108 protein-coding genes, 2 pseudogenes and 1 riboswitch are annotated in these 101199 nt (G+C 63.7%); of the genes and pseudogenes, 54 read left to right on the top strand and 56 right to left on the bottom strand.

Going from position 1 to position 101199, the window contains the following annotated elements:
- Positions 1-141, top strand: a pseudogene (locus AB4Y81_RS16220) (IS30 family transposase); the annotation flags it as partial.
- A 47-nt stretch (positions 142-188) separates the two neighbouring features.
- On the opposite strand, the gene AB4Y81_RS16215 reads toward AB4Y81_RS16220, so the two are convergent.
- The 3 genes from AB4Y81_RS16215 to AB4Y81_RS16205 form a co-directional block, all read right to left on the bottom strand.
- The gene (locus AB4Y81_RS16215; protein WP_018780169.1) at positions 189-692 is read right to left on the bottom strand and encodes a DUF456 domain-containing protein; all 504 of its coding nucleotides are present in this window, start codon (positions 690-692) and stop codon (positions 189-191) included.
- 100 nt (positions 693-792) lie between these two features.
- Positions 793-1983, bottom strand: a complete 1191-nt coding sequence (locus AB4Y81_RS16210; protein ID WP_039243276.1) for an NAD(P)-dependent malic enzyme — start codon at positions 1981-1983, stop codon at positions 793-795.
- Positions 1984-2303: 320 nt separating this feature from the next.
- Complete coding sequence (locus AB4Y81_RS16205; RefSeq protein WP_018780171.1) at positions 2304-2912, bottom strand: TetR/AcrR family transcriptional regulator; 609 nt, start codon at positions 2910-2912, stop codon at positions 2304-2306.
- Positions 2913-3112: 200 nt separating this feature from the next.
- Here AB4Y81_RS16205 and AB4Y81_RS16200 point away from each other — a divergent pair, with 200 nt between their 5' ends.
- From AB4Y81_RS16200 to AB4Y81_RS16190, 3 genes are all read left to right on the top strand, one after another.
- Positions 3113-4240 (top strand): FG-GAP repeat domain-containing protein, encoded by a 1128-nt coding sequence (locus AB4Y81_RS16200; protein ID WP_441996260.1) that lies wholly within the window; start codon positions 3113-3115, stop codon positions 4238-4240.
- 48 nt (positions 4241-4288) lie between these two features.
- Positions 4289-5434 (top strand): FG-GAP-like repeat-containing protein, encoded by a 1146-nt coding sequence (locus tag AB4Y81_RS16195; RefSeq protein ID WP_064723650.1) that lies wholly within the window; start codon positions 4289-4291, stop codon positions 5432-5434.
- A 153-nt stretch (positions 5435-5587) separates the two neighbouring features.
- Positions 5588-6589, top strand: coding sequence for an FG-GAP repeat domain-containing protein (locus AB4Y81_RS16190; RefSeq protein ID WP_431229810.1), 1002 nt, complete (start codon positions 5588-5590; stop codon positions 6587-6589).
- Between the two features lie 2 nt (positions 6590-6591).
- On the opposite strand, the gene AB4Y81_RS16185 is transcribed toward AB4Y81_RS16190, so the two are convergent.
- Positions 6592-7896, bottom strand: a complete 1305-nt coding sequence (locus tag AB4Y81_RS16185; protein ID WP_413306386.1) for an MFS transporter — start codon at positions 7894-7896, stop codon at positions 6592-6594.
- A gap of 156 nt (positions 7897-8052) precedes the next feature.
- On the opposite strand from AB4Y81_RS16185, the gene rraA reads away from it, so the two are divergent.
- The 3 genes from rraA (at position 8053) to AB4Y81_RS16170 (ending at position 12117) form a co-directional block, all read left to right on the top strand.
- Positions 8053-8526 carry a ribonuclease E activity regulator RraA gene (gene rraA, locus AB4Y81_RS16180; protein ID WP_018780176.1) on the top strand — a complete coding sequence of 158 codons (474 nt, stop codon included), beginning with the start codon at positions 8053-8055 and terminating at the stop codon, positions 8524-8526.
- Between the two features lie 131 nt (positions 8527-8657).
- Positions 8658-10310: an MDR family MFS transporter gene (locus AB4Y81_RS16175; protein WP_018780177.1), complete on the top strand. Its 1653-nt coding sequence runs from the start codon at positions 8658-8660 to the stop codon at positions 10308-10310.
- Between the two features lie 334 nt (positions 10311-10644).
- On the top strand, positions 10645-12117 hold the full coding sequence (locus AB4Y81_RS16170; RefSeq protein ID WP_441996259.1) for a sugar porter family MFS transporter: 1473 nt from the start codon (positions 10645-10647) through the stop codon (positions 12115-12117).
- A 56-nt stretch (positions 12118-12173) separates the two neighbouring features.
- Here AB4Y81_RS16170 and AB4Y81_RS16165 read toward each other — a convergent pair whose 3' ends face one another.
- From AB4Y81_RS16165 to AB4Y81_RS16155, 3 genes are all read right to left on the bottom strand, one after another.
- Complete coding sequence (locus AB4Y81_RS16165) at positions 12174-13412, bottom strand: MFS transporter (protein ID WP_018780179.1); 1239 nt, start codon at positions 13410-13412, stop codon at positions 12174-12176.
- A 32-nt stretch (positions 13413-13444) separates the two neighbouring features.
- Positions 13445-13888 (bottom strand): MarR family winged helix-turn-helix transcriptional regulator, encoded by a 444-nt coding sequence (locus tag AB4Y81_RS16160; RefSeq protein WP_441996258.1) that lies wholly within the window; start codon positions 13886-13888, stop codon positions 13445-13447.
- A gap of 72 nt (positions 13889-13960) precedes the next feature.
- Positions 13961-14431, bottom strand: a complete 471-nt coding sequence (locus AB4Y81_RS16155) for a GNAT family N-acetyltransferase (protein WP_431230637.1) — start codon at positions 14429-14431, stop codon at positions 13961-13963.
- Between the two features lie 138 nt (positions 14432-14569).
- On the opposite strand from AB4Y81_RS16155, the gene AB4Y81_RS16150 reads away from it, so the two are divergent.
- The 5 genes from AB4Y81_RS16150 (at position 14570) to cycA (ending at position 18438) form a co-directional block, all read left to right on the top strand.
- Positions 14570-14899: a PadR family transcriptional regulator gene (locus AB4Y81_RS16150; RefSeq protein WP_039243288.1), complete on the top strand. Its 330-nt coding sequence runs from the start codon at positions 14570-14572 to the stop codon at positions 14897-14899.
- A gap of 1 nt (position 14900) precedes the next feature.
- Positions 14901-15266: a DUF1048 domain-containing protein gene (locus tag AB4Y81_RS16145; RefSeq protein ID WP_064723657.1), complete on the top strand. Its 366-nt coding sequence runs from the start codon at positions 14901-14903 to the stop codon at positions 15264-15266.
- Positions 15263-16045: an ABC transporter ATP-binding protein gene (locus AB4Y81_RS16140; protein WP_441996257.1), complete on the top strand. Its 783-nt coding sequence runs from the start codon at positions 15263-15265 to the stop codon at positions 16043-16045. The genes AB4Y81_RS16145 and AB4Y81_RS16140 overlap by 4 nt, the downstream gene beginning before the upstream one ends.
- Positions 16042-16803 carry an ABC transporter permease gene (locus AB4Y81_RS16135; RefSeq protein WP_441996256.1) on the top strand — a complete coding sequence of 254 codons (762 nt, stop codon included), beginning with the start codon at positions 16042-16044 and terminating at the stop codon, positions 16801-16803. Before AB4Y81_RS16140 ends, AB4Y81_RS16135 begins: the two co-directional genes overlap by 4 nt.
- Before the next feature lie 174 nt (positions 16804-16977).
- A complete protein-coding gene (gene cycA / locus AB4Y81_RS16130; protein WP_018780186.1) occupies positions 16978-18438 on the top strand; it encodes a D-serine/D-alanine/glycine transporter in 1461 nt (486 codons plus the stop codon).
- An 82-nt stretch (positions 18439-18520) separates the two neighbouring features.
- Here the strand turns inward: cycA and AB4Y81_RS16125 are convergent, their stop codons facing one another.
- The 3 genes from AB4Y81_RS16125 to AB4Y81_RS16115 all read right to left on the bottom strand — a co-directional run bounded on the left by AB4Y81_RS16125 (position 18521) and on the right by AB4Y81_RS16115 (position 22476).
- Entirely contained in the window at positions 18521-19669 is a 1149-nt protein-coding gene (locus AB4Y81_RS16125) for a mannitol-1-phosphate 5-dehydrogenase (protein ID WP_018780187.1), read from the bottom strand.
- Positions 19669-21687 (bottom strand): PTS mannitol transporter subunit IICBA, encoded by a 2019-nt coding sequence (locus tag AB4Y81_RS16120; RefSeq protein ID WP_039243294.1) that lies wholly within the window; start codon positions 21685-21687, stop codon positions 19669-19671. The genes AB4Y81_RS16125 and AB4Y81_RS16120 overlap by 1 nt, the downstream gene beginning before the upstream one ends.
- Before the next feature lie 66 nt (positions 21688-21753).
- Positions 21754-22476, bottom strand: a complete 723-nt coding sequence (locus tag AB4Y81_RS16115; RefSeq protein WP_018780189.1) for a TetR/AcrR family transcriptional regulator — start codon at positions 22474-22476, stop codon at positions 21754-21756.
- Positions 22477-22605: 129 nt separating this feature from the next.
- Here AB4Y81_RS16115 and ptsP point away from each other — a divergent pair, with 129 nt between their 5' ends.
- The 6 genes from ptsP to AB4Y81_RS16085 all read left to right on the top strand — a co-directional run bounded on the left by ptsP (position 22606) and on the right by AB4Y81_RS16085 (position 26641).
- Complete coding sequence (gene ptsP / locus AB4Y81_RS16110; RefSeq protein ID WP_441996255.1) at positions 22606-24291, top strand: phosphoenolpyruvate--protein phosphotransferase; 1686 nt, start codon at positions 22606-22608, stop codon at positions 24289-24291.
- A 29-nt stretch (positions 24292-24320) separates the two neighbouring features.
- Positions 24321-24599, top strand: a complete 279-nt coding sequence (locus AB4Y81_RS16105; protein WP_018780191.1) for an HPr family phosphocarrier protein — start codon at positions 24321-24323, stop codon at positions 24597-24599.
- A gap of 34 nt (positions 24600-24633) precedes the next feature.
- Positions 24634-25041 (top strand): helix-turn-helix domain-containing protein, encoded by a 408-nt coding sequence (locus tag AB4Y81_RS16100; RefSeq protein WP_018780192.1) that lies wholly within the window; start codon positions 24634-24636, stop codon positions 25039-25041.
- A gap of 80 nt (positions 25042-25121) precedes the next feature.
- On the top strand, positions 25122-25367 hold the full coding sequence (locus AB4Y81_RS16095) for a hypothetical protein (RefSeq protein WP_413306413.1): 246 nt from the start codon (positions 25122-25124) through the stop codon (positions 25365-25367).
- A gap of 85 nt (positions 25368-25452) precedes the next feature.
- Positions 25453-26244, top strand: a complete 792-nt coding sequence (locus AB4Y81_RS16090; protein WP_441996254.1) for an alpha/beta fold hydrolase — start codon at positions 25453-25455, stop codon at positions 26242-26244.
- Positions 26245-26377: 133 nt separating this feature from the next.
- The gene (locus tag AB4Y81_RS16085; protein WP_018780195.1) at positions 26378-26641 is read left to right on the top strand and encodes a DUF6480 family protein; all 264 of its coding nucleotides are present in this window, start codon (positions 26378-26380) and stop codon (positions 26639-26641) included.
- A gap of 15 nt (positions 26642-26656) precedes the next feature.
- Here AB4Y81_RS16085 and AB4Y81_RS16080 read toward each other — a convergent pair whose 3' ends face one another.
- Positions 26657-27721, bottom strand: coding sequence for an ATP-dependent DNA ligase (locus AB4Y81_RS16080; protein WP_441996253.1), 1065 nt, complete (start codon positions 27719-27721; stop codon positions 26657-26659).
- A gap of 46 nt (positions 27722-27767) precedes the next feature.
- Between AB4Y81_RS16080 and AB4Y81_RS16075 the strand changes: the two genes are divergently transcribed.
- Both AB4Y81_RS16075 and AB4Y81_RS16070 read left to right on the top strand, forming a co-directional pair.
- Positions 27768-27998: a hypothetical protein gene (locus tag AB4Y81_RS16075; RefSeq protein WP_064723666.1), complete on the top strand. Its 231-nt coding sequence runs from the start codon at positions 27768-27770 to the stop codon at positions 27996-27998.
- A gap of 128 nt (positions 27999-28126) precedes the next feature.
- Positions 28127-28277, top strand: a riboswitch (cyclic di-AMP (ydaO/yuaA leader).
- 15 nt (positions 28278-28292) lie between these two features.
- Positions 28293-29507: a hypothetical protein gene (locus AB4Y81_RS16070; RefSeq protein WP_441996252.1), complete on the top strand. Its 1215-nt coding sequence runs from the start codon at positions 28293-28295 to the stop codon at positions 29505-29507.
- A gap of 248 nt (positions 29508-29755) precedes the next feature.
- Here the strand turns inward: AB4Y81_RS16070 and AB4Y81_RS16065 are convergent, their stop codons facing one another.
- Complete coding sequence (locus tag AB4Y81_RS16065; RefSeq protein WP_441996251.1) at positions 29756-30970, bottom strand: PucR family transcriptional regulator; 1215 nt, start codon at positions 30968-30970, stop codon at positions 29756-29758.
- A gap of 208 nt (positions 30971-31178) precedes the next feature.
- Between AB4Y81_RS16065 and ald the strand changes: the two genes are divergently transcribed.
- Complete coding sequence (gene ald, locus AB4Y81_RS16060; RefSeq protein ID WP_018780201.1) at positions 31179-32297, top strand: alanine dehydrogenase; 1119 nt, start codon at positions 31179-31181, stop codon at positions 32295-32297.
- Between the two features lie 120 nt (positions 32298-32417).
- Here ald and AB4Y81_RS16055 read toward each other — a convergent pair whose 3' ends face one another.
- The 9 genes from AB4Y81_RS16055 to AB4Y81_RS16015 all read right to left on the bottom strand — a co-directional run bounded on the left by AB4Y81_RS16055 (position 32418) and on the right by AB4Y81_RS16015 (position 42802).
- A complete protein-coding gene (locus AB4Y81_RS16055) occupies positions 32418-33215 on the bottom strand; it encodes a hypothetical protein (protein ID WP_441996250.1) in 798 nt (265 codons plus the stop codon).
- The gene (locus tag AB4Y81_RS16050) at positions 33212-33763 is read right to left on the bottom strand and encodes an RNA polymerase sigma factor (protein ID WP_018779854.1); all 552 of its coding nucleotides are present in this window, start codon (positions 33761-33763) and stop codon (positions 33212-33214) included. The genes AB4Y81_RS16055 and AB4Y81_RS16050 overlap by 4 nt, the downstream gene beginning before the upstream one ends.
- A gap of 89 nt (positions 33764-33852) precedes the next feature.
- Positions 33853-34581, bottom strand: coding sequence for a hypothetical protein (locus AB4Y81_RS16045; RefSeq protein WP_416430206.1), 729 nt, complete (start codon positions 34579-34581; stop codon positions 33853-33855).
- Positions 34582-34714: 133 nt separating this feature from the next.
- Positions 34715-35770, bottom strand: a complete 1056-nt coding sequence (locus AB4Y81_RS16040; protein WP_441996249.1) for a Gfo/Idh/MocA family protein — start codon at positions 35768-35770, stop codon at positions 34715-34717.
- Between the two features lie 192 nt (positions 35771-35962).
- Positions 35963-37690: an ABC transporter family substrate-binding protein gene (locus AB4Y81_RS16035; protein WP_055973534.1), complete on the bottom strand. Its 1728-nt coding sequence runs from the start codon at positions 37688-37690 to the stop codon at positions 35963-35965.
- A gap of 76 nt (positions 37691-37766) precedes the next feature.
- Positions 37767-39926: a dipeptide ABC transporter ATP-binding protein gene (locus tag AB4Y81_RS16030; RefSeq protein ID WP_018779850.1), complete on the bottom strand. Its 2160-nt coding sequence runs from the start codon at positions 39924-39926 to the stop codon at positions 37767-37769.
- A complete protein-coding gene (locus AB4Y81_RS16025; RefSeq protein WP_441996248.1) occupies positions 39926-40894 on the bottom strand; it encodes an ABC transporter permease in 969 nt (322 codons plus the stop codon). The genes AB4Y81_RS16030 and AB4Y81_RS16025 overlap by 1 nt, the downstream gene beginning before the upstream one ends.
- Positions 40894-41877: an ABC transporter permease gene (locus tag AB4Y81_RS16020; protein ID WP_018779848.1), complete on the bottom strand. Its 984-nt coding sequence runs from the start codon at positions 41875-41877 to the stop codon at positions 40894-40896. The genes AB4Y81_RS16025 and AB4Y81_RS16020 overlap by 1 nt, the downstream gene beginning before the upstream one ends.
- A 310-nt stretch (positions 41878-42187) precedes the next feature.
- A complete protein-coding gene (locus AB4Y81_RS16015; RefSeq protein ID WP_055973619.1) occupies positions 42188-42802 on the bottom strand; it encodes a TetR/AcrR family transcriptional regulator in 615 nt (204 codons plus the stop codon).
- Positions 42803-42926: 124 nt separating this feature from the next.
- On the opposite strand from AB4Y81_RS16015, the gene AB4Y81_RS16010 reads away from it, so the two are divergent.
- Both AB4Y81_RS16010 and AB4Y81_RS16005 read left to right on the top strand, forming a co-directional pair.
- Positions 42927-43496 (top strand): NAD(P)H-dependent oxidoreductase, encoded by a 570-nt coding sequence (locus AB4Y81_RS16010; protein WP_018779846.1) that lies wholly within the window; start codon positions 42927-42929, stop codon positions 43494-43496.
- 168 nt (positions 43497-43664) lie between these two features.
- Entirely contained in the window at positions 43665-44525 is an 861-nt protein-coding gene (locus tag AB4Y81_RS16005; RefSeq protein ID WP_227453596.1) for a GerMN domain-containing protein, read from the top strand.
- A 37-nt stretch (positions 44526-44562) separates the two neighbouring features.
- Here the strand turns inward: AB4Y81_RS16005 and AB4Y81_RS16000 are convergent, their stop codons facing one another.
- From AB4Y81_RS16000 to AB4Y81_RS15990, 3 genes are all read right to left on the bottom strand, one after another.
- A complete protein-coding gene (locus tag AB4Y81_RS16000; RefSeq protein ID WP_110506035.1) occupies positions 44563-45102 on the bottom strand; it encodes a hypothetical protein in 540 nt (179 codons plus the stop codon).
- Complete coding sequence (locus AB4Y81_RS15995; RefSeq protein ID WP_441996247.1) at positions 45083-46123, bottom strand: hypothetical protein; 1041 nt, start codon at positions 46121-46123, stop codon at positions 45083-45085. The genes AB4Y81_RS16000 and AB4Y81_RS15995 overlap by 20 nt, the downstream gene beginning before the upstream one ends.
- A gap of 99 nt (positions 46124-46222) precedes the next feature.
- Positions 46223-47071 carry an isocitrate lyase/PEP mutase family protein gene (locus AB4Y81_RS15990; RefSeq protein WP_055973546.1) on the bottom strand — a complete coding sequence of 283 codons (849 nt, stop codon included), beginning with the start codon at positions 47069-47071 and terminating at the stop codon, positions 46223-46225.
- 111 nt (positions 47072-47182) lie between these two features.
- Between AB4Y81_RS15990 and AB4Y81_RS15985 the strand changes: the two genes are divergently transcribed.
- The 3 genes from AB4Y81_RS15985 to AB4Y81_RS15975 all read left to right on the top strand — a co-directional run bounded on the left by AB4Y81_RS15985 (position 47183) and on the right by AB4Y81_RS15975 (position 49399).
- Positions 47183-48490 carry an aminotransferase-like domain-containing protein gene (locus tag AB4Y81_RS15985; RefSeq protein WP_441996246.1) on the top strand — a complete coding sequence of 436 codons (1308 nt, stop codon included), beginning with the start codon at positions 47183-47185 and terminating at the stop codon, positions 48488-48490.
- Positions 48487-48915: a universal stress protein gene (locus AB4Y81_RS15980; protein WP_441996245.1), complete on the top strand. Its 429-nt coding sequence runs from the start codon at positions 48487-48489 to the stop codon at positions 48913-48915. Before AB4Y81_RS15985 ends, AB4Y81_RS15980 begins: the two co-directional genes overlap by 4 nt.
- 172 nt (positions 48916-49087) lie before the next feature.
- Positions 49088-49399 carry a hypothetical protein gene (locus AB4Y81_RS15975; protein ID WP_018779837.1) on the top strand — a complete coding sequence of 104 codons (312 nt, stop codon included), beginning with the start codon at positions 49088-49090 and terminating at the stop codon, positions 49397-49399.
- 177 nt (positions 49400-49576) lie between these two features.
- Here the strand turns inward: AB4Y81_RS15975 and AB4Y81_RS15970 are convergent, their stop codons facing one another.
- From AB4Y81_RS15970 to AB4Y81_RS15950, 5 genes are all read right to left on the bottom strand, one after another.
- Positions 49577-50173, bottom strand: a complete 597-nt coding sequence (locus AB4Y81_RS15970; RefSeq protein WP_039243369.1) for a phosphatase PAP2 family protein — start codon at positions 50171-50173, stop codon at positions 49577-49579.
- A 37-nt stretch (positions 50174-50210) separates the two neighbouring features.
- Positions 50211-51770: a dihydrolipoamide acetyltransferase family protein gene (locus AB4Y81_RS15965; protein WP_441996244.1), complete on the bottom strand. Its 1560-nt coding sequence runs from the start codon at positions 51768-51770 to the stop codon at positions 50211-50213.
- Between the two features lie 55 nt (positions 51771-51825).
- Complete coding sequence (locus tag AB4Y81_RS15960) at positions 51826-52806, bottom strand: alpha-ketoacid dehydrogenase subunit beta (RefSeq protein WP_018779834.1); 981 nt, start codon at positions 52804-52806, stop codon at positions 51826-51828.
- Positions 52806-53999 (bottom strand): pyruvate dehydrogenase (acetyl-transferring) E1 component subunit alpha, encoded by a 1194-nt coding sequence (gene pdhA, locus AB4Y81_RS15955; protein WP_026267455.1) that lies wholly within the window; start codon positions 53997-53999, stop codon positions 52806-52808. Before pdhA ends, AB4Y81_RS15960 begins: the two co-directional genes overlap by 1 nt.
- Positions 54000-54149: 150 nt before the next feature.
- Entirely contained in the window at positions 54150-55268 is a 1119-nt protein-coding gene (locus AB4Y81_RS15950; protein WP_026267454.1) for a histidinol-phosphate transaminase, read from the bottom strand.
- Positions 55269-55357: 89 nt separating this feature from the next.
- Here AB4Y81_RS15950 and AB4Y81_RS15945 point away from each other — a divergent pair, with 89 nt between their 5' ends.
- A complete protein-coding gene (locus AB4Y81_RS15945) occupies positions 55358-55786 on the top strand; it encodes a phage holin family protein (RefSeq protein WP_018779831.1) in 429 nt (142 codons plus the stop codon).
- A 3-nt stretch (positions 55787-55789) separates the two neighbouring features.
- On the opposite strand, the gene AB4Y81_RS15940 is transcribed toward AB4Y81_RS15945, so the two are convergent.
- Positions 55790-57136, bottom strand: a complete 1347-nt coding sequence (locus AB4Y81_RS15940; RefSeq protein ID WP_018779830.1) for a hypothetical protein — start codon at positions 57134-57136, stop codon at positions 55790-55792.
- Complete coding sequence (locus tag AB4Y81_RS15935) at positions 57136-57351, bottom strand: hypothetical protein (protein ID WP_231375288.1); 216 nt, start codon at positions 57349-57351, stop codon at positions 57136-57138. The genes AB4Y81_RS15940 and AB4Y81_RS15935 overlap by 1 nt, the downstream gene beginning before the upstream one ends.
- A gap of 263 nt (positions 57352-57614) precedes the next feature.
- Between AB4Y81_RS15935 and purB the strand changes: the two genes are divergently transcribed.
- From purB to AB4Y81_RS15915, 4 genes are all read left to right on the top strand, one after another.
- Complete coding sequence (gene purB / locus AB4Y81_RS15930) at positions 57615-59021, top strand: adenylosuccinate lyase (protein WP_413306463.1); 1407 nt, start codon at positions 57615-57617, stop codon at positions 59019-59021.
- Positions 59022-59245: 224 nt separating this feature from the next.
- Positions 59246-59902, top strand: a complete 657-nt coding sequence (locus AB4Y81_RS15925) for a histidine phosphatase family protein (protein WP_064723444.1) — start codon at positions 59246-59248, stop codon at positions 59900-59902.
- A gap of 119 nt (positions 59903-60021) precedes the next feature.
- On the top strand, positions 60022-60525 hold the full coding sequence (locus AB4Y81_RS15920; RefSeq protein WP_018779826.1) for a GNAT family N-acetyltransferase: 504 nt from the start codon (positions 60022-60024) through the stop codon (positions 60523-60525).
- 61 nt (positions 60526-60586) lie between these two features.
- A complete protein-coding gene (locus AB4Y81_RS15915) occupies positions 60587-61021 on the top strand; it encodes an acyl-CoA thioesterase (protein WP_018779825.1) in 435 nt (144 codons plus the stop codon).
- Between the two features lie 122 nt (positions 61022-61143).
- Here AB4Y81_RS15915 and AB4Y81_RS15910 read toward each other — a convergent pair whose 3' ends face one another.
- From AB4Y81_RS15910 to AB4Y81_RS15890, 5 genes are all read right to left on the bottom strand, one after another.
- The gene (locus AB4Y81_RS15910) at positions 61144-61893 is read right to left on the bottom strand and encodes an SDR family oxidoreductase (protein WP_039243328.1); all 750 of its coding nucleotides are present in this window, start codon (positions 61891-61893) and stop codon (positions 61144-61146) included.
- 81 nt (positions 61894-61974) lie between these two features.
- Entirely contained in the window at positions 61975-63315 is a 1341-nt protein-coding gene (locus AB4Y81_RS15905) for an MFS transporter (RefSeq protein WP_018779823.1), read from the bottom strand.
- 54 nt (positions 63316-63369) lie between these two features.
- Positions 63370-64383, bottom strand: a complete 1014-nt coding sequence (locus AB4Y81_RS15900) for a biotin-dependent carboxyltransferase family protein (protein WP_441996243.1) — start codon at positions 64381-64383, stop codon at positions 63370-63372.
- The gene (locus tag AB4Y81_RS15895; protein ID WP_422757654.1) at positions 64380-65117 is read right to left on the bottom strand and encodes a 5-oxoprolinase subunit B family protein; all 738 of its coding nucleotides are present in this window, start codon (positions 65115-65117) and stop codon (positions 64380-64382) included. Before AB4Y81_RS15895 ends, AB4Y81_RS15900 begins: the two co-directional genes overlap by 4 nt.
- 1 nt (position 65118) lies before the next feature.
- Positions 65119-65907, bottom strand: a complete 789-nt coding sequence (locus tag AB4Y81_RS15890; protein WP_441996242.1) for a LamB/YcsF family protein — start codon at positions 65905-65907, stop codon at positions 65119-65121.
- Between the two features lie 264 nt (positions 65908-66171).
- Here AB4Y81_RS15890 and AB4Y81_RS15885 point away from each other — a divergent pair, with 264 nt between their 5' ends.
- Both AB4Y81_RS15885 and AB4Y81_RS15880 read left to right on the top strand, forming a co-directional pair.
- Complete coding sequence (locus tag AB4Y81_RS15885; protein WP_210078178.1) at positions 66172-67116, top strand: LysR substrate-binding domain-containing protein; 945 nt, start codon at positions 66172-66174, stop codon at positions 67114-67116.
- A gap of 124 nt (positions 67117-67240) precedes the next feature.
- Positions 67241-67462, top strand: a complete 222-nt coding sequence (locus tag AB4Y81_RS15880) for a hypothetical protein (protein ID WP_018779818.1) — start codon at positions 67241-67243, stop codon at positions 67460-67462.
- 240 nt (positions 67463-67702) lie between these two features.
- Here the strand turns inward: AB4Y81_RS15880 and AB4Y81_RS15875 are convergent, their stop codons facing one another.
- Together AB4Y81_RS15875 and AB4Y81_RS15870 are read right to left on the bottom strand one after the other, a co-directional pair.
- On the bottom strand, positions 67703-68377 hold the full coding sequence (locus tag AB4Y81_RS15875; RefSeq protein WP_018779817.1) for a 4-carboxy-4-hydroxy-2-oxoadipate aldolase/oxaloacetate decarboxylase: 675 nt from the start codon (positions 68375-68377) through the stop codon (positions 67703-67705).
- 13 nt (positions 68378-68390) lie between these two features.
- Positions 68391-69599, bottom strand: a complete 1209-nt coding sequence (locus AB4Y81_RS15870; protein WP_441996241.1) for an aspartate transaminase — start codon at positions 69597-69599, stop codon at positions 68391-68393.
- A 261-nt stretch (positions 69600-69860) separates the two neighbouring features.
- Here AB4Y81_RS15870 and AB4Y81_RS15865 point away from each other — a divergent pair, with 261 nt between their 5' ends.
- Together AB4Y81_RS15865 and AB4Y81_RS15860 are read left to right on the top strand one after the other, a co-directional pair.
- Complete coding sequence (locus AB4Y81_RS15865; protein WP_394524763.1) at positions 69861-70373, top strand: hypothetical protein; 513 nt, start codon at positions 69861-69863, stop codon at positions 70371-70373.
- A gap of 135 nt (positions 70374-70508) precedes the next feature.
- Positions 70509-70865 (top strand): nuclear transport factor 2 family protein, encoded by a 357-nt coding sequence (locus tag AB4Y81_RS15860; RefSeq protein WP_441996240.1) that lies wholly within the window; start codon positions 70509-70511, stop codon positions 70863-70865.
- Between the two features lies 1 nt (position 70866).
- On the opposite strand, the gene AB4Y81_RS15855 is transcribed toward AB4Y81_RS15860, so the two are convergent.
- From AB4Y81_RS15855 to AB4Y81_RS15825, 7 genes are all read right to left on the bottom strand, one after another.
- Positions 70867-71313, bottom strand: a complete 447-nt coding sequence (locus tag AB4Y81_RS15855) for a hypothetical protein (RefSeq protein ID WP_079582400.1) — start codon at positions 71311-71313, stop codon at positions 70867-70869.
- Between the two features lie 63 nt (positions 71314-71376).
- The gene (locus tag AB4Y81_RS15850) at positions 71377-72180 is read right to left on the bottom strand and encodes an HpcH/HpaI aldolase family protein (RefSeq protein ID WP_275776830.1); all 804 of its coding nucleotides are present in this window, start codon (positions 72178-72180) and stop codon (positions 71377-71379) included.
- A complete protein-coding gene (gene hpaH / locus AB4Y81_RS15845) occupies positions 72165-72950 on the bottom strand; it encodes a 2-oxo-hept-4-ene-1,7-dioate hydratase (protein ID WP_018779811.1) in 786 nt (261 codons plus the stop codon). The genes AB4Y81_RS15850 and hpaH overlap by 16 nt, the downstream gene beginning before the upstream one ends.
- A gap of 3 nt (positions 72951-72953) precedes the next feature.
- A complete protein-coding gene (gene hpaD, locus AB4Y81_RS15840) occupies positions 72954-74048 on the bottom strand; it encodes a 3,4-dihydroxyphenylacetate 2,3-dioxygenase (protein WP_018779810.1) in 1095 nt (364 codons plus the stop codon).
- A 103-nt stretch (positions 74049-74151) separates the two neighbouring features.
- Entirely contained in the window at positions 74152-75663 is a 1512-nt protein-coding gene (hpaE, locus tag AB4Y81_RS15835; protein ID WP_422757662.1) for a 5-carboxymethyl-2-hydroxymuconate semialdehyde dehydrogenase, read from the bottom strand.
- Positions 75664-75748: 85 nt separating this feature from the next.
- On the bottom strand, positions 75749-76414 hold the full coding sequence (locus AB4Y81_RS15830) for a GntR family transcriptional regulator (protein ID WP_018779808.1): 666 nt from the start codon (positions 76412-76414) through the stop codon (positions 75749-75751).
- Positions 76407-77930, bottom strand: a complete 1524-nt coding sequence (locus tag AB4Y81_RS15825; RefSeq protein WP_441996239.1) for a fumarylacetoacetate hydrolase family protein — start codon at positions 77928-77930, stop codon at positions 76407-76409. The genes AB4Y81_RS15830 and AB4Y81_RS15825 overlap by 8 nt, the downstream gene beginning before the upstream one ends.
- Before the next feature lie 215 nt (positions 77931-78145).
- On the opposite strand from AB4Y81_RS15825, the gene AB4Y81_RS15820 reads away from it, so the two are divergent.
- Positions 78146-78850, top strand: a complete 705-nt coding sequence (locus AB4Y81_RS15820; protein WP_189076783.1) for an alpha/beta fold hydrolase — start codon at positions 78146-78148, stop codon at positions 78848-78850.
- 13 nt (positions 78851-78863) lie between these two features.
- Here AB4Y81_RS15820 and AB4Y81_RS15815 read toward each other — a convergent pair whose 3' ends face one another.
- Complete coding sequence (locus AB4Y81_RS15815; protein ID WP_018779805.1) at positions 78864-79316, bottom strand: hypothetical protein; 453 nt, start codon at positions 79314-79316, stop codon at positions 78864-78866.
- A gap of 651 nt (positions 79317-79967) precedes the next feature.
- Between AB4Y81_RS15815 and AB4Y81_RS15810 the strand changes: the two genes are divergently transcribed.
- The 3 genes from AB4Y81_RS15810 to AB4Y81_RS15800 all read left to right on the top strand — a co-directional run bounded on the left by AB4Y81_RS15810 (position 79968) and on the right by AB4Y81_RS15800 (position 81529).
- Positions 79968-80237, top strand: a complete 270-nt coding sequence (locus AB4Y81_RS15810; RefSeq protein ID WP_018779804.1) for a GlsB/YeaQ/YmgE family stress response membrane protein — start codon at positions 79968-79970, stop codon at positions 80235-80237.
- Complete coding sequence (locus AB4Y81_RS15805) at positions 80230-80487, top strand: hypothetical protein (protein ID WP_064723438.1); 258 nt, start codon at positions 80230-80232, stop codon at positions 80485-80487. Before AB4Y81_RS15810 ends, AB4Y81_RS15805 begins: the two co-directional genes overlap by 8 nt.
- 166 nt (positions 80488-80653) lie before the next feature.
- Complete coding sequence (locus AB4Y81_RS15800) at positions 80654-81529, top strand: AraC family transcriptional regulator (protein WP_189076782.1); 876 nt, start codon at positions 80654-80656, stop codon at positions 81527-81529.
- Here AB4Y81_RS15800 and AB4Y81_RS15795 read toward each other — a convergent pair.
- The 4 genes from AB4Y81_RS15795 to AB4Y81_RS15780 form a co-directional block, all read right to left on the bottom strand.
- Complete coding sequence (locus tag AB4Y81_RS15795) at positions 81526-82461, bottom strand: SDR family oxidoreductase (protein ID WP_039243347.1); 936 nt, start codon at positions 82459-82461, stop codon at positions 81526-81528. The two genes, AB4Y81_RS15800 and AB4Y81_RS15795, sit on opposite strands and share 4 nt — an antisense overlap.
- Before the next feature lie 153 nt (positions 82462-82614).
- Positions 82615-83415: a DUF1206 domain-containing protein gene (locus tag AB4Y81_RS15790; protein ID WP_018779800.1), complete on the bottom strand. Its 801-nt coding sequence runs from the start codon at positions 83413-83415 to the stop codon at positions 82615-82617.
- A 131-nt stretch (positions 83416-83546) separates the two neighbouring features.
- Positions 83547-83750 (bottom strand): hypothetical protein, encoded by a 204-nt coding sequence (locus AB4Y81_RS15785; protein ID WP_441996238.1) that lies wholly within the window; start codon positions 83748-83750, stop codon positions 83547-83549.
- Between the two features lie 100 nt (positions 83751-83850).
- On the bottom strand, positions 83851-84147 hold the full coding sequence (locus tag AB4Y81_RS15780) for a hypothetical protein (protein ID WP_110506052.1): 297 nt from the start codon (positions 84145-84147) through the stop codon (positions 83851-83853).
- A 188-nt stretch (positions 84148-84335) separates the two neighbouring features.
- Between AB4Y81_RS15780 and AB4Y81_RS15775 the strand changes: the two genes are divergently transcribed.
- The 9 genes from AB4Y81_RS15775 to AB4Y81_RS15735 all read left to right on the top strand — a co-directional run bounded on the left by AB4Y81_RS15775 (position 84336) and on the right by AB4Y81_RS15735 (position 88501).
- Entirely contained in the window at positions 84336-84824 is a 489-nt protein-coding gene (locus AB4Y81_RS15775) for an Asp23/Gls24 family envelope stress response protein (RefSeq protein ID WP_039243350.1), read from the top strand.
- Positions 84821-85012 (top strand): DUF2273 domain-containing protein, encoded by a 192-nt coding sequence (locus AB4Y81_RS15770; RefSeq protein WP_441996237.1) that lies wholly within the window; start codon positions 84821-84823, stop codon positions 85010-85012. The genes AB4Y81_RS15775 and AB4Y81_RS15770 overlap by 4 nt, the downstream gene beginning before the upstream one ends.
- Positions 85009-85386, top strand: coding sequence for a hypothetical protein (locus AB4Y81_RS15765; RefSeq protein WP_416430187.1), 378 nt, complete (start codon positions 85009-85011; stop codon positions 85384-85386). The genes AB4Y81_RS15770 and AB4Y81_RS15765 overlap by 4 nt, the downstream gene beginning before the upstream one ends.
- The gene (locus tag AB4Y81_RS15760) at positions 85383-85976 is read left to right on the top strand and encodes a DUF6286 domain-containing protein (RefSeq protein ID WP_018779794.1); all 594 of its coding nucleotides are present in this window, start codon (positions 85383-85385) and stop codon (positions 85974-85976) included. The genes AB4Y81_RS15765 and AB4Y81_RS15760 overlap by 4 nt, the downstream gene beginning before the upstream one ends.
- Positions 85973-86578 carry a hypothetical protein gene (locus AB4Y81_RS15755; protein ID WP_354628411.1) on the top strand — a complete coding sequence of 202 codons (606 nt, stop codon included), beginning with the start codon at positions 85973-85975 and terminating at the stop codon, positions 86576-86578. The genes AB4Y81_RS15760 and AB4Y81_RS15755 overlap by 4 nt, the downstream gene beginning before the upstream one ends.
- Positions 86579-86655: 77 nt before the next feature.
- Positions 86656-86886 carry a CsbD family protein gene (locus AB4Y81_RS15750; protein WP_018779792.1) on the top strand — a complete coding sequence of 77 codons (231 nt, stop codon included), beginning with the start codon at positions 86656-86658 and terminating at the stop codon, positions 86884-86886.
- 90 nt (positions 86887-86976) lie between these two features.
- Complete coding sequence (locus AB4Y81_RS15745; RefSeq protein ID WP_018779791.1) at positions 86977-87573, top strand: RNA polymerase sigma factor; 597 nt, start codon at positions 86977-86979, stop codon at positions 87571-87573.
- On the top strand, positions 87570-88175 hold the full coding sequence (locus AB4Y81_RS15740; RefSeq protein ID WP_441996236.1) for an Asp23/Gls24 family envelope stress response protein: 606 nt from the start codon (positions 87570-87572) through the stop codon (positions 88173-88175). Before AB4Y81_RS15745 ends, AB4Y81_RS15740 begins: the two co-directional genes overlap by 4 nt.
- Positions 88172-88501, top strand: coding sequence for a hypothetical protein (locus AB4Y81_RS15735; RefSeq protein ID WP_018779789.1), 330 nt, complete (start codon positions 88172-88174; stop codon positions 88499-88501). The genes AB4Y81_RS15740 and AB4Y81_RS15735 overlap by 4 nt, the downstream gene beginning before the upstream one ends.
- Positions 88502-88508: 7 nt before the next feature.
- Here the strand turns inward: AB4Y81_RS15735 and AB4Y81_RS15730 are convergent, their stop codons facing one another.
- Positions 88509-89921 carry an MFS transporter gene (locus AB4Y81_RS15730; protein WP_441996235.1) on the bottom strand — a complete coding sequence of 471 codons (1413 nt, stop codon included), beginning with the start codon at positions 89919-89921 and terminating at the stop codon, positions 88509-88511.
- Between the two features lie 77 nt (positions 89922-89998).
- On the opposite strand from AB4Y81_RS15730, the gene AB4Y81_RS15725 reads away from it, so the two are divergent.
- On the top strand, positions 89999-91228 hold the full coding sequence (locus AB4Y81_RS15725) for a GAF domain-containing sensor histidine kinase (protein ID WP_039243357.1): 1230 nt from the start codon (positions 89999-90001) through the stop codon (positions 91226-91228).
- 8 nt (positions 91229-91236) lie between these two features.
- Here the strand turns inward: AB4Y81_RS15725 and AB4Y81_RS15720 are convergent, their stop codons facing one another.
- On the bottom strand, positions 91237-92682 hold the full coding sequence (locus tag AB4Y81_RS15720; protein ID WP_441996234.1) for a protein kinase domain-containing protein: 1446 nt from the start codon (positions 92680-92682) through the stop codon (positions 91237-91239).
- A 308-nt stretch (positions 92683-92990) separates the two neighbouring features.
- Between AB4Y81_RS15720 and AB4Y81_RS15715 the strand changes: the two genes are divergently transcribed.
- Positions 92991-93584 carry a histidine phosphatase family protein gene (locus AB4Y81_RS15715; protein WP_441996233.1) on the top strand — a complete coding sequence of 198 codons (594 nt, stop codon included), beginning with the start codon at positions 92991-92993 and terminating at the stop codon, positions 93582-93584.
- Positions 93585-93924: 340 nt separating this feature from the next.
- Here the strand turns inward: AB4Y81_RS15715 and AB4Y81_RS15710 are convergent, their stop codons facing one another.
- The 3 genes from AB4Y81_RS15710 to AB4Y81_RS15700 all read right to left on the bottom strand — a co-directional run bounded on the left by AB4Y81_RS15710 (position 93925) and on the right by AB4Y81_RS15700 (position 95555).
- Positions 93925-94209, bottom strand: coding sequence for a hypothetical protein (locus tag AB4Y81_RS15710; protein WP_441996232.1), 285 nt, complete (start codon positions 94207-94209; stop codon positions 93925-93927).
- A gap of 111 nt (positions 94210-94320) precedes the next feature.
- Complete coding sequence (locus AB4Y81_RS15705; RefSeq protein ID WP_018779783.1) at positions 94321-94551, bottom strand: DUF6458 family protein; 231 nt, start codon at positions 94549-94551, stop codon at positions 94321-94323.
- A 107-nt stretch (positions 94552-94658) separates the two neighbouring features.
- Positions 94659-95555: an SDR family oxidoreductase gene (locus AB4Y81_RS15700; RefSeq protein WP_275776861.1), complete on the bottom strand. Its 897-nt coding sequence runs from the start codon at positions 95553-95555 to the stop codon at positions 94659-94661.
- Positions 95556-95690: 135 nt separating this feature from the next.
- On the opposite strand from AB4Y81_RS15700, the gene AB4Y81_RS15695 reads away from it, so the two are divergent.
- Positions 95691-97538, top strand: coding sequence for a glycoside hydrolase family 15 protein (locus tag AB4Y81_RS15695; RefSeq protein ID WP_441996231.1), 1848 nt, complete (start codon positions 95691-95693; stop codon positions 97536-97538).
- On the opposite strand, the gene AB4Y81_RS15690 is transcribed toward AB4Y81_RS15695, so the two are convergent.
- Positions 97507-97701, bottom strand: a complete 195-nt coding sequence (locus AB4Y81_RS15690; RefSeq protein WP_026267446.1) for a hypothetical protein — start codon at positions 97699-97701, stop codon at positions 97507-97509. The two genes, AB4Y81_RS15695 and AB4Y81_RS15690, sit on opposite strands and share 32 nt — an antisense overlap.
- A 187-nt stretch (positions 97702-97888) precedes the next feature.
- On the opposite strand from AB4Y81_RS15690, the gene AB4Y81_RS15685 reads away from it, so the two are divergent.
- The 3 genes and pseudogenes from AB4Y81_RS15685 to AB4Y81_RS15675 all read left to right on the top strand — a co-directional run.
- Positions 97889-99289: a glutamate decarboxylase gene (locus AB4Y81_RS15685; protein WP_441996230.1), complete on the top strand. Its 1401-nt coding sequence runs from the start codon at positions 97889-97891 to the stop codon at positions 99287-99289.
- Positions 99290-99311: 22 nt separating this feature from the next.
- Positions 99312-100172, top strand: coding sequence for a class II glutamine amidotransferase (locus AB4Y81_RS15680; RefSeq protein WP_441996229.1), 861 nt, complete (start codon positions 99312-99314; stop codon positions 100170-100172).
- A 365-nt stretch (positions 100173-100537) separates the two neighbouring features.
- Positions 100538-101199: pseudogene (locus tag AB4Y81_RS15675) on the top strand (HNH endonuclease signature motif containing protein); the annotation flags it as partial.

Raw genomic sequence — 101199 nt, 5'->3', positions numbered from 1 at the left:
ACGAACTTCAACCAGGTCAGCGACGAAGAACTCGCCCACACCCAGCACCTGCTCAACATCCGACCGCGTCAAACACTCCAATGGGACACCCCAACTGAAAGACTGACCAAACTAATCGATGGTGTTGCACTAGCAAGCTGAAACCGCCAGCTTGGAACTGTCACCTAATGCCAACTCGGCGGGGGCTTTTAACCGTTGACGGCGTTGATCCACACTCCGATGATCCACGTGCTCGCGGCTGCGCACGCGAGACCGAACTCCACCAGGATGCCGATCCCCGTTGCTTTGAGCGCCGCCCCGCTGGAGCGAACAGCGGCCTGGAAGTTGCGGGTCCTCTGGACCTCGCTGAGGAGAAGGCCTACGGCGAAGCCCACAAAGAGCCCCACCACGGGAATGACGAACATGCCCACGACACCCAGGACAACCCCGATCAGTACCGACCTGCTCGGAATGCCGTGTTGTTTCAGTTTGCGCCCCGTGAGCACGGCACTGGCTGCCATCCCGGCAACCACAAAGACCATCCCGACGGCGAAAATCACCCAGCCAACCGGACCCGCACCACCCCAGATGGCCCACGCCAGCAGGCTCGCGCCGATAAGGATGCTGCCGGGCAGAACAGGGATGATGGTGCCGGCCACGCCGACTGCAATGGCCAGGCCGCACAGGATGGTCACGATGAGTTCGGCGTTCATGGCCCAAGTCTATGGGCCGCTGATCCATGCGCCTTTAACGACAACGACGGCGACGCTCCCTGGCGCGGGAGGCGTCGCCGTCGGTCTTGCGCAGTAGCCGCTATTCGGTGACGGCTGCGGCAACTGCCGCGGTGACCGCGGGTGCCACGCGTGCGTCCAGCGGGCTCGGCACGATGTAATCCGCGGAGAGGTCTTCGGCTGCCAGCTCAGCGATGGCGTTCGCAGCGGCGATCTTCATGGCGGGGGTGATCCGGCGGGCCTTGGCATCAAGTGCGCCGCGGAAGATGCCGGGGAATGCCAGGACGTTGTTGATCTGGTTCGGGAAGTCGCTGCGGCCCGTGGCAACAACGGCCGCGTACTTCCGGGCAACCTCGGGCAGGACTTCCGGATCCGGGTTGGACAGTGCGAAGACGATCGACTGGTCGTTCATCAGCTTCAGGTGCTCTTCGTCCAGCTTGGAGGAGGAAACGCCCACGAACACATCGGCGCCCGTCAGTCCCTCGCCGGGACCGCCGCTGATACCGCGGGGGTTGGTGCGCTGGGCCATGCGGGCCTTGACGCTGCCGGGATCGGCCACGAGGTCGGCACGGTCGGCGTTGACTACACCCTTGGAGTCGAGCAGGATCACGTCCTCGATGCCGACAGCAAGGAGGATCTCGGCGATGGCGATGCCTGCGGCACCTGCACCGGAGACAACAACCTTCAGGCCCTTGAGTTCGCGCTGGGTCACCTTGGCTGCGTTGGTCAGGGCTGCGAGGACCACGACGGCGGTGCCGTGCTGGTCATCGTGCATGACGGGGCAGTCGAGGGCTTCGATGAGTCGCTCTTCGAGTTCGAAGCAGCGCGGAGCGGAAATGTCCTCGAGGTTCACGGCGCCGAAGCTGGGGCGGAGACGGACCAAGGTCTCAATGATTTCGTCCACATTGGTGGTGTTGAGTACCAAAGGGATGGAGTCGAGGTCGCCGAAGGACTTGAAGAGGGCGGACTTGCCCTCCATCACCGGCAGGGAGGCGCTGGGGCCGATGTTGCCAAGGCCCAGCACTGCGGTGCCGTCGCTGACCACGACAACCAGGCGCTCGGCCCAGGTGTGGGTGCGGGCAAGCTTGGGGTCCTCGTGGATTGCGCGGCTCACCTGGGCCACGCCGGGGGTGTAAGCGATGGAGAGGTCACGCTTGTTGTTCAGCGGAACGGTGCTGGAAATCGTCAGCTTGCCGCCTTCGTGGGCTGCGAAGATCTCTTCTTCGGTCAGTACCAGGGCGTCGTTGTCAGTTGCAATTGTCTCGATGGACACGTCTTTGTCTCCTCAGGCTAGCCGTGGACCCACGGCATGATTCGGGCAGGAACAGAACTGCTATGGCGGACCAAGGGTGGCTGGTCCGGCGTTGCTTCTGCAGATAGGGGGCTGCTAGCCGCTTCGGTAGTTCCAGCCTAGGTAAGCGTTGAGGGTACAAGATTCAATACCAAGAGAGACGATTCGAGAGTAAAACGTTCAACCTAGCCAAAATGTGACCCACTACATACAAAAAAGCGCATTCTGGCCGCCACCCGGTCTAGACCACCGGAGGCTGTTGTCATTCGACCGCCGACTTTGCTTGACCTCTTCGGCCGTGGCTATTCGCCGGTCATGAGTGAGCAGGCGCGCTTCAGGTCCTTCTCCGCCTCAAACAGGGACAACCTCCGGCAACGTACGGCCTGGACCAGGCCGCTGACCAGGTGCAGGAGAATCCTGGCCTTCACAGTGTCCTTGCCCGCATCCTTGCTGAGCGAACCCACCACCTCTTCCGAGAGGGCATCGATCTCCCGCAGCAACTGGGCGGTGTCGTCATCCTTGCCCGCCGGGCGGATCAGGCAGTGCTCCACACCGGGTTGCATCACCCGGAGATGGAAGATTTCCATCATCAAACCCGCGAGTGCGTGACCCTTGGCGCCGCGCTGGTGGACGCCCTCCATTAGCTCCCTGAGCTGCTGCCTGTAGACGGCGAGCATGAGGTGGGAGGTGGAGGGGAAGTAGCGGTAAAGGGTTCCCAGCGGGACATCGGCGCGGGCAGCAACGTCGGAGAGGCTCAAGGTATCGAACTGACGCTGGGCGAACCCTGCGGCCGTTTTCAGGATGCGGGCATAGCGCAACTGCTGCCGCGGGGTGGTGGGCGCGGCAGCCATACGGGGAAGCCCCGTGGTCAGGTCAAGGGAGTACGGTTCCAGTGAGTTGGTTACGGGCATTTCCGGCGATCTCTTGGCAGGCTGACAAGGAGGCGGCCGGCCGGCGCGAAGACCACCGGCTGGCCGATCGCATCAATGATACGGGAGCTTCTTGACCGTTCCCTGAGAGTCCCCCGGGGTCCCGGCGGCCGCCGCTCCCGGAAATAGCGGGCCGCCCGCATACACTTTCATGCAGACTTGAAACCCGCAGGAGGAAACGCATGGGGACAATACGACGCCGGATGGCAGCGGCGCTGCTGGCCGCCACAGTGGCGGCCATGGCATTTGGTTCCCTATCGGCGTCGGCAGCGCCCAGCAACGGACCCGATCCCCTGCTCAACGGTCAAGCCTTCGTGGGCAAACAGCTGACCGCAGATATCGGCCCCTACACCTTCTACGGCTGCGGTGGCGGCAAAGGCCCCGACTACTCGATCTACTGGACCCGGGACGGATTCCTGGTGGCCGGGGAGACGACGTCGAGCTACAACCTGGAGGCGGACGACACCGGCTCCAGGATGGCCGTGCACGTTACTGCCAGCAAGACCGCTTGCGGTGGAGAATCCCTGCACAGCGCCGAGACCAGGCCTGTCGGCGCCGTGAACCGCGCGGCAGGGTTCACCGGCAGGAGCTTCGAGTTGCTTGCCAGGGCCTCTGACGGATCGCTGCTCCTGTATGGCCGCAACGGCACAGGGTGGGATGCTGCGCGGACCGTGGGCTACGGCTTCAACATCTTCAACCTGGCTTTCTCACCTGGGGACTTCGACGGCGACGGCAAGAGCGACATGATCGTCCGTGATTCCGTGGGCGGCCTCTACCTCTTCAGCGGTGACGGGGCCGGCGGCTGGAAACCGGCACGTGCCATCGGCAACGGCTGGAACATTTTCGACTCAATCATCGGCCCGGGCGATTTCAACGGTGACGGCAACAACGACGTCCTTGCCAGGGAGCCTGGCGGCGCCCTCTACCTGTACCCCGGCAATGGCGCGGGAGGCTGGCTGCCGCGCACCGCCGTCGGGACCGGCTGGAACGTGATGAACGCTTTGGTGACGCCGGGAGACTTCAACGGCGACGGCAATGTGGATCTGCTGGCGCGCGACAGCAACGGATACCTGTTCGTCTACACGGGCAATGGCGCAGGCGGATGGTCGCGCTCATGGATGATCGGCGTTGGCTGGAACGCACTCAAGTACGTTGGCGCTGCCGGCGACTTCAACGGCGACGGGCTCCCCGACGTCTACGGCGTGGACCAGCAGGGCCGCCTGCTGACGTACTACAGCGACGGTCGCGCGGGCTGGAAAGGTTCCGAGGCCGTGGGCGCAGGCTTTGGATGGTTCACAGCAATCTTCTAAAAACCCGGACGCTGTACCATTAACTTCATAAAGTCTGGGGAGGACACAATGTACGCTCCATCACGCCTGGGGTCTGGCGTGCGTCGAGCGGTTGCCGCAACAGTGGCTGCGATCGTCGCTGCCGTGATTGTTGGGCCCGCACCCGCCATGGCCACCATGGATCCTGAACCACCCGTCATCACCGGCGCGCCTTTCGTCGGCTCCACCCTCACCGTCACGTGGGACCCGTACGCCTACAAGGGGTGCGGCGCAGGAGCCGGGCCGGACACCCGCATCTACTGGACCAGGGACGGCGAAGTCGCCACAGACCACCCCACCTGGCCCAACTACGTACTGGGCGAAGAGGACCGCGGTAAAACCATCGCCGCGCACCTCGTGGCCGCCTACCCGTGCGAGGACATGGAGGTAGCGAGCGAGGAGACCGCACCGATCTCGGCCTCCAACCGACCCAACGGCTTCACAAGCCGCGGTGCCTTCGAGCTGCTCGCCCGACGCTCCGACGGCGCCCTTCTCATGTACCCGCGGACCAACAACACCTGGGAACCCGCACGAACCGTAGGCATGGGATGGAACATCTTCCCCACCGTGTTGTCTCCGGGTGACTTCGATGGCGATGGCAACAACGACGTCCTGGGCCGGGACTCGTCAGGTGGCCTCTACCTCTACAGCGGCAATGGTTCAGGCGGCTGGAATGGCCCCCGCAAAGTAGGGACGGGGTGGAACATCTTCACCTCCCTCGTAGCTCCGGGCGATTTCAACAGCGATGGCAACAACGACATCATGGCCCGCGATGCCAACGGCGTCCTCTACCTCTACCCCGGCGACGGACACGGCGGCTGGCTGCCACGAACCGTGATCGGCCAGGGTTGGAACGCGTTGGATGCACTCATCACTCCTGGCGACTTCGACGGCGACACCAACGTGGACGTCCTGGGCCGCGACTCCGCCGGGAACCTCAGGCTCTACAGCGGGAACGGCGCGGGTGGCTGGAGCGGCACGGCAGTGGTCGGCTGGGGTTGGGGCGGCATGAGCAAGATCGGCAGCGCGGGCGATATCAACGCCGACGGAAAGCTGGACGTCTTCGCCGTCGATAGTTCCGGTCAATTGCGTGCCTACTACGGCAACGGAGCCGCCGGATGGACCGGAAGCGCTGTGGTCGGCTGGGGTTGGGGCGGGTTCACCGACCTGTTCTAGTTACACTTCGTTGAGGGCCCCGTTCGGAGATATCCGGACGGGGCCTTCGTCATAAACGGGGCCCTCTATCCCGGCGCCGCTGCAGGCGGTAGTGTCATCCCAATTGATCTCTTTCGGCCGTCTCCGTGCCGCCTTATTTTCTTGGGGGAATCCTTGGGCTTCAAACCTGCCCTGCGCGCGCCTGCGCGCCGCAGTCCTCGACGACTGCTCACGCTTCTCACTGTTCCACTGGTTGCCGCTGGGCTGCTTGCCTCGGCGCTGCCTGCATCCGCAGCAACAGCGACCTTCGAAACCGCCGCCATTCAAACAACCTCCGGCCTCGAAACGGCGGATGCCATGCCGATCGAAGCGGCACCCCGCTCCAAGGGCTTCGACGGCGACGGCACCTTCGATCTGTTCGCCCGCGACGCCGCTGGCCGGCTCCTGCTCTACCCCACCGACGGACGAGGCAATTGGCAGGCTCCGCGTGTCATCGGCAATGGCTGGCACATCTACAACCTGCTCGTGTCACCGGGTGACTTCGACGGCGACGGAACTGTGGACGTCATGGGCCGCGACGGCTACGGACGGCTCTTCCTCTACCAAGGCAATGGTGCCGGAGCCTGGAAGCAGGCCTTCCAGATCGGTCAGGGCTGGCAGGGTTTCGTCAACCTCATCGCACCCGGCGACCTAAACGGCGACGGCACCAATGACATCCTCGCCCAGGATGCAGCAGGCAACGTGTTCCTCTACCCGGGGAACGGGCGAGGCGGCTGGCTCTCACCAAGCAAGGTCAGTTCCGCCTGGGAGGGCTTGGACTCTGCCGGTGCGGGGCATTTCTATGGCACACCCGAGGCTGTGGTCCTGAGCCGCAACAGGTTTGGGGACCTGCAGGTCCGTTCCTCTTCGCGCAACGGACTCTTCTTTGAATACGGACACCCCAGCGGCTACGACGGAGTCATTGGGCGGGGTTGGGAGGCGCTCAGTCGTTTTGGGGTTGCCGGTGACTTCAACGGCGATGGCTACAACGATGTTTACGGCATCAGCCCCAATGGTCAGCTGACGATGTACCTCGCTGATCCTTCTGGCTTCAGCTCCCGGGGCATCTACGGTTTCAAGTGGAAAGGCCAACCAGTAGTCGGCAGCGGCTGGAACGTCATGAACTACGTCTTCTAGGCCTACTCGACGCTCTTGATCTTCACCACGAACACGGCACCCAGGAGCCCAATGACTGCGGCGGCTACGTACAGCGAGACGTAGCCGCCGTGCCACTCTTTCACGAGGAGGTAAGCGATCCCTGGCGCCCAAATTTGCGGCAGCGAGTTGGCAATGTTGATGACACCGAGGTCCCGGCCTCGGTCCAAAGCCGCGGGCAGGACCTGGCTGATGAGGGCGAAGTCCACCGCAAGGTAGGCGCCGAAGCCGATTCCGAGGACAGCTGCTCCCGCCAGGCCGCCAATCCACGTCGGGGCGAAGGCCAGAATCAGTGACGCTGCAGCGATGATGACGGACGAAGCTATGACCAAGGGCTTCCGCTTTCCCGTCCGGTCGCTCAAGCGACCGCCCAGGACGCTAGTAATGATGACCATCACTGCGTACAGCCCGGTCAGGACCAGCACGCCGAACTCGGGCTCGATTCCTTCAGTTTCTTTCAAATGAACGGCATCGGTAAGGAAGAAAAGCAAGTAGATCGTCACCATGTGGTTGCCCGTGCTGACCAGCAGCCGGGTGAGCCAGGCCCACGCAAAGTCGGGGTAACGTTTCGGCGAAACCCAGAAACCCTTGAGGAACGGCCACAGGCTGAACGGCGGCCGCTCCTGGGGCGGAAGGGGCTGGTCATCACTCTTGAAGAGATAAAGCACGACGCCGGCCAGCAGCGCTGCGGCGCACACCCAGTAACCTGCGGCGAAGTCTCCGGCGACGACGGCGGCGATCACGGCGCCCACGAGGATACCTACCGTCTGGCCCATGGCGGCCAAGCCGCCAACAGTTCCGCGCTGCGGCACGGGAACCCTGTCCGGGACGGCGGCGGTAATGGCCGAATACATGGCGTTGGCTCCCGCCTGCACCAGGCACCACAGCAAAGTCATCACAGCTACGTTGGGCGCGCCCGCCAGGGCAACAAGGGCAACGGCGCCGAGGATTGCTCCCATCAGAACCCAGGGAACCCGCCGCCCAAACCTGGATGTGGTCCGGTCGCTGAAGGCGCCGAACAGGGGATTCGCCACCATGGAAACTGCAGCACCGCAGCCGGTGACCAAGGCCAGGATGGCCTCCTTCTGGCCCTCGTCAAAGTGGGCAGCCTGCTGGCCCAGGAGAACCTGAAGCGGACCGAAGAACGCTGCGTTGATGCCCAGGTTGACCAGTACCACGCCGGTGACCCAAACAGGGCGGACTGGTTTAACCGGTTCAGCCAGCGCCGTGGTGCCGCCACGGACGACAGCGGGATCCGGTACCGGCCCCGGAAGGTCGGACAAGCTCATGGCAGGTTCCCCTCATTTGAATGTGTGAATTCAGCCTAGCGTGGCGGAGTGACGCTGAACCGCCGTCGCGTCGTTTATTCACATAGCCCGAAATACGCACCCGAGCAGCCCGTGTGGCGCGTTAGTGTGGCCTCAAACCCACGGAGGAGAAGCACCATGAGCCAGCATGTAAATACGGCAGATCTCTACGACGAACGCGGTGAGGAACTCGAGTCCCTTGCTGTCCAGTTCCAGAACCTTGGACGCCACACGCATTTCAGCGGCCCCGTCCGTACTATCCGGTGCCATGAGGACAATGCGCTGGTGAAATCAGTCCTGGCCACGCCCGGCGACGGAGCAGTCCTGGTCGTCGATGGCCGAGGTTCATTGCGGACTGCCCTCATGGGCGACATGATCGCTGAAAGCGCCGTGGAAAACGGCTGGGCCGGAGTGATCATCTACGGAGCCATTCGCGACCGTGAGGCCATCGCCCGGCTCTCCCTGGGCGTCAAAGCCCTCGGAAGCAACCCCCGGAAGAGTGCCAAGACGGGGGCCGGCGAGGTCGATGTGGAACTCGTGATCGACGATGTCCGCATCCGTCCCGGGGTGATGATCTTCAGCGATCCGGACGGAATCCTCCTGGAACGCTGAGGTGAGCGGAGGAGACTTGAAGAGGGTCGGCCAAGAAATATTCTCCCGCTGGGAATGATCGGGGCGTTAGGATAGTTACTGAAAGCAACTATCCTGCTTAATCCCACTTTTCTGCCATCTCTGGAGAAGATATGTCCAATTCCACGCCCGTTCGGGCTGCTGGTGAGGTCCTGACCCATCGTCAGACGCTCACCGTCATGGTGGGACTCATGCTCGGCATGTTCCTGTCCTCGCTGGACCAGACCATCGTGTCCACGTCCATCTACACCATCGCCAACGACCTCGACGGTTTGTCCCTGCAGGCGTGGGCCACTACGGCGTACCTCATCACCTCCACGGTGAGCACCCCGCTGTACGGCAAACTCAGCGACATCTTTGGCCGCCGCCCGTTGTACCTCACGGCCATCCTGATCTTCCTCGCCGGCTCCCTGTACGCAGGTTCCGTCCACTCCATGACGGAGCTTGCCATCGCCCGTGGCATCCAAGGACTGGGCGCCGGCGGTCTCCTCGCGCTGGCCCTGACCATCATCGGCGACATCGTTGCCCTGAAGGACCGGGCCAAGTACCAGGGCTACTTCATGTCCGTTTTCGGCATCTCGTCTGTCCTTGGCCCTGTCATTGGCGGTGCCTTTGCCGGTTCAGCCAACATCCTGGGCTTCGACGGTTGGCGCTGGGTCTTCTTCATCAACCTCCCCATCGGCCTTGCCGCGCTGGTGGTGGTCTTCATGTACCTGCACCTGCCGGTCAGGCACGTGAAGCAGAAGATCGACTACTGGGGCGCAGCCGCCATCACCTTGGCGATTGTTCCGCTGCTCCTGGTAGCTGAGCAAGGCCGCACCTGGGGCTGGTCCTCCGCGGGATCATGGCTTTGCTACGGACTGGGCGTCATCGGCATCGTGGCGTTCCTCCTCGCCGAGAAGCGTGCCGGCGACTACGCGCTGATTCCGTTGCGTCTCTTCAAGAACACCACGTTCGGCTTGTCCTCGCTGTTGAACTTCATCATCGGTATCGGCATGTTCGGTGCCATCGCCATGCTGCCCATGTATTTGCAGCTGGTGAAGGGCCTTACTCCCACTGAGGCAGGCCTGATGATGATCACCTTCACCGTGGGCATCCTCTTCGGCTCCATCTCCGCCGGCCGCACCATCTCCAACTCCGGTGTATACCGGATCTTCCCGATCATGGGAACGGCAGTGCTTGCAGGCGCAGCAACGGTCATGGGGCTTGTCCTGGGCGTCGACACCGGCTTGTGGGTTCCCGGACTGATCGCAGTGTTCTTCGGCGTCGGACTCGGCTTCTGCATGCAACCGCTGACCCTTGCCATGCAGGTATCCGTCCCACCCAAGGACATGGGCGTTGGCACCTCCACGGCCGCGTTCTTCCGTTCCATGGGCGGCGCCGTCGGCACGGCAGTGTTCATCTCCATGCTGTTCAGCACGGCCGCGGACAAGATCGCAGACGGCATGAAAACAGCAGCATCCAGCCCCGACTACCAAGCTGTCATGCGGGACCCTGCCGTGGCCTCGGATCCTGCGAACGCCAAGCTGTTCGACTTCTTCAAGAACGGTGCCAACAACGATTCGTTGAACGACACCAGCTGGTTGCACTCGGCCAACAGCACGCTGACCCGGCCAATCACTGAAGGCTTTGCACAGGCAATTGACGTGGTCATGTTGACCGCTGCGGGCCTGATGATCATCGCTTTCCTGATCAGCTTCGCGCTGCCGAACAAGAAGCTCACGGATCCCAAGGCTGCCGCAAAGGATTCAGTTCCGGCCCACTAGTTCCCCGCGAAACCAAGCAGCATACCTCCCGACGACGGCCCTTGAGGATGGCACCATCCTTAAGGGCCGTCGTCGTGCTTTGTGTTCAATTTGTAGACTCAAGGAGCGGGTTGGAGGTCCGGACGAGCACCTTTCACGGACTCCCAGCGAACACACAGCCCGTGATCAGGGCTGAATGGGTTAAGAAAGTGAATGCATGTCACGTCCATCACTTGACTGGAACTTGGCGGATATGACGTGCCACACTGTGTAGCGCGAGTGCACCGGCGTCCCCGTCGGAACAGCCGACGACGTCACGCACCGCATTCCCACACATCTTTCCCAAGGGAGACCCATGTCCAGTCCCAGCACCGAAGCAGGCGCGCCCCACGTTTCCCGGAAGGTGATCGGCCTGGCTGTCGCCGGCGCAGTTGGCGGCTTCCTGTTCGGCTTTGATTCGTCCGTAGTCAACGGTGCGGTGGATGCCATGGCGGGCGAGTTCGCCATGAGCGAGGCTCTCACCGGCTTCGCCGTCGCCGTTGCCTTGCTCGGCTGTGCCGTGGGCGCCTACCTGGCCGGTAAAGTTGCCGACCGGTACGGCCGCATCCCCGCAATGAAGATCGGCGCACTCCTCTTCCTGGTCAGCGCCATCGGAACCGGCCTCGCCTTCAGCGTGTGGGACCTCATCTTCTGGCGGCTGGTAGGTGGCCTCGGCATCGGGCTCGCATCCGTGATTGCCCCCGCCTACATTTCGGAAATCTCCCCGCGGCACGTCCGCGGCCGTTTGGCCTCGCTCCAGCAACTGGCCATCACCACGGGTATCTTTGCGGCGCTGCTCTCCGACGCGGTCCTGGCCAACTCTGCCGGCGGCGCGGACGGAACGCTGTGGTTCGGGATCGAAGCCTGGCGCTGGATGTTCATCGCCTGCGCCGTGCCTGCCGCCATCTACGGCTGGATCGCCTTCCGCCTGCCCGAGTCACCGCACTTCCTGGTACTCAACGGCAAGGAAGACCAGGCCCGCACCATCTTCAACAAGCTCATTCCGGGCGACGACATCGACCGGCACATCCGCGAGATCCGCGAATCCATCCAGCAGGAAAAGCTCTCCACCAAGAAGGGCTCTCTGCGCGGCAACCGCTTCGGCCTGCTGCCCGTGGTGTGGATCGGCATCATCCTGTCCGTGCTGCAGCAGTTCGTCGGCATCAACGTGATCTTCTATTACTCCACCACTCTGTGGAAGGCCGTTGGATTCCAGGAAAAGGACTCCCTGACCATTTCCGTGGCCACCTCCGTCACCAACATCCTGGTGACGCTCGTGGCCATCGCACTGGTGGACCGGATTGGCCGCCGGCCCATCCTGCTGACCGGCTCCATCGGCATGGCAGTATCGCTCGGGATCATGGCGCTGGCCTTCTCCTCCGCGGTCGGCACTGGCTCCGAGATCACCCTTCCGGGTGCTTGGGGACCCATCGCCCTGGTAGCGGCGAACATCTTCGTCATCAGCTTCGGCGCCTCGTGGGGACCGCTCGTGTGGGTGCTGTTGGGCGAGATCTTCCCCTCCCGGATCCGCGCACGCGCTTTGGGCCTGGCAGCCGCCGCGCAATGGATCGCCAACTTTGCCATCACGCTCAGCTTCCCCATCATGGCGGCAGGTTCGCTGCCCCTGACGTACGCCATGTACGCAGCGTTCGCCGCGGCGTCGTTCTTCTTTGTGATGTTCAAGGTGCCCGAGACCAATGGCATGTCCTTGGAACAGGCGGAAACCCTGTTCGTCCCGAAGGGGGCGCCGGTAGCGCCGCTTCCGGTCACCTCGGACGAAGGCAAATAGCAGACGAAGAAGCCCGGCGGATCATATCCGCCGGGCTTCTTTTGCTTGGTGGCTTGTTACACCAGGTGCGGTTCGTGGGACGACAGGAAGCTGCGGCCGCTGAACGCGATCAGGATGGCAATCACCATGGCAACTGCGCCAGCGAAGAACGGCACCTGCGGCCCGAAGTGCTCGCCGAGCTGCGCGGCGGCAAAGGGAGCCAGCGCGCCGCCCATCCAGCGGACAAAGTTGTAGCCCGCCGACGCGACGGGACGCGGCGAATCGGAGACGCCCATGGCCAGTTCCGTGTAGACCGTGTTGTTGATGCCCAGCAGGGCACCGGCCACGATGACAAGCACGACGACGGCGGTCACCGAGTGCCCGGCAGCCAGTCCCAGCCCGACGAGGTCGAGCATCAGGACAGCCAGCGTTCCGGTCAGGACCTTGACGGCACCGAAGCGCTTTTGCAGGACGGGAGCCACGAATACCGAGAACACGGCTACGGCAACGCCCCAACCGAAGAACACTCCCCCGATGCCGTAGGCATCCATTCCCAGGATGAAGGGAGTGAAGGCGAGGATGGTGAAGAAGCCATAGTTGTAGAACAGCGCACTGGCTGCGGTGGTGCGGAGGCCCTTGTGGCCAAGTGCGAGGAGCGGGTCCCGGAGGCGGGACTTCTTCGCCGGGGCAGGTGTCTTGGGGAGCAATGCCAACAGTGCGATAAATGCTGCGGCCATCAGGACCGCCGTGCCGAAGAACGGGGCGCGCCACTGCCATCCGCCAAGCAGGGCACCGAGCAGCGGGCCGAGCGAGATGCCCAGGCCCAGGGCGGCCTCGTACAGGATGATCGCTGTGCCGGTACCACCGCTGGCCACACCGACGATCACGGCCAGGGCAGTTGCGACAAACAGCGCGTTGCCGAGTCCCCACCCCGCGCGGAAGCCAACCAGCTGCTCAACACTGCCGGACAGGCCGGACAACGACGCAAACACCACGATGATCGCCAGGCCGATGAGAAGCGTCTTCTTGCCGCCGATCCGGGACGACACGAAACCACTGATCAACATCGCCACCGCAGTCACCAGGAAGTAGCTGGTGAACAGCAATGACACTTCGCTGGTGGAGGCCTGCAGGTTCTTGGCGATTGCCGGGAGGATGGGGTCCACGAGCCCGATGCCCATGAAGGCGAAAACAGCCGCGAGGGCCGTGGCCCACACCGCTTTCGGCTGTTTGAGCAGGGAAGCCTTCTCCGCTTCGAGGGTGGTTTCGATGGTTGTTTCGGCGCTTGCTGAAGCGTCAGCCAACTGGCGTGACATTCAATTGCTCCTTGTCGGTGCGTTAATTCGTGTTAGTTCTGGAATGAGCTGTTGATTTTGCTGATGACGGGAAGTGCCGTGGCCAGCTGCTCGATTTCCTGTGCGCTGAGGCCCTGCAGCAGTTCGGCCACCATGGCATTCCGCCGTTGGTTGGCCGATTCGACGGCGGCAGTCCCGGCGTCGGTGATGGCCACCTGGACGGCGCGGGAATCGTCGGGGTCGGGTCGACGGGTGACCAGGCCGGCACGCTCAAGCTTGATGATCTGCTCTGTGGCGCTCGGGACTTTGATCCCCAGGTTCTTGGCGATGTCACCCACGCGGAGGCCGCCGTCGGAGATCATTGAGAGCAGGCTCAGCTGGGCAGCCGTCAGCTCGCCCTCCGGGTCCAGGCGTCGGAACATGTAGACGCCCAGGCGCAGTGCTTCGCGAAAGTCCTGTGCGAGGTCCGTGAGGCGGGAATCAGGAGAACCGTTCATATTTAGGTAGCCTAATAGTTAGGGACCCTAATAGTCAAGATGCAGCTGCCCACACGCGGAGGGCAGCTGCACCTAGAGCTTGAGCTTCATACCCTCATGGCTCGCAACAAACCCCAGCCGCTCGTAGAAGCGGTGCGCCGCAACCCGGGATTTGTCCGTCGTGAGCTGGACCAGCGAGCAGCCGCGCTCCCGGGCCTGGTCGATGGCCCACTGGATCATGAGCGCACCGACACCCTGCCCACGCAGCTCCCCGGACACGCGCACGGCCTCGATCTGCGAGCGCCAGGACCCCTTGCGGGACAAGCCTGGAATGTAGCTGACCTGGAAGGTGGCCACCACTTCGCCATTGAGTTCCCCCACCACCAAAAGGTGGGCCGGGTCGGCGTCGATCGCGTCAAAGGCCCGCTCGTACGGCGCCGGATCGTCGGCACTTTCGCGGACGGCACCCAGCTGGTCGTCGGCGAGCAGCGTGAGAATCCGCGGCAGATCGCCCCTGCGGGCGCGCCGCAGGGAGAACGTTCCACCCTCGACGGCGGCAGTCATCAAGGCGGGCGCGGCGGCAGGTTCCGTAGTCACGAACCCAGCATGCCACTTTCTCGGAACTTAGTGTTGCTAAGTACTGGTACTTAGTTCTACTATGTAGTGGTAGCTAGTAATACTGAGTAGCGAGGGAGGTGTCCGATGGGCAAGCAAATGACAGAGATGCTCAAAGGCACATTGGAGGGCATCGTCTTGGCCCTCCTGACCGGAAAGGCAGCGTACGGGTATGAAATCACCACGCTGCTCCGGGAGCAGGGCTTCACCGAGATCGCTGAGGGCACCGTTTACGCGCTGCTGGTCAGGATCGAACAAAAGGGGCTGGTGGACGTCGAGAAGCGGCCGTCCGAAAAGGGGCCACCCCGCAAGGTGTACACGCTCAACCCCCAGGGCGAAAAAGAACTGAACGAATTCTGGAACACCTGGAGCTTCTTGTCCGAACGGCTTGAACAGCTCCGCAAGGAAGGAAAATAACATGGCAGCAAAATGGATCGAGCTCGTCACCGGATCGCTCGAACAGAAGAAGCAGTACAAGCAAGCCAAGGCACGGTTGGATGCCCTGCCCGAGCCGTACCTCACCGTAGCCACCGCCTTCAACCGGTACTTGATGTACTACGGCGGCGTGACCGAAGGCGACACCATGGTCCAGATGTTCACGGACCTGGCGGACCTCTGGGAACGCGCAGCCGTCGACGGTACGCCCGTGAGCGGGATCGTCGGCGACGATCCCATCGAATTCGCAGAGACCTTTGCCCAGGCGTACGGCGGAAAGCGCTGGATCGACAAGGAGCGCGAGCGCCTCAACAAGGCAATCGACAAAGCGAAAGAAGCGGAATCATGACTTCCACGGCAATCCGGGTGCAGGGCATAGAGAAGTCGTACAAAGATCTCCACGTCCTCCGCGGGGTGGATTTCGAGGTAGCGTCAGGCAGCATCTTCGCCCTTCTCGGTTCCAACGGGGCCGGCAAGACCACCATGGTGAAGATCCTGTCCACGCTTCTCACAGCGGACGGCGGGCAGGCCGCCGTCGAGGGTTTCGACGTCGCAAGCGAGTCGCTCCAGGTGCGGCAGTCCATCAGCCTCACCGGTCAGTTCGCCGCAGTGGACGAGGTGTTGACCGGCAGGGAGAACCTGGTACTCGTGGCGAAGCTGCGGCACTTGAAGAATCCCGGCGGGATCGCCGACGAGTTGCTGGGCCGGTTCAGCCTCACCGATGCCGGCTCCCGCAAAGTGGCAACCTACTCCGGCGGCATGCGTCGCCGGTTGGACATCGCCATGAGCCTGATCGGCGATCCGAAGGTGATCTTCCTGGACGAGCCCACCACCGGACTCGACCCGGAAGCCCGCCTGGAGGTGTGGCAGATCGTCAAGAACCTTGCCAACAAAGGCACCACGGTCCTGCTCACCACCCAGTACCTCGACGAGGCCGAACAGTTGGCAGACCGAATCGCCATCCTTCATGAGGGACGCATCATCGCCAACGGCACGCTCCAGGAGCTGAAGCAGCTGCTGCCGCCCGCCAAGGTGGAGTACGTGGAGAAGCAACCAAGCCTGGAGGACATCTTCCTGGCCCTCGTGGGAAGCACCGGAACAAGCGAGCCAGTAAAGGACAGGTCATGAGCACCCATTTCTTCGCAGACACCTCGGTCCTGCTGGGCCGTTCCATGCGGCACATCTTCCGCAGCGTGGACACCATCATCACCACCGCGATCACCCCGATCGCCCTGATGCTGCTGTTCGTCTATGTTTTCGGCGGCGCCATCCGGACCGACACTGAAAACTACGTCAACTACCTGCTCCCGGGCATCATGCTGATAGCCATCGCTTCGGGCATCGCGTACACGGCGGTCCGCCTCTTCACGGACCTGCAGGGCGGCATCTTCGAGCGGTTCCAATCCATGCCGATCGCGCGCTCCTCGGTCCTGTGGGCACACGTCCTGACATCGTTGGTGGCCAACGGACTTTCCCTGGTGATCATCGTCGGAGTTGCACTGCTCATGGGCTTCAGGACTTCGGCGAACGTGCTGGACTGGCTGGCCGTAGCTGGAATCCTGGCGCTGTTCACTCTGGCATTGACGTGGATCGCCATCATTGCGGGCCTTTCGGCGAAGTCCGTGGACGGCGCCGGCGGCTTCTCCTACCCGCTGATCTTCCTGCCGTTCATCAGCTCGGCGTTCGTTCCGACGGAAACCATGCCCGGTCCGGTCCGCTGGTTCGCCGAGAACCAACCGGTGACGTCCATCGTGAACACCATCCAGGACCTGTTCGCCCAGCGACCGGCCGGAACGGATATTTGGGTAGCACTGGCCTGGTGCCTGGGAATCCTCCTCGTCTCCTACGCCTTTGCGACGGCGGCCTACAAGCGCCGGAACGCCTAGCGGCCCGTGTTCTGAAACCCAGCCTGAACCAACGGCCAAAGCTCCCTTTTCCACAAGGGAGCTTTCGCCATGCAGACCGATTGGCCATTGGTCAGACATTAGCTATAGCTTTATCGAACAGATTTGTAACGGCCGTCACTATTCTGACGGTTCCTCCGAAGGGTTCTTGAACTAATGTCCGACCAGACAACACAGGGGCAGCTCCGCGCCTCCAGCAGGGACAGCGAGCCCCACCTCTCACGCTCGCTCAGCAACCGCCACATCCAGCTCCTGGCCATCGGCGGCGCCATCGGAACGGGCCTCTTCATGGGCTCCGGCAAGACCATCTCGGTCGCCGGGCCTTCGGTGATCTTCGTCTACATGATCATCGGCTTCATGCTCTTCTTCGTGATGCGCGCCATGGGCCAGCTCCTGCTGTCCAACCTGAACTACAAATCCTTCAGCGACTTCGCGGGCGACCTCCTGGGCCCGTGGGCCGGCTTCTTTACGGGTTGGACGTACTGGTTCTGCTGGGTAGTCACCGGCGTTGCGGACGTGATCGCCATTGCGGGCTACGCCAACGAGCTCTGGCCGGGAATCCAGCTGTGGATCCCGGGCCTGGCCACCATCATCATCCTGCTCCTCCTGAACCTCCCCACCGTCAAAGCCTTCGGCGAGACCGAGTTCTGGTTCGCGCTCATCAAGATCGTGGCCATCGTCGCGCTGATCGTCGTGGGCCTGGTCATGATCTTCACCGGCTTCCAGTCCAACGCAGGCACCGCCAGCTTCACCAACCTCTGGAGCCACGGCGGCTTCTTCCCCAAGGAATTCATGGGCTTCGTGGCCGGCTTCCAGATCGCCGTGTTCGCGTTCGTGGGCATCGAACTGGTGGGCACTGCCGCTGCAGAAACCAAGAACCCGGAGCACAACCTGCCCCGCGCCATCAACGCCATTCCCCTGCGCGTCATGCTCTTCTACGTAGGCGCCCTGATCATCCTCATGTCGGTCACCCCGTGGACCGAATTCAAGGCAGGCCAAAGCCCGTTCATCGCCATGTTCTCCCTGGCGGGCCTGGGCATGGCAGCGACTGTGGTGAACCTGGTGGTGCTCACCTCTGCCATGTCCTCGGCCAATTCGGGCATCTACTCGACGTCCCGCATGGTCTACGGCCTGGCAAATGACGGCGACGCACCCAAACTCTTCGGCCGGCTCTCCAGCCGCAAAGTACCCCAGAACGCACTGTTCCTCTCCTGCGTCCTGTTGCTGGCCGGCGTCGCGCTTCTCTACGCGGGCAAGGACGTCGGCGTGGCGTTCGACATGGTGACCACCGTGTCCGCAGTCTGCTTCATGTTCGTGTGGTCCATCATCCTGGCCAGCTACCTGGTGTACCGCAAGCGCCGCCCCGAGCTGCACGCGGCCTCGCCGTTCAAGATGCCCGGCGGCGTTCCGATGGTGTGGGTAGTGTTCGCCTTCTTCGCATTCCTTGTCTGGGCGCTCACTACGCAGCCCGACACCCTCACGGCACTGCTGGTGACACCCATCTGGTTCGCAATCCTCGGCGTCGCGTACGCAGTAGTCCGCAAGTCTCCGCTCCACCAGGCCCGCGTGGCTGAGTGGAAGGCGATGTCGGAAGCGGAAACCTCGGCAGCGCACTAGACCCCCGCACCCGAAAAAGCCCGACGTCGGGCACTCACTTGAGTGCTCGACGTCGGGCCTTTATGTGGAACGTGAGAGAGCGTCAGAGCTCGGCCTGCCGGTCCTCCACCAGCTTCTGCACGGCGGGGAACAGCGGGTGCGTCGGCGGCAGTTCCGTAACGCGTTCGACGACGGCGGCCGCGTCCAGTTCGGACAGCATCCTGGCAAGCTCCACGGCTTCGTCATCGGCACCGTCGTCAAAACGGAGGGCTGCCGACATCGCCTCGAGCAGGGCCACCGGGGTGACGCCCCGCTCTGCCAGCTCGGCCGCCGGACCAACGAACCGCTCGTGCCGGCCAAGCTTCCGCAGCGGCGCACGGCCCACGCGGTTCACGGTATCCGGCAGGTGCGGGTTGCTGAAGCGTTGCAGGATTTTCTGGACGTACGCTTCCTGCTCGGCCTCCACGAAACCGTGCTTGGCAACCAGGAGTTCCTTGGTTTCCTCCAGCACGGCCCGGACCTTCGCGGCCACGGCAGGATCGGCCATGGCGTCCGAGATCTTCTCAAGCCCTGCACCGTAGCCGAAGTACGCAGCCGACGCATGGCCGGTGTTAACCGTGAACAGCTTGCGCTCGATGTACGGTCCCAGCTCGTCCACGAACGTCGCGCCGGGGATGCTCGGCGCATTGCCGCCGAACGGCGTACGGTCGATGACCCACTCGTAGAACGTTTCCACCGTGACGTCCAGGCCTTGGCCTGGTGCCTGGTTGGGCACGATCCGGTCCACTGCGGTGTTGGCAAAAACCGCGACGGCGTCCAGGTCACCGGCAGAATCGTCCCAGGCAGCCCGGATCTCCGTGTGGAGGAGGTCCGTGGCATTGATGGCGTTCTCGCAGGCCATGACCTGCAGCGGAGGGAGGTCCGCGGGCCGGGCGGCAAGCCCGCGGGCAATCACCGGCGCCACGAACTTCAGGATGTGGGGCCCCACCGCGGTGGTGACCACATCCGCCGTCGCGATTTCCTCCACAACAGCGGCTTCCTGTGCAGCCGAGTTCAAGGCGCGGAAGCCTTCCACGGTCTTGACCGCCGGGTTTTCGCCTACCTCATGGACGTCGTAGCTGCTGGCCTCCGCGAGCTGGCTGATGAGTGCATCCGCGACGTCGGCGAACACCACCTCATACCCGGCTTCGTGCAGCAGCAGCCCCACGAAACCCCGCCCGATGTTGCCTGCCCCAAAATGGACTGCCTTCACTATGCGTTGACCTTTCCGAACAGCTCCAGGACTTCATCCACCGTGGTTGCCTGCTCCAACTGGGCAACCTGCGCCTTGTTGGTGAAGATCTTGGCGATGGAAGAGAGGATGTGGAGGTGTTCGTTGTTGATGCCGGCCACGCCGACTACGAACTTCACTTGCTTGCCGCCCCAGTCGATGCCCTCGGGGTACCGGATGATGGACACGGCCGAGTGGTTGATGTGTTCCTTGGCATCGTTGGTGCCGTGGGGGATCGCCAGGAAGCTGCCCATGTAGGTGGACACGGATTCCTCACGCTCGTGCATGGCATGGACGTAGCTGACATCCACGGCGCCACGGTCCAGCAGCAGCTTTCCGGCCTCGTCGATCGCACTGTCGCGGTCGCGGGAGGTGCCGTTCAGGATCACGCTTTCGCGAAGCAGGACGCCTTTGCCTTCGACGGCGGCAGCCGGCTCGGCGGCATGGGCACCATGGGCGGGGGCTTCTTCGACGGCCCCCGAAGGAGCAGCCGCTGCTGGAGCGTCTGCGCTGTTGCTCGAACGTACCAAGTCAACGATTTCGTCGTACCTGGGGCTGTTCATGAAGTTGTCTACCGAGTAGTGCACGGCGCTGGACGTGCGCGGTTGTGCACGTTCGGTGAGGTCCTGGTGGGTGACCACGACGTCGTAGGTGTCGCTGAGGTTGGCGATGGCCGAGTTGGTGACCTTGACGTCCGGGAAGCCGGCCGCCTTGATCTTGTTGCGGAGGACGGAGGCACCCATGGCACTCGAGCCCATGCCGGCGTCGCAGGCAAACACGATGTTCCGGACCGGACGGGTCAGGACGGTGCCTTCACCCTGGGCTGCTTGCCGGTCTCCCACGAGGGCGGAGGAGACGGAGCTCTTTTTGCCCTTCATGGCTTCCATACGGGACGTGGCTTCACTGAGATCGTCGTCGCCCTTGTTCTTGGACGTGCGCAGGATCAGGGAGGCGATCAGGAAGGACACAGTGGTGGCAAGCACGACAGCGAGGACCACGCCCACGTAGCTGTCACGTGAGGTTTGGGCTATGACGGCAATGATGGAACCCGGAGCTGCCGGAGCCACGAGACCGGAGTTGGTGATGGCCAGGGTAGCGATGCCCGTCATGCCGCCGCCGATGGCAGCGAGGATGAGGATGGGCTTCATCAGGACGTACGGGAAATAGATCTCGTGGATTCCGCCCAGGAAGTGGATGATCGCAGCACCGGGAGCAGATGCCCGTGCGGCACCACGGCCGAAGAACATGTAGGCCAGCAGGATGCCCAGGCCGGGGCCGGGGTTGGCTTCGAGCAGGAACAGGATGGACTTGCCCTGGTCCAGCGACTGCTGGATGCCCAGCGGTGTCAGTACGCCGTGGTTGATGGCGTTGTTCAGGAAGAGGACCTTGGCAGGCTCGATGAAGATGCTGGTGAGGGGCAGCAGGCCGTTGTCCACCAGGAACTGAACCACTGAGCCGGCACCGGCTGTGAAGGCCTTGACTACGGGGGTCAGGCCGTAGAACCCGAGCAGGGTCAGAATTCCGCCCCAGATACCGGCGGAGAAGTTGTTGACCAGCATTTCGAAGCCCGGACGGATCTTGCCGTCCCAGATGCTGTCGATCTTTTTCATGGTCCAGCCGCCCAGCGGCCCCATGATCATGGCCCCGATGAACATAGGAATACCCGTGCCCACAATGACACCCATGGTGGCGATGGCACCCACCACACCGCCGCGGACGTCATAGACCATCCGGCCACCGGTGTAGGCAATCAGAAGCGGAAGCAGGTAGTTGACCATTGGGCCCACAAGGCCCACGTTGGCAACACCCTCGGCGTTGGTCCCATAGCCCCCGAGTTCCGGGACGGGAATCCAGCCCTTCTCGATGAACAGGGCCGTGATGAGGCCCCAGGCGATGAAGGCGCCGATGTTGGGCATGATCATGCCGGACAGGAATGTTCCGAACTTCTGGACGCCAACGCGGGCGCTGGTGCGGGGCTTCGCAACTGTCTCTGTTGCCATGTGAATTCCTAACGTGTTTCCCGCGGCGGCGCGGGGTCAGTCGATATAGAGATCGAGAGAGAGCAGCTAGGAGCTGCTGGAAATGCGATGAAGCCATTCCAGGAAAAGCTTCAGTTCAGAGCTGGAAAGTTGGTCCGAATGCGAGGCCTGCAGTGCCGCATTCAGGGCGATTGCCGCAACAACTACCGACGACTTACCGGAGTCGTCCGCTGCGGCGCCACGGGCGGTTTCCGTGGAGACGGCAAAAATCATGGAATCCCGGGTCATCGTTGAGAGCTCGAGGTTCCGTTCTTCCACCGGTTCAGCGATCAGCATGAGCGTGACGCCCACGTTGGCCGCGAGAATGCTCCGTGCCGCTTCGCGGGGCGGCACATTGATCTGACCTGCGATGGCGGCCTTGTTCAACATCTCTTCCAGGAGCGCTTCAGCATCGGCCACGATTGCCGGGCGGCTCTCCGGCCTGATGTTGCCGAACATGACCAGGTACAGATGGGGTTGGGTCAATCCGAACTGGACGTGGTTGTCCCACATCCGCCGGACGTCTTCCAAGGGCTCCCCGGACGGCGCAAAGTCCCGCTCCCCCGCCACGTACTCTTCGAAGCCTGCTGATACGACGGCGTCGAACAGTCCTTCCTTGTCACCAAAGTGGTGGTAGAGCGTAGGCGCCGTGACACCGGCAAGCTTGGTGATCTGGCGCGTTGAGACCGCTGACCCCTCCGAATTCGCCAGCAATTCGGCAGCTGCGCGAAGCAACCGAATTTTAGGCGGAAGCTGGTCATCGAAACTCATAACCGCTACCCTAGCACCTATAGCGTTGCTATATGAAGTGGCTCACAAAGGAATTTTGTAGGCTGGTTACAGAGGCTCCCGGTGCCGTCGCCGACGGGTCTGAAACAACAAGCAGGAACAGAGGATTCAGTGCAGAATTTCCAAGGAGTTGGGGTAAGCCCTGGCCGCATCACGGGTTCCGTCCGCCAGATGCCCAAGCCGGTGAGTGAACCGCCGTCGGGGGAACGCCTGGCCGCGGACGTCGCTCCGGAAGACGCCGTCGCGCGTTTGAAGGCAGCGGCGCAAGCCGTCCATGATGAACTCAAGGCGCGGGCGGACACGGCCTCGGGCGACGGCAAGGCGGTCCTTGAGGCCACCGCCCTCATGGCCAAAGACACCATGCTGCTGAAATCGGCGGGCAAACTCGTCAACGCCGGAACCTCCGCAGAACGGGCCATCTGGGAAGCCGGCGCATCGGTCTCCGAAATGCTGCACAACCTGGGCGGCTACATGGCCGAGCGCGCCACCGACGTGCTGGATGTCCGCGCACGCATTGTCGCTGAACTCCGGGGTGTCCCCGCACCAGGCATCCCGTCCTCCGAAACACCCTTCATCCTGGTAGCCGAGGATCTCGCTCCCGCCGACACTGCGACCCTGAATCCCGCAGTTGTCCTGGCGCTGGTGACCTCAGGCGGCGGGCCGCAGTCCCACACGGCGATCATCGCGCGCTCCCTTGGCCTGCCCGCCGTCGTTGCGGCCCACGGCGTGGACGGGATCGCGGACGGCTCAGAGGTTTATGTGGACGGCGCTGCCGGCTTCGTCGCCGTCGAACCGACCGAGGAACAACGTGCACTTGCCACCGCCTGGGCGGAAACTTCCGCCACGCTGGCAGCCTTCGACGGAAACGGCACGACGGCGGACGGCCACCTGGTCCCGCTCCTCGCCAATGTGGGCGGAGCCAAGGATGCCGTGGCAGCTGCGAAGCTGGGCGCCCAGGGCGTTGGCCTGTTCCGCACCGAATTCTGCTTCCTGGAGCGCGACACCGAGCCCTCCGTGGATGAGCAGGCCGCCGCCTACAAAGCCGTGTTTGACGCGTTCCCGGGCAAGAAGGTGGCCCTCCGCACCCTCGACGCCGGCGCCGACAAGCCCCTCCCCTTCCTCACGGATGCCACCGAGCCCAACCCTGCACTGGGCGTTCGCGGCTACCGCACCGACTTCACCACCCCGGGCGTCCTGGAACGCCAGCTCGAGGCGATCGCCCGCGCCGCGTCGGAATCCGAGGCCGATGTGTGGGTCATGGCTCCCATGATCTCCACAGCTGCCGAGGCAGGACGCTTTGCCTCGCTCTGCGCAGCAGCGGGAATCCGGACGCCAGGCGTAATGGTGGAGGTCCCCTCCGCTGCGCTGACGGCCGCAACCGTGCTGCGTGAAGTGGGATTCGCGTCCCTGGGCACGAACGACCTCACCCAGTACGCCATGGCCGCCGACCGCCAGCTGGGCCCCCTCGCGGACCTGAACACTCCGTGGCAACCCGCGGTGCTGCGGCTGGTGCAGCTCACCGTGGAAGGCTCGGCACAGGAGGGCAACAACAAGCCCGTTGGCGTCTGTGGCGAGGCCGCCGCGGACCCCGCCCTCGCTGTCGTCCTCACCGGACTGGGCGTCACCACACTGTCCATGACCGCGCGCTCGTTGGCCGCGGTCGGGACCGTGCTGAAGACCGTCACGCTGGAGCAGGCGCAGGAACTTGCACGCCTGGCTCTTTCCGCCCCCAGCGCCACCGAGGCACGCGACTGGGTCCGCGCCAAGCTCCCCGTGCTCGAAGAGCTCGGCCTCTAACCCTTCCCGCACCAACGCAAGGAGAAACCATGCCAGAACGCACAGCAACCGTAGCCAGCCGCTCCGGACTGCACGCCCGGCCCGCTGCCCTGTTCGCCGAGGCAGCCGGCGAGCAGCCGGTGGATGTCACCATCGCCATGCAGGGCCAGCCCGAGGACGAAGCGATGGACGCGGCCAGCATCCTCTCGCTTATGACCCTCGGCGCTGCGAAGGGTGACGTGGTGGTGCTTCGAGCCGAGGGGGACGGTGCCGATGCCGCGCTGGACGCACTGGTGAAGCTGCTGGAAACGGATCTGGACGCGGAGTAAGTTCTTCCTCCACGCCGCAGGCTAGGCTTCTGCCATGGCATTGATAGCTCCCCGCGTCACAGCAGGCCTCCCCACCGACGACGCCCGGAACCTGGCACGCTCCCTCAACGACAGCGACGACATCACCGTGTTCGTGGACGGCACGGTCCACCGCCTGCCCGATCAGGCGCGGGACGCCGTCGTCGACCTCCTTGCGAGGCTCGGTCGGGGTGAAACGGTGACCGTCAGCAGCGTGGAGGAAATGCTGACGACTTCGCAGGCTGCGGAGCTTGCCGGGATCTCGCACACCTATCTGCGGAACATGACCGACCGTGGCGAGATTCCGGTGGAGTACCGGGGAACGCATCGTCGGATCCGGCAGGCGGCGATCATTGCGTGGCTGGAAACCCAGAAGCGCAAGCAGGACGAAACCGCCGCCGCGGAGGCTGCGGAAAGCGACTGAAAGTGTCCGAGTGATAAGGATCAAGCAACGATCCCAGCCAACAGGCGGGGACCTGTAAAGCCCGGGGTTACGCTTGATCGGTGGGCAATTTCAAAGGGTGGCATATCGTGGCCGGTTTGGCTGCGCTTGCCCTTGCCATACCCTTGGGCTCAGCCATGGGATTGAACTTTGTGGCCACCTTCATGTTCGCGTGCACGGTGTTCGTGGCGGTCACCATGTGGACCGAATCGAAAATCGCACGACGCCGGGAGGCGGCTGACGCTGCGAAGGCAACTGATGCGCGGCCGGCCGACTCCAATGAATCGGACGACGCCGCGCGGGACTAGCTCGCACCGGCGAGCCCTCCGAAACCGACAGCATGCTGTTCAATAGCTGTATGGCTTCAAGGTACTTTTCCGTCGTTTGTCCCGCATGAGCGCGCTACTGTCCTCCGACATAGAGGCCCATGGCCTCACCGGACGCATCTTCTGGACCGAGGGGTCTCCCGAACCCGGGGCCGGGGCCGGGTCGGCAGAGAAGCCTGCCTACATCCTGATCCACGGCATCGGGGTTTCCCACAGGTACCTGGCACGACTGCACGCCGTGCTGGCGGCGCATGCGCCCACGTACTCCTTCGACCTGCCGGGCTTCGCCGGCACTCCCCGGCCCGGCAGGCAACTCCAGGTCGAGGACTACGGCGCCTTCATTGCCGGGGCCCTGGCATCCCGCGGCATCGACTCCTACATTTTGGTAGGCCACTCAATGGGGGTGCAGTTCGCCATTGAGGCTGCACTGCACCGGCCGGAAAGTGCACGGCAGCTTGTGCTCATGGGGCCGGTTGTCGATTCGCGGCACAAGAACGTGATGCAGCAGTCGATTGCCCTGACGCTGGATGGCATCCTCCGCGAGAGTCCTTCGTCCAACTGGATCGTCACGGGGGACTACTTCCGGTGCGGACCGCGCTGGTACGTCACCGAACTGCCCGTGATGATGAAGTACCCGACCCTGGATCGACTGTCCGGCATCGATGTCCCGGTCCTGGTTCTCCGGGGAAGCCGCGACCATGTTGCCGGACCGGATTGGTCCTTGAGGCTTTCGCGGGCGGTGGCCCAAGGGCGCCTGGTGGAAATTCCCGGCGTCGGCCACGTTGCCCAGCACATGCGCCCCAAAGCCGTGGCGGACGCCATCCGCAGCTTCGTCAACGCCACCACCCGGCACCGCTGAGCAAGCAGGACGCCGAGGCGCAGGGAGCCGCATTGGCACGGGCACCTCTGCGGACGGCCTTGTTGGCGCGGCCCGTCCCGGATAGGCTGTCGGAGCAAGCTAATTAGTAAGCTTACTTACGAAAGGGCTCACCATGACCAGCTATGACCCGGAAGACGATCCCCGTACCTTCGGCGTGAGCGGCGCCAGTGGACCCATCGACACTACCGCCGACGCGGACAGCATCCACGAAGATCCCGACATGCGCCAGGACGAGGACGACGACCCCGCTTCCTCGGCCAATCCCGACCCCCTGGATGGAAACGTCACAGGCCTCGAGCCAGGCGGCGGCGTGCCCCCGGGAGAAACCCCGCCCGCCGAAGGCAGCATGAGCAGCGACCAAGGGCACGAGGAGTAGTTCCCCGCCGGGCCACTACGGCAGGCTCAGGATCTCCCCAAGGTCGTACTCCGCAGGCTCTTCCAGCTGCGAGTACGTGCAACTTTCAGGAGTCCGGTCCGGCCGCCACCGACGGAACTGCGTCGTGTGGCGGAACCGGTCACCCTCCATGTAGTCGTAGGCCACCTCGATCACCAGTTCGGGGCGCAGCGGCACAAAGGAGAAGTCCTTTCCAGCGCTCCACCTGCTCTGCGCCCCGGGCATCCGTGACCCCCCGGGCGAATCGTCCTGCTTGGCCCACTCGCCCCACGGATGGTCGCCGAGTTCCACTTGGTAGGGCTCAAGCTCCGCCACCAACGCCTCCCGCTTTGCCATGGAGAATGACGCCACGACGCCGACGTGATGAAGCCGGCCTGAGTCGTCGTAGAGCCCCAGAAGCATCGACCCCACAACTTTCGCGGTCTTGTGCCAACGGAACCCGGCCACCACGCAATCGGCTGTCCGCTCATGCTTCGTCTTGAACATCACCCGCTTGTTCGGCTGGTAGGTGCCGTCGAGCGGTTTCGACAGCACGCCGTCGAGGCCTGCTCCCTCAAGCTGCACGAACCATTTCTTGGCGCGCCCCAGGTCCGTCACCGCAGGCGTTACGTACACAGGAGGCCGGGCGTCGGCGAGGGCCTTCTCCAAGGCCGCGCGCCGCTCGGCGAAGGGCCGGCCGGTCAGATCCTCGTCGCCGAGGGCAAGCAGGTCGAACGCCACCAGGGACGCCGGCGTCTTCTCCGCAAGCATCCGAACCCGGCTGTCCGCGGGATGGATTCGCTGCTGCAGCACCTCGAACTCAAGCCTGTTGCCCTGGATCAGGATGATCTCGCCGTCTACAACGCACTTGTCCGGAAGGTTCTTCTTCAGCGCTTCCACCAGCTCCGGGAAGTAGCGGGTCATGGGCTTCTCGTTGCGGCTGCCCAGGACGATGTCGTCCCCGTCCTTGAAGACGATGGTCCGGAAACCGTCCCATTTGGGCTCGTAATGCCCAACGTCGGGGATGTTCGGGACGGACTTGGCGAGCATGGGCGAAACGGGCGGCATCACTGGTAGGTCCATAGCTCATGTCTACCGGCCAGTACGTGCCCAAGGCTAGTGTTGGCGGATGGACATCTTGGCCGTGTTGGCAGCAGTGCTCGGAGTTCCCGCGCTCATGGGCGCGCTTTGGTACTGGATTGCGCGGGAGAACAAGCGCGGCGTCCGGCGGGCCGCAGCAGGCGGCATGCTGGGGATCGCAGACGAAGTCTTCCGCCCTGCCACACATCAAGCCCACCAGGTCCGGAAAATCGAACACGAACTCCCCGCCCCCGCACCGGCCCCGAAGCCTAAGCGGTAGCACCCTCCCGCGGGGGCAGAACTACCGCCCGTTACATTAATGTGACTTTACTTTCCGCCTCCTGTACGGTCGTAGGGCGACCCGATCTCCGCTGGGCCGCTTCTGGATTGACGCCGGGCTCTGCCGCAATCCAGGATCCGCCAGACTCGCGGCAGAGACGGGGGACCCACAGTTTCCCGGGCTTGTTTTCTCTGCAAGCCCTTGGGGTGAAGCCGCCACGCGCGGCCGGACGGCCTCGTCCGAACCCGACAGCTAACCTCGCAGGCGTTGAGAGGCACAACCATGTCCCCAACCATGGATAACCCACGCCGCGCGCAACTCGAGCGCGAGCGCACCAAGCCAACCGGACGCCGTCGGGCCCAACCCAGCGGATCCCCGGAACCAGCCACGACGGCGATCCCCACCCAAGCAGAACCCGCCACGACGGCGATCCCCACCGTAACGGCACCCACTCCGGCATCATCTGCTACGGCTGCGCCCACCACACGGGCTGCGGCCCGGGCCGCTGAGCGTGAGCGTGCGGCAAGGGCTGTGATCGCCCCTGCCGAGCCGAAGGCAGCCCCTGCGCTTCCGGAGCCGGCAACCGCAGGCCCGGAGCCGGCAACCGCAGCGATTCCGGTAGTCGAAGCCGCGCGGGCCGCAGCTCCGGCATCCACCACACCAGGGCCTCCCACGTCAGCCATTCCCGTGGTTGCCGCCCGCAAGGCAGCCACCCGCGGGGAAGCCACAGCCGAAGCGGCTGCCCCGGCCCCGGCGGCATCCCGCAAGACACCTCCGCCGGTAACGGCATCAACCCTCGGCACCACCTCCTCATTTGGCCGCGAACCCCAAGCTGTTCTGCGGAAAGCCGCGTCGGTGAAACACATGAGCCAGCGCATGGCAGTGGTTGCCGGAGCGCTGGGCCTGGTACTGACTGCGGGAACCGTCGGGCAGGCACTGGAGCTTCCGTTCTTCGGTCAGGAAAGTCCGGCCCAGGAAGCCAACGGCGGCCAGGGTGGCGAGGACCGCCAACCGGGCTCGGCAGCCCCTGCGCCCCGGGCTTCCTACACCACAGCGTCCTCCCCGTCGTCGTCGGGTCAATCGTCATCCGAAGCAGGCCAACCGGCCACGGTACCGGAGGCGACGGTACCGGAAGCGCCTGTGGCGGTTTCGCCGTCGTCGGTTCCTTCACCGCACGTTTCCCTGGCAGCCCCTGTCTGGGTCCCCTCGGCGTCTGCCCCGGCAGTCGCAGCGCCGTCCCCCGTAGCCGGCACTCCGGCTCCGACCCAACCTGCGCCGGCGCCCGGCGACGTGCCCTCGGACACGATCACGACGCCGCCGGCAACACCGACGCCCACCACGACGCCGACGCCGACCACCACTCCCACGCCGACCCCGACGCCAACACCGACGGGAACGCAAACGGCAAAGCCCCGGCCCACCGGCAAGCCCACCGCAGGCACGTCGCCTCAGCCGCAGGCGTCCACCTTGGAATCGCTCCTTGACGCCGCACAGAAGGCACTGCAGTGAGCACGCGGTTGCCCCGCACCAACGTGCACACCGGCTGGCACGGGCGGTACTGCAACAGCAGCCGCACGGCAACGTTCCGGCGCCGTTTGGGCCGCTGGAGTTGCCAGCGGCTGAGGCGCTCCTGACGCGTTCCCCCGTGAACGGCCAGGCAAGCGCATCGGCATCAGATAAGGCAGGTACCCGCGCGGGTACCTGCCTTATCTGTTTCTTACGCTGAGTCTTGCCGGTGCTTAGATCCGCGGTCCGGCTCAGATCCGCGGCCTGCCGGCCCAGCGCCGCGCCTTCAAGGCAGCATGCAGTTCAAGCCGGATGGCACCGTTCAAGGGATCAGCACCGATGAGCTGGCGGATGCGTCCGAGCCTGTTGTAGATGCTGCTCCTGTGGAGGTGAAGTTTCTCGGCGACATCCTGCACGGCACTGTCGTTATCGTAGAGAAGCTCCAGGACCGGCAGGAGCTCGCCGTTTTTGTCCTGGTCCTCAAGCGTCCGGAAATGCACCGAGCCGGTATCGTCCCAGCCGCCCGGTGCCAGCAGGCGGTCAAAGAGCTGGTACACGCCCACGGAACGGCTGTCCACCAGTTCCCCGAGCTGCGCATCCACGGCCGCCGCCTGCGCAGCAACCTTGGACTGCCGGTACGCCCCCGCGAGCTGCCTGATCACCTGGAAGGGTTCGCTGATCCCCAGGATGACGCGGTCCACGGTCCGGCCGGCACGCTTGGCGAGCTCAAGCTGGTAATGGACCAGGACCTGCGCGTGGTCTGCCCGTCCTCCGGATTCCCGGAACAGGACCACCGAGTGGGTTTCCGTGCCCGCGCTGAACAAAGCCGCGTTCACGCCGATAGTGGACTGCAGCGCGGCTGAGCGGTGCGTGAGGGTTGCCGCGATGGGATCGACGTCGGACCGGGCACCTTCGGCGTCAAGGATCGTCACCAGTTGCCACGGGCCGCGGCCTTGGATCTCCTTCCACCCCGCAACGGCCGCCACGGCGTTCGATTCGCCGCCACAGGCCGAGAGGAACTCCTGCTCACGCCGGCGCCGGAACTCGGACTCGGCCGTGTTCGAGTCCAGGAGCAAGCCCGCCAACAGGTCCAGTTCGTCCCGGACGCCGGGCAACTGGGCGAGGATCGCCGTCGCGCTTTGCTCCTCAAGGTCCTGTTGCACCCACAAGTACCCCACACGGAAACCGCGGACCAACAAGGGGACACAGACGCGGCCGAGCATCCCGAGTTCGTCGTTGGCGGGCACCACAACGGGGCGCACGGCGGTGGAGATGCCGTGCGAGAGCTGCCAGGCGCTGACGTCGCTGGGGACGCGCTTGCTGAGCAGGAAGTTCACCCGGACGCGGTCTGCGTGGGATTGGTTGGAACTGTAGGCGAGAAGAACGCCGTCGAGGTCCTCCAAGGACAGTCCGCGGCCGAGCTTCAGTGCTACGCGTTCAACGATCTGTTCCACGTCTTGCTGCATCCGGAAAGCGTACCAACAGCAGGCGACACCTGACGCCTTGGTGCTCGACAAATGTCGAGCTTGACGGCAGGAGTTCCTTGAATTTCCGGGGGTTTGCTCCCGGGCCGGTCGGGAATCCATGTCGCCTGCCTCACAGCCGGATTTATTCTGGAATCACAGCCCGCAGCAAATATTCGGCCGAACAGGCCGCTAACGATGGAGCCAGCAAATGATCATCGGCGTCCCCAAAGAAATCAAGAACAACGAGTTCCGCGTAGCCATCACGGCCGCCGGCGTCCACGAATTCCGCACCCACGGACACACCGTTCTGGTTGAGCGCGGCGCAGGCCTCGGCTCGGGCATCACCGACGAGGAATACTCGATCGCCGGCGCCGAAATCGTCAACGAAGCCGATGACGTGTGGGGCCGCGCGGACATGGTCATGAAGGTCAAGGAACCCATCGCCGCGGAGTACCACCGCTTCCGCAAGGGCCTGATCCTCTTCACCTACCTGCACCTCGCCGCAGAACCCGAGCTCACCGCCGAGCTCATCAACTCCGGCGTCACGGCCATCGCCTACGAAACCGTGCAGGAAGGCCGCACACTTCCGCTGCTCGCCCCCATGTCCGAGGTCGCAGGCCGCCTGTCCGTCGTGGTCGGCGCTTCCTCGCTGATGGCTCCGGCCGGCGGCAAGGGTGTCCTCCTGGGCGGCGTACCGGGCGTCCGCCCGGCCAAGGTTGTTGTCCTCGGCGCCGGCGTTGCGGGAACCAACGCCGCTGCCATGGCGCTGGGCCTCGGTGCTGATGTCACCATCATGGACATCAACATCAACCGGCTGCGCGAACTGGACGCCCTCTACCAGGGCCGCCTGAAGACCGTTGCCTCCAACGCCTACGAGATCGAGAAGTCAGTCATCGACGCAGATCTCGTGATCGGCTCCGTCCTGATCCCGGGCGCCAAGGCTCCCAAGCTGGTCACCAACGAACTCGTCTCCCGCATGAAGCCGGGCTCGGTCCTGGTGGACATCGCTGTGGACCAGGGCGGCTGCTTCGAGGACACGCACCCCACCACCCACCAGGAACCGACGTACAAGGTCCACAACTCGATCTTCTACTGCGTTGCCAACATGCCTGGCGCCGTTCCGAACACCTCCACGTACGCACTGACCAACGTCACCCTGCGCTACGCCGTGGCACTGGCCAACCTGGGCGTCAAGGCCGCCTTCGACCGCGACCCCGCCCTGGCCGCGGGCCTCAACATCGCCGCAGGCCACGTGGCACACCACTCCGTTTCCGAGGCGCACAACCTGCCCCTCGTCAACGACTGGCACAGCCTGGTCTCCGCCTAAGCAGCCAACCACGACGGCGGGGTGCAGCTTCCACGCGAAGCCGCACCCCGCCGTCGTGGTTTAACGCCTGCCGGGTTCTCAGTTAATGCCAATGTTCCCAAGGAACATTGGCATTAACTGTCACTTCGCGGGGATTTTCGGGGCTTCCGGGACCGGGGGAATCAGCTGGGACGGGACCGGGACGGGGATGTCCGATGGCCCGAGCTTCGAGGGATCAAGCTTTGAGGGGTCGATCTCCGGAGGCGTGACCGGCAACGAGGGAGCCGTGGGGAGCACACGCTTGCCAGGGTCGGGGTGCGACGGGCTCTTGGGATCCTGGGATGGGTTTCCGGGCGTCGCCGGGTGCGGTTCAGCGTGAGGTGTCCCGTCGGGGTTCCCGGGATCCGCCGGGCTGGGGCTGGCCTGTCCCGGAACCACTGCCGGTTGACTGTCCTGATGTGCAGGGCCGGGTTCCGGGGTCGATCCCGCAGGGGCGGCGGGTTGCGGCGCATTGCCCGCGCCGGGAGCCAGTTGTGAAACCACCGAACCGATGGCCGCGCCAAGATGCTGGAAAGCTCCGGGAATCCCGCCCGCGGAGGCGGCAGCCGCTGTGGCGCCACCGGCCAGCGACACCGCCACGGCGAGGCCCGCAATGGCTGCGCGCCGCTTCTTCCACCGCCGCGCAGCCAACTCATCTGTTGCCGGGGTTTGCTCGGGTGCCGGGACTTGCGGCGTTACGACAGCGGGTCTGGTAACCATCGCCCCACCCGCCATCAGCGCACGAACGGCCTCGGACGGAATTGGAGCAGTGTCGGCCAGGGAACGCAGCTCGAGAAGTTCGCTGCGGAGGTCCTTGCTGCCCTCAAGCCCGGCGTCGGCCAGCAGGGAATCGATGGCCTGCTGGTCATTGCCGCGACCGGGTGCGGTGTATTCGCTCATGATGTGCCGTTCCTTAGTAGCGCACGTTTCTTCAATGCGCCCAATGCCCTGCGCTGCAGCTGTTTCACGGACCCTTGGGATTTGCCCATGATGTCCGCAGTTTCTTCCACCGACAGGTCAGCAACGACCCGCAGTGCCAGGACCTCCCGATAATCCTCGGTCAGGTCCTCCAAAAGTTCCGTAACCCCCAGGCCGGACGCCCTTCCGAATGCCTGCTCTTCGGCCGACGGTGAGCGCCGGGTGTCGAAGTCGGCCTCGTACGGCGTGGAATCGGGGGTTCGTTCGCGCTTCCGGTAGTGATCCACCAGCCGGGCGTGCGCAATGGTGAACAGCAATGTCTTGGCTCCCTGCAACCCGCCGTGGAGGGTCTCCAGTTTGGGGTAGAGGGCAAGGAAGACGTCCTGCGTTACGGCCTCGGGATCGTCCACGCCGCGTGCTTTGAGATAGCCAAAGACCGGTCCGGAGAAGGCGTTGTAGGCAGCAGTGAAGAGCAGCGCGGGATCATCGTGATCCGCCTGCACATATTCATCAGCCAAGGGTTCAAGCACCCGTGGACGCCTCCCATCCCGCGTTATGAGGCAGGGCTCCTTGTCATCAAGCCAAGGAGCCCTGCCTTTAAACCGTAGCCGTTCTCCGCTTAGCGGACAGAATCGACGGGTGCTCCGTGAACAGCCGGCAGCTCAGTGGGGACCTGGGTAGGCAGCGACGGTACGGCCGGGACTGCAGGCACGGCGGGCACTGCGGGAGTGGCCGGAACAGCCGGGACGGCAGGCGTGGCCGGAAGTCCGGACGTAACGGAGGCATCGGCGTCGGCGTCTGCCTTGGCGTTGCCGTCAGCCTTGAGTCCGGCAGCCTTGCCGGCTTCCACCACGGCCTCGCAGTGCGCCTCGACGTTGGCCTCGCCACCGGCAGCAATGGTCAGTGACTTGAAGCCGGCAACCTTGGTGTCGGCCTTCAAGCCGCCGTTGAGGAAGGAAGTGCACAGTCCGAATGCTTCAGGCGACGTGGCATCTTCCAGGGCTGCCTTGGCGTCGTTGATTGCGTCACTGGCAGCGCCGCTGACTTCGCCCTTGGCATCCTTCGCAGTTGCCTTGCCGGCTTCTGCGGCGTCATTCGCTGTTGCCTTGGCGGTCTCGACGGCGTCTGCCGCCTTGGCCTGGGCAGTTTCCGCTGCGTCGGCTGCCTCACCGGCAGTTCCGGCAGCGAGGGGGGCAGGTGCACCTACGACGTCGTGGGCGGTCTGCTGGATTTCGGTGGGAAGAGCGCCATTGAAGGCAGCGACGCCGGTTCCGCCGACAGCAACAGCTCCGGCAGCCAGGACGCCTGCGGCGACTTTGCTGGTGGCAAGGACAGTGAACAAGGACATGAAACCCTCCGACAAACGATTTTGGGATTGCCCCGGCAGCTGTTGGGTGGCTGCCGGATGATCAGCGTGCGGACGTGGCCCGCACTCCCTTTACATCGCTGGGGGCGTTGGTGAGGTTACGCCTCGTGCAGATTTATTTTTTCCGGGCCAGATCCCGGGCCTGCTCAATGAGTTTCAGGACCGCCACTGAGTCCGCCGGATCCACAGGTGCCGGACGCGCGGAGGCGGTTCCGCCGTCGTCGAGCTTTTCCGCGAGGAGGCGATAGAACTCCGGGTAGGCGCCGCGCTCGGTGGGGATGGTGGACCGCTGGCCGTCCACCTCCAGGATGCCGTAGTCCTCTTCAGGCTCGACGCCGTACTGCGGGTCCGTGGGCAACCCGCCACCCAGGACAAACGGCTCCTGGGGGTCCGTGCCGAACTTCGCGAAAGCACCCTGCGTGCCCAGGATCCGGAACCGCGGGCCGTGCAGGTGGCTGTTGAGGTTGATGGTGACGTGGGTGATTACACCGGAGTCGTGCCGGAGGACAAGGAAGACGTCGTCGTCGGCGTTCTCCTGGGGGCGGCGGGCAGCGATTTCGGAGTAGGTGACCGTAGCCGGGCCAAAGAACCGGAGGGCGAGGTCCAGGACGTGGGTCCCGAGGTCGAACAGGACTCCGCCGCCGTCCTCCACCGTGGCCCCGGCTTTCCAGGCTTTTGCAATTTCCGGCGCCCACCGCTCCATGCCTACCTCGAACCGGGTGACGGTACCCAGCCTCCCGGCGTCGAGCAGTTTCCGCACGGTGAGCGCATCGCCGTCCCAGCGCCGGTTCTGATACACCGTGAGGACCCTGCCCAGCCTGGCTGCCAGCTGGATCAGTTCCTCGCCTTGCGCACTGTGGGTGACGAACGGCTTATCGACGACGACGTCGAGCCCGGCTTCCAGCGCGGCTTTAGCAAGCGGGTAGTGGGTTGCGGGCGGTGTGCCGAGGACGATGAGGTCCAGTTCATCGGCGAGGGCCAGGGCGTCGGCAGGGGTGTTGACGATCTTCGCCCGGGGATAGCGTTCCTTGGCCTTGGCCTGCCGTTCCGCGTCCGAGGTGGCGATGACGGCGAGCTCATAGGCCGGGTTGGCGGAGATGTAGGGCGAGTGGAAGACACTGCCCGAAAGTCCAAAGCCTGCGACTGCGGTACGGATCGGCTGGGAAGTCATGACCCTAGGCTACCGATCCTCGCTCACGTAATAGCCCCTTTCCGGCAACCCTCCATCACCGGGTGAGCAAGCGATTGATTCAAGCACCCGGAACGTGAGCAAGCGATGGGGACGGCGAAGGCCGGGAACCTCCGCGAACCGATGATCAGGTTCAGGGAGATTCCCGGCCTTCAGGAAACTACGGCTGCGGGGCTACTTCTTGGCGCCCTTTTCCCAGCCGAGGGTGGTCCAGTCCGGAACGTTGGAGAGGCTCTTGAACAGGGACGGGCCATAGTTGGCCAGGCCCTTGTGCACGAACTGGATCTCCGGGCCGTTCAGCACGGTTCCCATGGAGAAGTACTTCTCCATGTGCTTCTTTTCGACGTCCATGGCCGCTTTGTTGCGCTCCGTATCGTCGGCGATGGTGGCAAGGCGCTTGATTTCGGCGTCGAGCTCAGCATCGCCCAGGCCGTTCTCGTTGGTGGTGGAGTCGTAGTACTGCTTCACGGCGTCCGTTGCGTCCGCACCCACGGTGTAACCGGAGATGGTCACATCGAACTCGCGGGATCCAACCACCTTGCCGAAGTCGGCGTCACCGCGCTGGTCAATGCCAACATCCATGCCGGCTGCCTGAAGCTGCTTCTGCAGGGTCTGGGAGGTTGCAGCCGTGGTGGGATCGTCACCGAAGTTGGTGATCTTGAAGGAGACCGGAACGCCGTCCTTGGCCATGATTCCCTTGTCGTTGGCCGTGTAGCCGGCGTCAGTCAGGACCTTCTTGGCAGCCTCAGCGCCCGTATCCTTCACGGGGTAGTTGTCCTGGTAGTACTCGGAGAACGGCATGAGCATCATGGAGCCCGAGCTCTCTTCGGACCAGTTCAGGCCGTTGAAGCGGACGTCGCGGATGGCCTTGCGGTCCACGGCGGTGAAGATTGCCTTACGCACGGCAACGTCCGTCAAGGCCGGGCGCTTGGCGTTCAGGTTCAAGCCACCAGCGAAGAGGCGCTGGCCGCGGCGAACGTCAGCGTCCTTGGTGCCCTCGAGCTGCTTGTAACGGCCAAGAGTACGGCCGCTCGTCGCGTCGATCTCACCATTCTTGAACGCTGCGATGGTTGCGCTCGGCTCCATCTGGCGCCAGATGACCTTCTCGAGAACCGGCTTCTGGCCCCACCATTTGTCGTTCGGGACCATCGTGACGGTCTTGGCAGTGGTGTCGTAGTTCTCCACCTTGAACGGACCTGCCATCCATTCAGGGTGCATTTCTCCCGCGAAGCCCTTGTTGAAAATCTCGGGTGTATTGATGGCGGGGTGGATCAGGCCGAAGAAGAGACCTTCAAGGGGGAAGACGGGCTGGGTTGTGGTGACGATGACTTCTTTGTCGTTGGCACCGGCCTTGACCGAATCCACGAAGGCGTAGGCACCAGCGGTGACGATGTCGATGGACTTGTCTTCGCCGCGGAGCATCTTCCACGTGTTCTCGAAGGTCTTCACATCAATGGGAGTGCCATCGTTCCAGGTCGCCTTGTCGTTGACCTTGATGGTGATGGTCTGCTTGCCGTCCTTGACTTCGCTGGTCACCGATTCGCAGAAGTCCTTGTTCGGCTCTGCCTTGCCGTTGAAGTCCAACTTCCAGCAGCCGCCGATGCCGCCGCTGCTGATCGCAGCGGTGTTGACCGGAGTCATCACGGCCGAAGTATCAGCGCTGTTGCCCACGTTGGAGAAGCCGTTGAAGTCCGGGCCAATGCTTCCGACGGCCAAAGTGACCGTGCCGCCCTGTTCCAGATCCTTTGCTTCTTTGGCGTTGACGCTAATCAGTTTGCTGATGTCGCCGCCACTCTCTTCTGCCTTCTGGGAGGCAGGACCCGACGGCGTTCCCCCGCCGCAAGCGGTCAGCATGAGCGTTGCTGCGAGTGCTACGCCGCCGATCGTCGTGTACTTCTTCATGGTTTGCCCTTCATGTTTACGACTGAAATAACTTTGCGAGTTGAGACCAGGGATTTATTCAATGCGTCATATGTCGTCAGGCATGCACCACCAGCATCTCGGCATCCAGCTCTCCGTCCGGGAAGAAGCAGGCAAAGTCCTGCGCACCCTCCGCCTCGGAAGTCAGTGGCGGCTCCAGAGTAAGGCACTTCTCCTGCTTTGCGGCAGGAAGCGCGGCAAACACCGGGCAACGTGTAGCGAAGTTACAACCCTTGGGCGCATCAAGCGGGCTGGGCAGGTCACCCTGCAGGATGATGCGTTCGCGGGTACGTTCCAGGTTCGGGTCCGGAACCGGGATCGCGGACAGCAGGGCCCGGGTGTAGGGGTGCCGCGGGTTGTCGAAGACGTCGTCCACGTTCCCGGTTTCCACGATCTTGCCCAGGTACATCACGGCCACCCGGTCCGAGATATGGCGGACGACCGAGAGGTCGTGGGCGACCATGAGGTAGCTGAGGCCAAGTTCGGCGCGGAGCTTGTCCAGCAAGTTGATGACCCCGGCCTGGACGGACACATCCAGCGCGGACACGGGTTCGTCCAGGACAACCAGCTTGGGGTTGACTGCGAGCGCCCGGGCTATGCCGATGCGTTGCCGCTGGCCGCCGGAGAACTGGTTGGGGAAGCGGTTGACGTGGTCAGGCTGCAGGCCCACCAGCTTCATGAGTTCCATGATGCGTTTCCTGATGGCGGCCTTGGGCATTCCCAGGTTCTCCAGGGGCTCGGCCAGGACCTCGTACACGGTGAAGCGTGGGTCCAGGGCACCCGTGGGGTCCTGGAAGACCATCTGCATTTCCTTGCGCATGGCCATTTTGGTCTTGTGGTCGGTGGCTACCTTGTTGCTGACACCGCCGATGACCACTTCGCCCACCTGGTCCGGGTGGAATTCCATGATCTCCAGGAGCGTGGTGGTCTTACCGCAGCCGGACTCACCCACGATCGAGACACACTCGCCCTCGCGGATATCGAAGCTGAGCCCGTCCACGGCCTTGACCGTGCCGATCCGCCGTTTGATGAGAGCACCCTTCAGCAGGGGGAAGTGCTTCTTGACGTCCTTGAGTTCCAGGACCTTGTCGCGTTCGGTGCGGGCAACGCCGTCGAACTTGGAAACCGGTTTGGGCGGCGCGTGGAAAATCCGGTGCGCGTCCGCATTGCCGGAAAGCTCGCCGGATTTGATGCAGGCTGCCTTGTGGTCCAACGTCCCGGTCTCGGATCCGGGTACTGAAATGAGCTCCGGCTCGCCGTGCAGGCAGGCGTCGCTGACCATGGGGCAACGGGCCGCGAAGGAGCAGCCTGTCACCGGCAACGCGAGGTTGGGTGGGGTCCCCTCGATGGGAACCAGCGACTGCTTGGTGGCTGTGTCCACGCGCGGGACAGCACCCAGCAGGCCCAGCGTGTAGGGCATCCGGGGGTTGTAGTAGATGTCCTCCACAGTGCCGGTCTCCACGGGCTTGCCCGCGTACATGACCATGATGTCGTCGGCCATGCCGGCGACCACGCCGAGGTCGTGCGTGATCATGACGACGGCGGCGCCGGTCTCCTCCTGCGCGGTGTGCAGGACTTCGAGCACCTGCGCCTGGATGGTGACGTCGAGCGCCGTCGTGGGTTCATCAGCGATGAGTACCCGCGGATCGTTGGCGATCGCGATGGCGATCATGACGCGCTGGCGCATACCACCGGAGAACTCGTGCGGGAAGGCCTTCAGCCTGTCCTTGGGGCTCGGGATCCCCACCATACGCAAGAGGTCGACGGCGCGGGCTTCTTTGGCCTGCTTGCTCATGGTCGGGTTGTGGACCGTCAGCGCCTCGATGATCTGGTTGCCCACTGTATAGACGGGCGTCAGGGAGGACAGCGGATCCTGGAACACCATGGCGATGTCGCTGCCGCGGTGCTTGCACATTGCTTTGTCGCTCAGGCCAAGGAGTTCCTTGCCCTTGTAGCGGACGGAGCCTGTGATGTCAGCGGTTTCGGGGAGGAGACCCATGATGGCCATGGACGTCACGGACTTGCCGGAGCCGGACTCGCCCACGATGCCCAGGGTCTTGCCCGGCATGAGGTCGAAGTCGACGCCTCGGACAGCATGGACCACGCCGTTCTCGGAGTTGAAGCGGACGTTCAGGTCGCGGACGCTGAGGACGGCGTCGCCGGGGGCGTAAAGTCCGGCGTCGCGGAGGCGCTCGGCGGGAGTGGTGTTGGTGCTCATCAGTTGGCCACCTTCGCAGTCTGGGGCTTGGTCCGCTTCGCCCGGCCGATGGAGCTGGAGCTGGGGTCGAAGGCGTCACGGAGTCCGTCGTTCATCATGGCCAGCGAACCGGTCAGCAGGAACATGACGGTGAGCGGGACCCAGAACATCCACGGGAAGGAGGACACCTGGCCCGTAGCCTGGCCGATCAGGACACCGAGGCTGACGTCAGGGAGTTTGATGCCGATGCCGATGAAAGAGAACGCCACTTCGGCCAGCACGGCACCGGTGATGCCTCGGGTGAAGTCGAGGACCAGCAAGGAGCCGATGTTCGGAACCAGGTGGCGCCACACGATGCGGCGGGAGGGGACCCCCATGTACTTGGCGGCTTTGACGTAGTCGCGCTGCATGAGCGACATCGACAACGAGCGCACCAGACGGGCGGTACCCATCCAGCTGAAGAACAGCAGGACGACGATCAGCAGCAGCCAGCTGGGAAGGTTCTTGAGCCCGCCGCTGCCGCTGGTGGCCACCGCCACTACCAGGATGGCGGGCATCATGATGAGCGCCTCCAGGATGAACAGCATGGTGGCATCCACCTTGCCGCCAAAGAAGGCCATGGTGCAGCCGTAGACCGCCGAGATCACGACGGACACGCCGCCCACGATCAGGCCGATGAAGATCGAGATCCTGGTGCCCTCGACAATGAGCGCCATGAGGTCGATGCCGGCCTGCGTGGTGCCCAGGAGATGATCCGGCGACGGACCCATGCCGATGTTCAAAGGATCGATGGTGTCCTTGTCCCATGGAGTCAGGAATCCGCCGAACAGGGAGAACAGGAACAGCGCCACGAAGATGAACAAACCGGCGACGGCGGTCCGGTTCCGCATGAAGCGACGGAAGATGATCCGGGACTTGCCGATGACGACGTCCTGGTCGGCTACACGGGACTCGTCGATTTCGGCGATCGGGTCAATGATGTTTGTCATTACTGGACCCTCACTCGTGGATCGACCAGCGTGGTGGCGAAGTCGGCCAGGATGGCGCCGATTGCGAAGATGACTGAGCCATAGGCCAGCGTGGCAGTGGCAACGTTGACGTCCTGCAGGCCGATGGACTGGATGCTCCACAGGCCGATGCCCGGCCAGGCGAAGATGGCCTCGGCGAAGAAGCCGCCCGTGAAGATGGCGGGAATGGTGAATGCGATGCTCTGGGCCACCGGGATGAACGAGACACGCAACGCATGCTTTCGGATGGCCTGGTTGCGGGTGAGCCCCTTGGCCCGGGCAGTGCGGACGAAGTCTGCGTTTACGTTGTCCAGGAGGTATTGCCGCTGGGCGATCTGGTAACCGGCCCAGCCGAAGACGGTCATCGCGAAGGTGGGCACGGCGTAGTGGGCCACAAGGTCAACGAAGGCGGGCCAACCCGGGTCTATTCCCGGCGTCGAAATTCCCGTCACGAAGAAGATGCGCTCGCCGACAGCCTCATTGATGCTGATGGCACCCAGCTGCACCAGGAAATAGGCAATGGGCGCGGGAAGGATGTGGACCAAGTAGCTGTAGGACGTGATGGCGCGGTCCTGGAACTTGTATTGCCGTGCTGCGGAGTAAACGCCCAGCGCCACTCCGATGATCAACGTCAGGATGATCGAGGCGATGAACAACCGGGTGGAGACCATGACGCGGTCCGCGAACTCTGCGTTGACGTACGCGCCGTTCGGGCTGCGGCCCCAGTCCCAGCGGGTGACGATGCCACCGAGCCACTGGATGTAGCGTTCCCAAGGGTTCAAGTCCGGGTCCAAGCCCAGTCCACGGAAAGACGCAGCTACCTGCTCAGGGGTTGGCCGGGGGATCTTCTCTTGTTCCAGGACGGCCGGTTTAAGCGATGAGACGGCCAGGAAATACCCGGCGCTGGTGGTCAGGAAGATCATGATCAGGTAGATGCCTGAGCGCTTCAGCAGATATTTCAGCATGTCGGGTGGCTGCCCCGAATCGTGGCAAAACTCAAAGCTCGTCCTTCCGCGGTTCCCGGCTGTGGCCGGCGTCAGCTACGAATTGATGCAGCGGGTTCTTGGTGTCCCCCACACCCCCTTCAGTGATCACCAGCCCTGTATGGCATGCGTCACATTCAAGAGGAAACTACCACAATAACTGCTTCACGTTTTGCTTCCGGGCGGCCAGTTTCGCGCCTGCAGCCAGATTGTTATGTGCAGACTGCGTCACGAAAACGGCGACGACGCCACTTGGGAAGCCATAAGCCGGGACCCCAGCGGGAACTTCGAGCTAGGTGGTCTTCAGGAGCCGGGTGATGAGTTCACGCCAGGAGTCCGTGAGGCGCCGCGGCGAAATGCCCCGAACGCGCACGTCGTCGACGATCCGCTCAGGGTCCAGGGCGTAGGTCAGGGACATGGCCATAACCCAGGGATCCGCGATGCCCGCCTCCCGCAGCAGGACCTCCATGTGCCGGTGCGAAAGCTTCGTCGCGGGGACATCGAATCTGTTGCGGGTTGCCGCGCCGGCAGCCTTCAGAAGCTCACCGTTTTCCAGGACGAAATAGATCCGCCCTTCACCGAAAGCCACCAAGCGGTCTTCTGGCGACGCGCCCGGGCCCAACGGCGGAGGCCCGAACATGAAGCCGCGCTGGAATTCGGACTCGGCGTCACTGAGCAGGGTCATCATGAGCCCGGCCCGGCTGCCAAACCGCCGGAAGACGGTGCCTTTGCCCACCTTCGCTTTGCACGCGAGGGCGTCCATGGTCAGCGCGTCGGCGCCGAACTCGTCCACCAGCTCACGGGCAGCGCACAGCAAGCGCTCGCGGTTCCGCGCGGCGTCGCTGCGTTCGTGCGGCAGTCCTGGCGTCCCCAAGGGCGCGTCAGGCTGGAGGGGGATGAAGCTCACAAGAAACATTCTAGACCCGGGAATAGAAACCGGACCGTAGTCCGTTTAGTATCGGTGAAGGCTCCAAAGCCCCAGAAACCGCAGGCCGGGTTCCCACAGACCCGGCCAGACACAAGGAGACAGCATGTCCAAGAGCACCGTTCTGACCCTCGTCGGCAGCCTCCGCGCCGATTCCCACAACAAGAAGCTCGCCGAAGCCATCCAGCTGAACGCGCCCGAGAACGTTGACGTCCAGATCCACGACTCCCTGGGCAACATCCCGTTCTACAACGAGGACATCGACGTCGAAGGCCAGGTTCCCGCCGAAGCCGCAGCCCTCCGCGCCGCAGCAAACGACGCCGACACCATCCTGCTGGTCACCCCCGAGCACAACGGCACTGTCCCCGCTTCGCTGAAGAATGCCATCGACTGGCTGTCCCGCCCCTTCGGCGCCGGCGCCCTCTCCGGCAAGCCGACCGCCGTCGTCGGAACCGCCTTCGGCCAGTACGGCGGAGTCTGGGCACAGGACGAAGCCCGCAAGGCTGTCGGCATTGCCGGCGCGAAGGTCCTCGAAGACGTGAAGCTGGCCGTCCCGGGGTCCATGATCCGCTTCGCTGAACTGCACCCCAAGGACGACGCCGAGGTCGTAGAGCAGATCAAGGGCATCTTCGAGCCGCTGACCGCCGCCCAGGAGGACGAAGAAGCAGCAGCCTAGTTTTCCGGTTGCCCTGCCCCCGCTCCGCTTCTTGCGGGGTGGGGGCATTCGTCTTTCCGGCCGTCAGTCTTTCCGGCCGACGCCGGGGTGCGTGATCAACTCTTGTCCGAACCGTCACCATAGCGGCATTACGCGCTCCGGGATCCCGTCCTAACGTTGGAAGTACAGGTGGACGGACAGGAGCGCGGGGCTGTCATGCATGCCGGACGGGGAACCAGGAGTACGACGGCGATCACAGCTGCGTGCCTCGGTTTGGCGCTCTGGTTGGCCGGCTGCACCCCGGCCCCGGAAGCTGTCACGTCACCAACGCGCACCTCCCTCCCCACGGTCACCCTGCCATCGCCTGCCGCACCCAGCCTGTCCGCGGCTCCTGCCCCGTCCACTGACCCGCCTGCTGCCGTTGCCTCGGCTGCGGGGATTCCCTCGGTTGCCGTCCCAGCGGCACCGCCTCCTGCAGCACCATCCCCTGACCCCACTGCGACTGCTGCTCGTGCCCCTTCTTCGGCTCCGTCCAGCGGCCCACCGGGTACGAACACGCCGCTTCCCGCCGTCGAGCCTTCGCCTGAACCCGGCACCAGCGCCCCCGAACCATCAGCGACGGCCACGGTAGTCCCGGTGGGTTCCGGCGGTTCCGGCCCGGCGGTGTACTACGTCGCTATCGACGACGGCGGGGCGCGCGGCGTGCGGTTCGGCTGCAACGACAGCCTGGTTCCGGTACGTGGAGTGGAAGTTCCGGGCGATCCTTTGTCCGTGGCCCTGGGGCGCTTGCTGGAAGCCGGCATGCCCGTGGACAGCGACGCTGCTCTCTACGACTCGCTCGCGGACTCTTCGCTGAAATTTCTTTCCGGCTACATGAGTGGATCCACGGTTGTGGTGAACCTCAGCGGATCACTCCGACCCGCCGGAGTCTGCGACATTCCCCGGATCCAGGCCCAGCTGACCCACACCGTTGTATCGGCCACGGGGGCGTCGCGGGCCGAGATCTACGTCAACGGACGCACCCTCACGGAGGCACTGAGCGTGCGCTGAGGGTTGCGTTGCGTACGTGGCGGAGGGGCGGGAGCGGCTAGGCCGTTGCGATCGCCAGCACCCGCCTGAGAGCCCAGGCCACGCGCAACAAAGCCAGTACTGAGGCGAACGTCAGCAGTAAGGTCACAGCCTCGGGAATCCACAGGCCCGTCCGCGCGTCACCTTCGAGGACAACCGTGACCAACGCTGCAACCACCAGAAGTCCCAGCCCGGGAATGGCGAACAGGAACACTTCGCCGATCTGGCGGCGGTGGGTAGCTGACAGCCTCTCCAGCGGGAGCTCGCGCTGGCCCGGCGCAGACTTTTTCCCCAGCACATTGATCAGCATGGAGACACTCGTGAGGGTGAGCCCGGCTGTGGCTCCGGCCAAGGTGGCCAGAGTTTGAAACAAGGCCCGCCGCGCACCGGGGTCCACACGTTCCAGCAAGAGAGGTTGTCCGGCCATGGCAGCGATGCCCACCCAGAGGGTGAGGGCCAAGGCAGCCCACAGGTAGTCGGCTGTTGGATGCAGCAGAAACCAACGCCACAACGGCCTGCGGCGGCCAGGGCGGTCAACGTCAACCTCGTACAAGCTCATGACCCGACCCGTCCTGGGGCTCCCCGGCTCCTTCGGCTCTCACTACTGCCGCGGCGAGAGCTGCACGCACGGTGGCCATCCCGCCTGCGACCAGGTCCGGAACCAGACTGGAGTCAGCAGTTCCCTTGACGTCCGGCAACGTCCTGGCGAAGAACGGCTCGTTGTCCCTGGCCTGCCTGTTGAGGATCGCAATGGCCTCCGCAGTGGACTTCTGCGGGTCGTTGAAGACATCCGGGTCCACTTCGATGTGCGAGATGAACCGCTCCTTCAGCAGGTCCACCACCTCGCGGTCACCGGTCAGGGAGTCCTTTCCCTCCGCCACCACGTAGTCGAAATGCTCCACGGAACCTGCCTGGCGGAAAAGATCGATCAACCGTTGAATGCGCTCCCGGATCCGCCGCTTGTCACTGGCACTTCCTGACCTGCCGACGCTCAGGGAGATCCGGAAGGTTCCTTGGTTCATCAGGCGCGAGGCACTGTCCAGAACGTCAGCCCATTCGCCTTCCATCAGCTTTCCCGACAGACGCTCGGCGGGCAGGGCAAACTCGAAACGGCTCACCTCCAGCCGGTCAAGGATTTCCTCGATGTCTTCCCTCACCACGGGAACCAGAACGGGTTCCAATCCCAGCATCCCCTCCAGGTACTCCCCCATCCTGGACGCCCTGGGTCCGTTTCCAGTAGTGAGCACAGCCATCACGTTGCGCTTGAGGAAGGCGAAGTAGGTGGTTTCCAGCAAATGATCCCCGGGCCCCAGGGGCAACGGCTTCCGCCTGCCCAGCGCATCGCCAACACTGGGCAGATTGGTATCCCGGACGCGGTCGAGAAGCAGCACCGGATAGGGCGATGTTGCTACCGCCTGGGCAAGCATCACTGTCCCGTCCGCACTGGTGAAATGTCTGTCCGTTCCGGCTTCCCGGGCCTTCATCAGGACTTCGGCCACGCGGCGCGCTGGGAACGGACGGACGAGATCGGCGCCGTTCAGTTGCTCGATCCGCCAGAACTGCACACTGCGCCGTGCCATGCGCCCCTCCCTTCGCCGCGATGCCTTCTTTCTGTTCCCAAGCTATCGGCGGGGTCCGACATTAAAGCCGGGCACCGTCGTCGTGCGCTTAATGCCGGTTCACAGGCTGTATTTGGGACCCTGTTCGAATAACGCATCCATTTCGTCGTGGCTGCGGGTGCCGGCGAGACCTGCCCAATTTCCGTCCCCCAGAATCTCCTTGGCCACGCGCGCCACCTTGGCGTAAGCCGCCTTGGCCGTGTTGCCGCCGATGCTGACGCGACGGACACCGGCGTCATGCAGTTCAAGGGGCGACGGCGCCCCAACTCCAGCCAGCGCATTGAGCGGCGCCGGGATTTGGCTGGAAAGTTGGTGCAGGACGTGCAAATCAACGACGCCGGGCACGAAGATGCCGCTGGCCCCTGCGGTGAGGTACGACTCGGCACGGCGAAGGGTTTCCTCGTAGGCGGTGTCCGCGAAGCGGCCTGAAAGATAGGTGTCGGTGCGGGCATTGATGAACAACGGGATCCCGCGCTCGTCAGCGACCAGGCGGATCAATGCGATCCGGCGCGATTGCTCGTCGATGTCGGTGAGCGGCTCGGCAGCCGAGTCTTCGATGTTGATCCCCACGGCCCCGGCGTCCAGGACGGCGTGGACCGTGGCCCGGAGCTCGTCATCGGTACGTCCGTAGCCCGTTTCGATGTCCGCCGTGACCGGCAGCGTGGTCGCGCCCACCACCCGGCCCAGTGCGGCCATCGCCAAACCCCACGGCACATGGTCCCCATCCCGGAAGCCCAGGCTCCAGGATACGGCGGAGCTTGAGGTGGCGATCGCCGTCGCACCGGCTTCCTGGACGACACGGGCGGAGGCCGCGTCCCACACGTTCACGAGCACCAGCGGCGTGGGCCCGGCGTCGTGGAGTTTGTGGAACTGTTCGGCCTTGGTCACGGATCCCCGGTGCGCTGTCATAGCTACATTCCAACCGCTCACATCCGTGGCGTAAAGCTCGGCCTCAAAATGCATGTCGGATTCGAAAACAAGTGTTGCCTAATTAGCAACATCGGGGAGTATCCTGAGACTGTGACCCACGAAACATTGGATGCCGGCGCAACGCTGCCCGCTGAAGCCATCGACGCCATTGAGCGGGCCGCCACGGCCGCTCACCCGCACGAGGAACTGTTCTCCGCGCGGGCCGCCAACATCAAGCAATCCGCTGTCCGCGATGTCTTCGACATCTCCATGCAGCCGGGCCTTGTCTCCCTCGCCGGAGGCAACCCGTACCTGCAGTCCCTGCCCTTGGAGAAGCTCGGCCAGACTGCCGCGCGGATCATTGCTGAGGAAGGAATGACCGCCCTGCAATACGGCGGCGGCCAAGGCACGGAAGAACTGCGCGCGCAGATCTGCGACATCATGGCCGCTGAAGGAATCACCGACGCCCGGCCCGAAAACGTCGTCATCACGGCCGGATCGCAGTCCGCGCAGGATGTCGCCACCAAGGTCTTCTGCAACCCCGGAGATGTGGTCCTGGTGGAAAACCCCACCTATGTGGGCGCCCTGAACACGTTCGAGGCGTACCAAGTCCAAGTGGAACCCGTGGAAATGGACGACGACGGGTTGGTACCGGAGCTGCTCGCGGCCAGGATCGCGGCGCTCCAGTCAGAGGGCAAGAACATCAAGTTCCTCTACACGATTCCCAACTTCAACAACCCCTCCGGAATCACACTGGCGCAGGAACGCCGGCAGCGCATCGTCGACATATGCCGCGAAGCGAATATTATCGTTCTCGAGGACAACCCCTACGGACTCCTGCGTTTTGACGGTCATCCCATCGCCCCCATGCGTGCGGCGAACCCGGATGACGTGATCTACCTCGGGTCCTTCTCCAAGATTTTCGCCCCCGGACTGCGGATCGGCTGGGCGCTGGTTCCCGCCCATCTGCAACGGCGCTTCTACCTGGCGTCCGAGGCCGTGACACTCTGCCCGCCGCCGCTGAACCAGATGATCGTCTCGGCCTACCTGCGCGATTACGACTGGCAGGGACAGATCGACACCTACCGGACGCTCTACTCCGAGCGTTGCGAGGCCCTGCTGTCCGCGCTGGACGAGTACATGCCCGCGGGCCTCTCGTGGACCCGGCCGGCCGGCGGCTTCTTCGTGTGGGTCACTCTGCCCGAGGGCGTGGACACCTATCCGCTCCTCGGAAAGGCGATCGACACCGGCGTCGTCTTCATCCCGGGCGCAGCCTTCTCGCCCGCCGACGGCCCCTCCAACAAACTGCGCCTCGCCTTCAGCGCGGTGCCGCCGGATACCATTGCCGAAGGCGTGCGACGCCTGGCACCTGTCCTGGCAGAAGCCATCAAAGCCACCACTGAAGGAGCAGCACAATGACCGGAGTTGTGATTGTAGGAGTCGACGGCAGCGAGACGGCGATGAGGGCGGCGCAGGCAGCACAGCAGCTGGCGCTCGGACTGGGAGCCAGCCTGCGCGTTGTCAGCGCCTTCGACAGCAACCGGACCGAGGTGGTTGAAATCGGCACCGACAAGTGGATCGTGTCCGACGCCGCCGAAGCCGAAACCGTAGCCCGCACCGTTGCCGAGCGCCTCGCTCACGAAGGCCTCGAAGTGACCTACTCCGCAGCCCGCGGCAAGCCGGGCGAGGCCTTGGTCAAGGAGGCCGAGATGCAGAACGCCCGCCTGATCGTCGTGGGCAACCGACGCATGCAGGGCCTGGGCCGCGTCCTCGGCAGCGTTGCCAACACGGTAGCCCACACGGCCCCCTGCGATGTGTACATCGCCAAGACCGACCAGCCCTAAAGCGAGCTGAATCACTGCGCCGGGTGGGGAGACTCACCCGGCGTTTGGCGTATTTCGGGCCGGTCAGCAAACCGAACCGTTATAAAATCGAGATGCCCCCAATGGCGTGAGCCGCCATCCACTTCTCGATTTCAGGGGAACTTTCTTGCTTACCTTGCAGCCGCGCCAGCGCGTGGGCCACGACATCCTGCTTGCCCGCCACGGCAACACCATCAGCACCATGCGCTACGACCGCGCCAACAACCAGGTCATCGCAATGCTCGATGACGGCTCCTGGGACAGCGCTCCGAACATGATCACTCCGGGCCTCGAGATGCCCGAGACCATCGGCAGCGTGTTCCGCAAGGATTGGCGCTTCCTCTCCCTGGCCTGCGTTGCGATGGTCACCGTAGCGGCGGTTGCCATGGGTATCAGTGTTGAGCTGGCCAACCACATGTCGACGACCGAGCTCCAGGCACTGCTGGTGAACTACCCGGCGTTCTAGCCGAATTCAAGGGCTTCCCGGGCACCAGGCCGCCTGCGGCGGACCAGGAAGACCGTTGGCCCCACGGCCAGCCAGGCAGCGCCGAGCAAGTAGGGAGTTGGCCAGGTGCTTCCGGATTGCCACAGTCGACGGCGCAGAGCTCGTGGCGGACCGGCCTCCACGGCTGCGACTGCGCTGCTAGAGCATGAGCTCCCGCAGCAGCCACCACAGGCCTGCAATCACAATGCCACCGAACAATGATCCCGCTATGACCTGCCCCAGAGTATGGGCGCGAAGGACGAGCCGCGACCAGCCCACGGCAGGTACGAGCACCAGCAGCGGAAGCCACCCGGGACCGAACATGAGGATAGCGATGACCACGGCCGCCGCCAGTGCGGAAGCGTGCCCGCTCATCTTCCAAAAAGCACTGACAACAGCCAGAACCGCGATGCCCCCGATCAAGGCGATGATCATCACGGACACACTGACCGGCCCACCCAGCAACTGCAGCACGAACAATCCAAGCACCACGGATATGAGTGCCATCAGAAGCAACGCCGGCCTCTGCCGCCTGTCGCTGACATGGTGGTCGGTGATCCGGCCCAGCTTGACCATCACCAGGACATAGGCCAGTGGCAGCACGCAAACAAAAAACGCTCCCAGCAGCCCGAACCACATGGTTCCCGGGAATCCAGGCTCGATCGCAGGACTGATCAGCAGCAGGACCAGGACAACGGCCGGTGGCTGGAAAACCTCCGTCAGGACGCGGGCCAAGGTCCGCCACGGACCTGTCACCAGCTGGGGCGGCGTGTGGCCCGCTTCTGTCTTCTGTTCAGTCAAGCAGCAGCGCCGGTTCCTCAAGAATGGCAGCAACATCTGCCATGAAGCGCGCCGACAAGTCGCCATCGACCACCCGGTGGTCGAAGGAACCGCCAAGGGTGGTAATCCACCGCGGAATCACTTCGCCATCCAGAACCCACGGCTTCTGCTTTATGGTGCCGAAAGCAATGATCGCCACTTCGCCCGGGTTGATGATCGGTGTGCCGGTATCGATTCCCAGTGCACCGATGTTCGTGATGGTCAAAGTACCGCCCTGCATCTCGGCAGGCTGCGTCTTTCCCGCGCGGGCCTTGGTTGCCAGCTCATTGAGCGCCAGGGCAAGTTCCTTGAGGGAAAGGTCCTGGGCGTCCTTGATGTTCGGGACCATGAGGCCGCGCGGGGTAGCTGCGGCGATTCCCAGATTCATGAAGTGCTTGATCTGGATCTCGGCCCCGCCCTTGCCGTCAGCGTCCTCAACCCAGGTGGCGTTGACGCTGGGGTTTCGGGCTGCTGCCCAAATGACGGCCTTGGCCAGGATGAGCAGCGGAGAGACCTTAATACCTTCAAAATCACGCGAAACCTTGAGCCGCTTGACGAACTCCATGGTCCGGCTGGCGTCGACATCCACAAAGATGCTGACGTGGGGCGCCGAGAAGGCGGATTCCACCATGGCCTTGGCTGTGGCTTTGCGTACGCCCTTGACCGGCACGCGTTCGACCCGCTGCTCCTGCGGCTTCCTCGAGGCGCCCCAGAACGTGTCTGCCTGATCGAGCTCGGCGTCGCGCTGGGCCTGGTAACTCACCAGGTCCTCACGGGTCACTTCACCGCGTTGCCCCGTGGCCACGACATCGGCGAGGTCGATACCAAGGTCACGGGCAAACTTGCGTACCGGCGGCTTGGCCAGAACTTTGTTGACCAAACCGCTGATGGTGCCGCCGAAAGCCGCGCCTCGGGTGGCCGCGGGCTGCTGCGCAGGAGGTTGCGCCGCCGGGGCTGCCGGCGCCTGATGCAGGGGTTCGACGACGGCGCGGGCCTGCGTCGGGCGCTGCGAAACCGGCGCTTCGGCTGCTTTCGCTGCCAGGACCGCTTGGTTGTCCTGCACGGTTCCTTCAGCGTTTTCGGCGACTCCGGCAGCCTCAACCACAGCGCCGGCGGGGCGTTTGCGGGCACGGCGCTTGACGGCGTCGGCCTTGGGACCCGAACCGACCAGGGGGCCGCCGGCGGGCTGTTCGCCGGCCTCGGCGGTGAGCTTACCGTACAGGGGAGTGAACGTTTCCTCGGCGACCGCCGCAGGGGCCGGGGCGTCGGGGGCGGCTTGGGCGTCGCCGTCCTGACCTTCCGAGACAGCGATGATCGCCGTTCCCACCTCCACGGTTATGCCTTCTTCCACCAACAACTCCGTGACCGTGCCGGCAAAGGGCGACGGCAGTTCAACGAGGGACTTGGCGGTCTCGATCTCACAGAGAACGTCGTTGATCGCAACGGTGTCGCCCGGTTTGACCTTCCAGGCAACTACCTCGGCCTCGGTCAGGCCTTCTCCGACGTCCGGCAGGTTGAATTTCTTTACAGTCACAGGGGTCCTCGATTTTCCGGTTACCAGGCCGCGAAGCCGGGCAGGATCAGACGGGTTAGTAGGCCAGGGAGCGGTCTAGGGCTTCGAGGATCTTGTCGATGTCCGGCAGGTAATCCTCTTCCACCTTTGCAACCGGGTAGGGCATGTGGAAACCGCCCACACGTATGACCGGGGCTTCGAGGTGCAGGAACGCCCGCTCGCTGATGCGGGCCGCGATCTCACCACCGATGCCGCCAAAGGTCGGGGCCTCGTGCGCAACGATCAGCCTGCCGGTCTTTTTGACGGAAGCTTCCACGGTGTCAAAGTCCAAGGGTGAGATGGAACGGAGATCGATGACCTCGATACTCCGTCCGTCCTCGACGGCAGCGTTTGCAGCTGCCAACGCCACCGGTACCAGCGGGCCGTACGCGACGATGGTGGCGTCGGAGCCCTCCCGGACAACGTGCGCCTTGAACGGGTCCGCGGAAAGACCCGGGTTCTGGACATCAACCTCACCCTTGAGCCAGTAACGGCGCTTGGGCTCGAAGAAGATCACGGGATCCTGGCACTCGACGGCTTTCTGGATCATCCAGTAGGCGTCGTGGGCGTTGGAAGGGGTGATGATGCGCAGGCCCGCGGTGTGTGCGAACAAAGCCTCCGGCGACTCGGAGTGGTGCTCAATGGAACCGATACCTCCGCCGTAGGGAATGCGGATGACAACGGGAACAGTGAGCTTGCCCAAGCTCCGGGCATGGATCTTTGCCAGCTGCGTGGTGATCTGGTTGAAGGCCGGGTACACGAAGCCGTCGAACTGGATCTCGCAAACGGGCGAATATCCGCGAAGGGCCAAGCCGATCGCAGTACCCACGATCCCGGACTCCGCCAGCGGCGTATCCAGGACGCGGTCGTCACCGAATTCCTTGATGAGGCCGTCAGTGACCCGGTAGACACCACCGAGATGTCCGATGTCTTCACCCATCAAGAGTGATTTGGGGTTTCCCGTCAGAGTTGCACGGAGACCTTCGTTGATGGCCTTGGCAATGGTCATTGTTGCCATCAGTTGGCTGCCTCCTGGTCGCTTTCAAAGCCGGCAGAGTACTCCTCGAACCAGGCCAATTCCTCTGCAATCAGCGGATGTTGCTCGGCGTAGACGCTGGCGAACGCGTCGCGGATGTCGGGGACTTCCAGCCCGTGGGTGGTGCTGCGTACGTACTTGGCAAGTTCGTCGCCGTCGGCCTTGACCTGCTCGAAGAACGCCTCGTCGGCGAGTCCTTCGGCCCGAAGGTACTTTTCCAGGCGGTCCAGCGGATCCTTCTCGCGCCAGGCAGCCTCTTCGGCCGACTCCCTGTACTTGGTGGGATCATCAGCCGTGGTGTGGGCACCAACCCGGTAGGTGTAAGCCTCGATCAGGACCGGCCCGCGGCCCTCGCGGGCATGTTCCAGGGCCCACTCCGTGACGGCGTGGACCGCGATGACGTCGTTGCCGTCCACCCGGATACCCGGGAACCCGTAACCCTTGGCACGGTTGGCCAGCGGAACCTTGGTCTGGACTTCGGTCGGCACTGAGATGGCCCAGTGGTTGTTCTGGCAGAAGAACACCACGGGCGCGTTGTAAGACGCCGCGAAAACCATGGACTCGTGAACGTCGCCCTCTGAGCTGGCGCCATCTCCGAAGTAGGCGATGACTGCGGCTTTGGGGTCAGACGATTCCGTGGCAGCAGCAGCCTTCTGGTCCCGCTGGATGCCCATGGCGTAGCCGACAGCGTGGAGTGTCTGGGCAGCGAGTACCAGCGTGTACAGGTGGAAGTTGTTCTCGCGGGGATCCCATCCGCCGTTCGATACTCCACGGAACTGCTTCAGCAGCTCTGCGAGGTCCACGTTCCGGACCAACGCAACTCCGTGCTCCCGGTACGTGGGGAATATGTAGTCCTGCGGCTGGCTTGCGTGCCCGGAACCGATCTGGGCGGCTTCCTGGCCCGTCAAGGGAACCCACAAGGCGAGTTCGCCCTGGCGCTGGAGCGCGGTGGCTTCCTGGTCAAAGCGACGGATCCTGGCCATGTCGGTGTAGAACACCCGGAGTTTCTCGGGGTCGATCCGCTTGGCGTAGTCCGAGAAGATCGGGTCCGAACCCAGCGCCCCGTCGGGTCCGAGCAACTGCACCATTTCCGTAGGTTCGCCTGGTGCGGCTGCTAACGCGGTTGTCGCCGCGAGAGATTCTTCCGTCCCGGGGGGCAGTTGTGTCGAGCCCATTCCGTCTCCTTGCTTTGCCGTGGCAGGTTGCCGGGCAATTCTGTCGCTGGGATATATGCCCGTTCCGGAATGCATTCCGGAACGGGCATATTTTTGGCTTTCGTCCCTTACTTTATCGGCAGTAAGTTCGGTTGGCGCATTTGTTAACCGCTAGGAACCTTGCGGCGCCTTTGTATAACCTGCACAGAGATTCAGGAAACGCGTGTTGGCCTCCACCTCTCCGATGCTGACACGGACGCCCTCATTGGCGAAGGCGCGAACGGACAATGCCTGCTCTGCCGCCAGGGCCGCAAATTCGGCGCTGTTCTCGCCCAGATTCAACCATATGAAGTTGCCTTGGGCCTCCGGAATGAACCAGCCCAACTCCCGAAGCCCGGCCGTCACGCGGTCCCGTTCATCGACGAGGCTTTGTACCCTTTCCACAACCTGGTCGAAATTCTCAATCGAGGTTACGGCTGCCCTTTCCGCAATTTGTGAAACCGCAAACGGCGTTGCGGTGACCCGGAGGTGTTGGGTAAGCGCCGGGCCGGACACGCTGTATCCAACGCGCAAGCCAGCGAGCCCATGTGCCTTTGAGAAGGTTCGCAAAACCACCACATTGGGGTACTTGCGGTAGAGCTTGATGCCGTCAACGGCCTGGGGGTCCCGGACGAATTCCTGGTAGGCCTCGTCGATAACCACCACCACATTCGGGGGTACTGACTGAATAAAGCGCTCAGTTTCCTCGGCGGTCAGAATCGGCCCGGTGGGGTTGTTGGGCGTGCACAACAGAATCACCTTGGTACGTACGGTAACTGCCGCAGCCATGGTGTCGAGATCGTGCCGGCCGTCCGCCAGAAGAGGAATCTGAACACTGGCAGCGCCCGCCAGGCCTACGCAGATGGGGTACGCCTCGAAGGAACGCCACGCGTAGATCACCTCGTCTGCCTTGCCGTCGTCGTTCTGCCCGGCGAACGTCGCAAGGATTTGGTTCAGCGCTCCGAGGCTGCCGGCACCGGTGACGACATCGTCAGCCGGGACGTCCAGAAAGCCTGCAAGGGCGGTCCGAAGCTTCGTTGCCAGCGGATCGGGGTAGCGGTTGATGTCAGTCTGGTCCGCAATCGCCTGCAACACTGCAGGAACCGGAGGCAGCGGATTCTCGTTGGACGACAATTTATAGCTGGTGAGGCCTTCAATTGCTGCTGGTGGTTTACCGGCAGCGTATTTGGGAAGCCTGTCCACGACCGGTCGAGGGAGTACGCCCTCCGGTGCGTTGTCAGTAGTAGTCATGGCTTCAAGCCTACTTGCACCCCTCGCACGGCCGGAGTGACGGAGAAACCGCCCAGCCACGGCACAGGTGAGTGTGAAAGCATGGGGCCATGGGTTCATTCATCATCCGCGTCCTCATCAACGGGCTCGCCCTGTGGGTTGCAACCTGGCTGTTGCAAGGCATGGACATCACAACCAGCGCCACGGAGTCAGCGGCCGCCAATGCGGGACTGACGCAGGGCGCTGACACGGTGGGCATAATTTTGGCGTATTTGTTCATTGGGCTCATTTTTGGAGTGGTCAACGCCTTCGTGCGTCCCTTGGTGAGGCTTCTTTCGCTTCCCGTGACCATCCTGACCCTGGGCCTGTTCACCATCGTCATCAACGCGGCGATGCTGTACCTCACTGCGTGGCTCAGCACTTTCACCCCCGTACACCTGACTTTGGATTCCTTCTTCTGGACAGCCATCCTGGCGTCGATCATCATCAGCATCATCTCCATGGTGGCCGGGCTCATCCCTGGTACCCGTAAGCGGTAGGAATCATCGCGCTCCGGCCGTGGACCGTGATTCGGGAAGGGCAGGTACCGTCAGACTGCCCCTACGATCTGTCCGCGGATCCCGGGTGAGCTTGAACCGGGTAATCTTCGCCGCGCCGCCAACGCCCACGACTCCTGCGAACGCCGCAGTGGATGCAAGCAACGAAGGATCTCCGCTCGCGCTGACCAGCTCTGCTCCTTTCGCATAATTCTCCTGATCGTGCCCGGGGCCCAGGCCCGGATCTTCCCCTTCGGGAGTCTGGACGTGGTCCGTCAGCGTCACTGTCACCCGTTCCTTCGTGTCAGGGTTCATGTGCCCGTCCGTTCCGGGAACCCAATCCTGCACGTGTTCCAGATGCAGGGAGTTGATGCCGGGCTCGGGAACTATGCCTCCAACAGGAGCGCCGGCAGTAAGCACGAATTTGAGGTCGAACTCACTGAGGAACGCCTTGTCCCGGCCAAGGTTCATGGCGTGCACACCGCCCTGGCTATGCCCGACTGCCACCACCTGATCCCCGGCTCCAGCCCCTGCTTCATGCAGGGCCTGCGCGACTGCGGGGATGACCTCCTCGGAGCCATAGCCGACTGCTTCGCCGATTCCCTGGATGTCCAGAGGGTTGGTTGAGGGCGTATGGGGCTGTGTGCCGGGTATCAGGACCATCCATGAGGACGAACCGTCGTTATCAAACTCGATCACCTCAATCTCGCCGTCGTTCCTGGCATAGACCTTCTCGAGACGCCGGAGACTTTCGGCCATGGAAGGCTGCACATCTTCCACGCTTTCGCTGACCTTCGCCACGCTGACGGGACGGGGTTGGAACGCTGCCAGCAACGGTGAACCGAGCACCAGCCCCACCACCGGCTCTGCTTCGAGACCCGGGGTGATCACCAGGTTGAGGATGTCCTCAGTAAGGTCACGTCCCGGTCTGAGGAAGTGGCCCGGGTCCGGGAACATCATTGCCCCTGGCCCAAGGAGATGGAGCCGGGTGTTCAGTGCCTCCGTCGTTGCGTAGTCCCGGTGACTGGCCCGCACGCTTGCGCTGACGTCGCACAGGTCCTGACGCAGGCGTCCTATGTCTTTCCTGCTTTCGGCCACGGCATCGATGGCAAGACAGCCCGAGTCATAGGAGTCGGAGAGATACGGCGTGAGTGCATCCTGAACGCGACGGGCCTCTTCCTCGATGCTCATTAGCTGCCCAACAATGTCATCGAGCCGGTCGGCCCCCCTCACAAGTTCTTCCAGTTGGAAAGAGATCCCGCCAACTCCTCCGCGGATGCCAAGGATTCCGTCGGGTTTCGGCGGAGAAGGCGTGGGCGCCGCGCCGGCACCCACCGGAGCCGCATCGGCCATCAGTATCCCCTCCCGCTCTGGAGGGAGACGTTCTGTGAGTGCCTCAGCACTACCGCGGCGGCGCCGTCCAAGTTCTCCCGCGCCCGCATAAGGGCAGAAGCATGGATGGCGATCGTGGTCCGGTACTCACGGCCCGCCGGGGACTGCCATTCCTCCAGCTGAATCTTCCGCAGGGAGGCAAGGACGGTATCTGCCTGGTCGACGCAGGTCTTCATTCGCCATGCAAGCCGTTGAACTTCGTGGCTCCGGGAAGCACATTCCGAAGGATCGAAAGCGGGTGGATTGGCTGCAGGCATCACGCCGAGGCTCATGTGGGTTGTACTCCAGTGGTCGTTCTGCTGATCGGTAGCCAAAACGCTACGGACGGGCAGAGGCCGACGGAAGTATCGACGTCGCGTATGTGGATAACCTGACGGGTCGTCCACATAGCCCCGTCATCGACGCCGGCCTCCGCGCCGGGCATGAAAGAATAGGCACCATGGCTGAATCCCCTCGTGTGTCCCTCGCTTCCGAACCTCTGGCTCTTGGCGCCCTTGACGGCCGCTACCGTGCCGCCGTCGCACCCCTCGTGGACTACCTGTCCGAGGCCGCGCTGAACCGCGATCGCGTGCACGTCGAAGTCGAGTGGCTCATCCACCTGACCAGCCAGTCTGTTCTTCCGGGCGCCGGTCCGCTCTCCGACTCCCAGATTGCCCAGCTGCGGGCCATCGTCACCGAATTCGACGCGTCGTCCGTCGCCGAGCTCGCAGAGATCGAAGCCGTTACCATCCACGACGTGAAGGCTGTCGAGTACTATATCGGCCGCCGGCTGCCCGCCATCGGCATCGAAAACCTGACCGCCATGGTTCACTTCGGCTGCACCTCCGAGGACATCAACAACCTCTCCTACGCTGTGGGAATCAAGGGTGCTGTTGAAGATGTCTGGCTTCCCAATGCCACGGCCTTGGTAAAGCAGATCGAGGCCATGGCCGAGGAAAACCGCTCCGTGCCCATGCTCTCCCGCACGCACGGCCAACCGGCCACGCCCACCACTCTCGGCAAGGAACTGGCGGTCATTGCACATCGCCTCAACCGCCAGCTCGCACGCATCGCCAAGACCGAATTCCTGGGCAAGATCAACGGCGCCACCGGCACTTACGCCGCCCATGTCGCATCTGTGCCGAGCGCTGACTGGGAAGCTGTCGCCAAGTCTTTCGTGGAAGGGCTGGGCCTCACGTGGAACCCGCTCACCACGCAGATCGAAAGCCACGACTGGCAGGCCGAGCTGTACGCCGATATCGCACGCTTCAACCGCATCCTGCACAACGTGTGCACGGACATCTGGAGCTACATCTCCATCGGCTACTTCCGCCAGATCCCGGTGGCCGGAGCCACTGGTTCATCCACCATGCCGCACAAGGTAAACCCGATCCGCTTCGAGAACGCCGAAGCCAACCTGGAAATCTCCAACGGTCTCCTGGACACCCTGGGCGCAACACTGGTCACGTCCCGCTGGCAGCGTGACCTCACGGATTCCTCTTCGCAGCGCAACATCGGCGTCGCGTTCGGCCACTCGCTGCTTGCGATTTCCAACGTCGCCAAGGGTCTCAAGGCCCTCGATGTAGCCGAGGAAGTCCTGGCCGGCGACCTCGACACCAACTGGGAAGTCCTGGGCGAAGCCATCCAGATGGTCATGCGCGCCGAAGCCATCGCCGGAGTCGAAGGCATGGAAAACCCCTACGAACGGCTCAAGGACCTCACGCGCGGCCAGCGGGTGGACGGTGCCCGCATGCAGGAGTTCGTTCAGGGCCTGGGCCTCTCCTCTGAGGCTGAAGCACGTCTGCTCGCCCTGACGCCGGGCAAGTACACGGGCATCGCTGACAAGCTCGTGGACCACCTGAAGTAGCCAAAGCAACGCACAGCGTTCGACGGCGGCGGGCGGGGCTGGGAGCCTTGGCCCGCCGTCGTGGTTTAACCTGCCGCTGACCCTTGGGGCGACACGGCGTGTCGGGTCCTTTCCGGGCCTTCGCGACTGATTGGCTGGAACCAACCGGGCTGCGGCACAGTACGCAGGACGCAAAGCCCGGATGGAACGCCGGCCAGACGAAACGATGTAAGGAGCGGGGCACCATGAAGCTCCTGTTGATCAGGCACGGACAAACCCCGGGCAATGTTGCGGGCCAGTTGGATACAGCCTTCCCCGGCCCGGGCCTGACGCCACTCGGAGAGCGCCAAGCGGCCGCCCTTCCTGAAGCACTGGCAGACGAAGCCATCGACGCCCTCTACACTTCTACTTTGCTACGCACCCAACGCACTGTTTTGCCGCTGGTCAAGGCCACCGGGCTGCAGCCAACCATCCTGGACGGCGTCCACGAGATCGAAGCCGGCAGCCTGGAAAAGAAGACCGATCACGAGTCGCACATGCGCTACATGAGCACGGTATTCGCCTGGACCGACGGCGACTTGGACGTACGCATGCCCGGGGCGTTCGCGGGGCACGACTTCTTCGCCCGCTTCGACGCCTCCGTGGAGGAAGTGGCGGCCGCCGGGCATCAGACCGCGGTGATTGTCAGCCACGGAGCAGCAATCCGTTGCTGGGCCGGCCGCAGGGCTTCAGATATCGACGCAGTGTTCGCCCGAACGCACCAGTTGCCCAACACCGGAATTGTGGCCCTCGAAGGTGACCCGGCAAGCGGTTGGCGAGTCCTGCACTGGGACCAGATCCCCGTTGGCGGCATGGCACTGACGGACCAAACCTCCGAGGATCCCACAGGCGAGGCACTGTAACGCTGGAGACGGGCAGTATTTCTCCCGACGCTTACGCGCAGGAAACACCACGGTAACCCCGGCTACCTAGGCTTAAGTCGCATAGACACCTCCCCGAAACCCGGCGAATTGAGGCATAAATGCAGACCAACCCACGGCTCAACATCCGGCAGGTCACGTGGGCCAACCCCGTAGGTGCCGACCTTCGAGCCGCGCAGCAGGCAGAACTGGATTCACGTTTCGGAAGCACTGACCACGAACCCGGGCCTCCCCCGTCGGAAGCCGATACCGCAGTCTTTGTGGTGGCTTACGAGAAGTGTTCCGGCCAACCGCTCGGCTGTGGAGGCCTGAGGATGCTGGACGAGAACACGGCAGAGGTAAAGAGGCTCTACGTGGTTCCGTATGCCCGTGGCTCGGGAGTGGCGAGCTCAATCCTTGCCGCGCTCGAAGCCCAGGCACATTCACACGGATTCACGGTGATCGCAGCCGAGGCAGGTTCAGCCCAGTCGGACGGCCGCAGCTTCTACGAAAGCGCGGGCTTTGCGGCCGTGCCCAACTTTGGTCCCTATGTGGGCGTCAACGAGTCATATTGCTATTCCAAGCGCCTGGACTCCCACAGTGCTTCACACACAGCAATGGCCTAAGCGGGACGGACTCCGGCGCAACATCCAGCATGGAGTTGCGCCGGTTCGATAATCTCGGATTATGGAAAAAGCAGACATCACCTTTCGGACCCGTAAATGGGTTCGGCCCGAGGACCTTAACGCCAACGGCACGCTCTTCGGCGGTAGCCTGCTGAAGTGGATCGATGAAGAGGCCGCGATCTACGCCATCCTTCAACTCGGCAACGGCAGGGCCGTCACCAAGTACATCTCGGAGATCAACTTCGTGAGCTCCGCAGTCCAGGGCGACCTCATCGAGATGGGGCTGACGGCCAAGCACTTCGGCCGCACGTCCTTGACCATGCGGGCCGAGGTCCGGAACATGATCACGCGGCAGGCCATCCTGACCATCGAGGAGATCGTGTTCGTCAACCTCGGAGCTGACGGGCGTCCCCAGCCCCACGGTTACACGGAAATCACGTACGACCGCGACCGGATCCCCACCCACCACCTGACCGAGACGCTCGACGAAGACTGAACCACCCGCCGTCGTGCAGCCTTCAAACTGCAGTAAAACGGGTGCTGGCGGCCGCGAATACGCGGCCGCCAGCTTGTATTTCCGGCGACGGGAGTGAGTGCCGCCGGAACCTGTGGGGCGCTTTAGCGCCGGTCGAACGTCAGCCCGCCGGGCACCTGGAACGTCGGCATGAGTTCGAGCATGCCTACGTTGACGTGGCGGGGCGTTTCGATGGCGTAGTCCAGCGCATTGACGATGTCGTCCGTGGTCAGCGACTCGTAGCCCTCGTAGTAGGTCTGCCAGGCTTCTTCCATGGCCTCGGGCGTGCCACCGAGGTTGCGGCCGAAGATCTCGGTCTCCACGCGGCCGGGGCAGATTTCGGTGACGCGGATGCGCTTGCCCACGGTGTCGTTCCGGAGCTGGCGGGAAATCTGGTGCACGGCGGCCTTGGTGGCGTGATAGACCGTGTGCCCGTAGAAGTTGTACAGACCAGCGATCGAGCTGATGTTGATGACATGGCCAAGATCGCGCTCCACCATGCCCGGCAGCACCAGCCGGGTGAGCTGCAGCAGGCCGCGAAGGTTCACGTCCACAAGCTCGTCAATGTCTTCCTCGGAGGAATCCAGGATGTTGCCCGGTCGGGAAACACCGGCGCAGTTCACCAGGACATCCACCTTGAGGTCACCGACGACGGCGGCCAGCGCGGCCGTGTCGGTCAGGTCGACTACGTGCGGGATGGCTCCGGTGCGGTCGGCCAGTTCGGCGAGGCGTTCCTCGTTGCGGGCGACGGCGTGGACTGTCAGGCCGCGCTTGGCGAGGCGCTCCGCGATGGCGGCACCCATCCCGGTTGACGCTCCGGTGACGAGGGCGGTGGTGTAGTCGGAAAAAGACATGGTGTCCTCCAGAAGGTGGGGAATCGGTGGGCCGCTGTGCGCCGGACCGGTAAGGCCCGGCGCACAGCCGCTAGGTGGTGGCTAGGCGTCGCGGAGCGGTTCGTGGGCTCGGTCCTTGACCGTGCTGACCGCGATCAGCGTGCCCAGGGCGGTGATGACTGCGTAGAAAGCAGGCATGTAGATGTTGCCGGTGCTGCCGATCAGCCAGGTCATGAGCAGCGGGGCAGTGCCGCCGAACAATGCCGAGGAGATGTTGTAGCCGAGACCGTAAGCCGAGTAGCGGACGCGGGTGGGGAACAGCTCGACGATCAGGATATGGATGACTGCGGTGTGCCCGGCGAAGACGATGGCCATGATGCAGGCGCCGAGGATGGCCAGGCCCATTTCGCCGGTGGCGATGAGGGCGTAGGACGGAATGCCGAGGACAGCCATGGCGATCGCGGAACCAGCGATGACCTTCTTGCGGCCAATGCGGTCGGACAAGGCGCCCATGAACGGGATGGCGATGCAGATGACCACCAGGCTGCAGGCGGTGACGAGGAGTGCCTCACCGATGGTGAAGTTCAGCTGCTTGCCCTTGAGGAACGTCGGCATGTAGGAGAAGAGAACGTAGTAGCCGGAGCCGTTCATCAGCGGGATGAAGAGGGCCAGGAGCATGGCACGGCGGTGTTCTTTGGACTGGAAGGCTTCCTTGAGGGGGTTCTTGGAGAGGCCGCCCTCTTCCTTGAGCTTCTCGAAGTTCGGGGTGTCGCTGATGGCCTTGCGGATGTACCAACCGATGATGCCCATGGGGATGGCGACAAGGAACGGGATGCGCCAGGCGAACGCACCGAAGCCGCCGCCGTCGATCGCTGCCTGGGTGAGCCACGGCGACATGGAGTAGGCCACCAAAGTACCGGTGAGCAGCGCTGCGAAAGAGGCAATCTGCGCGTAGGAAGTGATGACGCCGCGCTTGCCTTCAGGGGCGTGTTCAGCGAGGAACGTCATGGCGCCGGCAGCTTCGCCACCAACGGAGAAGCCCTGCAGGAGCCGCAGGAGAACCAGCAGGATGGGAGCTGCAACACCGATTGCTGCGTAAGGGGGAAGCAGGCCGATACCGGCGGTGGCGACGCTGATCAGGAGGATGACAAAGACCAGTAGTTTCTGCCTGCCGATCCGGTCGCCAAGGTAGCCGCAGACCACTGCGCCGAGCGGACGGACAAAGAAGGAGACCGCGTACCCGGCGAAAACGAAGAGCAGGGCGTTGTCCGGGTTGCCGGGCGCCAGGAAGACCAGGGCCAGAGTCCCTGCCATAAAGGCGAAAATGCCGTTGTCGTACAGTTCCACGAAGATGCCAACGCACCCTGCGGTGACAACCTTGCGGGTTTGGCGGCCCGTGAGCCGCTCATGCTGCACTGGAGCAGCATTGGTGCTTGCGGTCATGACTTTTCCTTACTGGGATGAGCGTAGCAACGCCTACTGGTTGACGACAGGGTTTTAGCTGCATGCCGCAACTGGTAGGTCCTGCCACTGGGGACGGCATCCAATGCCGAGGAGTCCGAAGACGGTGTGGACGGATTCGCGGAGGGTCTCAAGCTGAGCCCGCGAGCGCCTGTGGGCGGCAGTTGCTTCTGCCACTGTGGTTTTCCGAAAACGGACTTTGTCCCCTGGCCTCGCTTGGGCCAGGACATCCAGTCCGGTGCTGGTAACCACTGCAAGGACGGGATATCCGGCGGTGACGCCGCGTCCCCGGTGCAGTACCAGCAGCTCTTCCCTTGAGGGAACCTCGACGGCGCCCACTGGCACGCCGCGGGAAAGGACCTCACCGCTTGAGGTTCTTTCCGGAAGTTCTCCGCCAAGCCGCAGGCCTATGTGGTTGCTGCGGCCGCTGACGGCGTACTCGGAGGTGAAGAGCAGTTCACCGGATCCGCCGAACTCGGCGACGTCCGGCCCGTCGGTCACGTCGACCAACAAGTCTGAACCCATGCCCGGCCTTTCGAGGCCGAGCCGGAAAAGGGGAAGGTCGAAGTACGGCTGGCGTACAGGTGTCACGCTCCGACGGGTGACGAGCGCGGTTCCTTCCTTGAGCTGGCGTCCGAAGCCCACGACGGTGTCCGGGGCGGCGCTGCCAAGCAATGTCTCGGCCTCAATGGAGCCGTGGACGGCCAGGTAGGCACGGAGTCCGCGGTGGATCCCGCGGATGGACACGGATTCGCCCGCACGCACCGAAACGGGTTCCCACTGGCTGCATGCTCGTCCGCCGACGGTCAGGGTAAGGGGCGCGCCGGTCACAGCGATCAGGACATCTGTGTTCGCGGTCATCCGAAAGTCGAGGGCCGTGATCTCCACCAGGGGATCGTTGTCAGAATTTCCGGCCAGGATATTGGCGGCGCGCGCTGAATACTGGTCGAGGGCGCCGTTCACGGGAAGTCCGAAGCGGGGGCCCCGGGTCCTGCCGAGGTCCGTCACCACGGAGTTTCCCGGCTGCTGGATCAGGATCCGGCCGCTCATGGCAGGCGTTCCAATTCCAGCGGTTCCAATTCCCGGCCAACGAAGTCGTTGAAGTCTTCGCTGCGGATCTGCCGGAACCGCAAAATGTCGCCGGGCTTGTACGGGACCAACGGTTCCTTGCGGATGTTCAGCACGGAAAGCGGTGTCTGGCCAATCACGCACCAGCCACCCGGAGCAGCGGCCGGAGCGATGACTGCCTGGCGTCCGGCAACGGACACCGCACCTGCCGGGACGCTGAGCCGGGGATCCTTCAAACGGGGTACAGGCCTGGGGAACGCGGGACCGTCCATCATGGGAGAACCTGCGGGAGCGCCCAGGCATCGTACGGTGTAGGTCTTTTCAGTGTGGAGCCGAATGACTTCTCCGGTTGAAATGCCTTGATGCTCCGCAACGAGTTCCAGGTCCGGACCGAATTCGCCACCGTAGACCACGGGGACATCGAATTCACGGGGCGCCTGCGCTCCCTCGGCTGCATGGCCGAGCTCCAGCAGCCCCAGCTTGACGAAGGCGCGCACTTGGCGGGCCGAAACCAGGATGGGATCGAATTCCACCAGGACGGAGTCGTAGGTGGGAACGGCACCGTAGAGACCTTCGGCGCCGCAGCTTTCCAGCCAGTCGGCCAAGCGGTGAACTGTGAGCCAGTTGTCTTCGTTTGCTTGCGAGATGGCCACGACACGCAGTGCGGAGTCACCTGACTCGTAAATCTCGGTGGGGGCCACTGTCAGGACGGTCATGTCAGGCCGCCTTCTTCCTGGCGTCCATGACCTCGGCCAGCGGGGCGATGCGAACACCGGCGGAGATGAGCTCGGAACGGATCAGGCGGGCCAGTCCGACAGCGCCGGGGTTGTCCCCGTGGAGGAGGACTGTGTCGACGTCGATGTCCATGTCAGCGCCGTTGGCGCAGCGAATCTTGCCGTCAACCACCATGCGGAGCGTCCGCTCCACGATGTCGGCGGGATCATGCAGCACAGCACCGGGTTGGCTCCGGGGAACCAGTGTCCCGTCTTCCTGGTAGGCGCGGTCAACGATGCCGACAATTGCCACGTCCAGCCCGGCGGCGCGTGCAGCCACAGCCAGTTCGCCTTCCTGGGCCACCACCACGAGTTCGTTGTCCACGCGGGCCGCTGCCTCGGCCACGGCTTGGGCGTAATCGGCCCGGACGGCAACGAGGTTGCCGAGCCGGCCGTGGGGTGCCAAGTGCGTGACCTTGGTGCCGTGGAATGCGGCGAAGCCATTCAGCGCGCCCACTTGGTACACGACGTCGTTCTGAACTTCACCGGCCGAAAGGCCCATGTCGCGCCGACCGAAACCCCGCAGGTCCGGGAAACCCGGATGGGCCCCGATTCCAACTCCGCGTCGCACGCATTCGCCAACAGTCGCGGCCATAATGTCCGGATCGCCGGCATGGAACCCGCATGCGATATTGGCGCTTGAGACGATCTCAAGGAGTTCGGAATCGTCGCCAATGTTGTAGGCGCCAAATCCCTCTCCGAGATCCGCTACAAGATCAATTATCGGGTTCACGTGGTTCTCTTTTCGTGGTTATGCCGTGGAATTGAATTCCAAGGAAACGGCGGGTGATTTCAGGATTCCCCTCCGTTGCCGGATGTTCTTTCCAAAAGTCTCGCACCGGTCAACCACGCGGCACAAAGACCTAATAGTTATCCCGTAATAGCTCTCCGTTATGACCTGCACCACCCTGTACTGTGGCTTGGGTCCCACTGGTCCCGGATAGAATTTCCCTAACGCATGCCACCCGGGGACGTGGCCCTCGAGGAAGGCAGACCAATGGATACGCGCAAGCTCTCATACTTCGTGCAGATCGTTGACTCCGGCAGCATTACCAAGGCTGCTGCGGCGCTCCACGTGGCACAGCCCGCCCTGAGCCAACAGGTATCGGCACTGGAAAACGACCTCAAGCAGCGCCTCCTAATCCGCAGCAAACAAGGCGTTGAGCCCACCGCGGCGGGACACACCCTCTACCGGCACGCGCAGTCGATCCTCCGGCTGGTGGAGCAGGCGCGGCAAGACGTCGCCACCTCCGGCGCAGCACCCTCCGGCCGGGTTTCCATCGCGATTGCGCCCTACAGCATGGCCTCCAGCCTGACGCCGCAGATCATCAGCGAAGTCAGCCGGCGCTATCCGGATATCGTGGTGCACTTGACCGAGATTTTCGGCGGCGTGTTGAGCGAGGCCATCAAGAACGGCCGCCTGGACATGGCACTCATCTACGAGCCCGGAAAGATCCGCGGCGTGCAATTCACCACCATGATCGTGGAAGACCTGCACTTGGTGGTCCATCCGGACCTGGTCGTGAACCACGGCGAGGATACGGTCACACTTGCGGAAGCCAGCAAGGTGGGACTCTTCCTTCCGGAGAAGAACCACACCCTCCGCCAGATCATCGAGAAGGGTCTCGCCGAACAGGACCTGCCCCTCAAATTGGTGGGCGAAGTCGAGTCGGTACCGTCATTGACCCGCCTGATCCGGGCCAACCTGGGTGGCACTGTGTTGCCCAAGTCGGCCGCGGATGCCCTCTTCCCGGACCAGGACTTCAAGGTGTTGCGGATCGTCGAACCGGGGCTGCAGAGCAAGATCGCCCTCTGCACTCCCGACCACGAGCCGCTGTCCGAGGCAGCCTCAGCCGTGCTCATGGTGGTCAAGGAAATGCTGCACCAGCAACTGATCAGGAAGTACGGAACCGACCCCGTGCAACTGCCGGCCCATCCATAACAAAGCCTTATCCGGACAGACGGCTTTGGTCTTATTCAAGACCGTTTTAATTTCCTAATATCGAATCAGCAAGGAATTCGAAAACAGCTCACGGACACCGCGGGCACGTTCAAAGGAAAAAACGGTGAAAAAGATCAGCACGACCGGATGGGTTTCGAATCCAACCCGTGGAACGATCAGCGCACGAACCGGATTCCACTGCCCGCGGAATGGTTTTTGGCGTCCCATCGGTGGCATCGGTGAACCATTGTTTGTCTTCGAAGGCAGCCTGATGCCCGCACACTCCGGAAACAGCATCGAGTGGCATCTGGTGGATACCCGCCCCGGCCACTCCGGTCTCGACTGAGCGGCGGCCGCAGGGCAGCCGCCAGACCCGGCCACCCGCCGTCGTACTTCCACCGCCGCTGCACCGGACCGCTTAACTCGACCGCACCAAGGCGCCCTGCCCCCGGCAAGGGCGCCTTTTTCATGCCCGCGGCCGTTCGTGCCACAAACCAGACTTGCCGCAACCGCTCGTGCCGTAAACAGGCACACCAAAGGGCCGGCCGCAACGCCACAGACGCGCGACCGGCCCCTTCGCGGAAGATCAGTCCTCTACCAGGAGGCCCTTCTCCTTGAGCTTCTCCGTCAGTCCGCAGAGCTCAATGGTGTTGCCGCCGTCATGGTAGAGCTTGATGAGTTCGCGCTCGTGGTCATCGCGTGCTTGGGACAGCGCAATGACTTCCTCGGCCTCTTCGCGGCGGACCACCACAACGCCGTCAGCGTCGCCGCGGAGGATGTCGCCCGGGTAGATGATTTCGTCGCCGAAGACGATGGGGTGGTTGATCGGGCCGAGGGTTTCCTTGACGGTGCCCTTGATACTGACGCTGCCGGAGAACACGGGAAGGCCGAGTTCAATCAAGTCTTGGGTGTCCCGCACGCCGGAATCGGTGACCATGGCAGCGATTCCCTTGGCTTTCATCGCGTTGCCCAGGACATCGCCGAACGTGCCGGCCTCGGCCATTTCCTGCGCGCCGACCAGGACCACATCGCCGGCCTGGGCATAGTGGATGGCTACCTGGAGCATGAGGTTGTCCTGTGGTGCGCAGGCGACAGTGACGGCCGGGCCGCAGAAGGACATGGAACGGTCGATCGGCTTGATCCTGGAGCTCAGCGCGCCGCGGCGGCCCTGTGCTTCGTGGATGGTGGCAGAGGAAAACTTGGCGAGGCGGCTGACGACATCGGCGTCGGGGCGCTCGAACTTGGTCTTGACGTGGATCATTGTCTGGATCTTTCTAGTTGAGGGCGTTGACGGCATCGCGGATCGAGTCCACACCGGCGTTGATGGTCTCCAGCGAGGTGGCGAAGGAGATCCGGAAGTAAGGGCCCAAGCCGTAGGCCGAACCCTGGATGACGGCCACGCGTGCGGCGTCCAACAGGTAGAGCGTGAAGTCCTGGTCGTTCTCGATGACCTTGCCGTCGGGCGCGGTTTTGCCGATTACGCCTGAGCAATTCACGTACGCGTAGAAGGCGCCTTCGGCCGGCGCAACGGACAGGCCGTTGATGGCGTTGAGGCCCTCGACGGCGGCGTCCCGGCGTTTGCGGTAGACCTCCACCGAGTCACGGACGAAGGACTGGTCACCGTTCAGCGCCGCGACTGCTGCGGCCTGGCTGATGGACGACGGGCACGACGACGTCTGCGACTGCAGTTTGTTCATGGCCGCAATCAGGGGTACTGGACCCACTCCGTAGCCGAGCCGCCAACCGGTCATGGCATAGGCCTTGGAAACTCCGTTGACCAACAGGACGCGGTCCTTGAGCGCCGGGACGGCTGTGACCAGGCTGGTCACGCGGCCGTCGCCGAAGTGGACTTCGTCGTAGATCTCGTCGGTGAGGATGAAGACGTGCGGATTCTTCCCGAGGACATCCCCGAGCTCCTGCAGTTCCTCACGCGTGTAGACGGCCCCGGTCGGGTTGGACGGAGCGTTGAGGATGAGCCACTTGGTTTTGGGGGTGATGGCCGCCTCCAGTGCGGCCGGTGTGAGCTTGAAGCCCGTATCCTCGCCGCACGGGACAATCACCGGAGTGCCGTCATTGGCCAGGACCATGTCCGGGTAGGAAACCCAGTAGGGCGCTGGGACGATCACTTCGTCGCCCTGGTTGAGCGATGCCATCAGTGCCACGTACAGGACCTGCTTCGCTCCGCCACCGATGGTGAGCTGCTTGGCGTCATAGCGATGTCCGGCGTCCCGCTCGATCTTGTTCAGGATGGCGGCCTGCAGCTCAGGGGTGCCAGTGACCGACGTGTACTTCGTCTCGCCGGCGTTAATTGCCTTGATGGCGGCGGCCTTGATGTGGTCAGGGGTGTCGAAATCCGGCTCGCCGACCGTGAGGTCGATGATTTGGACGCCTTCGGCTTTCAGTTCGCGGACGCGGGCGGCAGCGGCGACGCTGGCTGAGGCCTTGATGCGGCTGACCCTCGACGCCGGCAGGAACTCGGACATGTCTCCTCCAGGAATGTGAACCCGGGACGCGCGGATTCGCGGATCCCTTTTTCGAGACTAAGGACTGAAAGGGGGCTCTGGATAAGACCTAATGTGCGTGGATCTATAAGGGACTCTTATGACCGAAGGCGGCACCACACCCATGCACTTTGCTTATGGGTTCACGCGGTATTGGTATTTCCGCGGCTTGCTGGACTCCGCCTAGATTCGAAGGGTTGGAAGTGTCCACGCAGCGCCCGTTCCGTGACCGAAAGGTAGCCCATGCCAACCCATACCCGGTCAACCACAGCCCGGTACTCATACCGCGCCCGTGCACCACGAACCGAGGCTCCAACTCACGTGGAACGCGCCAAACTCGTGCACGCACTGGCCCTGCACCGGCAACTCCTGAGCCATGCTTCCAGCGCTATCCGCAACCTCACCGCCGCCAGGAACGAGTTGATTGCGCAAGCCATGGAAGACGGGTTGGGGTTCGCGACCATTTCCGCAGCGACTGGCGAGAATCTCCGCACCGTCCGAACCATCGCTTTGGCTTATGACGATCTCCATCTGAGCGGACTTCCCCGGCAAGCCCAGTTGGCTGCGTTAAAGACCAAAAGCCGTGAGCTTCGTGCGGCCGAGAGGCACCGCGAACAGATCACGGAGCGGCGGGAAGCCCTGATTGTGATGGCACTCCGAAGTCACGTTTGTGATGATCTGGAACTCGCGTCACTGACAGGGCTCACTCCGGACCATATCCGCCGGGCAACCCGGGGAATCGCACGCCCGGCCTAGTACGCCCGGCTGGCCCTCCCCGCCTGCCGTCCCCGGCTGTCGTCCCCGCCTGGCCGTCCCCGGCTGTCGTCCCCGCCTGCCGTCCCCGGCTGGGCACCCGTTGAACCCAACCCCAGCGGAGGGTAGAACGGGTACATGACCAACGACGTGAACTCCTGGATGGACCGGTACGAACGCGCATGGACCTCGAACGAGCCTGACGACATCCGGGCCCTCTTCACCGAGGACGCCACCTACTTCGACAAACCCAACACGGAGAAACCGTGGAATAGCCACGAAGAGATCGTCAAAGCGTGGTCCGAGGCAGGCGACAAGCCTGAGGACTGGAAGTTCGAATGGACACTCCTGGGGCAGGACGGCGATACCGCTTTCGTCCAAGGCGTGACCACATACCTCAACGGTGAGCCTACCTATGACAACCTTTGGGTGATCCGTTTCGCCGACGACGGCCGCGCCCGTGAATTCACCGAGTGGTACATGGCGCGCAAGTAGCTCAGGATCGGTCAGCGGGGCGGATCAGCACATTCTCTTGGATCTGGCTCCAGCCCTGGTACTTCGCTTGGCCGGCGTCGACGTCATCGTTGATGAGCTTCGCTTGTGAACCGTCAAACACAGTGAGGGTGAGGATCTCCTCACCTGTGGCAACCGCCGCGCAGCCTGCCCTCCATCGCTCCGGGAGTCCGACCGGCACCGCATACAGGCAAGCGGATCCGCCTGTCTTGCTCTTGGCCCCGTAGTACTTCACGTCATCATGGGTAGCCAACAAACGGGCCGACCCCGGCTCGACCTCAAGATCCACTCCGGTGAGGCTCACGGGCTCCGGAAGCTGGTCCTCCGCCGTCGCTTCCCTGGCCAGGACGTCCGGACCTGTTGGCGACGAACAACCGGCCAGCCCCAACGCGGCAACAACGGCAACTGTAGCGACGACACGGCGTTTCATGGCTCTGCCCACTCAGGCTCCCGTGCCGTCCAGCCTAGCCCACCCCCTCTGGTCCAGTAGCTGTCAGTAGCTGTCGCGCTCCGCCGCTTCGGGCACGGGGATGAACGTCTTGGCAAACCTCTCCGACTCGCGGGCCAGCACCGCCACATCGGCACCGACCAGCACAAAGGAGGCACCGGCGTCGAGATAGGCCCGGGCGGTATCAGGGTTGAAGGCGTTCACGCCGGCAGGCTTGCCGGCCGCTTTAGCGGCTTCCAGGCAATGCTCGACGACGGCCCTCACCAAGGGATTCTCCTGCTGTCCCAGCAGGCCCATGGACGCGGCGAGGTCCGAGGGGCCGAGGAAGATGCCATCCACGCCGTCGACGGCCAGGATCTCCTCCACAGCTGATGCCGCAGCTTCGGATTCGATCTGAACGGTGAGGCTGATGGTCTCCGAGGCTGAAGCCAGATAGTCCGGGACGCGGTTCCACCGTGAAGCCCGGGCCAGTGCGGATCCGACGCCGCGAACACCATGCGGCGGGTACCGTACAGCAGCAACCGCAGAGGCTGCCTCAAACGCAGAGTTCACCATGGGGATCAGCAGGTTCTGCACGCCGAGGTCCAGGTACTGCTTGATGACCACGGTGTCATTGACCGGTGGCCGGACCATGGCCTGCACGGGGTAACCGCTGACGGCGTGGAGCTGGGCAAGGATCGATTCGAGGCCGTTGGGACTGTGCTCCGCGTCGATCAACACCCAGTCCAACCCGGACCCGGCGCAGATTTCCGCCACCAGCGGGCTACCGGAGCAGACCCACATCCCGGCCAATGGACGCCCAGCTTCGGAGAGGGCCGAATAGAAGGTGGGGTTCAGCTGAAGTGACATGTCACGACTCCCAACGGTCCGTAATCCGCGTGCACGGTATCACCTTTGTACACCCACAGGGGGCGGGTAAACGAGCCCGCCAGGATGATATCTCCGGCCTTCATCGAATCCCCGTGCGCGGCGATCTTGTTGGCCAGCCAGTGCACTCCATTGGCCGGGTGGTCGAGCACGCCGGCCGCGACTCCGGTCTCCTCGACGGTCTGGTTCTTGTACAGGATCGCGGACACCCAGCGGAGGTCGACGGCGTCAGGCCGCACCGGTCGTCCGCCCACCACCATGGCCCCCATCGCGGCGTTGTCGGAGATGGTGTCCACGATGGTCCGGCCCTCCATTTCGATCCTGGAGTCCAGGATTTCGAGGGCCGGAACCACGTAGTCAGTCGCGTTGAGCACGTCGAAAATAGTGCAGCCGGGCCCCTTGAGGCCGGACTTCAGCACGAAGGCCAGCTCCACCTCCACCCGTGGATGGGTGTACTTGTCCCACTCCACGGAACAGCCGGTCTCCAGGACCATGTCATCGAAAATGGCGCCGTAGTCGGGCTCGGTGATGCCGGTGGCAGCTTGCATGGCTTTGGACGTGAGGCCGATCTTGCGCCCCACCAACGTGCGTCCGGCTTCCTCGTTCCGCCGCATCCATAGCTGCTGCACGGCGTAGGAGTCCTCCACCGTCATGTCGGGGTAGCGCGCGGTCAGGCGCGGGACCGGTTTACGGTTCCGGCCGGCTTCGAGGAGCTCGTCGGCAATGGCTTCGATCGTCTTCGCGTCCAACATGGCCTAGACCTGGGCTCCCAGCTTGAAGCCCTCCGCCGTATCTGAAGCGCCCTCGGGACGGGTGTAGGAGAAGCCGTCGGCGCCGACAGTGACGGCCATTTCGGACTTGTCTTCGCGCTCGATAATGGGCTGCGGGTTGCCGTCGAGGTCCAGGACCAGGGAGGCCTCGGTGTACCAGGACGGGACCACGGGGTTGCCCCACCAGTCGCGGCGCTGGTTGTCGTGGACGTCCCAGGTGACGGTGGGGTTGTCGGGATCGCCAGTGTAGTAGTCCTGCGTGTAGATCTCCACGCGGTGGCCGTCCGGGTCAAGGATGTAGAGGTAGAACGCGTTGGACACACCGTGGCGTCCGGGACCGCGTTCGATCCGGTCCGAGATGCGCAGGGCACCCATCTTGTCGCAGATCTGGATGATGTTGTGCTTCTCGTGCGTGGAGAACGCGATGTGGTGCAGGCGGGGTCCGTTGCCGCCGGTCAGGGCGGTATCGTGCACGGTCTGCTTGCGGTGCATCCACGCGGCGTAAGTGACGCCGTCGGAATCCTTGATGTCCTCGGAAACGCGGAAGCCGAGGTCCTCCAGGTACTTACGGCCGCGGGGAACGTCCGGGGTGACCTGGTTGAAGTGGTCCAGGCGGACCAGTTCCCCGGCGGAATAGAGGTCGTAGCGCTGGGTGAGGCGTTCGACGTGCTCGACGTCGTAGAAGAACTCGTACGGGAAGCCCAGCGGATCCTCGACGCGGACGGAGTCGCCCACGCCCTTTGTGAAGCCCTCCTTGCGGCGCTCAACGCGGCAACCCAGCTCGCGGTAGTAGGCCTCGGCGGCGTCGACCTCGGCCGGGGACTTCACACGGTAGGCGAAGGCAGCGGCTGCGGCGACCGGGCCCTTGCGGAGGACCAGGTTGTGGTGGATGAACTCCTCGAAGGAGCGCAGGTAGATGGTGTTCTCGTCCTCTTCGGTGACGTGCAGGCCCAGCAGGTCCACGTAGAACGCGCGGGACTTCTCCAGGTCCGTGACTACGAGTTCCAGGTACGCGCAGCGGACGATATCCGGAGCCGGGACTGTGGGAGTGGGGATGGGGCCGGTGAATGGGTTGCTCATGGGATTCTCTCTTCGTTGAAAGGGGTCATTTGGATGGATTTTTTGTACAGGTACGGCCCTTTAGAACGGGTTTTGGGGGCGTTATCTGTACAAAAACTCCGAGTTAGGCGCCGAACTTGGGTGTGTGAACAGCGCCGAGTGTGATGTGCACGGCCTGCTGGTCGGTGTAGAAGTCGATGGAACGGTAGCCGCCTTCGTGGCCCAGGCCGGAAGCTTTGACGCCGCCGAACGGGGTGCGGAGGTCGCGGACGTTGTGGCTGTTGAGCCAGACCATCCCGGCTTCGACGTTCTGGGAGAAGTTGTGGGCCCGGGTCAGGTTCTGGGTCCAGATGTAGGCCGCCAGGCCGTACTTGGTGTTGTTCGCCAAGGCGAGGGCTTCGTCGTCGTTCTCGAAGGGCGTGATGGCCACGACGGGACCGAAGATTTCCTCCTGGAAGATCCGGGCATCAGGCGCGACGTCGGCAAACACCGTGGGTGCGATGTAGTTGCCTTCAGGCAGGTGGTCGGGTCGGCCGCCACCGGCGAGGAGCCGGCCTTCGGACTTGCCGATCTCCACGTACGATGCCACCTTGTCGTAGTGCTCCGGGTGGACGAGTGCGCCGACCTGGGTCTTGGGATCGTGGGGATCGCCCACCACGATGTTCTTGGCCCGGGCGGCGTATTTTTCACAGAATTCGTCGTAGATGGCCCGCTCAACCAGGATGCGGGAGCCGGCGGTGCAGCGTTCGCCGTTGAGGGAGAACACCCCGAACAGTGCCGAGTCGATCGCAGCGTCCAGATCGGCGTCCGCGAACACGACGCACGGGGACTTGCCGCCGAGCTCCATGGACAGGCCTTTGAGGTTGGCTGCAGCGTTGCGGAAGATCGTCTGGCCCGTGGTGGTCTCGCCGGTGAAGGAAATCAGCGGCACGTCCGGGTGCTTCACCAGTGCATCGCCGGCTTCCTCGCCCAGGCCGTTCACCAGGTTGAACACGCCGTCGGGCAGGCCGGCGTCCTTGAAAATCTGCGCCCACAGCGACGCAGAGAGCGGGGTGAACTCGGCAGGCTTGAGGACCACGGTGTTGCCCGTTGCCAAAGCCGGGGCGAGCTTCCAGGACTCCAGCATGAAGGGCGTGTTCCACGGCGTGATGAGGCCTGCGACGCCGATCGGCTTGCGGTTCACGTAGTTGATCTGCGAGCCCGGAACCTTCATAGCGTCGTCGAACTGGGCCACGATCAGGTCCGCGAAGAAGCGGAAGTTCTCGGCAGCCCGGAGCGCTTGGCCCTTTGCCTGGGTGATCGGCAGGCCGGTATCGAACGTCTCCAGCTCGGCGAGTCGTGCTTCCTGCGCTTCAACCGCGTCGGCGATCTTGTTCAGGACGCGGGCACGTTCGCGCGGCTTCATCTTCGGCCACGGGCCGTTCTTGAAGGCTTCGCGGGCGGCGGCCACAGCGAGGTCGATGTCTTCCTTCTGGCCGGCAGCGGCGGTGGCGTAATTGCCGTTGGAGACCGGATCCAGGACGTCGAAGGTCTTACCGGACACGGAGTCAACGAACTCGCCGTTGATGAAGTGCTGGATATGGGTGGGCAGGTTTTCGGGAATGTAATGCTTGTTGGTTTCTACCGAGGTCGTCATCGTTGTCTTCCTTTTCTTCCAACGCGGGGTCACTTATGGCCCATTCGAGGTGGGTTTATGGGCCATAAGTGACCCCGGGTTGCTTTTAGGTGGTGGTGGAGAGGTATGCGTCGAGGGTGGCGGCGCGGTGTTGGCGGGCTGCTTTTTCGATGGTGTCGGCGTCTGCTCCGGACTCGATGAGCTGCAGCAGTGCTTCGTGTTCGCGGACTGATTCCTGGGCGCGGCCGGGGACGAACCGGAACGTGGAGGACCTCAACGAGGCCAACCGGTTCCAGCCCCGGTGGACCAGGTCGAGGATGTGCGGGTTCGGGCAGTGTTCAAAGAGGACACTGTGGAAGTCCTGGTTCAAAGCCGTGAAGCGGACGGGATCGAAGTGTTCCAGGCACTCACGCATCTCTTCGTTCACAGCACGTGCCCGGGCAATCGCAACCGAATCGATCAGCGGAGCCGACAATGCCGTGGCGGCACCTTCCACGATGCTCAAGGTCTGCATCGTGTAGAGGTATTCGGTGGGATCGATCCCGGAGACCGTGGCTCCCACGTTCCGTTCGAACTTCACCAATCCTTCGGCCTCCAACCGGCGGATCGCCTCCCGGACCGGGACCACGCTGAAGCCCAGGTCTTCGGCGATCTTTGCGAGCACCAGCCGGTAACCCGGCGTGTAGGTCCCCTCGACGATCCGCGCTTTGACGGCGGTATAGGCCTGCTGGGACTTGCTTTGGGCAGCACTTTCGACGGCGGTTTCAGTCACTGTGGGCTCCTTCCGCGGCATGCCGGTGGGCTGACCATTCCTGGTAGCGGGCCTGCCATTCGGCGTTCATCGGATACAGCCCATCAACGCTGTTGCCTTCCTGGACCATCTGGAAGATGAACGTCTCTTCCTTTTCCTGCTGGATGCAGTCGTCCACGAGTTCCTCGGCGATGGCCGGCGGGATCACCAGGATTCCGTCCGAGTCGGCCACGATGATGTCACCGGGCTGGACGGTGGCTCCCCCGCAGGCGATGGTGATATCTGTGTCCCACGGGATGTGCCGGCGTCCGAGGACTGCCGGGTGCGGATTGGCGAAGTACGTGGGCATCTTCAGGTCAGCGACTGCCGAGTAGTCGCGGACGCCGCCGTCGGTAATGATTGCAGCGGCCCCGCGGACCTGGGCACGCAGCGCCAGGATGTCCCCGACTGTGCCGGTGCCTTTCTCGCCGCGGGCTTCCATCACCAGGATTTCGCCTTCGTTCACGGAGTCGATCGCGCGCTTCTGGGCGTTGAAGCCGCCGCCGTGGGTCTTGAAGAGGTCCTCGCGGTTGGGCACGTAGCGCAGGGTCCGGGCCAGGCCCACCACTTTGCGGTCGGGTCGGGTGGCCTGCAGTCCGTCAATGCTCACGTTGTTGAGTCCGCGCTTGCGCAGCTGGGACGAAAGGGTGGCGGTGGCAACAGACTCGAGTTTTGATTTCAGTTCCGGTGTCAGCACACTCGCGGCAGCCGCCGGTTCCGAAGCCTGAAGTCCGGCGGCTTCGCGCGATCCGTACGCCTCTTCCCGCTGCATGTCATCAGCCTTGGGCCGGGCACCAAAGTCCGCCAACGGCGTCGTACCTTCCGTGACTCTGGTGGTCAGGCGGCCGCTGCTGAACCCACCGCCGGTGACCTCAATTTCGACGACGTCACCGGGCTTGGCAACGGAGGCGCCGGCGGGGGTGCCGGTGAGGATGATGTCGCCCTCTTCGAGCGTGAGCAGCTGGGAAAGGTCCGCGACGAGCTGCCCGAACGGGAAGAGCAGGTCCTCGGTGGTGTCGTCCTGGACCAACTCGCCGTTGTGCCAGGTGCGGATGGTTAGGGCAGCGGGATCAACGGCGTCGGCAGGGATCAGCGCCGGGCCAACGGGGGTAAATCCGTCGCCGCCCTTGGACCGGACATTGGAGCCCTTGTCCGCGTAGCGGAGGTCGTAGACGCCGAGGTCGTTGGACGCGGTCACCCACTCGACGTGGCTCCATGCATCCTCAAGGCCGACACGACGGGCGGACTTGCCGATGATAAGCGCGATCTCGCCCTCGTAGCCCAGCAATTCACAACCTGCCGGACGTTCAACAATGCCGGGGGCCTCAGCCGAACCGAGCGCCAAGGACGAGGAAGGCTTCAGGAAGTACGACGGCTGCTGCGGGGTACGTCCACGCTGCGCGGCACGGCTGGGGTAATTGATGTGGACCGCAATGACCTTGCGCGTCCGGGCCAGCATGTCCTGGCTGACTTCCTCGGTCCGGACCTCCAGTGTCACGGCGCCTCCTCCTGATAAGTATCTGATCGCCCCAGTTATCGAGTACGAAATCGTATACGAAAACTATGACGCGTTAATGTGATGCCCGTCAACCCCCTCCATAAGGCTGAGTCTCGCGGGAGGGGGARCACGGCGGGGAGAAGGATGCGGCGAAGCCCTGGCGTGAGAACTGATGAACACTACAAAGTGTCGTCGGCCTCCCGTAGGGTACCCGCATGGACATCATCCTCGTACCGGGTTTTTGGTTGGACGCATCGTCGTGGGATGGGGTGACGCCGGCCCTGGTGGAAGCAGGGCATCGGGTCCATCCGCTCACCTTGCCAGGCTTGGAATCGGCGGACGCACCCCGGGCGGGCATCGGCCTTCGAACACACATCGATGCCGTCGTGGACAAGGTGGATTCGCTGGACGGGAAAGTGATCCTGGTGGGTCACTCGGGCGGGGGCGCCATTATTCATGGCGTGGCCGACGCCCGTCCGGACCGCATAGCCCGGGCCATCTATGTGGACAGCGGGCCGCTGGGTGAGGGCGGGGTCATCAATGATGAATTACCGGACGACGGCGACGGGATACCCCTCCCGCCGTGGGAAGCATTCGAAGATGAGGATCTCGTGGACCTCACCGACGAGCTTAAAGCAGTCTTCCGCGCCCGGGCGATTCCCGAACCCAAGGGCGTCGCCTTCGACCAGCAACACCTCACGAACACTGCCCGCTACGACGTCCCCGCAACGATCATCGCGTGCGAATTTCCATCGTCACTGCTCAAGGAGTGGATGGACGCCGGGCATCCGTTCACGGCCGAACTAGCCCGGATCCGGGACGTTGACTACGTGGATCTGCCCACGGGGCACTGGCCCCAGCTCACCAAACCCGGTGAACTGGGCCAGGCCATCCTGACGGCCGTCAACCACAGCGGTTAACGGACTGCAGCTACTAGTGGCGGGGTGGCGTGTTGGTTGCCGGGCCTTCCGGCGCCGCGCCGCCCTCATCGGTCCAGTCCGTACCTGTCGTGTCGTCGAGGGCAGGATCGGACACGACGTCCGAGGCTACGGCAGGAGCAGGAGCCGCCACGGGAACTGTGGCCGCCTTGGTCTCCTCGCCGCCAGTGGAGTCCGCCCGATCACCGGACGTGGATGAGTTGTGTCCAGGGAACATGGTTTCCGCCTTCTCCATTAGCTTCTTGCCGGCTTCATACAGATTTTCCAGAATGTCCGGAACGGTCTCCTGGACTGTCTCTGCAGCCTGATGGACGTTCTCCTGGACCTCTGGGTTCTTCAGGACTTTCTCGGTGCCTCCGCGGACCCGCCGGTACACTTCCGGCCAGGACTTTGACCCCCACACGTAGCCAACAGCCACGCCGACGGCGAACAATGCTTTACCTTTCACGGCACTCACTCCTTCAGAGGTGTTCTTATTCGACCCTAGTCCCGCTCCACGCGCCCTGTCACCTGCCAATAGTCCGGCCCCCAATGACCGGGCCATGTAATGGCCTGCACTCAGCTGGTTCCATCGCCTTGGTGAAAAGCAAAGATTGGTCCGTGCGAATTGTCATTTACTGGAACAAAGGGATCGAGGGGCGCCTCGATATTCCGGGAGTGACGCAAGGTCATTGCCGGCAAGCACCGGGAAAAGCAGGACTTTACCGGGTGGCGAAGAGCCGGATTGCGCACCTTCCACGGCCGGAGAACGCAACCACGCCGGGAACCCCACCGGGACCGCCCCGCATGACTGGTCAAAGCACCATTCGCAGCACTTCCGGCTTCCCGGCCATGACAAGTAGATAGTCAGGTTACTTGCTACTTGTGCCGCGAGCGGCTAGCGTTGCATATGTAGTACCAAGTCCGACCCATTGGCAGGAGTGCTTTATTGGCTGGATATAACAAATACATCGGAGTCGAATGAGCAATTCCTCTCCTTACATTCCATAGGGCCTCCGGGGCCCCATTGCGATGCCCGCACCGCAGCATCGGCCCCCGGTGAACTTACTCGCTTAATCGCGTCCGTGGAATTTCCATCGACATGAAAGTAGGAACAAAAATGGGTTTCTTTGGTTTTCTTCTGCTCGGCCTTTTGGCCGGCGCTATCGCTAAACTTATTCTCCCCGGCCGCCAGGGTGGTGGCTGGTTCATCACGCTCATCCTCGGCGTCGTCGGCGCCCTCCTGGGTGGTTGGATCGGTGGCCTGATCTTCAACACGGGCCTGCAGGAATTCTTCTCCCTGACAACCTGGCTCCTGGCCATCGGCGGCTCGATCATCGTGCTGCTGATCTACGGCCTCGTTACCAACCGCAGGGCTACCCATGGCTAATAACCAGAACCGCGATGCCAACGGTGAAGAACTCGACGGCCAGTACACCGAGGGGGATTACGGAGACGCAGGAGCGTCGCCGGAAACCCTGAAGGAAGATGCTGGCGGAGACTACACCGAGGGTGACTACGCCGAGTCGACTGTGCCTTCAGCAGATGCCGAACTCGACGCCAAGAACACGGAAGACACCCCGGCTGACCGGCCGTTCTCGTCCGAACCGGATGAAGAAGCAGGCTCAGGCCGGCCGTAGTGGCTCCCGCCTCGTGAATAACTGAATCAACGCAAGAACCCGGAGGACTGCATTGCAGCCTCCGGGTTCTTGCGTTGGCGAAAGGCACTGATATTTTCAGGCATGGATTGTCGGGGCATGTGCGGACAGGGCCGCGTAGCGTCGTTCCCAAGGAATGGAGGCAACTGTGCAGGAGTGGAACCAGGCCATGGCCATCATCGAGCAGGATCTGGCCGCGACCGCGGAGGTCAGCGAGCTGGCCAAGGCCGCACTGACCTCCGAATACCACTTCAGGAGGATGTTCTCCTCACTGGCAGGGATACCCATCTCCGAGTACATCCGACGACGCCGCCTCACCGCAGCGACGGCGGAAATCCTGGAAGGCGCAACCGTGCTGGACGTTGCCGTCCGCTACGGATACGGGTCGGCCGAGGCGTTCACGCGGGCCTTCAAGGCAATGCATGGGCTGACACCCTCAGAGGCCCGGCGTCCCGGAGCGGTACTCCATTCCCAACCTCAACTGAGGTTCCATCTCCGCGTTGAAGGGAATACCGATATGAAACACCGCATAGTGGATAAGGGAGCTTTCCACTTGATTGGCTTGAAGGCCCGCATACCGCTCGTACACTCGGGGCCCAACCAGGCGATCATCGACTTCCAGCGAAGCCTGGACCCTGCGCTGACGGCCAGGTTGCTTGAGTTGGCCGACACGGACCCCTCAGGTCCACTGTCTGTCACCGACAACATCCATGAGCAGCGGACCGAAGGAAGCGAGCTGGACTACTGGCATGCTGTGGCCTCCACCAGGGCAGCTCCGGAAGGCCTTGATTCCTTGGGGGTCCCCGCCGGACAGTGGGTAGTCTTCGAAGCCGAAGGAAAGTTCCCCGAGGTTCTTCAGAGCATGTGGGCGGACGCCGCCACTGAGTGGTTCCCGGCCAACCCGTACCGATGGGCGCCGGGACCCGAAATGCTCAGTGTCCAGGTTGAGGCAGGCGGAACACACGGCCGTGGCCAACTGTGGATTCCCGTGGAAAGGGATACCGCAGGTTCTGCCCCGGCCTAGAGCCCCTTGCCTCCCGTCACGGGCAGTACTGCACCGGAAATGTAGGATCCCTCGTCGGAGGCAAGCAGGACGTATGCAGGAGCCAGCTCCGCGGGTTGTCCGGCACGGCCCAAGGGCGTGTCCTGACCAAATGAGGGCAACTTGTCCGGCCACTCGGTGGCGGGGATCAACGGAGTCCAAATGGGACCGGGCGCCACAGCGTTGACGCGGATTCCCTTGGGTCCGAGTTCCTCGGCCATGGCCTTGGTAAAGGCCACCTGGGCAGCCTTGGTCATGGCGTAATCCACCAGTTGCGCCGAGGGATTGAAAGCTTGGATGGATGCGGTCACGATGATCGACGCTCCGGGGCGGAGGTGGGGAATGGCCGCTTGTGCCGTCCAGATGAGGGAGTACAGGTTGGTCTTGAAGACGCGGTCGAACTCCTCAGTGGGGATCGTTTCCAGGCCCTCCCTGTTCTTTTGGTAGGCCGCGTTCAGCACTACGACGTTGAGGCCGCCGAGCTCCTGAACAGTGCGTTCCACGATGTCGGCGGCAAAGCCTTCGTCCCGCGCGTCGCCGGGCAGCAGGAGGACCCGGGCACCGCACTCGCGGATCCATTCCGCCGTCGATTGCGCGTCTTCTTCCTCTTCCGGGAGGTAGCTGATGGCTACATCGGCACCTTCCCGGGCGTAGGCGATGGCCACTGCGGCACCGATACCGGAGTCCCCACCGGTTATGAGCGCCGTTTTGCCCTGCAGCCGGCCGTGCCCAACGTAGCTTTTTTCGCCGTGGTCGGGCTGCGGGTCAAGGGGCTTGGTCAGGCCTGGCTGTTGCTGCTCCTGGCGGGGAAATTCATCCCCGTAATAGCCGCTCCGGGGATCCGAGGGCGCGGAGGCGAGGCGATGACCGCCTGCTTCCGGGTCGTTATTCCGGTGTGGATCGTCGTGAGTCATGATTCTGCCCCTCTCAGGTAGCCTGCTCGCAGGATTCACCGAACCGGTGTTCCATCGCACGGTTTGGTTCATCGCACGGTTTGTTGGACCTATACCCACCACCCGGGCCCCTAAACCGTGCTCGGCTCCCTTGGCAGGACCCACCGGAAATCGCTAGGTCCGGAGGGACTTGGCCTTGACCATCAGGAAGAGCCCGTAGGCAATCAGCCCGACGGCGACGGCGGCCAGCAAGTACGGCCCATATGGCTGCTCTCGCAGCGCCTTCAGGCTTCCATCCAGGCCGGTTGATTGCTCCGGCTGGGCACGTATGGCGGCGATGACCACCAGCAGGCCGACCAGGAACAGGGCAATGCCTTTCGCTATGTAGCCCACCACGCCCACGCCGACCTGGAACTTGCGGACGGCCTCCTCCGAGGACAACGAGATGTCCCGTTTGAACGTTTGCCGGAAGCCGCGCACGGCGAACACGATGCCCGTGATGGCGATGCCTGCACCGATCGCGACCAGCAGGAACACCCCGAAGGGAGCACTCAGGAGGGTGAGGGTGAAATCGCTGCTGGACTCGCGGCTGTTTTTGCCCTGGCCCATGATGAACGAGACGATCGTCGCCGCCAAGGCCGCGAACACGAGCGCCTGGCCTGCGGCGGACAGTCTTTTGGTGAGTTTCTTGCTGGAGGTCCGTTCCCCAAGGATGGCGTTACCCAGTTGCCACAACGCCAGCGCCGCGCAGGCGCCGAAGCAGGCCCAGAGGAGCACCGGACCCACGGGTTGGCTGGCCAGCGAGGCCACCGCTCCTGACACATCGGCTTCGCCACCCCGCCCGAACGCCAGCTGGAGGGCGATGACTCCGATGAGGACGTGCAGCAGCCCGCTGACGGCGTACCCGGCACGCGCAACGATCTCGAAGGTCCGCGAGTTTGAGGCCTCTTCGGCCGCATCGGCAGCCTTCCTCATCTCCTCTTTAATGACAAGCCTCCTTAGTTTCCGATGGACACCATCGTCCCACCCGCACCCCGTGAATGCCACGGCATTAACGACGACGGGCAGGCACCTGGGTGCCTGCCCGTAGAAAAACCAAAAAGATCCTAGAACCCGACGACCGACTGGGGCCAGATACTCCGCAGCCCCGCACCAAGAGGGTTGAACTGCTCGCGGACTGTCACGACTGCTCGGCCCTGGACCGGGGAATCCGCCGGCTGATGGTTGGCCTCCGCAGTAAAGGGACGTAAGTCCGGGGCGGTGTTGGCCTCGCCGGCACCATTGGTCGGGGCGGTGATTTGAGCAGTCATTTCGGTCGCCTTCCTGGAAGTTCCCATCAGCTCCAATAGCTGATGGTTCAACCATCGGGCAGCGTCCTCAAGAACGACGCCGGGTCATCTCAAGATTTGCTCAAGGTTTGGGACCGGCCACCTGCTGTGCCATTAACTGCTCGATGTCCGCGAAGCTCATCCCGGATGCGATCGCCAGGTCCGGCAGGCCTGCTCCTGCCGTCACTGCGCTTCGCATGGCCTGGGCCAAGGACTCCTCGGCCTCATCCATTTCCCACTGGAGACCCTCCACTCGGGCGGCCGCCGTCCACACCAGGTCAAGAAGCCCGGTTCTTTTCGACGGCGTGGAAACAGGGGCTTCCTTCAAGATTTCCGGAAGAGTCGCGTCCTTCGTCCCGGTCATAACCACTGCAGTCATTTGGTACCCCTCCCGTGAAGATGTGTCTCGATAAACTAGTTATATGGCAAACTAACTACATGCGCCAGCGCCTCGCGTGGGCAGTGACCCAGATCACAGGAGTTCGAGCGTGAGGAATTCCCTGGCCAGCACGTCTTATTCATGACGGCGCACAACAAGCGCCGCACAACAGACAAGGAGCCATCGCCATGACGATCCAAACGCACACCCCCGCTGACGTTCCGGCCAAGAACACCAAAAACAGCTCTGTATCGACTGTGGACGCTCCGGAAAGGGACAAGGGCAAGGACGGCCGAGGCGCAACCACGGTCGCGGACGGCGTAGTCGCCAAGATTGCCGGCATCGCCATCCAGGAAATCCCTGGCGTACACGCCCTGGGCGGCGGCGCCGCCCGTGCCATCGGCAACCTGCGGGAGAAGGTCGGCCAGAAGGACCTCACCCAGGGCGTCAACGTGGAAGTGGGCCAAACCCAGGTAGCCGTCGACGTGACGCTGGTAGTCGAATACCCCCACCCGCTCCAGGAAGTTGCGGACAACGCCCGCAATGCCGTCTACACCGCGATCGAGGACCTCGTGGGCATGGAAGTCACCGAGGTCAACGTCACCATCACGGACATCCACGTTCCGTCGGAAGACGCGGACGCTGACGACATCGAGCGTGAGCCGAGGGTCGCATGAGTCCCACCATCGCCGGCCTGGCAATAGGGGCAGTCCTCGCCCTGGCAGGCCTGGCCTTCGGATTCTGGGGTCTGCTGCTCACGACACTGTTCATGGGGGTCGGCGCGGTGCTGGGCCGTTCCGCCGAGGGAAAGCTTGACCTTCGCGGGGTGCTTGATGCCCTGCGGGGCAAGCGCTCCTCCTCATGAACCGGGCACCAGCCGGCCCTCGGCCTGGCACGGACGCCGGGGACCGGGCCGGGCACAACCGCCTCACCCACACCGCCATCCGCAAGACCGTGGAATCGGTCACCGCCAACGCGTTCCGGGTGGCCACAGGCAACGTGTCAGCAACGCTGGACGACGACGCCGGGAAGCTCGGCGTCAGTGTGTCCGTCAAGCTGGCCCTCCCCCAGCTCCTGAAGCCACGGAACGGTGGGGACACGGTATTCGAACAGGCCCAATCCGCCCGGGAGCAGATCGTGGCGCGGGGGCGGGAAATCACTGGCCTGGACATAGGCCGGGTAGACATCCGCCTCACCGGCGGGAAGGCCGAACAGCCCAGGGAAAGGAGAGTGGAATGAGCAGTGGAATCAGCAAGGACACGGCAAGCCGCCGTCTGATCAGACGCGAAACCCACTCCTCGAGGGCGGTCCCGTCAATCGTGGCCGCATCCCTCCTGATAGCCGTCTTCCTGTGGCTGGCACTGGAATCAGTGTTGTGGCTGCTCAAGGACCAGCCGGTGCTCGCCAGCCCGGCCCAGATGCTCCGGTGGCTGATTGAGCTTCCGGCCAACACCACACAGGCAGGCATGGTGGCGGCCGGAGCCGGACTGGGAATCGTGGCACTGCTGCTTCTTGGACTTGCCCTCGGCAGCGGCCGCAGGCAACGCCGGGCCCTCGGCAGCGCACGCGCCGCCGTCGTGGTGGACCACGAAGTCATCGCGGCGGCGGTTTCCAAGGCGGCCCGACGCGCCGCAGGCCTGGCCCCGGGCCAGGTGACCACCACCGTTGGCGGACGTTCCGTACGCGTCCAGGTGCGTCCGACGTCGGGCGAACCACTGGCGGTGGAAGACATCCAGGCAGCGGTCGACGGCGAACTGGCCGCCTATGCGTTGGACCGCCCCGTCAGGTCCAGCGTCCACATTCTGAACGAAGGAGCGGTAGGGCAATGAGAAACACGAACCGGGCCCTCAACCGGATCCTGCTCACCATCCTGGGGATCATCCTGCTGGGCGCCGGCGCCGCACTCATCGCGGCCGGCACCCTCCCCGGGGCCGCAGGTTTCTGGGAAACAAACCTCTCCTCTGTTCGGGAGCACGTGCGCAACCTGGCAGGCACCGCCCCCTTGCCGGACCCTGTTCGGAGCTGGTGGCTGGTGCTGGGAATTGCCGTGCTGCTGGCCGGTGCGGTCCTTGGCGCAGCGTGGCTGGCGTCGCAGGGTGGCGGAAAGACACCCCGCCTGGCCGAACGCTCAGAGGGCAACGCAGGCCGGACGGTCGTGGACGCGGGGCTGGTTTCCGCAGCCATCAAGGAAGCCCTCAACGGAAACCCCGACGTGCTGGCGACCTCCGTCTCAGCCTGGGAATCACGCCGCGGAACGGCTCTGCGGCTGCGGCTCGAAGCCCGCAAAGGCGCATCCCCCCGGGATATCGGCGACACGGTGGAACAACTGCTCCAGGAAATTGATGCCTGGCTGGGACATCCGATGCCCGTCCTGGTGCGAATCACCAGCGGCACCCGGACACAAGTGTCCTCATCACGGCGCGCTCGGTGACAGTCAGCCCAAAGTACTCCACGTAAACAAACTGCACGGCAACTCAGAGCCGCGCACCGAAAAGAAAAGGGAACACCATGGGAATCAACGACAAGATCAACAATGCCGCCACCGAGCACCTTGGCGCCGCCAAGGAGGGCGCCGGTAAGCTCACCGGCGATTCCACCCTCGAGCGGGAAGGCCAGCAGGATCAGGCCCAGGCCAAGCTCCAGCAAGCCGGCGAGAAGGTCAAGGACGCTGCTGCCGACATCACCGGGAACATCAAGGACGCTGCCCGGAAGCTCAAGGAAGGCTTCACCGACAAGTAGGACGGGAGCAGGGACGGTTCCGCTTCATGGCGGGACCGTCCCTGCCCATCCGAGGATCAGCCGGACTCACACCACTTGAAAGGCAGAAACGTGACTGGTTCACCTGCGGTTTCGCCCACCGCACAGCAGCAGCTGGACCTCGTGCCGGACGCGTTGCTCGCAGGCAGGGCAGCAGATGGTGATACTGCAGCTTTCGAAGCACTCGCCCGGCGCCATGGTCCATTGATGCGGGCCACTGCACGACGACTCACGGGCACCTTGGCTGACGCGGACGACGTCGTCCAGGAAAGCCTGATGCAGGCCTGGAAACAGCTGGACCAACTCCGTGATCCTGCAGCTGTGAAGAGCTGGCTGCTCCGCATTGTGGGCACGCGCAGCATCGACCACCTGCGAAAACGGCGCAACCACCTGGCCCTGGACGATCTCGAAAACCACGTCGATGCCCCGTCCGGCCAACGGACCCCGGACCCGGAAAGCACCGCCGTCAATGCCTCCCGGGTGGATGCGTTGAAGTCGGCGCTCGCCCGGCTGCCCGAGGAGCAGCGGCGCTGTTGGGTACTCAAGGAATTCAATGACCTGAGCTATGAGGAGATTGCGCTGACCTTGAATATCAGCCCCGCCAGCGTCCGCGGCCGCCTGGCCCGGGCACGGATTGCCCTTGCACGCACAATGGAGGAGTGGCGATGAAAACCCCCGGCGATGCCTTGGAATGCGGACACAGTCTCGCGGAACTGAGTGCCTATTTGGACACGGGCGAGATTGCGGATCCGGCGCACTTGGACTCATGCCCTGAGTGCCAGGCCGGACTGGCCTCCCTGCGCCGGCTCTCGGAACTCGGAAACGAATTGCTGACAGCTGACGTAGCCGACGCCGGTTCGGGCAGTGACGACTGGATGCAGACCATCCTGGACAACCTGCGCCTGGAGCTGCGGCCCGGACGGAGCATCCCGTTGCGCGCGGCGGACCCGCAGGACACCCTTTGGGAAACCGAGGGCTCCGTGTCGGCCCTGATCCGTTCGGTGGCCGATTCCTTCCCGGGAACGGCCGCGGGTAAATGCAGGTTGCTCGGCGACATTACCGTGCCGGGAGCCGGCATCACTGTGGAGGTGGAGATCGCAGTGGTCTACGGACTCGCCATGGAAGAGCGCGCGGCTGCACTGCGCAACGAACTCGCGAAGGTACTGGAGGTCCAGACCGAATTGAACATCCAAGCCATCAACATCACTGTCACCGATGTGCTGGAGCTCCCCGCGCCAGCCATGACCCCGAACAAGGAGGACCAGCCATGACGGAGCATGTGGAAGCCAAGTCTCCCGCCCTGGCCGACGAACTGCTCGGCATCGTCCAGGCAGTGGAGGGAGTCTCAGCGGTATATCCGGCCCAGCCATTGTGGCAGTCGATTGCCGGCGCAGCAGTGGCGGCAGTAACCGGCGAACAGTTGCCGTTGATAAGCCTGGCCGGGGAGGACGGCGTGGTGGCCGTCAAGGCCCGGATCGGCGTCGGAAGCCTCCTGCCGGCCCCGCAAGTGGCGCGCGAAGTAGCCGCGGCGATCCGCAGGCACCTGGGAAACGTACCCGCCGTCGTCGAGGTTTTGGTGGCCAAAATCGACGCCTGACCGCGGCTCAACGGGAGGACGGGCTGTCCGCGGCCTCGCTCTGTTCCTTCTCGGCTGCCTGCGCGTAGGAGGCAGTGACCCTGCGGTAGACCGGGGCCAGGAAAGCAAGCAGGGCAACGACGATCATGATCAGGCCCGCCGCCAGGAACACCAAGGCAATGCCCCGGGAGGTTCCTTCCCCCAGAAGCGGCGCCAACTGCGCGGCACCTTCCGCGGAGCGGGCGTAGGGGATGATCCAGAACTGGGCAATCGGCGCGATCAGGAACGCAGTGATGGGGGCCGCTGCGGATTCGAAGGCCATGGCGAAACCAAAGACCCTTCCTTGCCGTGACAGGGGCACAACTTTCTGAATGACCGTCTGCTCAGCTGCTTCCACCACCGGAACCAGTGCCATGTAGAGCCAAATCCCGGCAATGTAGAGCCAAGCCCATTCGCGGATGGTGAAGACAGCTCCGACGAGCCCCATCACCGCCACTGCGATGAGGAGGGTCCGCAAAGGGTTGGAGCCGAGCCCGAACTTTCCGATCAGCGCCCCGCCCAGGATGAAGCCGGTGGCGCCGACCGCGAACACCGTGCCCCAGATCTCCACGGGGAACATCTCCAGGCCGTAAGGGTCCATCAATGCCATGTAGACCCCGCCGATGAAATTGTTGAAGGTGGAGAAAACAATCAGGGCGAACAACCCGGAGATGGCCATGACGGCCGCCCAGGAGCCGCGAAGATCGAACCCGCCGTGGGCGTCGGATGCTGCTGCCCGGACCTCCTCCGGCAGGCGCAACATCAGCAGATGCGCGAAGGCCAGGGCTGTGAGCACCAAGGCCACCACCACGGTCCAGCCCATTCCCAGGAGTCCCACTGACAGTCCTGAAAGGACCGAGGTGACGATGAACATCAACCCCTGGACCATCCCCACCAGTCCGTTGGCGTTGGCACGCTTGTCCGGTTCGATCAGGATGGTGACCGTGGTGGACAGGGCGATGTTGCGCATGTTCTCCACCACCGCGCCGACAAGGATAATCAAGGTGAAGATCCAAAACCACGGTTGGGACAGGTCCAACAGCGCCTGTTCCGGCGTCAGCAGGAACATCACCCCGGACAGCACGAACATCACCAGCGTAAATCCGGCGGCGAAGCGCATCACCGCGAGCTTCCTGTAGCGGTCCACGAAGGTGCCGAAGCTAATGCTGGACAGCGCAATGAGCAGCATGTAGGCCCCGCCGATCACGCCCGTGGCAATCACATTGCGGGTCTCCAGGTACACCCAGAACGTCAGCGCAAACCACAGGTAGCTGGTGGTGATGTTGGCCAGGGCAGTGTTGACGAGGATCCCCGTGAAGGTCCGTGTTCTCTCCGCGGGCGTGCGTTCCGGAGGATTGACATTGCCAGTAGACCCGGCGGCGGCCGGTTCCTGCTCGGTCATGCGTCCCAGTAAACCACCGGGGCCAACCTCCCGGTAGTATCGGCAGGGAATTCAAAAGACTGCTGGGGGTTGTTTCAATGACGGAAATTCAGGGACGGCTGGCTTTCACTACGGACTTCGGCCGGGACATGGAACTCCAGGAATACGGCCTTGATCCGGCAGTGGATTCCGTCCTCCTCCCTAATGCCGCAGTCATGAGCGCCCTGCAAAACCTTGTACGGCTCGCCACTGAGCTTTGCGGTGCCCCGTTTGGGGTAGTCAATATCATCAGCGCCAAATACCAGCACCAAATCGGGGCCTGGGGCGTGGAGCCCGGTGTCTGTTCCCGGGAGGACTCGATGTGCGCCAAGGTCTTCCTCTCCCGGGAGCGGACGGTGGTGGCAGACGCTTCCCGGGATCCACGCTTTGCCGACAACCCTTTTGTCACGGGAGAAATAGGCAACGTCCGCTTCTACGCGTCGGTGCCGCTGCAAACCGAATCGGGCTTCGTGCCGGGAACCTTGTGTGTTTTCTCGGACGAGACCAAGGAACTGAGCCAGGAACAGCTCGGGATGTTGGAGGTCCTGGCCAAGCAGGTGGTTGAGCTCCTGGAACTTCAGCACCGTACCGCCCAGCTGGACCGCACCTATTCCGAGCTCAGGGCAAGCAACGCCAAGCTCGCAGGATTCGCCGGACGGGTAAGCCATGACCTGCGCATCCCCCTGACCACCATCCTCGGATACGTCGAACTGGTGGAGGACGACCCCGACATTGAGCCCAACAGCCCCGCTGCACGGTACCTGGACCGCATTGGCGCCAGCGGGCGGCGGATGCTGGGGATGCTGGAAGACGTCCTCAGCTACTCACGCGTCGGTGGCGGCATCCAGCCTGCCCGCGTCTCGCTGCTCGAGGTCACCCAAGAGGTGGTGAGGGATCTTGGAATAGAGAACGACGGAATCGTTGACGTCCAGGACATCACTGTGCACGCGGACCGTGGGCAGCTGCGGACACTCCTGCAGAACCTGCTGTCCAACGCCATGAACTACCGCAGCCCCGAGCGGGATCCCAGGGTCAGCATCAGCGGTGTTTCCAATTACCATGGCGCAACCGTCTACGTCGCGGACAACGGCAAGGGCATCAAACCCGAGGACCGCGACAAAGCTCTGGAACCCTTGGTGCGGCTGCGCCGGGAAGGCGACGGTCCGGGCTCCGGGCTGGGCCTGGCCACCTGCAGCAGCATCGCGAAAGCCCACGGCGGCGACCTCAGCATCGCCGAAACGCCGGGCGGCGGCACCACTATTGCGGTGAGCTTTCCGGCCGGGACGTAGAAGCCGGGCTACTTTGCGGCCTTGTCTTTCCCAGGCTTCTTGTCGCTCTTGCCATCGCTCTTGGTCTTGGCAATGTCCGCGCCGTTCATATCTGCCGGAGACTGGCCTGAGGGGGCCTGGACGGGGAGGTCCTGAACGGGAATGCCCTGCACCACCGGTTCCGGGGCTTGCTCCGGCACCGATGTCACTGGCACGTTGACTACATCGGCCGGCACTTCCTTGGAGGGCGAAGGAGCTGCCGGCACCGGAAGGATCGGCGAGGAAGGTTGCGGATCGGCCTGCGACACACCGTTACCGGAAGGCTGGGACGGGTCGGCTGTATTGCCGGCCGAGGAGAGCCCCTGGGAAAGCACCAGCAGGGCGAGGGGAACGGCCACTGCTGCAGCTGCCACACCCCGTGCGGTCTTGGGCCRCCGTTTGCTGAAGTCACGGATTCCGGCAACCGTCGCCGGCTTCCTGTTCCGCGGCCGGATAGCCGCCGGTCGGGTGGCAGGACCACCCGCATTGGGCGTCAACGCCGTCGGCGCCTGAAGCGGAGTCCGCTGCGGGACAGGCGGAAGGATCGCAGTCCTGCGCCCTGATTGGACACCCTCCTCCGACAGCGCTTGCTCCACGTCCTGGGCCGCGGGTCGTTTTTCCGGGTCCATGTCCGTCATCGCCTCCAGGAGGGAGCGCAGCGGAGCAGGCAGTTCCAGCGGAATCTGCGGGGCTCTATGAAGACGCGCCGAGGCTGTCTCCACCGGTGTACCCGGATACTCCGCATGACCTGTCAGGCATTCCAGGAGCACCAGGCCCAGCGAGTAGATGTCGCTTTTTGGCGTCAGGTGCAGGCCCTGCGCCTGCTCCGGGCTGAGGTACTGCGCCGTGCCAACAGTGAATCCGGTCGCGGTGAGGCGGTTATCGTTCATCACCAGGGCGACCCCAAAGTCCGCCAGCTTCACCGACTGAGCCAGCCCGTCGTCGTCGGAAACCAGGATGTTGGCCGGCTTGATGTCACGGTGGATGACGCCGTGTTCGTGGACCTGGGACAAGGCTCCGGCGATCCGGATCCCGATCCGCGCGGTTTCGGGAACAGTGAGCGGCCCGTCGGCCAGGAGGGCACGCAGGTCCCGCCCTTGGGCGAGTTCCATGACCAGGTAGGCACGTTCTTCGTCGTTGCGCGTATCGACGCCCGCGTCAAAGGCTGCCACCAGTCCGGGATGGTCGAAGGCAGCGAGGAGGCGCATTTCGGTTTCCTGGCGGGTGCGGAACGATTCGTCGCCGGAGCCGGGAAGGAAGATCTTTACAGCAACCTCACGGCCGAGGACCAGGTCAGTCGCCTGATGGACAGTGGACATCGCGCCGCGGCCCAGGAGGGGTCCAAGTTGGTAACGGCCGCCGAGTGCGCCGCTTGTTTCCGTGCCGTTCACGGAATCGGGGGCGCCAGCGCCCACGGTTATTTCGTTGTAGCCCACGGTTGTCACGTCCTTTGGGACCACCTGGCGCGGCACGGACCCAATCTCTGCCCGCCGGTACCAAGTAATGCCGTCAATCACATTTCACGTAGCCGCTTGGCCGGTTGCTTCAGCCCTCGCGGCCTGAGCAACTCAGCTCAAACAGCATCATCCGGTTTCACCAGATAAGTCATCAGGATACTGATTAAATCACGGTAAGGACAATGGGACGCGTCATGAAGGGTCTCATCAGGGCGATACGTCAACCCGCCGTCGGGCGTTTCCGTACGTGACGCAGGGAACTGCGCCCCTTTGGCCGGCAGGGCACAATGGGAAGCATGACCCTCACAACTTTCGCCCTCGTCCGCCATGGCCAGACCGACTGGAACGCGGAGCGCCGGTTGCAGGGAGCCACTGACGTCCCCTTGAACGACGTCGGGCGCGGCCAGGCGCGCGACGCCGTCGCCTTCCTGTCCGGCCAGCAATGGGACACGGTAGTGTCCTCGCCGCTGAGCCGGGCGGCAGAAACGGCGGAAATCATCGCCGACGGACTGGGACTCTCCGTGGCCCGGCTGGTGCCGGACCTCACTGAGCGCAGCTTTGGGCCGGCGGAAGGTTTGCAGGCCGGACCGGAACTGGAGGCCTTGCGCATCCCCGGCGGTTTCCGCGGTGGCGAAAGTGACGACGACGCTGCCGCGCGCGGCATTGCTGCGCTGGAGTCCCTGGCCCAGGAGTTCGCAGGCAAGCGCGTTCTGGTGGTTGCCCACGGCACGCTTATCCGGCTGACGTTGAGCCGCGCGATTGGCCGCACCCTGGACAGTGTCCAGAACGCTGTGTTGAACCTCGCCCACCATCACCCTGTTGTCGGCTGGCAGCTTGAGTACTTCAACGGCGAGCGCATCGCGGCAGACGTTCAGGCCTGAACAGGCCTTTCCGGAGCAAGTCTCCTGGCTTCCTCAAGCAGGCCGGCTACCCAGCCTTCCATTGCCCCACCAAGGTGGCGGGCAAGGAACGTTCCGGCTCCGGGAAGATCGAAGACTGCGATTGCCTGGTTCCCGGCTGACCCTGGCCCAGCATAAAACGTCACCTTGCCCCGATGAATCCCGGCGATGTCGAAGCAAAGCGTGGTCCTGGAATCGAGGGATGATGCCCATGCAGCGATCGATTCGGGCGTGAAGGTATTGATGGCCGCTACTCCCTTGGATGCCGACTGACCGGACGCAGGTTAAGTAGCGGAAAAGGCAGGATCGTGACGCGGAAGTCCTATTTGGCCTGAAGCCGCGACTTCAATTGTTCGGTGAAGTCCGTGTACGCCGCCGCAATTTCTTCCAGGTCCACCGTTTGCGGGAAGTCGATGACCGGCTGGCGTTCGGCGAGGTAGCTGGTGGTTTCTTCCACGATCCGCTGCTCATCAATGCCTTCGAGCCCCACCTCGGCCAGGAACGCGGGATTGGTGTGGATCAGGGATTCCCCGGATTGCCCTTCCGAAGCCCAACGCACCAGGTACTCGTTCTGATTCACCAATTCGATGTCGAATGTCTGCTCCATGGCAGCAGCCTACGCCGCTGGGCGGCAGGGCCGGACCAACCCCGCACCGGACGCAGAAAGCGCACGACGGCGGAGGCCGCCGTCGTGCGCTTCTTTCGTTGGCTGTGGCTGCTAGATCTCGGGGCGCCGTTCGACGACGGTGTGGGGATCGCCGCGGCGCTCAACGACCGTGCGGCGGGTCCTGTTGGACATGGCGATCGAAATGATGAGGCCGATGACTCCCACCACTATCAGGATGTAACCGACCAGGACCTGGTCCAGGAAAGGGATGATTCCGGGGGCGAGCGCGAAAGCCAGAATAGCTCCGATGGCAATCAGGGCAATGGAAGAACCGATTCTCATAACGTGCTCCTCATGTATGTCCGGCGCATGTACAGGGCGTGGCCGGATCCGTGTCATCAGGATACTTATGATTTACCGTGCCCGCCAGCCATCAAAAGACACGGCTGCTAGTGGCCATACCGCGCAGCCACCCGGCCGATGGCGTCCTCAGGGGTCGGCACAGGACCGAAGACCTGCTCCTGGCGGGTAGTGTCCGCAACATACTTCCCGGTCTCGAACCACGCCACCATGCTGGCCATGTCCGCCACCAGTGGAAGGACCTTGGCGGTGGCCTTGCCGAGCCCGTTGATGGCCCCGGCCGGAACAGACCGCACCTTGATCTCCCTCCCCGCCCGACGACCTGCGATTCCGGCCGCCTCCTGCATGCTAAGCGGCCGCGTCCACCCGATATCGATGCGCTCGCCGTCCACAATGTCAGCGTCAACGGCAGCTGCCAGGTAAGCGGCGAGATCGCTTGCCAAAACGAACGTCAGCCGCGCGTCCTTGGAACCGAGCCACACGAAACGCCCCTTCGCGAAAGGATCCCCGCCCATTCCCACAGCCTGGTCGAAGAACGCGCCGGGACGCAGCGCGACAAACGGTACGCCGAGTTCCTCGAACTTATCCTCCGCCAGTTTCTTGTTCCAGAAATGCGGGATCTGGGGTGTTTCGTCGCAGGTGAGAATGCTGATCAACACGAAGCGCGGCACGGAGGCGTACTTGGCAGCGACGGCCAGGTTGCTGTTGCCGTAGCTGTCGATCACCTTGGCATTCCTGTCATTCCGGGTATAGCCGGCCGCCGTCGAAATTGCTGCGGAAACGCCCGTCATGGCCGCGATCAGCGAGGCGGTATCCAGCATGTCGCCGCGGACGACCTCAACCCCTTTGGCCTCCAGCTTGGCGGCTTTGGAGCCCGGGCGAACCAGCGCACGGACTTTCCTGCCGCGGCGCAACAGCTCATCAACCACTTGGCCGCCCAGGAAACCCGTGGCGCCAACAACAAGGACGGGCAGGTCTTCGGCCACAACTTCTCCTCAGGGTTTTGTTCCTACGACAGTCGTAGCACGCACTCGAAAGCGAGACCAGACCCAAACCCGGCGACGACTGCCGCCGTCGAGCCTCAACCAAGGAGGCCGGCGACGCAGACTAGGATCGGTTCCATGGCCAGGATCGAGGACTACGCAATCATCGGGGACCTGAACACTGCCGCCCTGGTGGGACGGAACGGGTCCATTGACTGGATGTGCCTGCCGAGGTTCGACTCGCCCGCCTGCTTTGCGGCGCTTCTGCACACGCCCGAAGCCGGGCGCTGGCTCCTGGCACCTGCCGGCACTCCCGACGGCGGCAACAGCACCCGCCGCGCGTACCGGGAAGACACCCTCGTCCTGGAGACTGTTTGGGAAGTCGACGGCGGTTCGGTGAAGGTCATCGACTTCATGCCCGTCCGCGACGACGCCGTGGACCTAGTGCGGATCGTCGAAGGCTTGTCCGGCGAGGTGGACATGCATATGGAACTCGTCCTCCGCTTCGACTACGGCAGCGTCGTGCCCTGGGTGCGTCGCAGCAAACACGGCATCAGCGCCGTTGCCGGGCCGGATTCCGCCTACCTCACCACCCACGCCCCGCTCATGGGACGGGAAAACCGGACCTACAGCGACTTCACCGTCCGTGCCGGCGACCGGGTCCCGTTCGTTCTGCGGTGGGCACCCAGCCATGAGCGCGAACCCCGGCGCATCGATCCCCTGCGGGCGCTTGACGCCACGGAATCGTACTGGCTCGAGTGGATCGGCCGCAGCCAGATAGCTGGGAGGTACAAGGAGCCGGTCGAGAGGTCCCTCATCACCCTCAAAGCGCTCACCTACGCCCCCACCGGTGGCATCGTGGCCGCCGCCACGACGTCCCTGCCCGAACAGATAGGCGGCCCGCGGAACTGGGACTACCGGTACTGCTGGCTGCGCGACGCCACCCTGACGCTGCAATCTCTGCTCGCCGCGGGCTACACGGAAGAGGCCTCCGCCTGGCGGGACTGGCTGCTGCGGGCCATCGCCGGCGACCCCTCGCAACTTCAGATCGTGTACGGACTCGACGGCGCGCGCAGGCTTCCGGAGGCCGATATTCCGTGGCTGTCCGGGTATGAAGGTTCGGCGCCTGTCCGAACCGGGAACGCGGCAGCTCCGCAGCTTCAACTGGATGTGTGGGGCGAAGTCCTGGACGGACTTTCACTGACCCGGGCCGCTTTCAAGGACACCGTCGACAATTCCTGGGACATCCAGGTGGCGTTGATGGAATACCTCGAAGGGGCCTGGAACCAGCCGGACAACGGGCTGTGGGAAATGCGCGGACCCCGCCGGGACTTCACCCATTCAAAAGTCATGGCGTGGGTAGCGGCCGACCGCATGGTCAAAGCCGTGCGGACCTCCGGACTGCCCGGCCCGCATGACCGCTGGGCGGCGCTACGCAGCGAAATCCACAATGACGTCATGACCAAGGGCTTCGACGAGGACCTCAACAGCTTCGTACAGTCCTACGGGAGCAAGGAACTGGATGCGAGCCTGCTGCTGGTCCCCCGCGTGGGGTTCCTGCCGCACCGGCATCCGCGCGTGGCCGGGACCGTGGACGCCGTCCGGAAGGGCCTTACGGAGGACGGACTGGTTCTTCGGTACCGGACCCAGTCCGGACACGACGGATTACCTGGCGACGAAGGGGTCTTCCTGGCCTGTTCGTTCTGGCTGGTGGACGCGTTGCTTGGCATCGGGCGCACCGACGAAGCCACAGAACTCTTCGAGCGGCTGCTCAGCCTGCGCAACGACGTCGGCCTGCTGAGCGAAGAATGGGATCCCCGCACCAAACGGCAACTGGGCAACACTCCCCAGGCGTTCAGCCACTTCCCGCTGATTCACAGTGCATTGCAACTGCACCACGGGGAGGCCCGCAAGAGCGACACCCCGTTTGGCGGCGCCGGGAGTTCCAGTGGCTCTACCCTTCGGAATGATCCCCGTCTTCAGTAGCCTCACCCTTGTGGCGCGCCTCTTCCAGATGCAGGTCAAGCTTGCGCTCGGCTTCGCGCCTGCGTTGCCCGACGGTCCGCATCTGTTGGGTTGTTGGAGCTCCCGCATCCTCTGACGCAATGCCGGCCGGCTCGGCGGGCTGGTATTTCTCTTGTTCGCCCATAGGAAGATCGTCCCATCGTCGTGGCTTTTGCGATAGCGGCAGTTTCCAGACCGGAACGGTCCTGACGTCCGACGGCGACCTCCCGCCGTCGAGCATGTCCAATACTTGGGTGCGTGGCCGGCCACGGGTAGCGTGAGCCGCAGACGAGTTGCCCCACCGCGAGCGAACGAATCCAAGGAGTTGCCCCGTGAGCAGATCCCACCGCACGTCCCACCACGAACCGGACACCGCCGTCGAACTCAATCCCCTGTTCAGCAGGCCCGGAGAATCCACCATCTTTCCCCGGTTCACCCTTCCGGACGGTGAATCCCTCCCCGCCACCGCGTACCAGGTTGTCCACGACGAGGCGATGCTGGACGGCAATTCCCGTTTGAACCTCGCAACGTTCGTCGGGACGTGGATGGAGACCGAAGCGTCCACCCTGTACGCCGAGACGTTCGACAAGAACATGATCGACAAGGACGAGTACCCCCAAACCGCACTCATCGAAACCCGGTGCTGGCGGATACTCGCCGATCTGTGGAACTCACCGGATCCCGGGAAAAGCATTGGCACGTCCACCATCGGATCCTCCGAAGCCTGCATGCTGGGCGGACTGGCCTTGAAACGGCGCTGGCAACACGCACGCCGCAAGGCCGGCGAGCCAACCGACAAACCCAACCTCGTCCTGAGTTCAGCAGTCCAGGTGTGCTGGGAGAAGTTCTGCAACTACTGGGAAGTTGAACCCCGCTTTGTGCCGGTCTCTGCCGAACATCCCATGCTGGACGGCCACGACCTGGACAAGTACGTGGACGAAAACACCATCGGGGTCGTCGCCATCCTCGGTGTCACTTACACAGGCCGTTACGAACCCGTCCAGCTGATCTCCGATGCGCTGGATGCGATCCAGGCAAGCCGCGGCCTGGACATCCCAATCCACGTTGACGGCGCGTCGGGTGCGATGGTGGCACCTTTCCTCCAGCCCGAAACTGTGTGGGATTTCAGGCTCCCCCGGGTCGCCTCGATCAACACCTCCGGACACAAATACGGACTGGTCTACCCGGGCCTGGGTTGGGTGGTGTGGCGGGACGCGGATGCGCTCCCCGAAGACCTGATCTTCCACGTCAGTTACCTGGGCGGCGACATGCCCACGTTCGCGCTGAACTTCTCCCGGCCCGGGGCACAGGTCCTCCTGCAGTACTACCTGTTCCTCCGGCTCGGTTTTGCAGGGTACAGGTCCGTCCAGGCCACTTCCCGGGATGTAGCCCTGTACCTCTCCAGCGAGATTGGTGCCATGGACGCATTCACCCTTTGGAGCGACGGCTCGGATATCCCCGTTTTCGCCTGGCAGCTCACGGAGGGCTACACGGACAAATGGAACCTCAAGCACTTGTCCGAACGCCTCCGCATGAACGGCTGGCTGGTGCCCGCCTATCCCTTGCCTGATGGCCTGAGTGAGGTAACAGTCCAGAGAATCGTGGTGCGGAACGGATTCACCCGTGATCTCGCTTCCAGTTTTCTGGCCGACCTCACCAAGGCAGTGGAGTACCTGGACAGCCTCACGTCACCCATGCCCATGGACAAACAGCCTGAGGGCTTCCACCACTAAACATGCGAAGGAGAGGATTCCCATGTGCCGTCTTTTCGGGCTGCATGCAGGCGCCCAAGCAGTGCGGGCAACGTTTTGGCTCTTGAATGCACCGGACAGCCTCTCGGCCCAAAGCCGGCGGGAACCCGATGGCGCAGGAATCGGAACCTTCGACGCGGCCGGTAAGGCACACGTTTTCAAACAGCCGATGGCAGCGTGGGAGGACCACGCCTTCGCCCGTGAAGCCCGTGACCTGAAAAGCACCACGTTCCTGGCTCACGTGCGGTACGCCAGCACCGGCGCCCTCACCATGGTCAACACGCACCCATTCGAGCAGGACGGCCGGCTCTTTGCCCATAACGGGGTGCTGCGGGGCCTGGAAAAACTTGATCGTCGCCTTGTTGAGCTCGAGGCCATGGATCTGGTGCTGGGCCAGTCGGACAGCGAGCGTCTTTTCGCGCTCATTACCGCCGAGACCAGGGCCGCCGACGTGGACATCCAGGCGGGCATAGTGGCCGCCGTTGCCTGGGTAGCCAAGGAACTGCCCGTATTCAGCCTCAATTTCATCCTGACAACGGCCACGGATATGTGGGCACTCAGGTACCCGGCGACGCACGATCTCTACATGCTTGAACGCCGCCCGGCCACCAAACCCAGCCCCCTCGACGTCCAAAGCGCACGGATCCGCTCCCACAGCTCCGAGCTCTCCCGGTCCCCGCACGTCCTCCTCGCCACCGAGCCAATGGACCAAAACCCCGGCTGGCGGCCCATGGCGTCGGGCGAGCTGGTTCACGTCGGACCGGACCTGACGGTGACATCCACTATCGCCTTCCCCGATGCCCCGACCTACCCGCTTAGCCTCGCCGACCTCGAACCGGCCGCGGCAGCGTCGCAGGCACGGTGACCCCGGCTGCCTTAGTCCGCACTTTTGGCGAGCAGACGACGACGGCGAGCTGCCGCCGTCGTGGGGCTGGTCACCTAGGAGCCGCTGGGCTTGGGCGCCTGCTGCGCGTTAGTAAACGGATTGGCACTGAGGGGCCTGCCTGCAGTGCGTTGTGCGGAGTGTTTTCCACATATGGTAGTGGAGGGCTTCTGGCGTTCTTGAGGGTCTGACAGGCTTGATCCATGGATGGGATTGGGCAGCTCATGGGACCTGGGACAGCGTCTCCCGGTCATGATGGAGCGCGTTCAGACCATGAAGGAACTCCCTCACCAGGCCTGCTTCGTGGCAGGGTGCCATCGTCCGTTGCCCAATGCCCTTCCGGCGACTTGCCACGGCCCTCCCTGGACGACGGTAAGGACGCCCTTCTCCTGGCACAGACGGCGCTCGGTTCTTATCTTGACGATGCTTCCGAGGCGTTGGTCGAGCTGGGTAGTTCGGTCGCTGCCGATGCCCGGTTGTTTGGCTTTGGGGAGGCTGCTGATTTTGCGGGCCGGGTAGAGGATCTGTCTCGGCAGCTGGAGTACGTGCAGGTCGTTGCGGCGCAGGCTGTGGAGCGGACCCGGACCGAGGCGCAGCGTGCGGTGCCGGCACAGCAGCCCGGACAGACCCCCGCGTCGAGTGCGCAGGAGTGGCGTACGGGGTGGACCGAGCCCGCCGGTGAGTCAGAAGGTGGCGTCGGCGGTGACTCCGTCCCGGCTGCTGCTGGTGGTGGTGGCAGTGTTTTGGATGATGGGTACCGGAACGCGGCAGAGTTCCTCCGGGCCCGGTTGCGGATCGGGATCGGCGAAGCACGGCGCCGGCTCGCCCTCGCGAACGAGGTCCTGCCCGGGGCCGGAATAACCGGCCAGGAAATCCCGGCCCGTCGTCAAAGACTCGCCGAGGCCCTCCACACCGGACAGGTCCCGTCCCGGTCCGCGACGATCATCAGCACCGCCCTGGACAAAGCCCAACACTTCACCGACCCGGACACCCTCACCGGCATGGAACA

The organism is Paenarthrobacter sp. TAF1, assembly GCF_052113825.1.
GTDB lineage: Bacteria > Actinomycetota > Actinomycetes > Actinomycetales > Micrococcaceae > Arthrobacter > Arthrobacter nicotinovorans.
The sequence above is the reverse complement of the archived record's forward strand: the minus strand, read 5'-3'. Positions and strand labels throughout refer to the sequence as shown.

Coding starts and splice junctions, on each gene's coding strand:
- AB4Y81_RS16100 (WP_018780192.1), top strand. CDS start 24,634: ATGGCATTGATAGCTCCCCGCGTCACAGCAGGCCTCCCCACCGACGAC.
- AB4Y81_RS16045 (WP_416430206.1), bottom strand. CDS start 34,581: ATGTCCTTGTTCACTGTCCTTGCCACCAGCAAAGTCGCCGCAGGCGTC.
- AB4Y81_RS16055 (WP_441996250.1), bottom strand. CDS start 33,215: ATGAGCGAATACACCGCACCCGGTCGCGGCAATGACCAGCAGGCCATC.
- AB4Y81_RS16160 (WP_441996258.1), bottom strand. CDS start 13,888: ATGAACGGTTCTCCTGATTCCCGCCTCACGGACCTCGCACAGGACTTT.
- pdhA (WP_026267455.1), bottom strand. CDS start 53,999: ATGGGCTCGACACAACTGCCCCCCGGGACGGAAGAATCTCTCGCGGCG.
- AB4Y81_RS16075 (WP_064723666.1), top strand. CDS start 27,768: ATGGACATCTTGGCCGTGTTGGCAGCAGTGCTCGGAGTTCCCGCGCTC.
- AB4Y81_RS15785 (WP_441996238.1), bottom strand. CDS start 83,750: ATGACTGCTCAAATCACCGCCCCGACCAATGGTGCCGGCGAGGCCAAC.
- AB4Y81_RS16115 (WP_018780189.1), bottom strand. CDS start 22,476: ATGAGTTTCGATGACCAGCTTCCGCCTAAAATTCGGTTGCTTCGCGCA.
- purB (WP_413306463.1), top strand. CDS start 57,615: ATGGCTGAATCCCCTCGTGTGTCCCTCGCTTCCGAACCTCTGGCTCTT.
- AB4Y81_RS16135 (WP_441996256.1), top strand. CDS start 16,042: ATGAGCACCCATTTCTTCGCAGACACCTCGGTCCTGCTGGGCCGTTCC.
- AB4Y81_RS15735 (WP_018779789.1), top strand. CDS start 88,172: ATGACGGAGCATGTGGAAGCCAAGTCTCCCGCCCTGGCCGACGAACTG.
- AB4Y81_RS15755 (WP_354628411.1), top strand. CDS start 85,973: ATGAGAAACACGAACCGGGCCCTCAACCGGATCCTGCTCACCATCCTG.
- AB4Y81_RS16205 (WP_018780171.1), bottom strand. CDS start 2,912: ATGCCCGTAACCAACTCACTGGAACCGTACTCCCTTGACCTGACCACG.
- AB4Y81_RS16065 (WP_441996251.1), bottom strand. CDS start 30,970: ATGCAGCAAGACGTGGAACAGATCGTTGAACGCGTAGCACTGAAGCTC.
- AB4Y81_RS15810 (WP_018779804.1), top strand. CDS start 79,968: ATGGGTTTCTTTGGTTTTCTTCTGCTCGGCCTTTTGGCCGGCGCTATC.
- AB4Y81_RS16025 (WP_441996248.1), bottom strand. CDS start 40,894: ATGACAAACATCATTGACCCGATCGCCGAAATCGACGAGTCCCGTGTA.
- AB4Y81_RS15725 (WP_039243357.1), top strand. CDS start 89,999: ATGACGGAAATTCAGGGACGGCTGGCTTTCACTACGGACTTCGGCCGG.
- cycA (WP_018780186.1), top strand. CDS start 16,978: ATGTCCGACCAGACAACACAGGGGCAGCTCCGCGCCTCCAGCAGGGAC.
- ald (WP_018780201.1), top strand. CDS start 31,179: ATGATCATCGGCGTCCCCAAAGAAATCAAGAACAACGAGTTCCGCGTA.
- AB4Y81_RS15915 (WP_018779825.1), top strand. CDS start 60,587: ATGGAAAAAGCAGACATCACCTTTCGGACCCGTAAATGGGTTCGGCCC.
- hpaE (WP_422757662.1), bottom strand. CDS start 75,663: ATGACGACCTCGGTAGAAACCAACAAGCATTACATTCCCGAAAACCTG.
- AB4Y81_RS15945 (WP_018779831.1), top strand. CDS start 55,358: ATGGGTTCATTCATCATCCGCGTCCTCATCAACGGGCTCGCCCTGTGG.
- AB4Y81_RS15795 (WP_039243347.1), bottom strand. CDS start 82,461: ATGACTCACGACGATCCACACCGGAATAACGACCCGGAAGCAGGCGGT.
- AB4Y81_RS16040 (WP_441996249.1), bottom strand. CDS start 35,770: ATGACTTCCCAGCCGATCCGTACCGCAGTCGCAGGCTTTGGACTTTCG.
- AB4Y81_RS16085 (WP_018780195.1), top strand. CDS start 26,378: ATGACCAGCTATGACCCGGAAGACGATCCCCGTACCTTCGGCGTGAGC.
- AB4Y81_RS15865 (WP_394524763.1), top strand. CDS start 69,861: ATGCCAACCCATACCCGGTCAACCACAGCCCGGTACTCATACCGCGCC.
- AB4Y81_RS15905 (WP_018779823.1), bottom strand. CDS start 63,315: ATGACCGCAAGCACCAATGCTGCTCCAGTGCAGCATGAGCGGCTCACG.
- AB4Y81_RS15790 (WP_018779800.1), bottom strand. CDS start 83,415: ATGAGGAAGGCTGCCGATGCGGCCGAAGAGGCCTCAAACTCGCGGACC.
- AB4Y81_RS15705 (WP_018779783.1), bottom strand. CDS start 94,551: ATGAGAATCGGTTCTTCCATTGCCCTGATTGCCATCGGAGCTATTCTG.
- AB4Y81_RS16020 (WP_018779848.1), bottom strand. CDS start 41,877: ATGCTGAAATATCTGCTGAAGCGCTCAGGCATCTACCTGATCATGATC.
- AB4Y81_RS15895 (WP_422757654.1), bottom strand. CDS start 65,117: ATGACCGTCCTGACAGTGGCCCCCACCGAGATTTACGAGTCAGGTGAC.
- AB4Y81_RS15950 (WP_026267454.1), bottom strand. CDS start 55,268: ATGACTACTACTGACAACGCACCGGAGGGCGTACTCCCTCGACCGGTC.
- AB4Y81_RS15680 (WP_441996229.1), top strand. CDS start 99,312: ATGTGCCGTCTTTTCGGGCTGCATGCAGGCGCCCAAGCAGTGCGGGCA.
- AB4Y81_RS15760 (WP_018779794.1), top strand. CDS start 85,383: ATGAGCAGTGGAATCAGCAAGGACACGGCAAGCCGCCGTCTGATCAGA.
- AB4Y81_RS15765 (WP_416430187.1), top strand. CDS start 85,009: ATGAACCGGGCACCAGCCGGCCCTCGGCCTGGCACGGACGCCGGGGAC.
- hpaD (WP_018779810.1), bottom strand. CDS start 74,048: ATGAGCAACCCATTCACCGGCCCCATCCCCACTCCCACAGTCCCGGCT.
- AB4Y81_RS15990 (WP_055973546.1), bottom strand. CDS start 47,071: ATGACAGCGCACCGGGGATCCGTGACCAAGGCCGAACAGTTCCACAAA.
- AB4Y81_RS16090 (WP_441996254.1), top strand. CDS start 25,453: ATGAGCGCGCTACTGTCCTCCGACATAGAGGCCCATGGCCTCACCGGA.
- AB4Y81_RS15805 (WP_064723438.1), top strand. CDS start 80,230: ATGGCTAATAACCAGAACCGCGATGCCAACGGTGAAGAACTCGACGGC.
- AB4Y81_RS16105 (WP_018780191.1), top strand. CDS start 24,321: ATGCCAGAACGCACAGCAACCGTAGCCAGCCGCTCCGGACTGCACGCC.
- AB4Y81_RS15750 (WP_018779792.1), top strand. CDS start 86,656: ATGGGAATCAACGACAAGATCAACAATGCCGCCACCGAGCACCTTGGC.
- AB4Y81_RS16175 (WP_018780177.1), top strand. CDS start 8,658: ATGTCCAATTCCACGCCCGTTCGGGCTGCTGGTGAGGTCCTGACCCAT.
- hpaH (WP_018779811.1), bottom strand. CDS start 72,950: ATGTTGGACGCGAAGACGATCGAAGCCATTGCCGACGAGCTCCTCGAA.
- AB4Y81_RS16140 (WP_441996257.1), top strand. CDS start 15,263: ATGACTTCCACGGCAATCCGGGTGCAGGGCATAGAGAAGTCGTACAAA.
- AB4Y81_RS16035 (WP_055973534.1), bottom strand. CDS start 37,690: ATGAAGAAGTACACGACGATCGGCGGCGTAGCACTCGCAGCAACGCTC.
- AB4Y81_RS15780 (WP_110506052.1), bottom strand. CDS start 84,147: ATGACTGCAGTGGTTATGACCGGGACGAAGGACGCGACTCTTCCGGAA.
- AB4Y81_RS15980 (WP_441996245.1), top strand. CDS start 48,487: ATGACCGGAGTTGTGATTGTAGGAGTCGACGGCAGCGAGACGGCGATG.
- AB4Y81_RS15740 (WP_441996236.1), top strand. CDS start 87,570: ATGAAAACCCCCGGCGATGCCTTGGAATGCGGACACAGTCTCGCGGAA.
- AB4Y81_RS15695 (WP_441996231.1), top strand. CDS start 95,691: ATGGCCAGGATCGAGGACTACGCAATCATCGGGGACCTGAACACTGCC.
- AB4Y81_RS15770 (WP_441996237.1), top strand. CDS start 84,821: ATGAGTCCCACCATCGCCGGCCTGGCAATAGGGGCAGTCCTCGCCCTG.
- AB4Y81_RS16010 (WP_018779846.1), top strand. CDS start 42,927: ATGTCCAAGAGCACCGTTCTGACCCTCGTCGGCAGCCTCCGCGCCGAT.
- AB4Y81_RS15855 (WP_079582400.1), bottom strand. CDS start 71,313: ATGAAACGCCGTGTCGTCGCTACAGTTGCCGTTGTTGCCGCGTTGGGG.
- AB4Y81_RS15960 (WP_018779834.1), bottom strand. CDS start 52,806: ATGGCAACAATGACCATTGCCAAGGCCATCAACGAAGGTCTCCGTGCA.
- AB4Y81_RS15885 (WP_210078178.1), top strand. CDS start 66,172: ATGGATACGCGCAAGCTCTCATACTTCGTGCAGATCGTTGACTCCGGC.
- AB4Y81_RS15900 (WP_441996243.1), bottom strand. CDS start 64,383: ATGAGCGGCCGGATCCTGATCCAGCAGCCGGGAAACTCCGTGGTGACG.
- AB4Y81_RS15935 (WP_231375288.1), bottom strand. CDS start 57,351: ATGAAGACCTGCGTCGACCAGGCAGATACCGTCCTTGCCTCCCTGCGG.
- AB4Y81_RS15940 (WP_018779830.1), bottom strand. CDS start 57,136: ATGGCCGATGCGGCTCCGGTGGGTGCCGGCGCGGCGCCCACGCCTTCT.
- AB4Y81_RS15925 (WP_064723444.1), top strand. CDS start 59,246: ATGAAGCTCCTGTTGATCAGGCACGGACAAACCCCGGGCAATGTTGCG.
- AB4Y81_RS15715 (WP_441996233.1), top strand. CDS start 92,991: ATGGGAAGCATGACCCTCACAACTTTCGCCCTCGTCCGCCATGGCCAG.
- AB4Y81_RS16195 (WP_064723650.1), top strand. CDS start 4,289: ATGTACGCTCCATCACGCCTGGGGTCTGGCGTGCGTCGAGCGGTTGCC.
- AB4Y81_RS15920 (WP_018779826.1), top strand. CDS start 60,022: ATGCAGACCAACCCACGGCTCAACATCCGGCAGGTCACGTGGGCCAAC.
- AB4Y81_RS16000 (WP_110506035.1), bottom strand. CDS start 45,102: ATGAGCTTGTACGAGGTTGACGTTGACCGCCCTGGCCGCCGCAGGCCG.
- AB4Y81_RS16185 (WP_413306386.1), bottom strand. CDS start 7,896: ATGAGCTTGTCCGACCTTCCGGGGCCGGTACCGGATCCCGCTGTCGTC.
- AB4Y81_RS16155 (WP_431230637.1), bottom strand. CDS start 14,431: ATGACTGCCGCCGTCGAGGGTGGAACGTTCTCCCTGCGGCGCGCCCGC.
- AB4Y81_RS16070 (WP_441996252.1), top strand. CDS start 28,293: ATGGATAACCCACGCCGCGCGCAACTCGAGCGCGAGCGCACCAAGCCA.
- AB4Y81_RS16200 (WP_441996260.1), top strand. CDS start 3,113: ATGGGGACAATACGACGCCGGATGGCAGCGGCGCTGCTGGCCGCCACA.
- AB4Y81_RS16120 (WP_039243294.1), bottom strand. CDS start 21,687: ATGGCAACAGAGACAGTTGCGAAGCCCCGCACCAGCGCCCGCGTTGGC.
- AB4Y81_RS15730 (WP_441996235.1), bottom strand. CDS start 89,921: ATGACCGAGCAGGAACCGGCCGCCGCCGGGTCTACTGGCAATGTCAAT.
- AB4Y81_RS16170 (WP_441996259.1), top strand. CDS start 10,645: ATGTCCAGTCCCAGCACCGAAGCAGGCGCGCCCCACGTTTCCCGGAAG.
- AB4Y81_RS15860 (WP_441996240.1), top strand. CDS start 70,509: ATGACCAACGACGTGAACTCCTGGATGGACCGGTACGAACGCGCATGG.
- AB4Y81_RS16145 (WP_064723657.1), top strand. CDS start 14,901: ATGGCAGCAAAATGGATCGAGCTCGTCACCGGATCGCTCGAACAGAAG.
- AB4Y81_RS15820 (WP_189076783.1), top strand. CDS start 78,146: ATGGACATCATCCTCGTACCGGGTTTTTGGTTGGACGCATCGTCGTGG.
- AB4Y81_RS15690 (WP_026267446.1), bottom strand. CDS start 97,701: ATGGGCGAACAAGAGAAATACCAGCCCGCCGAGCCGGCCGGCATTGCG.
- AB4Y81_RS15775 (WP_039243350.1), top strand. CDS start 84,336: ATGACGATCCAAACGCACACCCCCGCTGACGTTCCGGCCAAGAACACC.
- AB4Y81_RS15995 (WP_441996247.1), bottom strand. CDS start 46,123: ATGGCACGGCGCAGTGTGCAGTTCTGGCGGATCGAGCAACTGAACGGC.
- AB4Y81_RS16215 (WP_018780169.1), bottom strand. CDS start 692: ATGAACGCCGAACTCATCGTGACCATCCTGTGCGGCCTGGCCATTGCA.
- AB4Y81_RS15710 (WP_441996232.1), bottom strand. CDS start 94,209: ATGGAGCAGACATTCGACATCGAATTGGTGAATCAGAACGAGTACCTG.
- AB4Y81_RS16165 (WP_018780179.1), bottom strand. CDS start 13,412: ATGTCACGCCAGTTGGCTGACGCTTCAGCAAGCGCCGAAACAACCATC.
- AB4Y81_RS16030 (WP_018779850.1), bottom strand. CDS start 39,926: ATGAGCACCAACACCACTCCCGCCGAGCGCCTCCGCGACGCCGGACTT.
- AB4Y81_RS16080 (WP_441996253.1), bottom strand. CDS start 27,721: ATGGACCTACCAGTGATGCCGCCCGTTTCGCCCATGCTCGCCAAGTCC.
- AB4Y81_RS16150 (WP_039243288.1), top strand. CDS start 14,570: ATGGGCAAGCAAATGACAGAGATGCTCAAAGGCACATTGGAGGGCATC.
- AB4Y81_RS15910 (WP_039243328.1), bottom strand. CDS start 61,893: ATGTCTTTTTCCGACTACACCACCGCCCTCGTCACCGGAGCGTCAACC.
- AB4Y81_RS15850 (WP_275776830.1), bottom strand. CDS start 72,180: ATGTCACTTCAGCTGAACCCCACCTTCTATTCGGCCCTCTCCGAAGCT.
- AB4Y81_RS15870 (WP_441996241.1), bottom strand. CDS start 69,599: ATGTCCGAGTTCCTGCCGGCGTCGAGGGTCAGCCGCATCAAGGCCTCA.
- AB4Y81_RS15875 (WP_018779817.1), bottom strand. CDS start 68,377: ATGATCCACGTCAAGACCAAGTTCGAGCGCCCCGACGCCGATGTCGTC.
- rraA (WP_018780176.1), top strand. CDS start 8,053: ATGAGCCAGCATGTAAATACGGCAGATCTCTACGACGAACGCGGTGAG.